Raw genomic sequence first — 115,343 nt, forward strand, 5'->3', positions numbered from 1 at the left:
GAAGTGGAGCAGATCGATGCCGCCAATATCGGCAAAGTGGCACAAAGCCTGTCAAGAGGGCTTCTGATGGGAGCGCGGGGAAACTCGGGCGTCATTTTGTCCCAGCTGTTCAGAGGCTTTGGCAAATCGATTGAACAGAAATCGGAAATTAACGCGAAAGAATTTGCCGCCGCGTTCCAGGCCGGAGTGGACACTGCCTACAAGGCCGTCATGAAGCCTGTCGAAGGCACGATCTTGACGGTTGCCAAAGATGCGGCAAAAAAAGCAGTGCTCACCGCTCAAACTGAAACCGATATCATCAAGGTGATGGAAGCCGTCGTGAATGAAGCGGAGGCTTCATTGGAGCGGACGCCTGAGCTGCTTCCGGTTTTAAAGGAAGTCGGTGTCGTCGACAGCGGCGGAAAAGGGCTGCTTTACGTGTATGAAGGGTTTCTCGCTTCTTTAAAGGGAGAAAAGCTTTCTGAAAAAGCGGCCGCTCTTCCGTCATTGGATGATCTTGTCAGCGCGGAGCACCATAAAAACGCTCAAAGCCACATGAATACAGAAGACATCGAATTCGGCTATTGCACGGAATTTATGGTAAAGCTCGACAGCGGTAAAAGAAACTTTAATGAAGATGCGTTCCGCCAGGATTTAAGCGGCTTCGGTGATTCACTGCTCGTCGTCTCAGACGAAAATATCGCCAAGGTGCACATCCACGCCGAATATCCGGGGGAAGTCATGACTTATGCGCAAAAATACGGCAGCTTAATCAACATGAAAATCGAAAACATGAGAGAGCAGCACAGCGCGATTCTCAATCAGAACAAACAGGAGGCAGCTGCCCCGGCAGAAAAAGCGCCGGCTGAAAAGCAGCCGTACGGCGTCGTTACAGTGGCCATGGGAGAAGGAATCGCCGAACTTTTCGAAAGCATCGGCGCCACAAAGGTCATCGAAGGCGGTCAGACGATGAATCCGAGCACGGAAGACATCGTTCAGGCGATAAAAGACGCCAACGCGGACACGGTCGTGATTCTGCCGAATAATTCAAACATTGTCATGGCGGCGAACCAGGCCGCGGATGTTGCCGGACAACATGTGATTGTCATCCCGACGAAGACCGTTCCTCAAGGAATGGCCGCGCTCCTCGCATTCAACCCGGCCCTTGGAGCGGACGAGAATGAAGCCGCTATGCTCGGTGCGATCGGCGAGGTGAAAAGCGGACAAATCACCTATGCGGTCAGAGACACTAACATTGACGGCATCGATATTAAAAAAGGCGATTTTATGGGCATCTTAAACGGTAAAATCGTTGAGACGGCATCTGACCAGTTAGCAGCAGCGAAAAAGCTGCTCGCAGGCATGATCGATGAAGACAGTGAAATCGTCACTGTGATCAAAGGGGAAGACGCGCCGGGAGAAGAGGCCGAAGAACTCGCAGCCTTTATCAGCGAGACGTACGAAGACGTTGAAGTGGAAGTGCACGACGGAAAACAGCCGCTGTATTCCTACATTCTGGCTGTTGAATAATCGATCAAAGGCAGAAGGGCATGATGATAAAAGCCCTTCTCTTCTTTTGGCTTTTTTTAAAGCATCAGCCCGCTCGGACGTTGTCTGCTTGCCAATTGGGGAATGATCGATTAGTCTAAAAAAAACGGCTTTTTTTCCTCCGTACAGCGGGGGAATCTGTGTGTAAAAGGGGGATAAGGATGAAGTACAGAAGTGTGTTTGATATTATCGGGCCCGTCATGATCGGTCCGTCAAGTTCTCATACGGCCGGCGCGGCCAGAATCGGCAGAGTCGCCAGAAGCGTGTTTGGGAGGGAGCCGAAACAAATCGTTGTGTCATTGTACGGTTCTTTTGCCGAGACGTATAAAGGACATGGAACAGATGTTGCGATCATCGGCGGCCTTTTGGATTTTGATACATTTGATGAAAGAATCAAAGATTCGATCCGCCTAGCTGAAGAAAAGGGAATCGCCATCGAGTTCCGGGAAGAAGAAGCGGTTCCAACGCATCCCAATACAGCCCGCATCCTCATCTCTGATGATGAAGGCTCCCTTGAACTCGCAGGCATCTCAATCGGCGGGGGGAAAATCGAAATCATTGAGCTGAACGGCTTTGAGCTCAGATTGTCGGGAAATCACCCTGCTATTTTAGTCGTCCATAACGACCGCTATGGAACGATTGCAGGCGTAGCCAATGTGCTTGCAAAGTTCGCAATCAACATCGGCCATATGGAAGTGGCCCGCAAAGACGTCGGCCAGGAAGCGCTCATGACGATTGAGGTCGATCAAACGATCGATCCGGCTGTTTTTGAAGAATTGAGAGCGCTGCCGAACATCATTGAGGTGACCCAGATCGCTGACTAAAAGGAGGGTGAGACGATATGTTTCGAAATGTAAAAGAATTAATTCAGCTGACAAAAGAAAAGAACGTGTCCATCTCTGAAATCATGATCGCGCAGGAGATCGAGGTGTCAGGCCGGACGCGGGAAGAAATATTCGAGCAGATGGAAGCCAACTTGACCGTGATGGAAGATGCTGTGCAAAAAGGTGTTGAAGGCGTCGTGTCGCACTCCGGATTGACGGGGGGAGACGCCGTTAAGCTTCAAGCTTACCTCAAATCGGGCAAAGGGCTGTCAGGGGATGTCATCCTTGACGCTGTCAGCAAAGCGGTTGCGACAAATGAAGTCAACGCTGCGATGGGAACGATTTGCGCAACGCCGACGGCCGGTTCGGCCGGCGTTGTCCCGGGGACGCTTTTTGCGGTAAAAGAGAAACTTCAGCCGACGAAAGAGCAGATGGTCCGCTTTTTATTTACATCGGGAGCGTTCGGATTCGTCGTTGCCAACAATGCGAGCATTTCGGGAGCCGCGGGAGGCTGTCAGGCTGAAGTCGGCTCGGCCTCGGGCATGGCGGCTGCCGCCATCGTCGAAATGGCGGGCGGAACCCCTGAACAGTGCGCCGAAGCGATGGCCATCGCTTTAAAAAACGTACTCGGTCTAGTCTGCGATCCTGTCGCAGGGCTTGTTGAGGTGCCGTGTGTGAAGCGGAACGCAATGGGCGCAGCCAACGCGATGGTCGCGGCTGATATGGCGCTTGCCGGCATTACAAGCCGCATTCCATGCGATGAAGTGATCGATGCGATGTATAAAATCGGGCAGACGATGCCGACGGCACTGAGGGAAACAGGCCGGGGCGGTCTTGCTGCAACACCGACGGGCAAAGAATTGGAGAAAAAAATATTCGGAGGAGCGTCAGCTGCACGTGGAACACAATCTGCAACTTAGTATATCTGTTATAAAAGGCGTCGGGACGGAAACGGAAAAAACGTTAAATGAGCTCGGAATCTATACGGTTCTTGATCTTTTAAACTACTTCCCGTACCGATATGACGATTATGAATTGCGCGATTTGGAAGAAGTGGCACACGACGAACGAGTGACGGTAGAAGGGAAGGTTCACAGCGAGCCTTCTCTTGCCTATTACGGGAAAAAGCGGAGCCGCCTCACGTTCCGGCTATTGGTCGGAAACTATTTGATCACAGCAGTTTGTTTTAACAGGCCTTATTTGAAAAAAAAGCTTGCGATCGGTTCGATCGTTACCGTAACCGGAAAATGGGACAAGCACAGACAATCCGTGATGGTACAGGAGCTGAAAAACGGGCCGCACCAAGGTGACCAGTCGATTGAGCCCGTTTACTCCGTCAAAGAAAATATCACCGTAAAGACAATGAGGAAATTGATTCAGGAAGCCGTCCGCAGCCATTTGCCGTCTGCCGAAGACCCCCTTCCGGAAAAGCTTAGGACCGCCTATAAACTTCTGTCTTACCAGGAGGCGGTGAAGGCGATGCACAAGCCCGAGTCGAGGGAAGCTTTAAAACATGCGCGGCGCCGCTTTGTATATGAAGAATTTTTACTGTTTCAGCTGAAAATGCAGGCTTTACGGAAGTTCGAGCGGGAGGCGTCCGACGGAATCAGCCACACCTTTAAAACGGAAGACGTCAATTCGTTTGTCAAAAGCCTCCCGTTTCCTTTGACAAACGCGCAGGCGAAAGCACTCGACGACATATTAAGGGACATGGCTTCAGGGTATAAAATGAATCGGCTTTTACAAGGAGACGTCGGATCAGGCAAAACGGCCGTCGCCGCGATTGCGTTATACGCCTCGCTGCTTTCGGGATTCCAGGGAGCGATGATGGTGCCGACCGAAATACTGGCGGAACAGCACGCCGATTCATTGGTATCCCTCTTTGAGCAGTACGATGTCAATGTTGCGCTTTTAACAAGCTCTGTGAAAGGGAAAAGGAGAAGAGAGCTTTTAGAAAGATTAAAAGAAGGAGAAATTGATATTTTGGTGGGGACGCACGCCCTTATTCAGGACGATGTCCATTTTAAACAGCTCGGTCTCGTGATCACCGATGAACAGCACCGCTTCGGTGTCGAGCAAAGAAAAAAACTGAGAAGCAAAGGGAAAGATCCCGATGTCTTGTTTATGACGGCTACGCCGATTCCAAGGACACTGGCAATTACGGTTTTCGGGGAAATGGATGTGTCCGTCATCGATGAAATGCCGGCTGGGCGAAAGCGGATCGAGACTTATTGGGTGAAGCACGACATGCTCGAACGAATTCTCGCGTTTATCGAAAAAGAACTGAAAAAAGGCAGACAGGCATATGTGATTTGTCCCTTGATCGAAGAATCGGACAAGCTCGACGTTCAAAACGCCATCGATGTGCACAGCATGCTGACCCATGCTTTCAGAGGAAGGTGGCAGATCGGTCTCATGCACGGAAAGCTCTCAAATGACGAGAAAGAACAGGTGATGAGGCAGTTCAGCAAAAACGAATGCCAGATTCTCGTTTCCACAACCGTCGTTGAAGTCGGCGTAAACGTTCCGAATGCGACGGTCATGCTGATCTATGATGCTGACCGGTTCGGTCTTTCCCAGCTGCACCAGCTTCGCGGCCGGGTCGGGCGGGGCGACCACCAGTCGTATTGCATCCTGATGGCAGACCCGAAATCTGAAACGGGCAAAGAGCGCATGAGCATCATGTCTGAGACGACCGACGGCTTTGAGCTTTCTGAAAAGGACCTTGAACTCAGAGGACCCGGGGACTTCTTCGGCAAAAAACAGAGCGGGATGCCGGAGTTTAAAGTCGCTGACATGGTTCACGACTACCGCGCGCTGGAAACGGCAAGAAGAGACGCTGCAGAACTTGTCTCTTCAAAGGCGTTCTGGACGGATGCCGAATATGAAAGCCTGCGGGAACACTTGCAAAACAGCGGGGTGATGGAAGGAGAAAAGCTGAGCTGACCTGGAAGTCCTGTGAAAATTTATTGTCGGCGGGTAAAGAAAGATTGCATTCCAATCTATGAAATTATATACTACTATTAGTACCTAGTCATAATTGCGCGGATGGTGTTTAAAAACATGAGAAAAAGTAAGAGAGAACGCCAAGAATTGCTGCAGCAGACGATTCGTACGACCCCGTTTATTACGGACGAGGAGTTAGCGGAGAAATTTAACGTCAGCATTCAGACGATTCGCTTGGACCGTTTGGAACTTTCCATACCTGAACTGAGAGAAAGAATCAAAAGTGTTGCCGAGAAATCTCTTGAAGATGAAGTCAAGTCTCTCCCGCTCGACGAGGTCATTGGCGAGATCATTGATTTGGAGCTGGATGAGCACGCGATTTCCATTCTGGAGATCAGAACGGAGCACGTTTTCAGCCGAAATCAAATCGCCAGGGGACACCATTTGTTTGCCCAGGCCAACTCGCTCGCCGTTGCCCTCATCGACGATGAGCTCGCATTGACGGCCAAAGCGGACATCCGCTTTACCAGGCAGGTCAAGCAAGGCGAACGGGTCGTTGCAAAAGCGAAAGTCGTAAAGCTTGATAAAGATAAAGGCAGAACGGTTGTTGAAGTGAACAGCTATGTTGCCGAAGAGCCTGTGTTTTCAGGCGAATTTGTCATGTATCGTTCAAAACAATCATAGAAGGTGGCGCGTAAGTCATGAAAATTGCTGTAGATGCCATGGGAGGAGACAATGCTCCCAAAGCGGTTATTGAAGGCGTGATGAAAGCGGTCGAAGATTTTGAAGACCTCGAGATTACGCTGATCGGCGACCGGGAAAAAATTGCCGCCCATTTAACGGAGCACGGGCGGATCACTGTCAAGCACGCGGAAGAAGTCATCGAGGCGACAGACGAACCTGTCAGAGCCGTCAGAAGAAAGAAGAATTCATCGATGGTTCTGATGGCCGGAGAAGTCGCCGAAGGCAGGGCGGATGCCTGCATTTCCGCCGGAAACACCGGAGCGCTTATGACGGCCGGGCTCTTTATCGTCGGCCGGATTGAAGGGATTGAAAGGCCTGCGTTGGCGCCGACATTGCCGACTGTCTCCGGAGACGGCTTTCTCCTTCTTGATGTCGGAGCGAATGTGGACGCCAAGCCCGAACATCTCGTTCAATATGCCATTATGGGATCTGTTTACGGAGAACAGGTGCTGGGCGTCAAAAATCCGCGCATCGGACTTTTAAACGTCGGAACCGAAGACAAAAAAGGAAATGAGCTTGCCAAGCAGACCTTTCAAAAATTAAAGGAAACCGATTTGAATTTCATCGGCAATGTGGAAGCGCGCGACATGCTGGACGGAGTCGCTGATGTCATCGTGACAGACGGCTTTACCGGTAACGTTGCCTTGAAAACGGTCGAGGGCGCGGCGCTGTCCATTTTTAAAATGCTGAGAACGACGCTGACTTCGAGCTTCACGGCGAAGCTCGCCGCCTCTGCGCTGAAGCCGAAGCTGAAAGAAATGAAAACGAAGATGGATTACTCTGAATACGGCGGAGCCGGATTGTTCGGCTTAAAGGCGCCCGTCATCAAAGCGCACGGATCATCTGACGGACGGGCCGTTTATCACGCGATCCGCCAGGCCAGAGAGATGGTCAGCCAAAATGTCGCTGAATTTATCGAAGAAAAAATTCAACAAAAAGCAGATGAATAGTCTGGAGGTTTTAACATATGGGCAAGATTGCTTTTCTATTCCCGGGCCAAGGTTCGCAGCATATCGGCATGGGACACGAATTGTATGAAAAAGAACCGAATGCAAAGAAGATTTTTGAAGAAGCGGATCAAACGCTTGAAACAAAACTGAGCACCCTCATGTTTGAAGGGGATGCAAAAGAACTGACACTTACATACAACGCGCAGCCAAGCCTTTTAACAGCGAGTACCGCAGCGCTTCAAAAACTGAAGGAATACGGCATTAAAGCCGACTATGCGGCAGGGCACAGCCTCGGCGAGTACAGCGCATTGGTAGCTGCCGGCGCCTTGTCGTTTAAAGACGCGGTTTATGCCGTCAGAAAGCGCGGCGAATTCATGAATGAAGCCGTGCCCGCAGGTGAAGGCGCGATGGCGGCCATTCTCGGCATGGACAGCCAGGCGCTGAAAGAAGTGACGGACAAAGTTTCCGAAGAAGGAAACCTTGTTCAGCTCGCCAATTTGAACTGCCCCGGGCAGATCGTCATCTCAGGAACAGCTAAAGGCGTCGAGCTCGCTTCAGAGCTTGCCAAAGAAAAGGGCGCAAAACGCGCGATTCCTCTCGAAGTCAGCGGGCCGTTCCATTCCGACCTGATGAAGCCGGCAGCTGATAAGCTTCGTGAAGTTCTTGATGCGTGCAAGATCAGCGATGCAGCTATTCCGGTCGTCTCCAACGTAACAGCCGACTTTGTAACAGATAAAGACGACATTAAGAATAAACTGATTGAACAGCTGTATTCTCCTGTGCGATTTGAAGAAACAATCAGCCGCCTGATTGACGAAGGCGTGACGACGTTCATCGAAATCGGCCCCGGAAAGGTTTTGTCAGGGCTTGTGAAGAAAGTGAACCGCAGAGTCAAAACGATTGCTGTGTCAGACCCGAACACAATTGAACTTGCCGTTCAAACGTTGAAGGAGGAAAACGAAAATGCTGGATAATAAAACAGCCGTTGTTACAGGAGCCTCAAGAGGGATCGGCCGCGCGATCGCCCTGGACCTGGCGAAAAACGGAGCAAATGTCGTCGTCAACTACGCGGGCAATGAAGCGAAAGCGAACGAAGTTGTAGACGAAATCAAAGCGCTCGGCCGCGATGCGTTTGCTTTTAAAGCGGACGTTTCAAATGTGGATGAGGTTCAGGCGATGATGAAGGAAGCGGTCGGCCGCTTCGGCACGCTTGACATCCTTGTCAATAATGCGGGCATTACAAAAGATAATCTGTTCATGAGAATGAAAGAAGATGAATGGGACGACGTCATTAACATAAACTTAAAAGGTGTGTTCAATTGTTCAAAAGCCGTAACAAGACAGATGATGAAACAAAGAAGCGGCCGGATCATCAACATCACCTCGGTTGTAGGCGTCGTCGGTAACGCCGGACAGGCCAACTATGTCGCGGCTAAATCAGGCGTGATCGGCTTGACGAAAACGCTGGCGAAAGAGCTTGCGTCAAGAAATATCACCGTTAATGCAATCGCTCCGGGGTTTATTTCGACGGAAATGACGGACAAGCTGACAAAAGATATTCAAGACGAAATGCTGAAGCAGATTCCGCTTGCACGGTTCGGCGATCCGTCTGACATCAGCAGCGCCGTTGTTTTCCTCGCATCTGACCATGCGAGCTACATGACCGGCCAGACGCTGAACATCAACGGCGGAATGGCTATGGTTTAAACGAAATCAAAAATTGAATTATCTCTGGTTTTTTAAAAACGAATCAACTATAATACTTGAGGGGAGGTGAATAGCTATGGCAGACGCATTAGAGCGTGTAACAAAAATCATCGTAGACCGCCTCGGCGTGGATGAAGCCGACGTCACTCTTGAAGCTTCTTTTAAAGAGGATTTAGGCGCTGATTCCCTTGATGTTGTTGAGCTTGTCATGGAACTTGAAGACGAGTTTGATATGGAGATTTCTGACGAAGATGCTGAAAAGATTGCAACAGTCGGTGACGCTGTGAACTACATAAATAGTAAGCAGTAAGCTCATTTAAAGTCCCGTTTAAAGACGGGGCTTTATCCCTTTATAAATGCGGCTTTAATTTTAATGTTTTGCTGCCCAATGATACACGAACCTGCCTTTTCATTGGAGGTGAGGTGAACTTGATGTGCCCATATGGAGGTTGCTATGTCAAAACATTCACATTTCAGAGACAAAAAAATGTTTCAAAAGAAAGCGGAGCAGTTTAAAAAGTTTCAGGAACGGATTTCGGTTCAATTTCAAAACGAGAAGCTTTTATATCAAGCATTTACACATTCATCTTATGTGAATGAGCATCGAAAGAAGCCATATGAAGATAATGAGAGGCTTGAATTTTTAGGAGACGCCGTTTTGGAACTGACGATTTCTCAATTTTTATACGCCAAATACCCGGCGATGAGCGAGGGTGATTTGACGAAATTGAGAGCGGCGATCGTATGTGAGCCTTCTTTGGTTTCCCTGGCCCATGAGCTTTCTTTCGGAGAGCTTGTTCTATTGGGAAAAGGAGAGGAAATGACTGGAGGAAGAAAGCGTCCGGCGCTTTTAGCCGATGTGTTTGAAGCTTTTATCGGTGCGCTCTATCTGGATCAGGGGCTCGAAGCTGTCGTGGCCTTTCTGAAAGCGTACGTTTTCCCTAAAATCGACGATGGTGCTTTTTCTCATGTGATGGATTTTAAAAGCCAGCTGCAGGAATTTGTACAGCGCGACGGACGAGGTATTCTGGAGTATAAAATCCTTCAGGAAAAAGGACCGGCGCACAACCGCGAATTTGAAGCAAACGTATCGCTAAAAGGAGAAGTACTTGGGGTGGGAAGCGGCCGTTCCAAAAAAGAAGCAGAACAGCATGCCGCTCAAGAAGCGCTCGCGAGGCTGCAAAAACACCATATGAAACAATAAATCCCCCTTGCAAAACTCAGGGGGATTTCAATGTATTTTAAGCCTTTTCGATGGGGTTATGATAGAATTGTAATACTTTAATACATAAGGAGGATCACCATGTTCCTCAAACGTTTAGACGTGATAGGATTTAAATCGTTTGCAGAACGAATTTCTGTAGATTTTGTAAAAGGCGTGACAGCTGTCGTCGGTCCGAACGGCAGCGGAAAAAGCAACATTACCGACGCGATCCGCTGGGTGCTCGGTGAACAGTCCGCCAAATCGCTCAGAGGCGGTAAAATGGAAGACATCATTTTTGCAGGCAGCGATTCGCGGAAAAAGCTGAATCTTGCCGAAGTGACGCTGACGCTTGACAATGACGACCGCTTTTTGCCGATCGATTTTCACGAAGTCAGTGTGACGAGAAGAGTCTACAGATCTGGGGAAAGCGAATTTCTCATCAACAACCAGCCGTGCCGTCTGAAAGATATCATTGATCTTTTTATGGATTCGGGGCTTGGAAAAGAAGCGTTTTCTATCATCAGCCAAGGCAAAGTCGAAGAGATTTTAAGCAGCAAGGCTGAAGAGCGGAGAAGCATCTTTGAAGAAGCGGCCGGCGTATTAAAATACAAAACGAGAAAGAAAAAAGCCGAAAACAAGCTGTTTGAGACACAGGACAATTTGAACCGTGTCGAAGACATCCTCCACGAGCTCGAGGGGCAGGTGGAGCCGCTGAAAGTGCAGGCTTCGATCGCCAAAGACTACCTTGAAAAAAAGGATGAGCTTGAAAAAATCGAAATCGCGTTAACGGCGTATGATATCGAAGAGCTTCACGGAAAATGGGAAGCCCTTCAGCAGAAAGTCGAAAAGGCGAAAGACGAAGAGATGTCTTCGTCTGCGGCCATCCAGGCAAAGGAAGCCAAAATCGAAGAGGCAAGAGACAAAATTCAAGCGCTCGACGAATCGGTCGATGAGCTTCAGCAAGTGCTGCTTTTGACAAGCGAGGAACTGGAGAAGCTTGAAGGCCGGAAAGAAGTGCTGAAGGAACGCAAAAAAAACGCGACGCAAAACAGAGCTCAGCTTGAAGAAGCGCTCGTCCAGCGCAGTGAAAAAGAGCGAAGCCTGAAAGAAAAAATCGCCGCGCAGAAGCTTGTGTTTGAAAAGCTCGAGGCCGAAGCAAAAGAGCTTGCCCGAAAGGTGAAAGAAAAGAATCAGGCTCTATCCGGATACAGCGAAAATGTAGAAGAAGAAATCGAACAGCTGAAAAGCGATTATTTCGAGCTCTTGAACGAACAGGCATCCGTCCGAAACGAGCTTCAATTTCTTGAAGACCAAATGTCCCAATCCGCGGCGCAGCAAAAACGACTCGCGCAAAACAATGAAAAATATTTAAGCGAGCGGAAGGAAATCGCCGACCGAAAGATGAAAACCGAACACGAATTCAGCCTCGTCGACGAGCGCCTTCACAGCCAGATTCAAGCATTCAGGGACGCGCAAAAAAGCTATGAACAGAAAAAAAGCCAGTACGAGAAAAAGGAATCCGCCCTTTACCAAGCTTATCAATACGTTCAGCAGGCGCGCTCCAAAAAGGAAATGCTTGAAGCGATGCAGGAGGACTTCTCAGGGTTTTATCAAGGCGTCAAAGAAGTATTAAAGGCCAAGAGCGAGCTTCCGGGCATTCGCGGTGCGATTGCCGAGCTGTTAAAGACGGACGAGCGGTATGAAACAGCGATTGAAATCGCGCTCGGCGCAACGGCCCAACATGTTGTCACTGACGATGAAGACGCCGCCAGACGGGCGATTCAATATTTGAAAAAGCATTCGTTCGGAAGGGCGACCTTTCTCCCGCTTTCCGTCATCAAAGAGCGCCGCATTCAGTCGCGAGATATCGAAGCGGCGAAAGAAAATCCGTCGTTCATCGGCATCGCCAGCGAGCTTGTTTCGTTTGATCCGGCCTACCGGACCGTCGTGCAAAACCTGCTTGGCACCGTGCTGATCACCGAGCATTTAAAAGGCGCCAACGATCTTGCCAAACGGCTCGGCCACAGATACCGGATCGTCACCCTTGAAGGGGATGTCGTCAATCCGGGCGGTTCAATGACGGGAGGAGCCGTTAAGAAAAAAAGCAGCTCGCTTCTGGGACGCAACAGGGAGCTGGAAGCCCAGACAAAACGTCTCGCCGAGATGGAAGAGAAAACCGAATTGCTCGAAAAAGAAGTGAAAGCCCTGAAGCAGACGATGCAAGAGCTTGATGCCAAACTTCAGTCACTCCGCGAGGACGGGGAAGGCTTAAGAACCGAACAGCAGGAAATCAAAGGGCGTCTGTACGAACTCGAAATCGCCGAGAAAAACGTCAACAGCCATTTGGAGCTCTATGACCAGGAAAAATCGGCTCTGCTCGAAGGGGACGAAGACAAGAAACGGCGTAAAAAAGAGCTTGAAGAAAAGCTCACATCGATCGCCGGCGGGCTGAAGCGCCTCGATTCCGAAATCGAAGCGATGACGGAGCGGAAACAGACACAGACCTCGACGAAAGAAGCGCTGCAAAGCGAGCTGACCGATTTGAAAGTGGTGCTGGCGAAAACCGAACAGTCGTGTGCGAATGAACGGGAAAAGCTCGCAAGGCTTGAAGAAGAGTATGCCGAGAATGCGGAAGCGCTCAAAATTGCCGAAGAGGATCTCTCTTTCTTGACGACAGAAATGTCCTCCAATACTTCCGGGGAGGAAAAACTTGAAGAAGCTGCGAAAAAGAAGCTGAACGACAAAAATAAAACCGCAGAGCTTATCGCATCAAGAAGAGAGCAGCGGATGAAACTGCAAAAAGGCCTTGAAACCGAAGAGCTGGAACTGAAAGAAATGAAGCGCCAGTATAAGCAGATGGCAGGCCTCTTAAAAGACGAAGAAGTCAAGCTCGGCCGCATGGAAGTCGAACTCGACAACCTGCTCTCTTTCCTGCGGGAAGAGTATGGACTTTCATTTGAAGGGGCGAGGGAAAAATATCCTTTGAAGCTTTCCCCTGAAGAGGCGAGGAAGCGCGTCAAGCTGATCAAGCTTGCAATCGAAGAGCTGGGAACGGTGAACCTCGGCAGCATTGAAGAATTCGAAAGGGTCAATGAACGCTACCTCTTCCTCTCGGAGCAGAAAGACGACCTGCTCGAAGCGAAAAATACGCTCTTTAAGGTTATCGAGGAAATGGATGAGGAAATGACGAAGCGTTTTGCGGAAACATTTGCACAGATCAGTTCTCATTTCGAAGACGTCTTCCGGGCGCTGTTCGGCGGCGGAAGAGCCGAACTCAAGCTGACAGATCCGAATGACCTGCTCCAATCGGGCGTCGATATTATCGCTCAGCCTCCGGGCAAAAAGCTGCAGAACCTGAGCCTGCTTTCCGGCGGGGAACGGGCCTTGACGGCGATCGCGCTCCTGTTTTCGATCCTCAAAGTCAGACCGGTTCCGTTCTGCGTGCTGGATGAAGTCGAGGCGGCGCTTGACGAAGCGAACGTGTTCCGCTTTGCCCAATACTTGAAAAAATACAGCCATGAAACCCAGTTTATCGTCATCACCCACCGGAAAGGAACGATGGAAGAAGCCGATGTTCTTTACGGCGTGACGATGCAGGAATCAGGCGTTTCCAAGCTGGTCTCAGTCAAGCTTGAAGAAACAAAAGAACTAGTTCAATAAAGCGAGGTTACAGGACATGAGCTTTTTTAAAAAACTGAAAGAAAAAATCACACAGCAGACCGATTCGGTTTCAGGCAAATTTAAAGAAGGCCTGGCGAAAACGAGAAATACGTTTCAGGAGCGGGTCAATGAGCTTGTCTCCCGCTACCGGAAAGTGGACGAGGATTTTTTTGAAGAGCTTGAAGAGGTTCTGATCAGCGCTGATGTCGGCGTTTCAACGGTGATGGAGCTGATTGACGAACTGAAAAGCGAGGTCAAACGAAGAAATATTCAGGACCCGAAAGAGGTTCAGTCCGTCATTTCTGAAAAGCTCGTCGAAATCTATGAAGGCGGGGAGCAGGAAGCAGCAGAGCTCCGCGTCGAAGACGGCCGCTTAAACATCATTTTATTCGTCGGCGTCAACGGCGTCGGCAAAACGACGACGATCGGCAAGCTTGCCCATCAATTCATCAAAGAAGGCAAAAATGTCGTCCTTGCTGCCGGAGATACATTCAGAGCCGGCGCGATCGATCAGCTTGAAGTGTGGGGAGAGCGCGTCGGCGCGCATGTCGTCAAACAGGCTGAAGGCTCGGACCCTGCGGCCGTTATCTATGACGCCGTTCAAGCCGCGAAAGCGCGCGGCGCCGATGTTCTGCTTTGCGACACGGCAGGACGTCTCCAAAATAAAGTGAACTTAATGAAAGAACTCGAAAAGGTAAAGCGCGTGATTCAGCGCGAAGTGCCTGATGCACCTCATGAAGTGCTGCTCGTACTGGATGCGACGACAGGACAGAACGCGATGACACAGGCGCGCGAATTTTCCAAAGCGACTGATGTCTCCGGCATCGTGCTGACGAAGCTCGACGGAACGGCAAAAGGCGGCATCGTCCTCGCCATCCGCCACGAGCTCCAGATTCCGGTCAAGTTTGTCGGACTGGGAGAAAAAATGGATGACCTGCAGCCGTTTGAAGCAGAGTCATATGTATACGGCCTGTTTTCCGATCTGATCGAGAAAGAAGAGTAGGCGCGGAAAACCCCTTCGCCGGGGTTTTCTTTTTCGCCGTCATGTATGACAAGATAAAAACTTGACAGATCAAATATTTCAGCGTAAACTAATGTATCGTAAAGGGATTTGACTTAACAAAGGGGAGAGTCTCATGACGCTTGAAAAAACAACGAGAATGAATTACCTATTCGATTTCTATCAGTCGTTGTTGACATCAAAACAAAAAAGCTACATGTCGCTTTACTACTTAGACGATTTCTCCCTTGGCGAAATAGCTGAAGAATATCATGTCTCAAGGCAAGCGGTCTATGACAATATCAAGCGGACCGAAGCCATGCTTGAGCAATATGAAGAAAAGCTACTTTTGTTTAAAAAATTTCAAGAGCGCAATAAGATTTTTGAAGAGCTGAGAAAGCTGACTGACGGTCAGCCCGAAGCGGAATCCCTGATCGACGCGCTTGAGAAATTAGATTAGGAGGCGGCACTTAATATGGCATTCGAAGGATTAGCCGACCGACTGCAGCAAACGATCTCAAAAATCCGCGGAAAAGGAAAAGTAACGGAGCAAGACGTCAAAGACATGATGCGCGAAGTCCGTTTAGCGCTCCTTGAAGCGGACGTCAATTTTAAAGTCGTGAAAGATTTTGTGAAAAAGGTAAGCGAACGAGCTGTCGGACAAGACGTCATGAAAAGCCTGACGCCCGGACAGCAGGTCATTAAAGTGGTAAAAGAAGAACTGACGGAGCTGATGGGCGGCGAGGAAAGCAAGATTGCCGCTGCAAAGCGTCCGCCGACCGTCATCATGATGGTCGGTCTGCAAGGGGCCGGTAAAACGACGTCGACCGGAAAGCTCGCCAACCTGCTTCGCAAAAAACATAACCGCAATCCGCTGCTCGTGGCAGCAGACATCTACCGCCCGGCGGCGATCAAACAGCTGGAAACGCTCGGCAAACAGCTCGATATGCCGGTATTTTCACTGGGTGACAAGGTCAGTCCGGTTGAGATTGCCAAGCAGGCCATCGAAAAGGCGAAAGAAGATCATCATGACTACGTTCTCATCGATACGGCGGGACGCCTTCACATTGATGAAGACCTGATGGATGAGCTTGAGCAGGTAAAAGAAACAGCTCAGCCGGAAGAGATTTTCCTTGTCGTTGATTCCATGACGGGTCAAGATGCGGTAAATGTTGCCAAAAGCTTCAACGAACAGCTCGGTGTGACGGGTGTCATTCTGACGAAGCTTGACGGTGATACAAGAGGCGGGGCGGCCTTGTCGATCCGCGCCGTGACCAACACGCCGATCAAATTTGCCGGAATGGGCGAAAAGCTTGATGCGCTGGAGCCGTTTCATCCCGAACGGATGGCCTCGCGAATTCTCGGAATGGGCGATGTGCTCACCCTTATCGAGAAAGCCCAGGCCAACGTAGACGAAGAAAAGGCGAAAGAACTCGAGCAAAAAATGAAAAATATGAGCTTTACGCTCGACGACTTTTTGGAACAGCTCGGACAGGTCCGCAATATGGGGCCGCTTGAAGATCTGATTCAAATGATGCCCGGCGCAGGCAAAATGAAAGGCTTAAAAAACGTTAAAGTTGATGAAAAACAGCTCAGCCATATCGAAGCCATCATCAAGTCGATGACCGGGAAGGAAAAAGAGCAGCCTGAGATCATCAATGCAAGCAGGCGCAAACGGATTGCGAAAGGAAGCGGGACATCCGTACAGGAAGTCAACCGTCTTTTAAAGCAATTTGAAGAAATGAAAAAAATGATGAAACAGATGACAAACATGACAAAAGGCAAGAAAAAAGGGTTTAAACTGCCCTTCATGTAAACCTGTTTTCAGATGATAAAAACGTTGTTAAGAAAAAACACTTTACAAACACTTTTATCATTGTTAATATACTATCTTGTTGAAATATTTTCGGAGGTGCTAGTAAAATGGCAGTAAAAATTCGTTTAAAACGTATGGGAGCAAAAAAATCTCCTTTCTATCGTATTGTTGTAGCAGATTCTCGTTCACCGCGTGACGGCCGTTTCATCGAAACAGTCGGAACTTACAACCCGGTTGCAAAACCAGCGGAAGTCAAAATTGACGAAGAGCTTGCGCTTAAATGGCTTCAAACAGGAGCTAAACCGTCTGACACGGTTCGCAACCTGTTCTCTAAAGAAGGCATTATGGAAAAATTCCACAACGCTAAACAAAGCAAATAATGAGTGATCTGCACTTGGAAGAGCTGATTGTATCACTGGTCAAACCGCTTGTGGATCATCCGGATGACGTTCAGGTTTTCAGAGAGGAAAATCCAGAGCGGACGATGTTCCGCTTGTCTGTCAACAGAGAGGATACCGGCAAGATCATCGGCAAAAAAGGGCGCACTGCAAGGGCGATACGCTCTGTCGTATTTGCGGCAGGCGCACAGTCTTCTAAGAAAGTTCAACTTGAGATCGCAGACTAAGGGGAGAGGGTGAAAACCTCCCCCTTTTTTAACATGTAAGAAAAATAGAAACAGATGAACGATTCCGATTGTCAGCTTATGCCAGGCTGCCGGATTTCAGGGAAAGGAAAAATCACGGGACAGTAGGTGATGATGCCATGCAAATTATCCAACGTGTTACCGTTATGCAGGTTTTGACTGAAAACAGCAAAAAAAAGCTGCTGGCTTCTTTTGAAGAACGAAAGGAAATCCTTGAGCGCGAATGCAACCAGCTCTATTTTCAGCTCAGGAAGCACGAAAAGGAACACCACAATCCGGCAGCGACTGAATCATTTAAAAAAGAAATTGAAAAACGTCAGGACAAGATTAAAATGATCGTTTTTCAAATCAATCAAATCCATACACTGCCGCTTGGCAGCGAAGTAAAGGAAAAAGAAATCGACGCTTTAATGGACATTGAAGTCGGGGATAATTGGCATGATATGACGACGGGAAAAACAATCGTGATTAAAGACGGGATCGTCATTGAAATTCGTCCGAGGTGAAGAAATGCTGAAACAATGGTTTAATGTAGGGAAAATTGTTAATACTCATGGGGTAAAAGGCGAAGTCCGCGTCATTTCAAGAACCGATTTTCCTGAGGAACGGTACAAGCCCGGAAACGCTCTCTACTTGTTCCGTGAAGGAACAGACGAGCCTGTCAAGGTGACCGTCAGCGCCCACAGGCTTCATAAACAGTTCCACCTTTTGCAGTTTAAAGAGGTTGAAACGCTCACCGAAGCCGAAAAATTAAAGAATGCCTTGATTAAAGTTCCCGAAGACCAATTAAGCCAGTTGGCGGAAGACGAGTACTACTTTCACGAAATCATCGGCTGCGATGTTTTTTCGGAAGACGGGGATTTAATCGGCAAGGTCAAAGAAATTTTAACGCCGGGCGCCAACGATGTCTGGGTCGTGGCCAGACCGGGAAAGAAAGACGCGCTTATCCCTTATATCGACGCCGTTGTCAAAGAGATTAATGTGGCGGATCAAACGATCAAGATTCATATCATGGAAGGGTTACTTGACGAATGAAAATCGATTTTTTAACGCTTTTTCCGGAAATGTTTGAAGGTGTGCTCGGCTCGTCGATCCTGCAAAAAGCTCAGGATAAGGACGCTGTCCACTTTCGCGTGGTGAACTTTCGGGCCTTTTCCGACAACAAGCATCAAACCGTTGATGATTATCCATACGGCGGGGGAGCAGGAATGGTGCTGAAACCGCAGCCTGTCTTTGATGCGGTCGAAAAGCTGACAGCTGAAGCCGAAGGGTCTCCGAGAATCATCCTCGTCTGCCCCCAAGGGGAACGCTATACCCAACAGAAAGCTGAAGAACTGGCGCAGGAAGAGCATTTAATGTTCATTTGCGGGCATTATGAAGGGTATGATGAGCGGATCAGAGAGCACCTGTCTACAGACGAAATTTCGATCGGAGATTTCGTTTTGACAGGGGGAGAGCTGCCGGCGATGATGATCGCAGACAGTGTTGTGCGGCTTTTGCCGGGCGTGCTCGGCAAGGAAGAATCGCACCTTGAAGACTCTTTCAGCACGGGGCTTCTTGAACACCCTCATTATACGCGGCCGGCAGATTATAAAGGCCTGAAGGTGCCGGACGTTCTGACATCCGGGAACCATGCGAAAATCAAAGAATGGCGGCGGAAGGAGTCTCTCAGGCGCACTTTTTTAAGGCGGCCCGACCTTCTGGAAAACTATCCTTTATCTGAAGAAGAGCGAAAATGGATTTCTGAATGGAAAAACCGGTAGATTCTATTGCACCCGGAAAAAAGGTGTGGTATGATACTACTTGTGACTTGAACGGGAACGCTCGTTTAAGTTTGAAAACGATGTTCCGCTGTGCCGGTTAACTCGCGCAAGAGCATCTGTTGGAAGGAGTTGAAGACGATGCAAAAATTGATTGAAGATATCACAAAAGAACAATTGCGCACTGATTTGCCTGCGTTCCGTCCTGGTGATACTTTACGTGTACACGTTAAAGTTGTCGAGGGTAACCGTGAGCGTATCCAGGTTTTTGAAGGTGTCGTGATTAAGCGTCGTGGTGGCGGAATCAGCGAAACTTTCACAGTTCGTAAGATTTCTTACGGTGTCGGAGTTGAGCGTACATTCCCATTGCACACACCGAAAATCGCGAAAATCGAAGTTGTCCGTCATGGTAAAGTACGCCGTGCGAAACTTTATTACCTGCGCGAACTTCGTGGAAAAGCGGCTCGTATTAAAGAAATCAGACGATAAAGATAACGAACGAAAAGAGCTTGTTAACCATAACAAGCTCTTTTTTTGTCAAACAAGTATAAATGCACCGCACCATTAAAAGAATAGCAATAACAGAAAGTAGGTGTCAGACAAATGGTGATCCAATGGTTCCCAGGGCATATGGCCAAAGCGAGGCGGGAAGTAACGGAGAAACTCAAGCTGATCGACATTGTATACGAACTGGTCGACGCCAGAATTCCGATGTCTTCAAGAAACCCGATGATTGAAGAGATTTTAAAAAACAAACCGAGGATCATGCTGCTCAACAAGGCGGATAAAGCGGACTCCTCCGTGACGAAGGCTTGGAAGCAGCACTTTGAAAAAGACGGGATTCCTTCTCTCGCCATCAACTCGGTCAACGGACAGGGGCTCAATCAAATTCTTCCCGCTTCAAAAGAGCTGCTGAAAGAAAAGTTTGATAAAATGAAAGCAAAAGGTGTAAAGCCGCGCGCGATCAGAGCGTTGATCGTCGGCATTCCGAACGTCGGCAAATCGACTTTAATCAACCGGCTGGCGAAAAAAAACATCGCCAAAACGGGCGACAGACCCGGGATCACAACGGCGCAGCAGTGGGTGAAGGTCGGAAAAGAGCTCGAGCTTCTCGATACCCCGGGGATTTTATGGCCGAAGTTTGAGGACGAGCTTGTCGGGCTGAGGCTTGCGGCAACAGGTGCAATTAAAGATTCGATTATCAACTTGCAGGATGTCGCCGTCTACGGTTTGCGCTTTTTGGAAGAGAATTACCCTGAGCGCTTAAAAAAGCGCTACGATCTGGAAGAGATTCCAGAAGAGATTGCAGCGCTTTTTGATGAGATCGGAAAAAAACGCGGCTGTCTCATGGCCGGAGGCGAGATCAATTACGACAAGACGACAGAAGTCATCATCCGCGATATCCGCACCGAAAAGTTCGGTCCGCTTTCTTTTGAAAAGCCGGAGGATATGTAAAAAGGCGCGCTTTTAAAAGAGCGGGCCTTTATTTTTGCAGGAGATGCGCCGATAAGAACATTAGGGGAGAAGAGAAAGTGAAAACATTAACCGTCAAAGAAATTAAAGAACATCTTCAATCGGTGAGTGATGAAAAAGACCCTTTTATAGAGCAGTGCAAAAATGATGGGCGAAAAAGCGTCCAAGCGCTTGTCGACGCCTGGCTGAAGAAAAATGAAAGGCTTTCGGCCATGCAGGAAGAGTGGCAGGTGATGACGTCTTTCGAACGGTCGCTGAGAGCGCGGGGCTATCAATATATCGCCGGAATCGACGAGGCGGGCAGAGGGCCTCTCGCAGGGCCTGTTGTTGCCGCCGCTGTCATCCTCAAAGAAGACTGTGAAATATTAGGGCTGACAGATTCGAAAAAACTGTCAAAGCAAAAAAGAGAAGACTATTATTCATACATTATGGAAGAAGCCGCAGCAGTCGGCGTCGGGATCGCTGACGCTGATGAGATCGATGAGCTGAATATTTATGAAGCCTCGAAAGCGGCGATGCTGAAAGCGGTCCAAGCGCTGGACGTCGCTCCGGATTATCTTCTAATCGACGCCATGTCGCTTGCAGTCGAAACAGAGCAGTCATCGATCATTAAAGGGGATGCAAAAAGCGCATCGATAGCGGCAGGCGCATGCATCGCAAAAGTGACGAGAGACAGGCTGATGGATGAATACGCCGCAAAGTATCCTCTCTACGGGTTTGAAAAGCATAAAGGCTACGGAACAAAAGAGCATCTGCATGCCCTTGCCAAATACGGCCCGTCGCCGATACACCGAAGATCGTTCGCCCCTGTTAAAGCACATGAATAACGTTCCGGAGGAAGAATGACTTTGATGATGCTGAACGATGTACATAACAGCTTAAGAAAACAATTTGAACAAGCTGATCCTCTCCAGCGGATCAGCGGAACGGAGACGGATCAGAAAAGGCTGATGCTCGGCAAAGTGCTCCGCTTTATCAGCGAGCAGTTCGCCGAAATACAAATCGGCAATACGAAATGGCAGGGGAAGCTTGAGGCACCCCTGAAAGCGGGCGCTCATTACTGGTTTTCGTATGAAAAGAAGCCTGATGAAGCGACAGGCCGCCTTCAGGTCGTTGAAGCGTTTGACAAAAACCCGAAGACAGTGCAGGATGCCGCTTTTAAGCTGTTGAACGGGCTTTCTCTGAAGCGGACGAAGGAAGCTGTCTTTCTGGTCGGAGCGTTGCTGAAGGAGCAGCAGCCGATCAGGGAAAACGATTTAAGAGCCGCCATCAAGTGGCTTGAAAATCTGCCGAAGTCTGACGCCCAAAAAGGCGCCGATGCCGTCATGTTCGCTCTTAAACGCGAACTTCCCGTCCATCCCGGCGTGCTCGATTCGATTTTGGCCGTCAAAAACCCCGTACCGCTGAACGAGCAGATTGCCAAAACATTTGATATGATCACGAACGCCACTCAGCAATCCGCAGGCATGGAAAAGCTGAAGCAGGCGCTTTTGCCTGTTTTACAAACGGAGACCGAGGTGCATGCCGAAAGGCTGATTCAAAAGCTTGCAGAACACGTCAGGTCGCTCGAAAAAGGAGAACTGCAGGGCGTTCAGCCATTAAAGCCGCAGGTTCATTCAGAAGTTGGGAATCCTTTGCAAAAAGCTGACGCCGGCGGCACCCAAGGACAAGAAGCAAAAGCTGTTCAGCAGCAGCCGCAAAAAGCAGAAATCGCGGCAGCTAAAGACCTGCTCGCTAAATTGGCGGCACAAGCCGAAACGAACGGGACGCATATTGTAAAAGAAGCGGCAGGCGTCATCAGAGCGCTTGAATCGAGCGGATCTCTAGGACAAGCTCCGGCCGTTCCGGGCGGATTTACGCCAAAAGAGACGGAATTATTGCAGCATATCATGAAAGAAACAGCACCTGCATTAACGAATAAAGCCGATGTATTTTCCGTTCTCCTCAAGATCAAGGACCTTTTAGGCGTCAGAGATGAACTCTCATTGTTGAGAGCGATGGAAAACGGCGCTGTTCTCAAAGATCAGGGCCTTCAATCTTTAAAGCTCGTGCTGAATGAAATGAGGCATGCTTCCGATCTTCCCGCTCCTGTAAAACAGGAAGCTGATCAAATCTTTCACCGTTTAAACGGACAGCTGTTTTTGCAAAATGATCAGCCTGCCCAGAGCCAGCTTTTTCTGTCGTACCCTTTGTTTTCAAAGAACGGCGTTCAGGATTTGACCGTTTTCTTAAAAGGGCAGAAAAAGGACGACGGAAAGATCGACCCTTCCCAGTGCCGCCTTATGTTTTACCTTCAGTTGGAGGCCTTGGAAGAGACGGTGATCGATTGTTTAATCCAGCAAAACGTCATGACGGTTACAATTGAAACAGGATTCGACTTGGAGCCTTTGCTTGAACCGCTGGTCCCCGCTTTAAAGGAAAATCTGAAAGAACTGGGCTACAGCTTGTCAGGCGTCACAGCAAAAAAACGGGAAAACATGAAGCTTGCTCCTTTTCTGGACGCCCGCTTTGAACAAATTACAGAGAGCGCAGTGGATGTGAAAATATGAAGGAAGAATCTGTTCCATTAAGAAGAGCTGTTGCGCTTCACTACGATGAAATGAAGGATAAGGCGCCGAAGGTGGTTGCCAAAGGATCGGGATACACGGCGGAGAAGATCATTGAAGAGGCGCAGAAAGCCGGCGTTCCGATTCAGGAAGATGCGACGCTTGTCGAATTAATGCGCCACTTGGAGCTTGACGATCACATTCCTGAAGCGCTTTACGAAATCGTCGCCGAGATCTTTTCATTCGTCTATACGCTTGATGAAAAAATGAAAAAGAGGGAATGACTTTTGAAAAAAAGCCGTTTCCTCTATTAATTTTATATTTTTAATAAAATAAAAGTGTGAATGTTTAGAAGGATTTTACGATTTCTCATCGAAACCTAGACAATCGATCTATGATTATATAAAATGAAAGCGCAGTCTATTTTTATTTTTGCTACATAAGTTAGGAGGATGGGAAATGAATATCCATGAGTACCAAGGGAAAGAAGTACTCAGACAATACGGAGTGGCTGTTCCGGAAGGTAAAGTGGCATTTACAGCAGATGAAGCGGTCAAAGCAGCGGAAGCGCTGTCCAGCTCGGTTTATGTCGTGAAAGCTCAAATTCACGCCGGCGGACGCGGTAAAGCTGGCGGGGTTAAAATTGCAAAATCAAAAGAAGAAGTCAAAGCCTATGCGGATGAATTGTTGGGGAAGACGCTTGTCACTCACCAGACGGGTCCTGACGGCCAGCAAATAAAACGCTTACTTATTGAAGAAGGCTGCGATATCAAAAAAGAATACTATGTCGGTCTGGTTCTTGACAGGGCGACTTCACGCATCGTGCTGATGGCATCCGAAGAAGGCGGCACGGAAATTGAAGAAGTCGCTGAAAAAACGCCGGAAAAAATCGTCAAAGAAGTGATCGATCCGGCTGTCGGACTGCAGGGTTACCAGGCGAGAAAAATCGCCTTCGCCATCAATATCCCGAAAGAGCTTGTCGGCCAGGCTGTTAAGTTTATGATGGGATTGTACAAGGCGTTTACTGAAAAAGACTGTTCCATTGCTGAAATCAATCCGCTCGTCGTCACAGGTGACGGAAAAGTCATGGCCCTTGACGCCAAGCTGAACTTTGACAGCAATGCGCTATACAGACAAAAAGACATCTTGGAGTACAGAGATCTCGATGAAGAAGATCCGAAGGAAATCGAAGCATCCAAGTATGATTTAAGCTATATTTCGCTCGATGGAAACATCGGCTGCATGGTCAACGGAGCGGGGCTTGCGATGTCGACCATGGACATTATCAAGCACTACGGAGGGGAACCGGCCAACTTCCTTGACGTTGGAGGCGGCGCGACAGCTGAAAAGGTAACGGAAGCGTTCAAGATCATTTTGTCTGATCAAAACGTCAAAGGGATCTTTGTCAATATTTTCGGCGGTATCATGAAATGCGACGTCATTGCAGAAGGTGTTGTTGAAGCGACGAAACAAGTCGGTCTGACATTGCCGCTTGTCGTTCGCCTTGAAGGCACCAATGTCGATCTCGGCAAGAAGATCCTCGATGATTCAGGACTCAATATTACGTCTGCGGAATCAATGGCTGACGGCGCGCAGAAAATCGTATCCTTAGTGAAGTAAGAAAGGCAGGGGACCAAAATGAGTGTATTTATTAATAAAGACACAAAAGTCATTGTTCAGGGGATAACGGGTTCAACCGCTTTGTTTCACACAAAGCAGATGCTTGAATACGGAACGAAAATTGTCGGCGGAGTCACACCGGGCAAAGGCGGAACAGAGGTTGAAGGGGTGCCTGTGTTCAACACGGTCGAAGAGGCTGTAAAGCAGACCGGGGCAAATGCGTCTGTCATTTACGTTCCTGCGGCTTTTGCAGCCGATGCGATTATGGAAGCGACAGATGCTGAGCTTGATCTTGTCATCTGTATTACTGAGCACATTCCGGTGCTGGATATGGTAAAAGTTAAAAGGTATATGGAAGACAAGAAAACAAGGCTCATCGGTCCGAACTGTCCAGGAGTCATTACGCCTGAGGAGTGTAAAATCGGGATCATGCCCGGATATATCCATCAAAAAGGCCATGTCGGCGTTGTGTCGCGTTCAGGAACCCTTACATATGAAGCGGTTCATCAGCTTTCAGAAGCAGGAGTCGGCCAGTCAACGGCAGTGGGCATCGGCGGAGACCCTGTCAACGGGACGAACTTCATCGATGTGCTGAAGGCGTTTAATGAAGATCCTGATACACATGCGGTAATCATGATCGGCGAAATCGGCGGAACAGCTGAAGAGGAAGCGGCCGAATGGGTGAAAGCCAACATGACCAAACCTGTCGTCGGTTTCATCGGAGGAAAAACAGCGCCTCCTGGCAAGCGTATGGGGCATGCCGGCGCCATCATTTCCGGAGGAAAAGGAACGGCGGACGAAAAGGTCAAAACGATGAACGCCTGCGGAATCGAAGTGGCTGAAACGCCTTCTGTTATGGGAGAAACATTGATTAAAGTGCTGAAGGAAAAAGGCCTTTACGAAACGTGTAAAACACACTGATCTTAACATGAGCAGGAATAGTCCGATTGGTCTATTCCTGCTTTTTCATAACTGGTTAAATCGTTTAGTACTTTCAGATTGTTTTGTTTTAAAAATGTTTGGAGGTTTTTGAATGAACGACAGCAGCGAGCTTTTGATATTGCTCCGCCTTCGCGGCACACTCTCCCCTTCTCTGCTGACCAAGTGGTGGAAGCAGGATCCTTCCTTGTCTCTTACGGGCGAAAAAAACCATCTTTTAACGAAGCTTTCATTAAAAAGATCAGACTTGTGCTCCATACGAAAACTGGCGGAACAAGAACTGTCTAATGTTAAACGGCTCATCCGTTCTTACGAAGCGGCTGGAGTCCGCATGGCCGCCATATGTTCCCCCGATTATCCAGCCAGCTTGAAAACCATTCATGACCCGCCTCCCGTCCTTTTTTTAAAAGGAGATGTTAAACTTCTCAATGAACAAAGACTGATCGGAATCGTCGGAACCCGCAGCCCGTCATTATACGGAAAAAGAGCAGCGGTTCACCTTGTCAGGGAGCTTTGCAAAAAAAGCTGGACGATCGTCAGCGGCCTTGCAAAAGGAATTGACGGTCTTGCACATCAGGAGAGCATCTGTTCAAAGGGAAGGACAATCGGCGTCATCGCGGGCGGATTCAATAGCATTTATCCCCGTGAACACCGCCAGCTCGCCGGTCAAATGGCCGAAAACCACCTGCTGGTATCAGAGCACCCTCCCCACGTTAAACCTCAAAAATGGCACTTTCCGATGCGAAATCGGCTGATCAGCGGATTAACGGAAGGAATCGTTGTCGTCCAGGGAAAGGAAAAGAGCGGGTCGCTCATCACAGCATATCAAGCCCTTGAGCAGGGGCGGGAGGTGTTCGCCGTGCCTGGTCCGATCTTTGACGCCAACTCTTTCGGTCCTTCAAGGCTGATCCAGGAAGGGGCGAAACTCGTATTGAATATTGAAGATATTTTGAGCGAACTGCCGCCTTCACGCACTCAATATCCGGAACCTGTTTAGAATTATCGTTTGACAAACTGTATTGTAATATTTAATAATAGTGAGGATTTCAAGTTTAAACGCTTTAATCGGCGTTCAACATATAGAAGGATTAAATCAGACACTTTTCGTAAAAATAATGATTATATAAACGACGATTATGCTGAATACAATAAAAAGGCTAAATTGAAAAGAGAGAGAACACCTCTTGAGGGGGATAATGTTATGTCCGAATACTTAGTCATCGTGGAATCGCCTGCAAAGGCAAAAACGATTGAGCGATACTTAGGAAAAAAATATAAAGTGAAAGCTTCGATGGGACACGTCAGAGACTTGCCGAAAAGCCAGATGGGCGTTGACATCGAGCAGAACTTTGAACCAAAATACATCACGATCCGCGGGAAAGGCCCCGTGTTAAAAGAATTAAAAACGGCCGCCAAAAAGGCAAAAAAAGTCTATCTCGCAGCCGACCCCGACAGGGAAGGGGAAGCGATCGCGTGGCATTTGGCACACAGCCTTGATCTGGATCTGAATTCCGACTGCCGCGTCGTATTTAATGAGATTACAAAAGATGCGATCAAAGATTCATTTAAGCATCCGCGCATGATCAATATGGATCTTGTCGACGCCCAGCAGGCGAGAAGAATTCTGGACCGCCTTGTAGGGTACAAAATCAGCCCGATTTTATGGAAAAAAGTAAAAAAAGGCTTGAGTGCGGGACGTGTCCAATCTGTTGCACTCCGCCTTATCATTGACAGAGAAAAAGAAATCAACGATTTTAAACCTGAAGAATATTGGACCATTGAAGGGTCTTTTCTCAAAGGCAAAGAAACATTTGAAGCGAGTTTCTTCGGAATAAACGGCGAAAAGCACCAGCTGAAAAGCGAAGAAGATGTAAAACAAATCCTCTCCCAGATCAAAGGGAACAAATTTGAGGTTAAAAAGGTTACGAAAAAAGAACGGAAGCGGAACCCTGCGCTCCCGTTTACAACATCGACGCTTCAGCAGGAAGCGGCGCGTAAATTAAATTTCCGGGCAAAGAAAACGATGATGATCGCCCAGCAGCTTTATGAAGGAATCGATCTCGGCAAAGAAGGAACTGTCGGGTTAATCACTTATATGAGAACGGATTCAACCCGCATCTCGAATACAGCTCAAGAAGAAGCGGCATCATTCATCGGCGAACAGTACGGAAAAGAATTTTTGGGGAGCAAGCGAAAACCTGCCAAAAAGAATGAAAACGCCCAGGATGCCCACGAAGCGATCAGGCCGACCTCGGTGCTCAGAAAGCCTTCCGATCTGAAGGCGGTATTGGGAAGAGACCAGCTTCGACTATACAAGCTGATCTGGGAGCGCTTTGTCGCAAGCCAGATGGCTCCGGCGACACTCGATACGATGAGCGTCGATCTTGAAAACAACGGGTTGACATTTCGGGCGAACGGCAGTAAAGTCAAGTTTTCAGGTTTCATGAAGGTGTACGTTGAAGGAAAAGACGATCAGATGGAAGAGAAGAATAAGATGCTTCCGGATCTCGCTGAAGGCGACACCGTTCTTTCAAAAGATATCGAACCCGAACAGCACTTCACACAGCCGCCTCCGCGCTATACGGAAGCAAGGCTGGTCAAAACGCTTGAAGAGCTGGGAATCGGCCGTCCGTCGACTTACGCGCCGACGCTTGACACAATTCAAAAGCGCGGGTATGTTGCCCTTGATAACAAACGCTTTATCCCGACTGAACTCGGTCAAATCGTGCTTGACTTGATCATGGAGTTTTTCCCTGAGATCATTAATGTTGAGTTCACCGCCAAAATGGAAAAAGAGCTTGATGACGTTGAAGACGGAAACATTCAATGGGTGCAGATCATCGATTCCTTTTACAAGGACTTTGAAAAACGCGTTGAAAAGGCGGAAGCCGAGATGCAGGAAGTGGAAATCGAACCGGAGTATGCGGGTGTGGACTGTGAAGAGTGCGGCCACCCGATGGTCTATAAAATGGGCCGCTACGGCAAATTTATGGCCTGCTCCAATTTTCCGGACTGCCGCAACACCAAGCCGATTGTAAAAGAGATCGGGGTCAAATGCCCTTCATGCAAAACCGGCAACATCGTCGAGCGCAAATCGAAAAAACGCCGTATTTTTTACGGCTGTGACCGCTATCCTGAATGCGAATTCGTATCATGGGATAAACCGCTTGAACGGAAATGTCCGAAATGTGAGGACATGCTTGTCGAGAAAAAGCTCAAAAAAGGCGTTCAAGTGCAGTGCGTGAATTGCGATTATAAGGAAGAACAACAAAAGTAGCGGTGAGCAGGGCTTTGCTCACCTTCTTTGTTGTGTTAAAAGATGAAGTCAACTCATAAATTAGGAGATGTGAATATGAATCAAACAGTAAATGTCATCGGTGCAGGACTTGCCGGAAGCGAAGCTGCATGGCAGCTTGCCAAGCGAGGTATCAATGTCCGTTTATACGAAATGAGGCCTGTTAAACAAACGCCGGCACACCATACAGATAAATTCGCAGAACTTGTCTGCAGCAACTCGCTTCGGGCGAATTCATTAACGAACGCTGTCGGTGTATTAAAGGAAGAAATGCGGGTTCTTGACTCGGCCATCATCGCTGCTGCTGACGAATGTTCTGTTCCTGCCGGCGGTGCGCTTGCCGTAGACAGGCATGAATTTGCCGCAAACGTTACCGAAAAAGTAAAGAATCATCCGAATGTGACTGTGCTCAATGAAGAAGTCACGGAAATACCGGAAGGACCGACTATTATTGCAACAGGACCGCTGACGTCAGAATCGCTTTCCGCGAAGCTCCGGGAGCTGACAGGAGAGGACTATCTGTACTTTTATGACGCCGCTGCGCCGATAGTTGAGAAAGACAGCCTTGACATGGATAAAGTCTATTTGAAATCCCGCTATGACAAAGGGGAGGCAGCGTATTTGAACTGTCCGATGACTGAAGAAGAGTTTGACAGATTTTATGACGCCCTTGTGTCTGCAGAAACTGTTCCATTGAAAGAATTTGAAAAGGAAATCTTCTTTGAAGGCTGCATGCCGATTGAAGTCATGGCGAAGCGCGGCAAAAAAACGATGCTGTTCGGCCCGATGAAGCCTGTCGGTCTTGAAGATCCCAAAACAGGAAAGCGTCCATACGCCGTTGTGCAGCTGCGCCAAGATGATGCAGCCGGCACGCTTTACAATATCGTCGGTTTTCAGACCCATCTCAAATGGGGCGACCAAAAGGAAGTGCTCCGCCTCATTCCGGGACTGGAACAAGCTGAAATCGTCCGCTACGGCGTAATGCACAGAAATACGTTCATCAACTCGCCGAGTCTTTTAAAAGCGACCTACCAGTTTAAAAAACGGGACGATCTGTTTTTCGCCGGCCAAATGACAGGTGTTGAAGGGTATGTTGAATCAGCGGCTTCAGGTCTTGTTGCCGGAATAAATGCGGCTCGGCTCATTCAGGGAAAAGAACCGGTCACTTTTTCAAATGAAACAGCGATCGGCAGCATGGCCCATTACATCACGGAAACAAACAAGAAAAACTTCCAGCCGATGAATGCGAACTTCGGTCTGTTCAAGGAATTGGGGGTTAAAATTAAAAACAAGCAGGAACGAAATGAACAGTTTGCTTCGCGCGCATTGGAGACAATTCAAAATATTTCGAAAACGCTATAGTTATTCATTGCCAGATGAACTTGTTATGTGATAACATTTAAAAGCCCTTTTCGAAGAGGTGTAATGATGGCAAATGTTAAGAATTTTTTAACTTTATTCATTGAATATTTACAAATAGAAAAGAATTATTCAAAATATACAATTGTGGGTTACATTTCTTCTATTGAAGACTTTGAACGCTTTTTACAAGTTCAGGGCATAAAAGGTTTTGAAGACGTGACTTATCCGGATGTGAGAATTTTCTTGACGGAAGCGCATGAAAAAGGGCTTACTCGCAGGACGATCAGCAAGAAAATTTCGGCTCTGCGAAGCTTCTATAAATTTTTATTAAGGGAAAAAATGGTAAAAGAAAACCCGTTTCTGCTTGTCAGTCTTCCGAAACAGGATAAACGGATTCCAAAATTTTTATATGAAAAAGAACTTGAAGAACTGTTTGAGGTTTCGGACTTGAGTACACCGCTCGGTCAAAGGAATCAGGCGCTCTTGGAACTTCTTTACGCAACAGGCATGCGGGTAAGCGAACTTTGCAGCCTGAAGGAATCCGATTTGGATCTGTTTTTAGATACGGTTTTGGTTCACGGGAAAGGCAGGAAGCAAAGGTATATTCCATTTGGTTCATTCGCCCGGGAGGCTTTGGATCTGTATTTGCAAAATGGAAGACGCATCCTTCTGTTAAAAGCGAAAGAGCCCTGTCCTTTTATTTTTTTGAATCAAAGGGGCGGGCCCTTAACCCCGAGGGGGGTTCGTTACATTTTGGGAGAACTGGTCAAGAAGACTTCGGGTACATTACATATACATCCGCATATGCTCCGCCATACTTTTGCCACCCATTTGTTAAATGAGGGTGCGGATCTCAGGAGCGTTCAGGAACTGCTTGGGCATTCAAACCTTTCTTCAACCCAGGTGTATACGCATGTATCTAAAGATATGCTCAGAAAGACATATATGTCTCATCACCCTCGGGCGCATAAAGGGAAATAAAGGAGGTTCTTTTATGTCATCTTTTCACGCAACGACGATATTCGCCGTCCAGCACAACGGAAAAAGCGCGATGGCGGGAGACGGCCAGGTTACGTTCGGTCAGGCTGTCGTCATGAAGCATACCGCTAGAAAGGTAAGAAAGCTCTTCAACGGGAAAGTCATTGCCGGCTTTGCCGGTTCTGTTGCGGACGCTTTCACGCTCTTTGAAATGTTTGAAGCGAAGCTTGAAGAGTACAACGGCAATTTACAGCGTGCGGCAGTCGAGCTTGCAAAAGAGTGGCGAAGCGATAAAGTCCTCAGAAAGCTTGAGGCGATGCTGATCGTCATGAACGCTGACAGCATGCTGCTCGTTTCCGGAACAGGCGAGGTGATTGAACCTGACGACGGCATTTTGGCGATCGGCTCAGGCGGAAACTATGCCCTGGCAGCCGGAAGGGCGTTGAAACGTCATGCAGGCGGCCAGCTTGACGCAAGAGCGATTGCGAGGGCCTCACTTGAAACCGCGGGCGAAATCTGTGTGTATACGAACGATCAGATCATTGTAGAAGAACTTGAATAGAAAGGATATGAGGCATATGGAAAAAAAGCCGCTGACTCCTAGGCAGATCGTCGAAAGGCTTGATCAATACATCGTCGGCCAGCTCGATGCGAAAAAAGCGGTCGCCGTGGCATTGAGGAACCGCTACAGAAGAAGTCTTCTTGATGAAAAACTGCGCGAAGAAATCGTTCCGAAAAACATATTGATGATGGGTCCGACAGGTGTGGGAAAAACCGAGATTGCAAGGCGAATCGCGAAGCTCGTCGGCGCTCCGTTCGTCAAAATCGAAGCGACGAAGTTCACGGAAGTCGGTTATGTGGGCAGAGATGTTGAATCGATGGTCAGGGATCTTGTGGAAACGTCAATCCGCCTCGTCAAAGAGGAAAAAATGAACGAAGTGAAAGGCATCGCCGAAGAAAACGCAAATAAACGCCTCGTCCGCCTGCTTGTACCGGGAAGAAAAAAACAGTCAGGTGCGAAAAATCCTTTTGAAATGCTGTTTGGCGGAAATCAGGATCAAGAGACGAATGAAGCGGAAAAGCATGAAGACACGGATATCGAAAACAACCGGAAGCGGATTGCACATCAGCTTGCTCTCGGCGAGCTTGAAGACCATTATGTCACCGTGGAGGTGGAGGAGCAGCAGCCATCCATGTTTGATATGCTCCAAGGCTCGGGTATGGAACAGATGGGCATGAACATGCAGGATGCGCTCAGCAGCCTGATGCCGAAAAAGAAAAAGCGCCGCAAGCTGACGGTTAGGGAAGCACGAAAAGTGCTGACGAATGAAGAAGCGGCAAAGCTCATCGATATGGACGAAGCTGCCCAGGAGGCCGTCCTGAGAGCCGAACAGTCGGGAATCATCTTTATCGATGAGATCGATAAAATCGCCAAAAAGAGCGGTGCTTCTTCATCGGCCGACGTCTCAAGAGAGGGCGTGCAGCGCGATATTCTTCCGATTGTAGAAGGCTCTACCGTCATGACAAAGTACGGTGCAGTCAAAACGGATCACGTGCTGTTCATCGCTGCAGGTGCATTCCATATGGCGAAGCCTTCAGATCTAATTCCAGAGCTGCAGGGACGCTTTCCGATCCGCGTTGAGCTTCAAAAGCTGAGCATCGATGATTTTGTGAAAATCTTAACTGAGCCTGACAACGCTCTTCTAAAGCAGTATAAGGCTTTATTGAAGACGGAAGGTATATCTCTTGAATTTTCTGACGATGCTATTCGTAAGATTGCAGAAGTGGCTTATCATGTGAACCAGGACACAGACAATATCGGGGCGAGAAGGCTTCACACCATTTTGGAACGGCTTTTGGAAGAACTGTCATTCGAGGCTCCGGATGTAACGATGGAGGAAGTTGTCATCACGCCTCAATATGTTGAAGAAAAGCTCGGTTCGATCGCTAAGAATAAGGATTTAAGCCAGTTTATTTTATAAACAATTAAATAAGAGTAATTTAGGAGGATCAATTTATTATGGCTTTATTACAAAAAACAAGAAAGATTAATGCAATGCTGCAAAATGCGGCAGGGAAGCCGGTTAATTTTAAAGAAATGGCCGAAACGCTTCGCGATGTGATTGATTCGAACATTTTCGTCGTCAGCCGCAGAGGAAAGCTTCTCGGTTTCTCGATCAACCAGCAGATCGAAAATGACCGGATGAAAAAAATGCTTGAAGAGCGCCAGTTTCCTGAAGACTATACAAAAAGTCTGTTCAACATTCCGGAAACTTCATCCAACCTTGACATTAACAGCGAATATACGGCTTTCCCTGTGGAAAACCGCGATTTGTTCCAAGCGGGTCTGACCACAGTCGTTCCGATCATCGGAGGAGGCGAAAGACTCGGCACCTTGATTCTGTCCCGCCTTCAGGAGAAATTCGAGGATGACGATCTGATCCTTGCCGAATATGGCGCAACGGTCGTAGGAATGGAAATTCTCAGAGAGAAAGCTGAAGAGATCGAAGAGGAAGCACGCAGCAAAGCGGTCGTTCAAATGGCGATCAGTTCATTATCTTACAGCGAGCTTGAAGCAATTGAACATATTTTTGAAGAGCTTGACGGAAATGAAGGTCTGCTTGTCGCAAGTAAAATTGCAGACCGCGTCGGCATCACCCGCTCGGTCATTGTCAATGCGCTGCGCAAACTTGAAAGCGCCGGTGTCATTGAATCAAGGTCATTAGGGATGAAAGGCACATACATTAAAGTCCTGAACAACAAATTTTTAATGGAATTAGAAAAACTAAAGTCTCATTAAAAGATGAAAGCCGCAGAACATGCCGTTCTGCGGCTTTTTTTATTTCACGTTTTAAACTATATTATCGTAATTTTTTCATATCAAAAACAACTAAAATGCGGTGCTGAATCAATGCGTTGCTTGAATAAAAAATATACTAACATAATGTTTTGAAACTTTAACAAACGTAACATTACATAGTTCTTATAATCTAGGTCGAAATACCTATTCATAAAATAGATATTTATTACGATTTTTTTTTGCGTCCAGATCATAGACTTTAAGCCTATTATTCCTTACAATAGGCTTATGGTTTTTGCAATTTTCGACAAGATTTTGAGACAGATGGAAAAAGATTGGAGGTATTTGGCGATGGATATATTTTCAGGAACAATACATAGACTAGAGGGAGCCTTGAATCAAGCGAACATTAAGCAAAAAGTCATAACGAACAATCTGGCCAATGTAGACACACCGAACTACAAGGCGAAAAAAGTATCCTTCAAAAATGTGCTGAATGAGGAGTCCTCCCGAATTAACGCTATAAAAACAGACTATAGACACATTGACTTCAAAGGGAATGAGTCAAATTATTCAGTTGTGTCGAGAAAGAATACAAGTTATCAGGAAAACGGGAACAACGTGGACGTTGATCAGGAAATGAGTGAAATGGCGAAAAATCAAATCCAGTATCAAGCGCTGGTTGAAAGAATAAGCGGCAAATTCAAATCACTGCGGACCGCGATTACAGGAGGTAAATAATGGGGGTATTCAATAGCATCAACATCTCAGCTTCGGCGTTGACTGCACAGAGAGTCAGAATGGATACCGTTTCTTCCAACCTGGCAAACATGGACACAACAAGAGCGAAGCTGGTCGACGGACAGTGGCAGCCGTATAGAAGAAAGCTTGTATCGACGGCTCCGAAAGGCGAATCTTTTTCATCCGTGCTCCAATCATCGATGAATGCATCGGCGAGAGTCGGTGAAGGGGTAAAGGTGACCAAGATCAGCGAAGACAAAACACCGTTTAAACTCGTTTATGATCCGACGCATCCCGACGCAAACGAAGACGGATACGTGCAGATGCCGAATGTCGATCCGCTAAAAGAGATGGTTGATTTAATGGGCAGCACAAGGTCATATGAAGCGAATGTCACAGCGATGAACGCGACAAAAGGAATGCTGATGAAAGCACTAGAAATCGGAAAGTAGGGTGATGACACGAATGGTTAATGGAATCTCTCCATTTGGAATTCAACCCGTGCAGGCGGGAACGAATGCAACAAATCAGATCACGAACAAGCAGGACGGTTCAGAGAACCAAGTCAGCTTTTCCAACGTGCTGAAAGATTCTATCAATGCTTTGAATCAATCTCAAAATGAATCTGATAAACTGACAAACGCGCTTGCTCTCGGTCAGGATGTCAACCTTGATGAAGTGATGGTTGCAGCCCAGAAGGCAAATATTACATTGACGGCTGCGACGGAATTCCGCAACAAAGCGGTTGAAGCTTATCAGGAAATCATGAGAATGCAAATGTAAGAAAGGAGTCTGAAAGCGAAGAGAATTAGTGTAACTACCGGGGGAGTAAGATGAATCGTACTTTATTGCAAATCAAAACGAAAATAACAGATTTTTGGAAAAACAGATCAAAGCTGCAGAAGTTTTTGATGATCGGCATCGTCGCTCTGGCAGTGATCCTGTCAATCATCATTGGAATTGTTGCTTCGTCGAATAAAATGGTGCCGCTCTATAAAGACTTGTCAGCTGAAGAAACCGGCCAAATCAAAAAAGTGCTCGATGAAAAAGGTGTTCCATCTGAGGTTGCAGCTGACGGTTCAGTCATTAAAGTTCCGGAAGAAAAAGTCGACGGGCTGAAAGTCGATCTTGCGGCAGAGGGTCTTCCGAAAAGCGGAAGCATCGATTATTCGTTCTTTGGTCAAAATGCCGGTTTCGGTATGACGGACAACGAATTTGACGTATTGAAAGTGAAAGCAACGCAAACCGAGCTTTCCAACCTCATCAAAGGAATAGACGGGATTAAAGATTCAAAGATCATGATTAACCTGCCGAAGGAATCCGTCTTTGTCGGAGAGGAAAAGCCGGAAGCATCCGCTTCGATTGTTCTTCAGGTGAAGCCCGGCCACACGCTTGATCAAAATGAAATCAACGGCCTTTATCATCTCGTATCGAAAAGCGTGCCGAACCTTGATCCGGAAAACATCGTGATCATGGATCAAAACTCCACGTATTACGATCAAACCGGCAAAGATTCAGGTTCATACGCTGACAGCTACTCTTCACAAAGGCAAGTCAAAGCTCAGATCGAAAAGGACCTGCAGAGACAAATTCAAACCATGCTCGGCACGATGATGGGACAGGATAAAGTAGTTGTATCCGTCACATCCGACATCGACTTCACAAAAGAAAACAGGACGGAAGATCTGGTTGAACCTGTCGACAAAGAAAATATGGAAGGGATCACGGTCAGCGCAGAGCGCGTCAGTGAAACGTATTCCGGACAGGGAGCGCAAGCTGGAGGCGTCAACGGAACAGGTGAAAACGATGTAACAAACTATGCGGAGACAGAAGGCGGAACAGGCAACGGAGACTACGAAAAAAGCGAAGAACGAATCAACAATGAAGTCAACAAAATCCATAAAGAAATCGCCGAAAGTCCGTACAAAATCAGAGATCTGGGCGTCCAGGTCATGGTTGAACCGCCTGATGCGAAGAACCCACAGTCACTGCCTGCTGAAAGAGAAGATGATATTAAAAAAATCCTCTCAACCATTGTGAAAACATCGATCGACAAGAAGTATGAAGAAGAGCCGCTGACAGATGAGGATATTGAAAATAAAATCGTTGTTTCTGTCCAATCGTTCGACGGCAAGCAGACAATCGATGAAGGAACGGAAACAGGCGGTATACCGATGTGGATTTACATCGCAGGCGGAGCAGCGCTTGTTGCTGTAATCGGCCTCATCATCTGGCTTGTCAGAAGACGTAAAAATAGAGATGACGAATACGAGGAAGAATGGTATGAAACGCCTCAGGAACCGATTCGTGTTGCTGATGTGAACAATGAAAAAGAGACGGAAGAAACTGTCAGACGAAAACAGCTTGAAAAAATGGCGAAAGATAAGCCTGAAGAATTCGCCAAATTGTTGCGCAGCTGGCTGACCGAGGATTAGGAGGAGTATTGAAATGGCAAAAATGAAACAAGACAGGCTTACAGGCAAACAAAAAGCGGCCATTCTCATGATATCCTTAGGGCTTGATGTGTCAGCTTCCGTTTACAAGCATTTAACAGATGAAGAAATCGAAAGGCTGACGCTTGAAATATCAAATGTCAGAGCTGTATCACCAGAGAAAAAAGATGAAATTATTCAGGAATTTCATGAAACGGCTATTGCTCAAGAATATATATCACAAGGCGGCATTCACTACGCCAAGCAGGTGCTTGACAAAGCGCTCGGCGAAGACAAAGCCGCCAGCATTATCAACAGGTTGACATCGTCTCTTCAAGTCAGACCGTTCGATTTTGCCAGAAAAGCGGATCCCGAGCAGATTCTGAACTTTATCCAGCATGAACATCCGCAGACGATCGCATTGATTCTGTCTTATCTCGATCCCGTGCAATCCGGTCAGATATTATCAGAACTAAATCAGGATGTGCAGGCAGAGGTTGCAAGACGGATCGCTGTCATGGACAGGACGTCGCCGGAAATCATCAATGAAGTCGAACAGATTCTGGAGCAAAAGCTATCCTCCACATTCACTCAGGACTACACGCAGACCGGCGGCATTGAAGCCGTTGTCGAAGTGTTGAACGGAGTTGACAGAGGTACCGAGAAAACGATCCTTGACTCCCTTGAAATCCAGGATCCTGAGCTTGCCGACGAGATTAAAAAGCGGATGTTCGTCTTTGAAGATATCGTTACGCTTGATAACCGCGCCATTCAAAGGGTTATCCGCGATGTGGAAAACGACGATCTGCTTCTCTCCCTCAAAGTGGCCAGCGAAGAGGTCAAAGACATCGTCTTCAGCAATATGTCGCAGCGTATGGCTGAAACATTTAAAGAAGAAATGGAATTCATGGGCCCTGTGCGTCTGCGTGACGTAGAAGAAGCTCAATCCAGAATCGTAAGCGTCATCCGAAGACTTGAAGAAGCAGGTGAGATCGTAATCGCCAGAGGCGGAGGAGATGATATCATTGTCTAACATTATTAAACAGCGATTATCATCAATACCGCCAAAAGAAAGGCGGACGATTTCATTAAAGGAAGTCAAACTTCCTGAAACAGAAACTGAACTTGATACCGGACAGGATCCGGAATTCCTCCTCGATCATGCCAGACAGGAAGCAGGGAAAATATACGAAAAAGCGAACGCTGAACTCGAACAGGTCAGACGGCAAATCGAAGAGGAAAGGATAAGCTGGGAAACAGAACGCGAAGCGCTGATAGACCAGGCGAAACAAGAAGGCTTTCAAGCGGGGTTTGAACAGGGAAAGGCCGAGGCCCAAAGCACTTATCAATCCTATTTGGATGAAGCCAACGCCATCGTCGGAGCGGCGAGGCGTGACTATGAAGAAAAAATCGAACAATCTTCCGAAGAAATTGTCGAACTTGCCGTGTCGCTGGCTAAAAAAGTTTGGAATCAAAAGGCTGACGACAAAGAAGCTTTTTCAGCCCTCGTCAAACAGGTGCTGTCCGAAATGAAGGAGTTCGATGACATTGCCGTCTATGTGGATCCGGAGTATTACACAGAGGTTCAAAGCCACAAAAACGAACTTGAGCAGCTCCTCCAATATGGCGCCCATCTCGCGATATACGCCGATGAAAAAGCGCCAAAGGGAACGTGCTATGTTGAAACGGCTTTCGGAAGAATTGATGCAGGAATCGACACTCAATTACAGCAGCTGAAACAAAAACTGCTCAGCCTGCTTGAAACGGCAGGTGTTGTCCAGTGATGCTTGAGCAGCTGCTTGAATGTATAGAAACCGCAGACTCCTACAAACGTTACGGAAAAGTCAAACAAGCGGTCGGCCTGATGATTGAATCCAAAGGACCTGAATGCTCAATCGGCGATGTCTGCAAAATCTATACAAAAGGTGACGGGCCAAAGGCCATCAAAGCAGAGGTCGTCGGCTTCAAAGACCAAAATATTCTTCTCATGCCATATTTGGAAGCGGCCAATATTGCACCCGGCAGCATTGTCGAAGCGACGGGAGAATCGCTCAGAGTCAAAGTCGGCTCCGGCTTGATCGGGCAAGTTGTCGATGCATTCGGCAATCCGCTCGACGGCAGCGCGCTTCCGAAAGGTTTGGCTCAAGTTTCGACAGAACAGGCGCCGCCTAATCCGATGAAAAGGCCGCCAATCAGAGAAAAAATGGCGGTCGGCGTCAGATCAATCGACAGTCTGCTGACCGTCGGAAAAGGACAACGTGTCGGGATATTCGCCGGAAGCGGCGTCGGAAAAAGCACGCTCATGGGCATGATTGCAAGAGAGACGGCCGCAGACTTGAATGTCATCGCTCTTGTCGGAGAGCGGGGCCGCGAAGTCAGGGAGTTCATTGAGAAAGATCTTGGCGAAGAAGGGCTGAAGCGCACGATCGTTGTAGTGGCTACTTCTGACCAGCCGGCATTGATGCGGCTGAAAGCGGCATATACAGCAACAGCGATTGCCGAGTACTTCCGCGACAAAGGACAAAACGTGATGTTCATGATGGACTCGGTGACAAGGGTTGCCATGGCTCAGAGGGAAATCGGCCTGGCGACGGGCGAACCGCCGACGACGAAAGGTTATACACCCTCAGTGTTCGCTATTTTACCTAAGCTCTTAGAACGAACAGGAACGACGGAAAACGGGTCAATAACTGCTTTCTATACGGTTCTTGTCGACGGTGATGATATGAATGAACCGATCGCCGATACTGTCAGGGGAATCTTGGACGGTCATATCGTTCTTGACCGGAGCCTTGCGAATAAAGGCCAGTTTCCGGCAGTCAACATTTTAAAAAGCATCAGCAGGGTGATGTCAAACATCGCCGGGAAAGATCATATAAGAGCAGCGAACCGGTTCAGGGAAATGCTGTCAACCTATCAAAACTCAGAGGACCTGATCAACATAGGAGCCTATAAAAAAGGGTCTTCCAGAGAAATTGATGAGGCCATACAATTCCACCCTAAGCTGATCAGCTTCCTCAAGCAGGAAGTGGATGAAGCGGCGTCGCTGGAAGAGAGCATTTCTTTATTAAAGAGTCTTACAGGAAGAGAGGATTAAGAATGGCTTATTCATTTAAATTTCAAAAGCTCCTCGAGCTTAAAGAAAATGAAAAAGACCAATCATTCGCTGAATATCAGCACTCAGTTTCCGAATTCGAAAAGGTCGCGGAAAAGCTGTATGAAAGCATGAACCAAAAAGAAACGCTAGAAAAAAACAAGGAAATCAAGATGCAGACAGGAATGAGCGTTCAGGAAATGCGGCATTATCAGCAATTTGTCACAAATCTTGAAACGACTATCTACCATTATCAAAAGCTCGTCATGATGAAGAGAAATGAAATGAATGAAAAACAGCACGATCTGACGGAAAAAAATATCGAGCTGAAAAAATTTGAAAAAATGAAAGAAAAGCAGTTTGAAATGTATTCGCTGCAAAACAAAGCAAATGAGTTAAAGGAAATGGACGATATCTCCATTGCCCAGTACATAACTCAAGGAAGCTAGGGGTAGAAAAACGATGACCGAAGAAAAAAAAGCCGGTAAATTTCAGACATTTTTGTTTGTCATCGTCATTCCGCTGATCTTTTTAATCGTTGTAGCGTTTGTCGGCATGTGGCTTTTGGGCGTCAATTTCCAGGATGCAGCCTCCAAAATCCCCGTTGTTAAAGAGCTTGTGAAAAACGGCGAGGATCAGGACAAAGATCACGCAGCAAAGCAGCAGGAGAACAAAGCAGAAAAGCTCCAAAAGACGATCGATGAACAAAAAAGCGAAATCGAAACGCTGACGAGTGACTTGAAAACGAGTGATCAAGAGATTAAAAGGCTGAAACAAAAAATCAGCTCGTTCGAAAAAACGGAAAAAGATGAAAAAGAGCAGAAAGAAAAGAACGCCGAAGGTCAAGGAGACGGAAAAAAAGTCGTCAAAATTTATGAAAGCATGCAAAGCAATAAAGCTGCAAAAATTTTAAGCGAATTAAAAGAAGAAGAGGCAATCAACATTTTAGATTCTTTAAGCAAAAAGAAAGTGACTGAGATCCTCTCCAAAATGTCTCCTGATAAAGCGGCTGTATTCACAGAAAAGCTTGTGAAAAACGAAGCGAAAAATGAAAAGAAAAAAGAAGGGGGGGAATAGCTTGAGGCTTTTTGACGCAATCTCTTTTGATGCCAAGCCTGCGGCGGATACCGCAACTGCAAAAACGAGCAGGACGCCTCTGGGCGGACTCTTTCAAAATGTGCTCCAAAAGGAAAACAGCTCACTTTCCCCTTTTCAAAAGGGAGAAGAACCTTCTCAGGACACGTCATTGGAAGGGCTTTTGCATGAACTGAAGCAATGGCTTTTAAATAATGAAGGCGGCTCCTTCAATGAAGACTGGTTGAATTCCCTCCAGCATGTTGAAGAGCTGAATCCATCTCCGGATGAACTCGCATTGGCAGAACAGCTGTTACAGCAAATAAAAGAGCTGCTTGAAAATGCTGCTCTGCCTGGACAATCAGGCAAAACAGCTGATGCTATTGAAGCTTTGCCTGCTGACGAAAGCGGGACAGAAGAGCCGAAACTGCCTGACCTGCAAATTCTTGGTCAGATTCAGCAGCTGCTCGCTGTGATCGTAAATGAAAATCAACCGGCACTCAAAACTTCACAAATCGCAGAAATATTGAAACAAGCGCCGGAATTTCTCGCCGCTCTTCAGACAAAGGCGGGAACAGAAGGGCTGATTGATGAACTTAAACGCCAATTTTTCACAAAAGATCCGGGTGAGTCGCAGCTTTTGTCCATGTCAAACGCCGAGCTGAAAAGCTTGAAAAGTGTAATGGAGCAGATGATGAACGCAAACGCTGAACCGGATCAAAAAGAGTGGAAAATGGCGGAAAGCGAACTAAAGGCAATGCTCATGAGCAAAAAAACCGATGTCTCTCTTTCTGAGAAGCCGTTGTCCTTTGTTTTGAACGGAAGGGAAATTCAAACTGAAGGAAAGCAAGGCCAAAAGGAACAGCCGATTCAATCCTCTGTACTGGCCAATCATCGGACAGGCGCAGTGCTGATCCAGGGTCTCCAAACTTCGGCGGCAGAGGAATCTTCCGCTCAGCCGAAAAGCTTTTCAGAACAAATTCTCAGCTCATGGAAACAGATGAAGTATACACCGTTCGGCAGATCGACAGGCAGTTTCACGATCCGCCTGAATCCTGAAAATCTTGGCTTTATCACGATCAAGCTCGTCAAACAGCACGGGATGTTTTCGAGCAAAATCATCGCATCGACCCAGTCGGCTAAAGAGCTGCTCGAACACAATCTCGCGCATCTTAAACAGGCGCTGCCCAACATGTCTGTACAAATTGACCGCTTCGGTGTACCGCTTCAAAACGGCGATCAGACCTTCGGACAGCTGGCGGACGAACAGAAAAACCAGCAGCAGCCGAAGCAAGATCAGCAAAAAGAGCAGGAAAATGAGGGTTTTCAGGAGTTTTTGGATGATCTTATCGAGACTCGATCACAGGACAGCGAGGAGGAGATCTAATGTCTGACACTTCAATTGATACAAGAACTGTTTTAGGAACAACAAACACGAAATCGACGACACCCGATTTTTTATCCGAGGCAAAAAAAGCCGAGAAAGCAGGGAGCGGCTCCAACCTTGGCAAGGATGAATTTTTGAAACTGCTCATGAAACAACTGCAGTACCAAGACCCCTTAAACCCGATGGAAGACCGTGAATTCATTGCGCAAATGGCGACCTTTTCAAGCCTTGAGCAACTAACGAATCTAAACTCAACGATGTCGACGTTCGTTGGACTTCAGGACCCGATGACGATGTATGTCAGCTGGATCGGAAAAGAAGTCACCTATGAAGGTGAAGACAGCGAAGAAAAAACAGCGCTCGTCAAATCAGTTAAAAGCTCAGACGGACAGTATCTGCTTGTCCTTGACGATGGAACCGAAGTCAATCCGTGGAATGTGACGGCGGTCAGTCATTCTGACAAATAAAAACAGATAATTCAGGGAGGAATAATTATGTTACGTTCACTATACTCAGGAATCAGCGGCATGAAAAACTTTCAGACAAAGCTTGATGTCGTGGCAAACAACATTTCGAATGTCAATACGGCAGGCTATAAGAAAAGCCGGATTACGTTTAAAGATATTGTCAGCCAGCAGCTTTCCGGTGCGACGTCGTCTACTGCAAACCGCGGCTCTGTCAACGGCCAGCAGGTCGGGCTCGGTGCGACGACCGGATCGATCGATATCATTCACACAAACGCAGCGCCTTCAACAACAGGCCGCCAGCTAGACATGACTATTACAGGAGACGGCTATTTCCGTGTCGGATTGGGAGACGGAGATTATGAAGTGTACTTTACAAGATCCGGGAACTTCTACCGCTCTGATGAAGGTGATCTCGTCACTGCTGACGGGCTGTTCGTCTTAACGCCTGATAACGGGAGAATCAATATTCCGCAAGACGCGCAAAGCTTCAGCATCGGACCTGACGGAACGGTGACTTATGTCGACAAAAACAACGAGAGCCAGCCCGCCGGCCAAATCTCGCTTGCGACATTCAACAATACATCCGGTTTAACAAAAACGGGGGACAACCTTTACCGCGAAACATTGAGTTCTGGAGCTCCGCAAGTCGTTGTGCCTGGAGAAGGCGGCTCAGGAAAGATTCAAACGAGTGCGCTTGAAATGTCGAACGTCGACCTTTCAGAAGAGTTTTCCGAAATGATTATCGCGCAGCGCGGTTTCCAGTCCAATGCGAAAATCATTACAACCTCTGATGAAATTCTTCAGGAACTCGTCAATCTGAAGCGATAGGAGGGAAGGAGGCGCCCTCGTAAAGGCGCCTCTTGATAACACATGATCAAAGTTACGCGATTAAACGGACAGCCTTTTATTCTGAACGCGCTATTCATTGAGCAAATTGAATGTTTTCCGGATACGACAATTACGCTGTCAAACGGAAAAAAGTTTGTTGTCAAAGAAGATGAAGATACAGTTGTGGATACAATCGTGTCATTCTATCAAAAAATCCAAATACTTTCTTGTGACCAAAGAATTGAGGAATCTGAATGAATAAAAAACTTCTAGGAATTATGCTGACGATTATTCTGGCAATTGCTGTGTTAGGAACCGCTGCGTTCTTTGTCATTAAGGGAAGCGCAAGTGAAAAAGATCAAACGAAAGAACCTTCGATCGATGAAGTGGTCGAATCATCAGTTGAAGTCGCCGAAATCACGACAAACTTGAAATCGGACAATGTGGTCCGTTTGTCAATCAAGCTTGAAACCGATTCGAAAGAAGCGAAAGAAGAGCTTGAAAAGCGGGATTTCCAAATTAAAGATTCAGTCATCTCCCTTTTGGCAAACACGAACGCAGATGATCTTGAAGGACAAAAAGGAAAAGAAAAATTTAAAGAGCAGCTGAAAGAAAAGCTGAACACGAACTACATGAAAGAGGGAAAAGTGAAAACTGTATACATTACCTCCTTTAATCTGCAGTAGGAACATAGATGACAGAACCATGGAGGTGAAAACAGATGGCAGGAGAAGTACTCTCCCAAAATGAAATCGATGCACTGCTTTCAGCGATATCGACCGGTGAAATGGACGCCGACGAGCTGAAAAAAGAAGAGTCCGTTAAAAAAGTAAAAGTCTATGATTTTAAACGGGCGCTCCGCTTTTCAAAGGATCAGATCCGCAGCTTGACAAGGATTCATGATAACTTTGCAAGGCTGCTAACGACTTATTTCTCGGCTCAGCTGAGAACCTATATCCAGATCTCGGTCAGCTCGGTTGATCAGGTTCCTTATGAGGAATTCATCAGATCCATTCCGAATATGACGATCCTCAATCTGTTTGAGGTTCGCCCTCTTGAAGGAAGAATCATGATGGAGATCAACCCGACCATCGCCTATACGATGATGGACCGGGTGATGGGCGGGATCGGTTCGAGCCACAACAAAATTGACAGCATGACGGAAATTGAGACGAAAATCATGTCCAATTTATTTGAAAGCTGCCTCTCGAATTATAAAGATGCGTGGGAATCCATCACGGAAATCGAGCCGGAAATGTCCGATTTTGAAGTGAATCCGCAGTTTGTGCAAATGGTATCGCCGAATGAGACGGTCGTTGTCATTTCGCTGAACACGCAAATAGGAGACATCAGCGGGGTTATCAACCTGTGCATCCCGCACGTCGTCCTGGAACCGATCATTCCTAAGCTTTCCGTTCACTACTGGATGCAATCAGACAGAATTGAACCAAAACCGGAGGAAACAAAGTCGATAGAAAAGCGGATTATGACGGCGCGAATTCCAATTGTCGCAGAACTCGGATCATCGGAATTAACCATTGAAGAGTTTTTAAATTTAGAAATTGGAGATTGTATCACTTTGGACAAATCAGTAGCAGAACCTCTTACTGTTTTGGTCGGAGATAAACCGAAATTTCTAGCACAAGCCGGCCGAATGAATCGAAAGACTGCGATTCAAATTCTAGATCACGACATAAGAGGTGAAGAATATGGAGAATAACAATAGGTTATCACAGGATGAAATTGATGCGCTGCTTAAAGGCGGCGATGATACGGCTCAAGAGCAGCCGGAATCAGGGTTGTCCCTGATGGAACAGGATACGATCGGGGAAATCGGAAACATTTCCTTTGGGAGCTCTGCAACAGCTTTGTCCACTTTATTGAATCAAAAAGTCGAAATTACAACACCGACTGTTTCGGTGATTGAAAAAAGCCATTTAAATGATGAGTTCCCGCACCCGTATGTTTCAATCGGTGTGAGCTATACGGAAGGTTTTTCAGGAAACAATCTTCTCGTCATCAAGCAGGAAGATGCCGCGATCATCGCTGATTTGATGATGGGTGGAGACGGGACGAACGCAGATCCGTCGCTTGGCGAAATTCATCTAAGCGCCGTTCAGGAAGCGATGAACCAAATGATGGGTTCCGCAGCGACGTCGATGTCCACCGTCTTCAGCAAGAAGATTGATATTTCTCCGCCGGAAGTTGACCTCCTTGATGTGAATGAAGGGGAAGGAACAGAGCAAATTCCGAAAGAGGACCCGCTCGTCAAAGTATCTTTCAGACTGAAAGTCGGAGAACTGATCGATTCGCATATTATGCAGCTTTATCCGCTGACCTTTGCAAAAGACCTGATCGATGAATTAACGAATCAGGACGGCGGAGAAGAGCCTGTGCAGACTGAAGAGGTAAAGCAGCCGCCCGTACAGGAAAACCCGGCGCCTAGTCCGAGTCCGGCACCTGCTCAGACACAAAGACAGGAGCCTGCGCCTAAACGGCAAGGGACGGCAAAAGTTTCAGAGCCTGTGCAGGTGGCACCGGCAGAGTTTCAATCCTTTGCCCCTCAGACTGACGCGCAGCCGCACCTTCAAAACCTTGACATGCTCATGGATATTCCTTTGTCCGTCACAGTCGAGCTGGGGAGGACAAACCGCAGCGTCAAAGAGGTGCTTGAACTGTCAACCGGCAGTATCATTGAGCTTGACAAACTCGCAGGCGAGCCTGTCGACATCCTGGTCAACCAGCGCGTCGTTGCCAAAGGCGAAGTCGTCGTCATCGATGAAAACTTTGGCGTCAGGGTGACAGACATTTTAAGTCAGGCGGAACGAATCAGCAAATTACGATAATAACAGATTGATTGGAGAGATTAATAATGGCTTACAAGATTTTAGTAGTTGATGATGCAGCATTTATGAGAATGATGATTAAAGACATTTTAGTGAAAAACGGCTTTGAAGTCGTCGCAGAAGCGCAAGACGGAGCGCAGGCTGTTGAAAAATATAAAGAGCATTCACCTGATCTTGTCACAATGGATATCACGATGCCGGAAAAAGACGGAATCACGGCTCTTAAAGAAATCAAGGAAATCGATCCGCAGGCAAAAATCATCATGTGTTCGGCAATGGGCCAGCAATCGATGGTTATCGACGCTATTCAGGCGGGAGCGAAAGACTTTATCGTCAAACCGTTCCAGGCTGACCGCGTCATGGAAGCGATCAATAAAACGCTAAGCTAAAGGGTGTACAACTTGTTTAAGAAACCTCTTATTTTCATAGCCGGCCTTTGTCTATTTGCCTTTCTCGTGCTGCCGTACGCTCCGGCTCTCGCAGAGGAATCGGGGGATCAGACCGTTGACCATCTGTTTGAGCAAAAAGGTGCGGGCAAAGAGAAAGAAAAAGCAAAAGACAAAGACAAAACCGAGGAAAAAAGTTCTCTTAAGGAAGAGGCGGAGGCCGAACCCCCGTCTCCTTCCGTTTCCATATTTGATTTTGTGAAAATGATCGGCGCGTTACTGTTCGTCATTTTTCTGATCTACGCTTTGGTCAAATTCATGAATAAACGCAACCGCCTGTTAAAACCCTTCCAGTATGTCGAAAACATCGGCGGAACTTCGCTCGGGCAAAACAAGTCCGTACAGCTGATTAAAGTAGGGAACAGGGTGCTGGTCGTCGGTGTCGGCGATAATATCCAGCTGCTGAAAGAGATCGATGATGAAAGGGAATATAAAGAAATTCTCACGCAGCATGAAGCTGCGATGAACAGCAAGATTGAATGGCAGAAATGGATGGATCAAGTCAAAGTTCCAGGCGTGCAAAAGCAAAGCGGCACGGCATCTTTTTCCGAGTCGTTAAAAGCACAGCTCGCGGAACTGAAACAAAATCGCGCAGAAGGCAGAAAGAAAGGCCAAAATCAACATGAATGAGTTTATGGATTTATTTAATTCAAGCGATGCGGCAAACGTCAGCGCCAGCGTCCGGCTCTTGCTGCTTTTGACAGTATTTTCGATCGCTCCGGGGATCTTGATCCTGATGACGTGTTTCACAAGGGTTGTCATCGTATTGTCCTTTGTCCGGACATCGCTGGCAACACAGTCAATGCCCCCAAACCAGGTGCTGATCGGACTTGCACTGTTTCTGACATTTTTCATTATGGGGCCGACTTTTTCCGAGATTAATAAAGAAGCGCTGACGCCATTAATGAACAATAAAATCACCTTGGATGAAGCTTACACAAAAGCGGAAACCCCGATCAAAACCTTTATGAGCAAGCATACAAGACAGAAGGATCTGGCTTTATTTATGAATTACGCAAAGATGGAGACGCCTGAATCCATTAAAGATATTCCGCTTTCAACGATGGTTCCCGCGTTTGTCATCTCGGAATTGAAAACCGCGTTTCAAATGGGATTTATGATATTTATACCGTTTCTGATTATCGATATGGTTGTGGCAAGTGTTTTGATGTCGATGGGGATGATGATGCTTCCGCCGGTCATGATTTCACTGCCGTTTAAGATTTTGCTGTTTGTGCTTGTAGATGGCTGGTATTTAATCGTTAAATCTTTGCTGCAAAGCTTTTAGAGTAGGTGCTAATACATGAATTCAGAATTTGTTATATCGATGGCTGAAAGGGCTGTATACGTTACATTGCTTATCAGCGGGCCGCTTTTGGCGCTCGCTCTTCTCGTCGGGCTGATCGTCAGCGTTTTTCAGGCAACCACCCAAATACAGGAACAGACTCTTGCATTCATTCCGAAAATCGTCGCCGTTTTGGTCGGGCTCGTCATTTTCGGCCCGTGGATGCTGTCGACGATTTTATCATTCGCGACTGAGCTGTTCTCTAATTTAAACCGTTTTGCAGGGTAGTTTTAACATGTCAATAATTGAATCATTTCCAGCCTTTTTACTTGTATTTGTCAGAATCACAGCATTCTATGTAACGGTGCCTCTATTTTCTTATCGGTCAATTCCTGCCGTTCATAAAATAGGTTTTGCATTTTTTCTTGCGCTCGTCAGTTTTCAGGCGATTGAAAAGCCTCCTCAGCTTGATGTTGACGGAGTTTACATGATGTTGGCCATGAAGGAAGCGCTGATCGGGCTTCTGCTTGGGCTGATCGCCTACATGATGATCTCGGCCGTTCAAATCGCCGGATCATTCATCGATTTTCAAATGGGATTTGCGGTGGCGAATGTGATCGATCCCCAGACAGGAGCGCAAAGCCCGCTTGTCGGCCAGTTTTTATATACGTTGGCGCTGCTCCTCATGCTGAGCCTGAATGCGCATCATCTCCTGCTTGACGGGATTTATTACAGCTATCAATACATCCCGGTCGATAAGATGGCGCTGTCGTTTGGAAGCGAAGGATTTGCCGAGTTTATTGCAAAGAGCTTCAACACGATGTTTATAACAGCATTTCAATTGTCTGCGCCTGTTGTGGCTTGTTTGTTTTTAGTCGATCTGGCATTGGGGATTGTGGCGAGAACGGTGCCGCAGCTCAACGTGTTTGTCGTCGGGCTTCCTTTGAAAATCGCAATCACCTTTATCATGCTCATCATCTGCATGGCCGTTATGTTCAGCATGATGCAGCACGTCTTCGAATTTGCCATTCGGACAATGAGAGATCTATTAACTTTGCTTGGGGTGGCATGATGAAGCTGACGTTGGATTTGCAATTTTTCGCAGGTGAAAAAACGGAAAAAGCGACGCCGAAAAAACGGCGGGAAAGCAGAAAAAAAGGACAGGTTGCCAAAAGCGCAGATGTCAATACAGCGGTTACGCTTCTTATCGTGTTTTTAGCGTTTTTATTCGTCGGACCTTTTATGAGAGACCGCCTGCTCGCACTGATCGAAAAGTATTACAAAGAGTTGATCACGATGAAGGTGTCAGTCGCCAATATTCCCGGCCTGTTTCAAAGTCTTGTGCTTGAATCGGGCTTCATTATGGCACCGCTTTTGCTGACAGCCGTCGTCTCCGGGGTCTTGAGCAACTATATGCAAGTCGGGTTTTTATTTTCCCCTGAAGCGATCAAGCCTGATTTGAAAAAGCTTGACCCGCTTAAAGGATTCAAGCGGATTTACAGCATCAGAGCGATCGTTGAACTGCTTAAATCGATTTTAAAAATCGTGATTGTCGGCGGCGTGACATTCGCCGTTCTATGGCTGAACTTTGACAAAATTCTCAGAATCCCGGCGCTGTCCGCGGGCGAGGCTTTGTCATATGTCGGCTGGCTCACCTTTTTAATGGGGGTTTCCGCTGCAGTCGCCCTGATTTTTCTCGCGGTGCTCGATTACCTCTATCAAAAATTTGATTATGAAAAAAATATTCGCATGTCAAAACAGGACATTAAAGACGAATACAAAAAAACCGAAGGCGATCCTCTGATTAAGTCGAAGATCAAGCAGAAGCAAAAGGAAATGGCGATGCGCCGCATGATGCAGGATGTGCCAAAAGCGGATGTCATCATAACAAACCCGACCCATTACGCCGTCGCGCTGAAATATGACGAAAACAAAATGGATGCGCCGTTTATCATCGCAAAAGGGGTCGATCTGATGGCTCTGAAAATCAGGCAGATCGCCAAAGAACACGATGTCATGACAGTCGAGAACAGACCTTTGGCGAGGGCGCTTTATGACCAGGTTGAGATCGATCAGGCCGTTCCGGAAGAATTCTTTAAGGCCGTAGCCGAAATCCTGGCGTATGTTTACAAAACAAAGCAAAAAATCTAGTGAATTTTTCAGTTTTAAAAGGAGAGAAACAGCATGTCAGCAAGAGATTTATCAGTTTTATCAGGCGTTGTCCTCATTGTGGCAATGCTTATCATACCCTTTCCACCATGGTTGTTGAGCGTTTTAATTATCGTGAATATTTCTCTTGCGTTAATCGTGCTTCTCACCACAATGAACATGCAAGAACCGCTGCAATTTTCGATATTTCCTTCTTTGCTGCTCCTCTTGACGCTGTTCCGCCTCGGGCTGAATGTATCGACGACACGTTCGATTCTGTCCAACGGAGATGCGGGAAAAGTAGTCGAGACGTTCGGGTCTTTCGTTGTCGGCGGAAACGTTTTGGTCGGTCTCGTTGTCTTTATCATTTTGATCATTATCCAATTTATCGTCATCACGAAAGGGGCGGAACGGGTTTCTGAAGTTGCTGCCAGATTCACGCTCGACGCCATGCCGGGGAAACAGATGAGCATTGATGCCGATTTGAACGCCGGAATGGTGACCGAACAGGAAGCGAAAGTGCGCCGTGAGAAAGTGGCCCGTGAAGCCGACTTCTACGGCGCGATGGACGGTGCGAGCAAATTCGTGAAAGGGGATGCGATCGCAGGGATCATCATCGTCCTCATTAACGTCCTTTTCGGAATTGTCATCGGCATGCTGCAAAAACAAATGAGCATTCAGGAAGCCGCTTCACACTTTACGCTCTTGTCTGTAGGCGACGGGATCGTATCTCAGCTGCCTGCGCTCTTGATCTCAACGGCGACGGGTATCGTCGTCACAAGAGCAGCGTCGGACGGGAACCTCGGACACGATATTACAGGCCAGCTGTTTGCTTATCCAAAGCTTTTGTATGTGACGGCGGGAACGATTTTGCTGCTCGGGATTTTCACACCGATCGGCATTCTCCTGACAGGTCCTCTGGCTCTTCTTCTCGCCATCGGCGGCTATACGCTCTCCAAAGCCGGTGAAGAGAAGGAAAAAGTGGAGGATATCCTTGAGGAAGAAGCTGAAGTGGACGAATTAAAAAGTCCCGAAAGCGTCGTTCATCTGCTCGATATTGATCCGATCGAATTTGAATTCGGCTACGGATTGATTCCGCTTGCAGATGCAAATCAAGGCGGCGACCTTTTAGACAGAATCGTCATGATCAGGCGTCAGCTTGCGCTTGAACTCGGTCTCGTCATTCCGGTCGTCAGAATCAGGGATAACATCGCTCTTCAGCCGAACGAGTACAGGCTCAAAATTAAAGGAAACGAAGTCGCAAAAGGCGAGCTTCTCCTCGATCACTTTTTGGCGATGTCTCCGACAGGCGAAGACGATCAGATCGAAGGAATTGACACGATCGAACCGTCCTTCGGCCTCCCGGCAAAATGGATACCGGAATCTCAGAAAGATCAGGCCGAAATGCTCGGATATACGGTTGTCGATCCGGCTTCAGTCGTGTCGACCCACATTACAGAGCAGGTGAAAAAGCACGCCCATGAGCTGATCGGAAGACAGGAAACAAAACAGCTGATCGACCACTTGAAAGAATCTTATCCTGTACTGGTCGAAGAGGTCTCGCCGAATCCGCTGTCTGTCGGTGATATTCAGAAAGTGCTGGCCAAACTTCTGAAAGAAAAAGTATCGATCAGGAACTTGGTGACAATCTTTGAAACACTGGCCGACTACGGAAAGCTGACGACGGATTCAGATATGCTGACCGAGTATGTAAGACAGGCGCTTGCCAAGCAGATCACCGCCCAATATGCGAAGGAAAATGAGACGCTGAAAGTGGTGACGTGTTCGGGCCGTGTCGAAAAGGCCGTGGCGGAAGGAATTCAGCAGACTGAACACGGCAACTTTTTATCTCTTGAACCTGCATTATCCGAAAATATCATTCAATCTGTAGCAAGAGAAATCGAACAGCTCTCATTAAGGCAGGAAGTGCCGATCCTTCTATGTTCACCGCCTGTCAGAATGTATGTCAAACAGCTGTTAGAGCGCTATTTCCCTGATCTGCCGGTTCTTTCTTATAACGAACTGGAAGCCAATGTAGAAGTTCAAAGCATCGGAGTGGTGGATATTCAATGAAAATTAAAAAATTTGTAGCTGGTTCTATGCAGGAAGCCACAAAGCAAATTATACAAGAGCTCGGGAATGACGCCGTAATCTTGAATTCTAAAAAAATTCATACGAGAAAATTTCTCGGCTTTGTGAAAAAAGCCGGGGTTGAAGTGATTGCGGTTGTCGACCAGGACTTTTCCGACGCGAGGAAACCGGAGCGGCAAAAGCCAGTTTTACGTGAACAAAGCCCTTCGCCTGTCCCGCAGCCGGACCACCTCGATTTGGCAAGCCAAGTGAAAGAGCTGAAAGAACTGCTGGAAATGCGGCATCATGAGCAGCCTGTTGATGTGCTGCCTGAGCCGCTGAAAAAGGCGGACCAGCTTCTGGCAAAGCAAGGGGTATCGCCGGCCATCCGTACGAAAGCGCTCGGCCGGTTGATCAGCACTTCTTTAAAAAACGGCGAAGAATGGACGGATGAAAAGGCGCTGGCCCACTTAACAGATGCTTTGGCCGATCTTCTTCCCGATAATCGGGAACAGGACGTGGCGATTCATTCCCAATATGTCGTGCTCTTCGGATCGACCGGAGTCGGCAAAACGACGACATTGGCAAAGCTTGCCGCTTCTTCCGTGCTGGAAAAGCAGAAAAAAATCGCTTTTATCACGACGGATACGTACCGGATTGCAGCGGTTGAACAGCTCAGGACATATGCCGAGCTTCTGAATGCGCCGCTCGAGGTGTGCTATACGAAAGAAGAATTTAAAGCGGCCCAGCAAAAGTTCGCCGATTTTGACCACGTCTTCATCGATACGGCGGGCCGGAATTTCAAAGACGGGCAATATGTCAGGGAGCTGAAGGAAATCATTCCGTTTGAGCGTAAGATACAGGCGTTTCTCGTCATGTCCGCGACGAGCAAGTACGAGGATATGAAGGAGCTCATTAAGCAGTTCTCAAGCATTCCGATCGATCAGTTGATATTCACAAAAGTGGATGAAACCGATTCATTGGGAAGCGTCATGAATCTGCTCGCCGAATCGAGAATCGGCCTCGGCTATATGACAAACGGACAAAATGTTCCGGAAGATATCCGCTACTTGTCAAATGCATCATTTGTCAGACTGCTTACGGGGTGTTGAACATGGATCAGGCAGAAAGCTTACGAAGGCGGATGGGGCAGCGCTTCGCCGAACCGCCCGCCCCTGTCGCTCATCCAAAAGCGAAAACGCTCGCTGTTATGAGTGGAAAAGGAGGCGTCGGGAAGTCGAATATATCGCTGAATACGGCTCTCGCCTTCTTAGAAAAAGGAAAGAGCGTGCTGTTGATCGATCTAGATGTCGGAATGGGGAACATCGATATTTTGATCGGCCGGCAATCGCTCTGCACCGTGATGGATCTCCTTCAGCAAAAAATACCGTTTGAGCGCGCCTTGTCAGCCGGTCCGCGTGGCCTTCAATACATTTCGGGCGGAACGGGACTGGATGCGATGTTCGAATTGAACGGGGAAAACTGGGCGTTCTTTCTGAAAGAATTAACGCGGGCTTTGATAAGCTTCGATTATGTCATATTTGATATGGGAGCGGGGCTGTCAAAAGATCAGCTGCCATTCGTCCTGTCAGCGGATGAAATTCTGGTCGTCACCACGCCGGAGCCGACATCCATTATGGACGCTTACAGCGCGATCAAGCATTTGGCATTAACGGGACGCGATCTTCAGCTGAAAGTCGCTGTCAATCGCTGTACAACCCAAAAAGACGGAATTTCCGCCTTTCTCCGCCTTTCCAACACGGTAAACGCTTTTTTACAGCAAAAGCTTGCATATGCAGGGCCGATTCCTGAGGATCCCCTGGTACCAAGAGCCGTTGTGGAGCAGCAGCCGTTTCTGATGAAGAACCCGCGTTCCAAGCCGAGCAGGGCGGTTTACCTGCTGGCAGAATCGCTGCTTGATAACGGCAGAACGGAAATAGGCGAAAACCGGTCCTTTATCGATAAATTATCTTCATTCCTGAGGAGGGGCAATACATTATGATTCGTGTTCTTGTCGTTGACGACTCTGCTTTTATGAGAAACATGATCACCAAGTTTTTAACATCCAATCACGAGATTGCTGTAGCAGGAACGGCAAGAAACGGCGAGGAAGCGCTCCAAAAAATCAAGGAGCTCCGCCCGGATGTGATCACATTGGATATTGAAATGCCTGTGATGAACGGAAAAGAAACATTGAAAAGGATCATGGCGAGCGATCCGCTTCCGGTTGTCATGGTATCGAGTCTGACGCAGCAGGGGGCTGATATCACGATCGAATGTCTTGAGCTGGGGGCGATCGATTTCGTCGCAAAGCCGTCGGGTTCAATTTCAATTGATTTATATAAAGTAAGAGACATGCTGATTGAGAAAGTGTTGACAGCAGGGCGGGTGAAACTGAAAGGCCGGCCTGTTCCAATTTCAAAACCCGCCATCGAGACGGCAAAGCGGCCGCCGGTGAGCGGCAGCGATTCAGTCCGTGTTCGGGCTGGAAAACAGCTCATCTGCATCGGTACATCGACAGGGGGACCGAGAGCGCTGCAAAGAGTGCTTCCCAAGCTTCCCAAAACGTTGAAGGCGCCTGTTTTTGTCGTTCAGCACATGCCAAAGGGGTTTACAGCCTCATTAGCGAACAGGCTGAACCACCTCTCAGAAGTAACCGTGAAGGAGGCTGAAAACGGTGAGAGAGCGAAAGACGGCTGGGTTTACATTGCCCCCGGAGGGAAAAACATGGCAGTCGGCCTTGAAAAGGGCGAATTGGTGATCACGCTCGATGACCGCGACACAGAGAGCCGTCACAAGCCTTCTGTTGACTATTTGTTCCATTCCCTGGCCTCACTTCGGGAGTTTGAAAAAATCGCCGTCATTATGACGGGGATGGGAAGCGACGGAACAGAAGGCGTAAAAGGCCTTTTGAAACATGGAAGCGGAACGGTGATCGCCGAAGCAGCCGAGTCGTCCGTCGTTTTCGGAATGCCGAAATCGGTCATTAACAACGGGCTTGCAAACGACATCAAGCATGTTGATGAGATTGCCGCAGCCATTATGACGTATATGAAAAAAGAGAGGGCGTGACTCATATGGATATGAATCAATATTTAGACGTCTTTATTGAAGAAAGCAGAGAACATTTGCAAACCTGTAACGAAAAATTGCTCGAACTCGAAAAAAATCCGACAGACCTGCAGCTTGTCCATGATATTTTCAGAGCGGCTCATACCTTGAAAGGGATGAGCGCTACGATGGGCTATGAAGATATGGCTCATTTAACGCACAGTCTGGAAAACGTGCTGGACGCGATCCGAAATGAAGAAATGACCATTACGTCAGAGTGGATGGACATCATGTTTGAAGCGCTCGATGACCTTGAAGCGATTGTCCTTTCGATCATTGAAGGGGGCGACGGCAAAAGAGACGTTTCAGAAGTCTGCGCCAAGCTTGATGTGACAGGCGCAAACAAGGAGGCGGCCGCATCGGCAGAAGCGCCTGAAACGGCGTCGTCTGAAACGAAATGGGCCTATGACGAATTTCAGCGGACGGTCATCGCCGAAGCTGAGGAACAAGGCTTTAAATGTTACGAAATCAATGTTGCGTTGAAAGAGGACTGCCTGTTGAAGGGAGTTCGGGTGTACATGGTATTTGAACAGCTGAACGAAATCGGCGAAGTCGTCAAAACGATTCCGGAAACGGAAGTTCTCGAGTCGGAAGATTTTGATTCCGAATTCGTCGTGTGCTTTTTAAGCAAACACGGGGAAGAAGAGATTTTCAACAAAATCAACGGCGTATCTGAAATCGAAAAAATTGAAGTAACCGAGCTGAAAAACGATTTTTCGGCACAGGAAGAAGCCGCGCCTGCAGCGCCTGAAAAAGAAACGGCACCGAAAGACGCGGAGAAAACCCCGGCTAAGCAGCCGGACGGCAAAAAAGAAGCGGCGAAACCTGCAGCAGGCGGCGGAACGAAGACGATCCGCGTCAACATCGACCGCCTCGATTCATTAATGAACCTGTTTGAGGAGTTGGTCATTGACAGAGGGCGCTTAGAGCAGATCGCCAAAGAGCTTGAACACGGCGAATTAACAGATACCGTCGAACGGATGACAAGAATTTCAGGCGACCTGCAATCGATCATCCTCAACATGAGAATGGTTCCGGTAGAAACGGTGTTCAACCGCTTCCCGCGCATGGTCCGCCAGCTGACAAAAGAATTAAATAAAAAGATCGAGCTGTCGATTTTCGGGGCGGAAACCGAGCTTGACAGAACGGTAATAGATGAGATCGGCGACCCGCTTGTCCACCTCTTGAGAAACAGCCTTGATCACGGGATCGAGGCGCCTGAAGTCAGGGTGAAAAATGGTAAGCCTGAAACGGGTCAAGTCCGTCTGAAAGCATATCACAGCGGGAACCACGTCTTTATCGAGGTCGAGGATGACGGAGCCGGCATCAACCGCAAAAAGGTGCTTGAAAAAGCGCTTGAACGCAACGTCATTACCGAACGTGACGCCGAAACGATCGAAGATCATGAAATCGACGCACTCATTTTTGCACCGGGATTCTCAACCGCAGATCAAATCTCGGATATTTCAGGACGCGGGGTCGGCTTGGACGTTGTCAAAAGCAAGCTGGAATCTTTGGGCGGTTCTGTCAGCATCAGGTCGAGCGAAGGCGAAGGTTCGCTTTTCTCCATTCAGCTTCCGCTTACACTGTCGATCATATCCGTGCTGCTAGTCAAACTTGAAAACGAAACGTTTGCGATACCGATTTCTTCTATTATAGAAACGGCTGTCATCGATAAGAAAGATATTCTTCAGACGCACGACCGCGAAGTGATCGATTTCAGGGGCCATATCGTACCGGTGGTTTACCTGAAAGAACAGTTTAATGTTGAGGATTCTTCGGATGATCTTGATCAGCTTCACGCCATCGTCGTGAAAAAAGGAGACAAGCTGACGGCATTTGTTGTCGACTCCTTTATCGGCCAGCAGGAAGTCGTACTAAAATCACTCGGCGATTATTTAACAAACGTCTTTGCCATTTCCGGCGCAACGATTTTGGGAGACGGACAAGTAGCCCTGATCATCGACTGCAACGCCCTTATCAAATAGAAAGCGAAAGGAGAGCGATCCTCTTGACCACACAGAATACCACCGGTGAAAAAATGATTGTGTTCAAAGTAAATCATAAAGAGTATGCCATCTCTGTATCCGAAGTGATGTCCATTGAAAAATGGCAGCAGCCAACAAGGGTGCCGGGAGTGGAACCGTATATTTGCGGCGTCATTAATTTGAGAGGTGTTGTCACGCCTGTCATCGATTTAAGAAAGCGGATTGAAGCGCCTGGAGATACAATTACAGATGAAACGAGAATCATCATCATCACCCATCAGGACATTGAAGTCGGCTGGGTGGTGGACGAGGCGAACGATGTCATCACTGTCGAGGAAGAGGAAATTGAATCGGCTCCCGAAACGGTAGGAAAAGACGGCAGGCAATGGATTAAAGGCATCGTCAAGCAAGGGTCCAGACTTCTCAATCTGATTGACTCTGAAGCTGTTTTAAACCGGAAGTCGAGCCTTGCCGCCGCTTCTGAAAATGTGAAGAAATAAGGAGCCTATGATGAGCGTATTTAACGGAATTAGAGAAGAGCATCTTGATATATTGCGGGAAGTCGGGAATATCGGAGCGGGTCATTCCGCTTCTGCCCTGGCTCTATTGCTGAACAGGAAAATCGAAATGGAAGTGCCGTTTGTCAAGCTGATGTCGTTTGATGAGCTTGTCAACCTATTCGGCGGTGCAGACCTTCCTGTCGCAAGCATCTTTTTGCGCATGGAAGGGGATTTTCCCGGTTCTATGTTCGTGATCATGCCTTTTTCAGAGGCCGAGCAGCTGATCAGGGAGCTTGTCGGCAATCCGGAATTCGAGATTGACAGCATGACGCCGAATGATATCGGAGCCTCCGCCCTGCACGAACTCGGGAATATTATGGCGGGATCTTATTTGACCGCTCTCGCTGATTTGACAAACCGGCAAATGTACCCGAGCGTCCCTGAACTGACGCTTGATATGTTCGGAGCCGTCATCAGCGAAGGGCTGATCGAGCTCAGCCAAGTTGGAGACCAGGTTATCGTGATCGACAACTCCATTTTTGACGAGGAGCACAACCGGAAAGTAAAAGCGCATTTGTTCCTTCTGCCGGACTATGATTCTTTTGAAAAGCTCTTTCATGCATTGGGTGCAGCTCTATGAAAATCTTAGAAAAAGAAACATCGATTATCAGAGTGGGAATTGCCGATGTGAAAATAGTCCGCACTCCCGACAAGATCAGGACATCGGGTCTCGGTTCGTGCGTCGGACTCGTGCTCTATGATTTGGAAGCGAAGACGGCCGGTCTCGTCCACGTCATGCTTCCCGACTCTTCCTTATCCAAGACACCGGACATCAATGTGGCAAAGTACGCGGACACAGCTGTCGAAGCGACGGTCAAGATGCTGCTTGAAGCCGGATGCCGAAAATACGCTTTGAAAGCGAAAATGGCCGGAGGAGCCGAAATGTTTAAATTTAAGATGACAAATGATTTGATGAAAGTCGGGCCAAGAAATGTGCTTGCGATTAAAAAACATCTATCTCTCTTAAACATTCCGATTGTAAGCGAGGATACAGGCGGAAACAGCGGAAGAACGATCGAGTTCGATCCGCAGTCAGCCGAACTTGTCATCCGGACAGTTAAACAAGGTGTAACGACGATTTAATATGCAATATAGGGGGATAAAGATGCAATCCTTGAACTATGAAGATCAGATGCTTTGGTCGCGGTGGAAAGAATGGAAAGATCCTCAGGCAGGCGATGATTTAATCCGCCGCTATATGCCGCTTGTGACATATCATGTCGGCCGGATAGCCGTCGGCTTGCCCAAGTCCGTTCATAAAGACGATTTGGTCAGCCTTGGCATGCTGGGTTTGTATGACGCCCTTGAAAAATTTGATCCGGGAAGGGATTTGAAGTTTGATACATACGCTTCCTTCAGAATCAGAGGCGCTATTATCGATGGCCTTCGCAAAGAAGACTGGCTTCCGAGAACATCCCGTGAAAAAACGAAGAAAGTGGAAGCTGCGATCGAAAAGCTCGAACAGCGCTACTTAAGAAATGTTTCGCCGAGCGAAATCGCCGCTGAGCTGGGAATGAGCGAGCAAGACGTCGTGACCACAATCAATGAAGGTTTCTTTGCGAATCTCCTTTCAATTGATGAGAAGCTTCACGACCATGAAGACGGGGAGAACGTCCAGGTGATGATCAGGGACGACAAAACGAGCACGCCGGAAGAAAAAATGCTCAAAGACGAACTGATCTCCCAGCTTGCGGAAAAAATAAACGAGCTTTCAGAAAAAGAACAGCTCGTGATCAGCTTATTCTATAAAGAAGAGCTGACCCTGACGGAAATCGGACAGGTTTTGAATTTGTCGACTTCCCGCATTTCACAGATTCACTCCAAAGCGCTTTTGAAACTGAAGCATCTGCTGGATAAAGTGGTACAATAACATGTAAGCTGCCGGCATGGAACCGGCAGCATTTTTTAAGCGTCCGACAGGGAAGTCTTTTTTTGATTAAATTTCATGGTTAGCGAGTGAAAAATATGTCAACAATATTATGGCTTGTGAGCTTTACGCTCCACGGTATATTGATTTATTTCGTCATCATTCTGAATGCGAGGCTCAGCGCTTTTAAGGCGGCGGAGAAAGAGCAAAAACAGCTTTTGGAAGAAACCGAGAATACATTGACCGCTTTTTTGATGGAGCTAAAAGACGAAAATGAAAAACTCGTTCGCGAGATTCGGGCGAATGCCGAAGAAGAGCCGCAAAGAGTGCAAACACAGCCTGACATTCCTGCTCAAACCCCCGCCCTTTCGGAAGCGGACGAATCGCGCGATCTGCCGCTTCACATCGAAGCGATGATCAATGAGGTGGAGCAGGAAGAGGATGAGCTCAATCAAAAAGAGCAGGAATCCGTATCATATGAAGAAGAAGCTCTCGCATTATATGAAAAGGGGCTCTCTCCGGAGGAAATCGCAAGACAGCTGAAAAGCGGGAAAACAGAAATCGAGCTTTTCTTAAAATTTCGCGGAAAGCTGAAAAACGATTCTTGATTGTCGAGAAAGCTTATGTTATATTATTTCTTGGTGTTAATTACACACGCTTAACGATTTATGCAAGCGGTGCTGTGCGGTTCTCGCGTGCAGTCCTGCATAAAAATGACCTAAGCGGAGGAAAAAAACCATTATATTAGGAGGAAATAACACATGTCAGTCATTTCTATGAAGCAATTGCTTGAAGCTGGTGTTCACTTCGGCCACCAAACGCGCCGCTGGAACCCAAAAATGAAGCGTTACATCTTCACGGAGCGTAACGGAATCTACATCATCGATCTTCAAAAAACAGTCAAAAAAGTTGAAGAAGCATACAACTTCACGAAAAACCTTGCAGCTGACGGAGGAAAAATCCTTTTCGTCGGTACGAAAAAGCAAGCTCAAGACTCTGTTAAAGAAGAAGCGGAACGTTCTGGAATGTACTATGTCAACCAACGTTGGCTTGGCGGTACGTTAACAAACTTTGAAACGATCCAAAAGCGTATCAAACGCCTTAAAGATATCGAAAAAATGCAGGAAAACGGCACATTTGACGTACTTCCTAAAAAAGAAGTCGTTCAATTGAAAAAAGAATTAGAGCGTCTTGAAAAATTCCTCGGCGGAATCAAAGAAATGAAAGAGCTTCCTGACGCACTGTTCATCATCGATCCTCGCAAAGAGCGCATCGCGGTTGCAGAAGCGCGCAAGCTGAACATTCCGATCATCGGAATCGTTGACACAAACTGTGATCCTGATGAAATCGATGTTGTCATCCCTGCGAACGATGACGCCATCCGCGCTGTTAAATTGCTGACTTCTAAAATGGCAGATGCCATCCTAGAAGCAAAACAAGGTGAAGAAGTAGCTGAAACAGAAGCGAAAGAAGCAGAAACAACTGAAACAACAACTGCTTAACCTGGTCAAAAGGTGATAAGGGGGTCTGCCTTTTATCACCTTTTTTTTCACCAGATCAACACTTACATATTTTGTTTGATATATAAGGAGGAAATCAAAAATGGCAATTACTGCACAAATGGTAAAAGAGCTTCGTGAAAAAACTGGCGCAGGCATGATGGACTGCAAGAAAGCGTTAACTGAAACTGACGGCAACATGGATAAAGCGATCGATCTTCTAAGAGAAAAAGGAATCGCAAAGGCTGCCAAAAAAGCTGACCGCATCGCGGCTGAAGGTTTGACTTTGATCAAAACCGACGGCAACACAGGCGTTATTCTTGAAGTGAACTCCGAAACGGACTTCGTTGCGAAAAACGAAGGCTTCAAAGAGCTTTTGAACGACCTTGCTGACCACATTCTTGCTGAAAAGCCTGAAAGCGTTGAAGCTGCTATGGCTCAAAAAATGGCTAACGGTTCAACTGTAGAAGAATACATCACAAGCGCGGTTGCTAAAATCGGAGAAAAAATCACGCTTCGCCGCTTCACTGTCCTGACAAAAGGCGATGACGCTGCATTCGGCGCATACCTGCACATGGGCGGAAAAATCGGCGTATTGACTGTCCTTAACGGCACAACTGACGAAGAAACAGCAAGAGACATCGCGATGCACGTTGCAGCTGTAAACCCTCGCTTCATTTCCCGTGACCAAGTGTCAGAAGAAGAAGCGAACCGCGAGCGCGAAATCTTGACTCAGCAGGCGCTTCAAGAAGGAAAGCCTGAAAACATCGTCGCAAAAATGGTTGAAGGCCGCCTGAACAAATACTTCGAAGAAATCTGCCTGCTTGATCAAGCATTCGTTAAAAACCCGGATGAAAAAGTGAAACAGGTCGTTGCTGCGAAAAATGCAACAGTTGAAACATTCGTCCGCTACGAAGTTGGAGAAGGTATCGAAAAACGCCAAGAAAACTTTGCTGAAGAAGTTATGAACCAAGTGAAAAAATAAGATTGAAAAGCCGCTTGCCTTAAAACACATGGCAGGATCTTTTCAAAGAAAATAGGGGACACAATTTGTGTCCCTATTTTTAAAACAGTTTACAAACCTTTTTTTCTCTTGCATAATAAATAACGGCAAGCATGCACTTGGAGGTTAATATGGAAAAACCAAAGTATAATCGTATCGTATTAAAGCTTAGCGGAGAAGCCCTTGCGGGTGAACAGGGAAACGGCATCAACCCGACCGTGATCCAGTCCATCGCCAAACAGGTGAAAGAAATCGCCGAGCTTGATGTTGAAGTGGCGGTCGTCGTCGGCGGCGGCAACCTGTGGCGCGGAAAAACGGGCAGCGATCTCGGAATGGACCGCGCAACAGCGGACTACATGGGAATGCTTGCAACGGTCATGAATTCCCTTGCGCTGCAAGACAGCCTTGAAACGCTCGGCATTCAATCAAGAGTTCAGACATCCATCGAAATGCGGCAGGTCGCTGAGCCATACATAAGAAGAAAAGCGATTCGCCATCTTGAAAAGAAGCGCGTCGTCATCTTCGCTGCCGGTACAGGCAATCCATACTTCTCAACGGATACGACAGCAGCGCTCAGAGCGGCTGAAATCGAAGCCGACGTCATCTTAATGGCTAAAAATAATGTCGACGGTGTATACAATGCCGATCCTCGAACTGACGAAACAGCCGTAAAATATGAAAAATTGTCTTATCTCGATGTGTTAAAAGACGGTTTGGCCGTCATGGATTCAACCGCCTCTTCACTTTGCATGGATAACGACATCCCGCTGATCGTCTTTTCTATTATGGAAGAAGGAAATATTAAAAAAGCCGTTTTAGGCGAACAAATCGGTACAATCGTAAGGGGGAAATAACGTGTCAACTCAAGTGATGAATGAAACAAAAGAACGGATGGAAAAAGCGATAGGCGCTTATCAGCGCGAATTGGCGACTGTACGTGCAGGACGTGCAAATCCGTCTTTGCTGGACAAAGTGACAGTTGAATACTACGGAGCGCAGACGCCTTTAAACCAGATCGCGTCCATTACGGTTCCGGAAGCGCGCATGCTTCTCATCACACCGTATGACAAAACAGCGCTCGGCGATATTGAAAAAGCGATTCAAAAAGCCGACCTCGGCATAACTCCATCAAACGACGGCAACATCATCCGGATCACGATCCCTCCTCTAACTGAGGAGCGCAGAAAAGAGCTTGCCAAGCTCGTGAAAAAATATTCGGAAGATGCTAAAGTCGCGGTTCGCAACATCCGCCGCGATGCCAATGACGATCTGAAAAAACTAGAGAAAAATGGTGAAATGACTGAGGATGAATTGCGCTCTTCAACGGAAGACGTACAAAAGCTGACAGATGAATATGTGTCAAAAATTGATGAGATCACAAAAGATAAAGAGAAAGAAATCATGGAAGTTTAATGAAAAACTCTGTACAATAGATAATAGTGAAAAGACCCTCTCATGTTTACAGGGGGTTTTTTTGTTAATACTGTTGTTATCAAGAACGATATAACAGGAAAGCAACCTTTTGGGTGATGGAGGACTCTCATGCTCAATATACTCAAAAATTGGAAGAATCAGCATTCAGCTGCTTCCAACATGGAATGTTACACAAAAGAAAATATTTTAAAAGGAGAAATTCCTGAACATATCGCCATTATTATGGACGGAAACGGCCGTTGGGCAAAGAAACGGGCGATGCCCCGCATCGCGGGTCATCACGAAGGCATGAAGGTAGTCAGACAGACGACAAAGCTTGCCAATGAGCTCGGTGTCAAAGCGTTGACGCTGTATGCCTTTTCGACGGAAAATTGGAAGCGTCCTAAGTTTGAGGTTGACTTTCTGATGAAGCTGCCTGAAGAGTTCCTGGGAACGTATCTCCCGGAGCTGGTCGAAGAAAATGTCCGGGTCCGCTTGACAGGCGATAGGGAAGGACTGCCGCCCCACACGATCCGCGCGGTTGAAAAAGCCATCCGTGATACGGAGAACAATGACGGACTTATTCTTAATTTTGCATTGAATTACGGGGGACGTGCAGAAATCGTCAGAGCCGCAAAGAGAATTGCCGAAGAAGCGAAAAAAGGCACATTGAATACCGAGGAAATCGACGAAAAGCTATTTTCCGATTATTTAATGACAGAAGCTTTGCAGGACCCTGATTTGCTGATTCGCACAAGCGGCGAGATCAGGCTGAGCAACTTCATGCTTTGGCAGCTTGCCTACAGCGAATTTTTATTTACCGATGTATTGTGGCCTGATTTTAAAGACGTTCACTTGCTTCAGGCTATCGGAGAATATCAGCGTCGCGGGAGAAGGTTTGGCGGAATTTAGAGGATGGTGCAGATGAAACAGAGAATATTGACGGGTGTGATCGCGGCAGCGGTTTTTCTGCCGCTCGTGATTTTCGGCAAGCTGCCGTTCACCCTGCTAGTTTATGCAATAGGTATACTCGCTCTATTTGAACTTTTAAGAATGAAAGGCCTGAAGCTTATCAGCGCTCCGGGTATCATCAGCCTGCTGCTTTTGGCGGTTTTGCTGTATCCAAGCCAATATGCGGAAGACGCGGGGCTGGGCATAACCAAAGGGGAGGTCGTCTTTTTGGCCGTCCTTTTGCTTTTGGCATACACGGTGCTCAGCAAAAACTCGTTTACTTTTGACGAAGCGGCATTCGTGGCGCTGGCAGCAGTTTATATCGGATTCGGGTTTTATTACTTTATTGAAATCAGAAACATCGGACTCAGCTATGTCTTTTTTGCAATCGGCGTCGTCTGGTCAACGGATTCCGGCGCTTATTTTATCGGAAAGGCGTTTGGAAAGCGGAAGCTCTGGCCTGAAATCAGCCCTAACAAAACGGTTGAAGGCTTTTGGGGCGGAATTTTGACAGCGGTCGTTTTTTCCGCGATTTATCAGGCTGCCACAGGTTTTCCGCACGCTTATCTGTTTGTGCTGATCATTACCGTGCTTTTATCAATCGTCGGTCAGATCGGCGATTTGGCCGAGTCTGCGTTCAAAAGGCACTACAAAGTGAAAGACTCGGGCCGGATCCTTCCGGGACACGGCGGAATGCTGGACCGCTTTGACAGCTTTTTATTTGTCATGCCGGTTCTATACTTCCTGCTTGTTCTTTTTCAGCCGTTCGGGCTATGATAGAAAAGGGTACTGATAGCTAGAAAGAAACAGAGGTGCGGCAATTTTGAAGAACATATGTCTATTGGGGGCGACAGGCTCCATAGGAGAACAGACGCTTGATGTGATCAAAGCGCATGACGATAAGTTTCAGCTGACCGCCATGTCTTTCGGAAAAAACGCCGAAAAAGCGGCAGAAATCATTGAAACATTTAAACCGAAGTATGTATCTGTAGGGGATGAGCATACATATGAAGCATTAAAACAGCATTCTTTTTCTTACACCTTTAAAACAGGGATCGGGGAGGAATCTTTAATCGAAGCGGCCGTTAGTCCGGAAGCGGATGTCATTGTCAATGCTCTCGTCGGCAGCGTCGGTCTTCTGCCGACTTTAAAGGCGATGGAGCATAAAAAAACAGTCGCGCTTGCAAATAAGGAAACTCTCGTGACAGCCGGTCATATAGTGAAAGAACACGCCCAAACATACGATGTCCCGCTCTTGCCAGTCGACAGCGAGCATTCTGCGATTTTTCAGGCGCTCCAGGGGGAAAATCCGAAGCATATTAAACGGCTGATCGTCACGGCTTCAGGCGGCAGCTTCAGGGACAGAACAAGGCAGGAACTTGAAGGCGTCACAGTGGAAGAAGCCCTCAATCATCCAAATTGGTCGATGGGTGCAAAAATCACGATCGATTCGGCTACAATGATGAATAAAGGGCTCGAGGTCATTGAAGCGCACTGGCTGTTTGATCTGCCTTATGACCGGATCGATGTCCTCCTTCACAAAGAAAGCATCATTCATTCAATGGTGGAATTCCACGACCGAAGCGTCATCGCCCAGCTTGGCACACCTGATATGAGAGTGCCGATTCAATATGCGCTCAGCTATCCGGAACGCCTGCCGTTTGATGAAGCCAAATCACTCGAACTCTGGCAAGTCGGACAGCTGAATTTTGCCCAAGCTGATTTTGAAAGGTTCCGCTGCTTACAATTCGCTTATGAATCAGGTAAAATAGGCGGTACAATGCCGACTGTTTTAAACGCGGCCAACGAGGAAGCCGTTGCGGCATTTCTTTCGGGCAGGATTTCCTTTCTCGGGATTGAAGACATTATTGAAAAAGCTTTGGAACGCCATCAGGTGATCGCAAAGCCGAGCCTTCAAGAGATCCGTGAAGTGGACAAAGACGCCAGAAAGTTTGTCCAAACATTACTCACATAAGGTGGTATGTTCGTGAATACTGTGATCGCGTTTATTCTTATTTTTGGAACGCTCGTATTTTTCCATGAGCTTGGTCATCTCATCCTTGCTCAAAGAGCCGGAATACTGTGCCGGGAGTTTGCAATCGGCTTCGGTCCGAAAATCTTTTCGTTTAAGAAAAATGAGACCGTTTATACGATCAGGCTTCTTCCGATCGGCGGCTTTGTTAGAATGGCCGGCGAAGATCCTGAGATGATTGAAGTGAAGCCCGGTTATACGGTCGGGCTGTTGTTCGACAGCGAAAACAAAGTCGAAAAGATCATTATCAACCAAAAAGAAAAGTATCCTGACGCATTGGTCATCGAAGTGGAGCAGGCTGACCTGGAGCATCAGATGAGGATTACGGGCTATGAGCACGGCAATGAAGATCATCTCTCATCCTTTTCTGTCAGTGAAACGTCCTTTTTCATCGTAGACGGGGAAGAAGTCCAGATCGCTCCTTACAACCGCCAATTCCATTCAAAAACGGTTTGGCAGCGTATAAAGGCGATTGCGGCCGGCCCGATCATGAACTTTATTTTGGCTTATGTCATTCTCGTAATGCTCGGCCTGATGCAGGGAGTGCCGTCTGACGAGCCGGTGCTCGGCAAGTTGATAGACAACGGACGGGCGGCGGAAGCGGGACTCCAGGAAGGAGACCGCATTCAAACGATCAACGGGGAGAACATGAGATCGTGGACGGATATTGTCAACACGGTCAGGGAACACCCTGAAAAAGAACTGAAAATCGTTGTGATGCGCGACAACGTCAAGGTGACGAAATACGTAACACCTGAAGCAGTCAAGGCAGGGGACGAAACCGTCGGCAGATTCGGCGCTTACAACCCGGTGAAAACAGGAATCCTGACATCAATTTCCTACGGTGCGACCGAAACGGCGACAGTAGCGCAGAGCATCGTGACCAATCTCGGAAAGCTCGTCACGGGACAATTCTCAATCGACATGCTGGCCGGTCCTGTCGGCATTTATGACATGACAGACCAAGTGGCCAAGACAGGCGTTATCAATCTGCTGAAGCTGGCCGCATTTTTAAGCATTAACCTCGGGATCGTCAACCTTCTGCCAATCCCTGCGCTGGACGGCGGCAGACTGTTGTTCCTGTTTATTGAAGCGATCCGCGGAAAGCCGATCAACCGAGAAAAAGAAGCGTTTGTCGTCTTTGTCGGCGTCGCATTTTTGATGCTCTTAATGCTTGTCGTCACATGGAACGATATCCAGCGCTTATTTCTGTAAAACCAATTGCCTTTTTTAAGTGCAGCCAAGCCCTTTTAAAAGGCTCTTTTTTAGGGACGCCGTTCCCGACTCAAAAAGTAACCAACTGAAACAAATGAGGTGCGAACGAATGAGACAGAGCAGGACTTTAATTCCTACGCTCCGCGAAGTGCCGGCTGATGCTGAAGCAAAAAGCCATCAGCTTCTTCTCAGAGCGGGGTTTATCAGACAAAACACAAGCGGTGTATACAGCTATATGCCTCTTGCCAATAAAGTCATTCATAAAATCCAGAGCATTGTCCGCCAAGAAATGGAGAAAATCAATGCCGTCGAAATGCTGATGCCGGCGCTCCAGCAGGCGGAAACTTGGCAGGAATCGGGAAGATGGTACACGTACGGTCCTGAGCTCATGAGGCTGAAAGACCGCCACGGCCGCGAATTTGCCCTTGGCGCGACACACGAAGAGGTCATCACAAGCATCGTCAGAGATGAAGTGAAATCGTACAAGCGCCTTCCGCTGACCCTTTACCAGATCCAATCGAAATTCCGCGATGAAAAGCGCCCGCGCTTCGGTCTGTTGAGAGGCCGGGAATTCATCATGAAGGATGCGTATTCCTTCCATTCTTCCGCCGAAAGCCTTGATAAAACGTACAATGATATGTACCAGGCGTATACGAATGTGTTTACGCGCTGCGGCTTGAATTTCAGACCGGTCATTGCAGATTCAGGCGCGATGGGCGGAAAGGATACCCATGAATTTATGGCATTGTCCGATGTCGGTGAAGATACAATTGCGTATTCTGATCAGTCTTCATACGCTGCCAACATCGAAATGGCTGAAGTGAAGGAAGCCGGTGCTGGCGAGAAGGCTGAAATGAAAGAGCTCCAGGAAGTCCACACACCTTCGGTCAAAACGATCGAAGAAGTTGCCGCATTTCTTGGCATATCCCCGTCAGACTGCGTGAAATCAATGCTCATGAAAGCAGACGGACGTTTTGTCCTCGTGTTGACGAGAGGGGATCATGAAGTCAACGATATTAAGGTGAAGAATCTGCTCCAAGCAGAAACGATCGAATTCGCGAGCGTCGAAGAGGTTGCTGAGATAACAGGTACTGAGCCTGGCTTTGTCGGACCGGTGGGGCTCGACCGTGAAATCGAAATCTTTGCAGACTTTGCTGTGAAGGCGATGGCAAACGCAGCAGCAGGAGCGAATAAAACAGATTACCATTATCAAAACGTGAATATCAGCCGGGATGTGCACAATGTGACATTCGCCGATCTCCGCTTGATCCAGGAAGGAGACCCTTCACCGGATGGAAACGGAACGATCCGTTTTGCAAAAGGAATCGAAGTCGGACAAGTTTTTAAACTCGGCACCCGCTATTCTGAAGCGATGGACGCAACATACCTTGACGAAAACGGACGCGCTCAGCCGATGCTGATGGGCTGCTATGGAATCGGGATTTCCCGGACACTTTCGGCCATCGTTGAGCAGCATCATGACGATAAAGGCTTGATCTGGCCGCTGGAAGTGACGCCGTATGACCTGCACATCCTCGCGCTTAACATGAAAAATGACGCGCAGGTTCAGCTTGCCGAAAAGCTGTATGAAGATTTTAAAGCGAACGGCTATGACGTATTGTTTGATGACCGTGCTGAACGGGCCGGCGTTAAATTTGCAGATTCCGATTTGATCGGTCTGCCGATCCGCATCACGGTCGGAAAAAGAGCTGATGAAGGCGTTGTCGAAGTGAAGATCCGCAAAACCGGAGAATCATTTGAAGTCGCCGCTGAAGAGCTTTTGGACTTTATCGAAAAACAAGTCAAGAGCTTATCTTCTCACTCTTAAAGATGTTAAACTAGAGTAAAGGAAGGTACCTCGGGAATCGTCCCAAGGTACCTTCAATTATGATTTTCTTTTAGGGAGGAATCTGTCTTGGAAGACCAGCTTTCTGTCAACAGAAGACAGTTTCAAATTCTTCTGCAGCAGCTGAATGTAACGGAAGATACGATGATCCGTCACCTTGAAGGCGGACAAATCATAAAGCTGACCGTTCATAAAAACAAGAAGACATGGCACTTTCACTTTAAATTGAAAAATGTCCTGCCTTATCAAATCTTCGAACGGTTTCACACCCAGCTGACCCGCACCTTTTCCCATATCGCTCAGGTCACCTGTTCCATCGAGGCGGAAAACCCTTCGATTGACGAGCAGCTTGTTCAGGATTACTGGACGCGCTGCATCCAGGAACTCGATGGTATTTCCCCGCCGATTTTGACGCTTTTGAACGACCAAAAGCCCAAGCTTACGGGGAACAAAATCCTGCTTAAAACGAAAACAGATACAGAAGCATCCGCTTTAAAAAAGAAATACAGCTCGCTCATCCAGTCAAGCTACTGCACATTCGGTTTTCCTGAGCTCCAGCTCGACACAGAAATCTTTGTGTCAGATCAAGAGATTCAGAAATTCAGAGAGCAAAAAATGGCCGAAGATCAAGAGAGAGCCCTTCAGGCTTTAATCGAAATGGAAAAGCAGGATAAGGAAGCCCAAGACGATGAAGCGCCGTCAGGCCCTCTTCAGATCGGCTACCAGATTAAAGACTCTGAAGAGATCAGAACGCTTGACAGCATCATGGATGAAGAGCGGAGAATTACGGTGCAAGGCTATGTATTCGACGCTGAAACAAGAGAGCTGAAAAGCGGCAGAACGCTTTGTATCTTTAAGATAACCGACTATACAAACAGCATTCTCGTCAAAATGTTCGCACGTGAAAAAGAGGACGCTGTTTTGATGAAGTCCCTGAAAAAAGGGATGTGGGTAAAGGCGAGAGGAAGCATACAAAACGATACATTCGTCCGCGATTTGGTGATGATCGCCAACGATGTCAATGAAATCAAAGGGAAAACCCGTGAGGATACAGCACCGGAGGACGAAAAACGTGTCGAGCTCCACCTCCATTCACCGATGAGCCAGATGGATGCCGTATCAAGTATCGGCAAGCTTGTCGAACAGGCGAAAAAATGGGGGCATCCGGCTATCGCGCTCACTGATCACGCTGTTGTCCAATCGTTTCCTGATGCATTCGCGGCGAGCAAAAAGCATGGCGTGAAAATGATCTACGGACTTGAAGCCAACCTCGTCGACGACGGCGTGCCGATTGCCTACAATCCGGTGCACCGCCTGCTTGAAGAGGAGACATATGTCGTGTTCGACGTCGAGACGACGGGGCTGTCGGCCGTCTATGATACGATCATCGAGCTGGCCGCCGTAAAAGTAAAAGGCGGGGAGATCATCGAACGCTTTGAAAGGTTTGCAAACCCGCATCGCCCTTTATCGGCTACGATCATCGAGCTGACTGGGATTACCGATGATATGCTGAAAGATGCGCCTGAAGCCGAAGAGGTCATCCGAGATTTTAAAGAATGGGTCGGAGATCACACGCTTGTCGCTCACAATGCAAGCTTTGACATCGGCTTCATCAATGTCGCCTACAAGCGTCTGCTGAATTCGGAGAAAGTGCAGAACCCGGTCATTGACACACTTGAGCTGGGCCGTTTTCTTTATCCGGAATTCAAAAACCACAGGCTGAATACGCTTTGTAAAAAGTTTGACATCGAGCTCACCCAGCACCACAGGGCGATTTATGATACCGAAGCGACGGGCTATCTCCTTGTGAAAATGCTGAAAGACGCGGCCGAAAAAAATATCATGTACCACGATCAGCTGAATGAAAATATGGGGCAGTCCAATGCCTATCAGCGTTCAAGGCCATATCACGCGACCCTTTTGGCAGTCAATGAGACAGGTTTGAAAAACCTTTTCAAACTCGTGTCGCTTTCACATATCCATTATTTTTACAGGGTGCCGAGGATCCCAAGGTCACAGCTTGAAAAGTACAGAGAAGGCCTTTTAATCGGTTCGGCATGCGACAAAGGCGAAGTATTCGAAGGCATGATGCAGAAATCGCCGGAAGAGGTCGAAGACATCGCTTCATTTTATGACTATCTTGAAGTCATGCCGCCTGAAGTCTACCGGCACCTGCTCCAGCTTGAACTCGTCAGGGATGAAAAAGCGTTAAAAGAAATCATCGCCAACATCACAAAGCTCGGCGAGAAACTGAATATTCCGGTAGTAGCTACGGGGAATGTTCATTACCTGAACCCTGAGGATAAAATTTACCGCAAGATTCTGGTTTCCTCACAAGGCGGCGCAAATCCGCTCAACAGGCACGAACTGCCGAACGTTCATTTCCGTTCGACGGATGAAATGCTTGAGGCCTTTTCATTTTTGGGTGAGGAAAAAGCGAAAGAAATCGTCGTCAAGAACACCCGTTTGATCAGCGAGCGAATCGAAGAAATCAAGCCGATCAAAGACGATCTTTACACACCGAAGATCGAAGGCGCAGATGACGAAATCCGCCGCATGAGCTATGAGAAAGCAAAAAGCATTTACGGCGACGACCTTCCGGAAATCGTCGAAAAGCGGATCGAAAAAGAGCTGAAAAGCATTATCGGCCATGGATTCGCCGTCATCTATCTGATCTCTCATAAGCTTGTAAAACGCTCCCTTGATGACGGCTATCTTGTCGGTTCAAGGGGATCGGTCGGTTCTTCCCTTGTCGCAACATTGACGGAAATTACCGAGGTCAACCCGCTGCCGCCGCATTACGTCTGTCCGGATTGCCGCCATTCCGAGTTTTTCAACGATGGATCGGTCGGTTCGGGATTTGATTTGCCTGACAAAGACTGTCCGAAGTGTGGAGCGGCCTACAGAAAAGACGGCCACGACATACCGTTCGAGACGTTTCTGGGGTTTAAAGGGGACAAGGTTCCTGATATCGACTTGAACTTCTCGGGCGAATATCAGCCGCACGCCCACAACTACACGAAAGTCCTGTTCGGAGAGGATAACGTCTACCGTGCGGGAACGATCGGCACAGTCGCCGAAAAAACGGCTTACGGGTATGTCAAAGGGTATGCTAACGACAACAATTTGCATATGCGCGGGGCGGAAATCGACCGCCTTGTCCAAGGCTGTACAGGCGTCAAGCGGACGACAGGGCAGCACCCGGGCGGAATCATCGTTGTGCCTGATTACATGGATATTTACGACTTTTCACCAATCCAGTTTCCGGCGGATGCCACCGATTCCGAATGGAAGACGACGCACTTTGACTTCCATTCCATCCATGACAACCTGCTGAAGCTGGATATTCTCGGACACGATGATCCGACGGTCATCCGTATGCTCCAGGATCTGAGCGGGATTGACCCGAAGACGATTCCGACCGATGATCCCGAAGTGATGAAAATTTTCCAAGGGACAGAATCTTTAGGGGTAACCGAAGAGCAGATCGGCTGTAAAACCGGAACGCTTGGCATCCCTGAATTCGGAACCCGCTTTGTCAGACAGATGCTCGAAGACACCAAGCCGACGACATTTTCCGAGCTCGTTCAGATTTCCGGCCTGTCACACGGTACGGACGTATGGCTCGGCAACGCGCAGGAGCTGATTCACAATAATATTTGTGAACTGAGCGAAGTGATCGGCTGCCGTGATGATATTATGGTGTACTTAATCTACCAGGGGCTTGAGCCATCCCTCGCCTTTAAGATTATGGAATTTGTCCGTAAAGGTAAGGGACTGACACCTGAATGGGAAGAAGAAATGAAGAATAATAATGTTCCGGACTGGTATATCGACTCGTGTAAAAAAATCAAATACATGTTCCCGAAAGCCCACGCTGCGGCATATGTTTTGATGGCGGTCAGAATCGCTTATTTTAAAGTCCATCATCCGCTGCTCTACTACGCAGCATACTTTACGGTGCGGGCCGATGACTTTGATATCGAAACGATGATCAAAGGGTCGACAGCGATTAAAGCCGTCATGGATGACATCAACTCTAAAGGCCTTGACGCTTCTCCGAAAGAGAAAAGTTTGCTCACGGTGCTTGAGCTGGCGCTTGAAATGTGCGAAAGGGGCTTCTCTTTCCAAAAAGTCGACTTATACAGATCGAGCGCTTCCGAATTCATCATTGACGGAAACAGCTTGATTCCGCCGTTTAATTCAATACCGGGGCTTGGAACAAACGCCGCTTTGAATATTGTCAAAGCAAGGGAAGAAGGCGAATTTCTTTCCAAAGAAGATTTGCAAAAAAGAGGCAAGGTGTCAAAAACGATCATGGAATACTTGGAGCGCCACGGCTGTCTCGAGTCGCTCCCAGATCAGAACCAGCTGTCTTTATTTTAAAGGCTGCCGACTTATTCGGCAGTCTCTTTTTTGTTTTCTAACCCAGCGCGTTCTTCGAAGATTCAGAGGCGCGTATAGTGCGGAAAGTTTGTCAGATTGATTGACAATAAAAATACATTAATGTTAATATTTTCAAAATGATATTATTCTATAAAGAAGTTCACTTTTTCAGTGAACAGAAGTTAGTTTCTTGATTAAACAAACAAAGTTCTTCGTTCCTCCGGCAAACATTGAACCTGCGTGAATCTGCAGCACATCTTCAAATTTCAAAAATTCAATCAGTCTCTTCTCCGCTTACCGAAAGACACCATTTGTCCGTCACTAAAGGAGGTGAGTGTCATGTAAACATCGGCTGTTTTGAAGGAAAACAAAATGAGGAGGAAGGAGTCCGTTGAAAGAGAAAGCTTTTTGGAAAATGAAAGCGTTTTTCTTTGTTTTACTGCTTACGTTTGCGATGTTGTTCATGCCGGCTTCCGGCAAGGCGGACATTGCATCTGCGAAAGAGAGCCAAAATTATGCGGAATTGCTGCAAAAATCAATTCTTTTCTATGAGGCGCAGCGCTCCGGAAAGCTTCCGGAAAGCAGCCGTCTGAATTGGAGAGGGGACTCTGCTCTTGAGGATGGAAAAGATGTCGGCCATGATTTGACAGGCGGATGGTATGATGCCGGAGATCACGTGAAGTTCGGCCTTCCAATGGCTTATTCTGCGGCCGTTCTGTCGTGGTCCGTCTATGAGTACCGCGATGCCTATGAAGCGGCAGGACAGCTTGATGCGATATTAGACAATATCAGATGGGCGACAGACTATTTTATTAAAGCGCATACAGATCGTTATGAGTTTTGGGGCCAAGTCGGCCATGGGGCCCAAGATCACGCCTGGTGGGGCCCGGCCGAAGTGATGCCTATGAAGCGGCCGGCCTATAAGATAGATGCAGCCTGTCCCGGGTCAGACCTTGCCGGCGGTACAGCAGCAGCCCTAGCTTCTGCATCAATCATCTTCAAGCCGACAGATGCTTCTTATTCAAATAAACTATTGGCCCATGCCAAGGAATTATACGATTTTGCCGACCGCTACCGCGGCAAATATTCAGACTGCATTACAGACGCGCAGCAATATTATAATTCGTGGAGCGGATATAAAGATGAACTGACATGGGGAGCTGTCTGGCTCTACTTGGCAACCGGCGATCAAAAATATTTGGATAAAGCGCTTGCTTCGGTCTCAGATTGGGGCGATCCCGCAAACTGGCCTTACCGCTGGACGCTTTCCTGGGATGACGTCTCTTACGGAGCACAGCTGCTGCTCGCTCGTCTGACGAACGAATCCCGATTCACCGCATCTGTCGAACGCAATCTTGATTATTGGTCGACAGGCTACAATCATAATGGAAGCACAGAGCGTATCACTTATACACCAGGCGGGCTGGCATGGCTTGAGCAGTGGGGATCGCTGCGCTACGCTTCAAACGCCGCTTTTCTCGCTTTTGTTTATTCAGATTGGGTAAAAGATGCCGGCAAAGCAAAAAGGTATCGGGATTTTGCGGTTCAGCAAATGAACTATATGCTTGGGGATAATCCGCAACAGCGCAGCTTTATCGTCGGGTACGGAACAAATCCGCCGAAGCACCCGCATCACCGCACCGCACACGGTTCATGGGCCGATCATATGAATGTGCCTGAAAACCACCGCCATACCCTTTACGGCGCGTTAGTAGGCGGACCGGGAAAAGATGATTCGTACCGGGACGAAACAAATGATTATGTGTCAAACGAAGTTGCGATCGATTACAATGCGGCTTTCACGGGCAATGCAGCCAAAATGTTTCAACTGTATGGTGCCGGGCAATCACCGCTGCCTCATTTTCCCGAAAAGGAAACACCAGAAGATGAATTTTTTGCGGAGGCATCCATAAACAGCTCGGGAAACAACTACTCAGAAATCAGAGTGCAGCTTAATAACCGATCAGGATGGCCGGCAAAGAAAACCGATAAGCTGTCTTTCCGCTATTACGTGGACCTGACTGAAGCGGTGAATGCCGGATTTTCTTCGGAAGATATAAAGATCTCAACCGGATACAACGAAGGGGCGTCGGTGTCCCAGCTGAAGCCATATCACATCGGCGAACACATTTACTATACGGAAGTCAGCTTCAGCGGGGTTATGATATACCCCGGGGGTCAATCCGCCCACAAGAAAGAAGTTCAGTTCCGCCTAGCGGCTCCGGCGGGGACGTCTTTTTGGAATCCGAAAAATGACCACTCTTACCGGGGGCTGTCACACACGCTGGCAAAAACCCGGTATATACCAGTATATGATGAAGGCCGGCTTGTTTTTGGAAATGAGCCCGACTAAAAAACACCCGGATTCAATCCCCGGCAGTCCCATCATATGAAACGAAAGCTTGAAGCTTCAAAAGGAGGACGCATCATGGACAATAAAACACGCTTTATGCAATTGTATGAGCAAATTAAAAATCCGCAAAACGGCTATTTTTCCCCTGAAGGCATTCCTTATCATTCAGTTGAAACGCTCATATGCGAAGCGCCTGATTACGGCCATATGACAACATCTGAAGCATACAGTTATTGGCTGTGGCTTGAAGCGATGTACGGCCGATACACACAGGACTGGTCAAAGCTAGAAGCCGCCTGGGACAATATGGAGAAATATATCATCCCGGTCAATGAAGGCGATGGAAACGAAGAACAGCCGACGATGAACTATTATAACCCCTCAAGCCCTGCCACATATGCCGCCGAACACCGCTACCCAGATCTTTATCCTTCGGCTTTGACCGGACAATATCCGGCCGGAAACGATCCGCTTGACAGTGAGCTTAGATCCACATACGGAAGCAATGAAACGTATTTAATGCACTGGCTGCTTGATGTCGATAACTGGTATGGATTCGGGAACCTGTTGAACCCATCACACACCGCCGTTTATGTGAACACTTACCAGCGCGGTGAACAGGAGTCTGTTTGGGAAACGGTTCCGCACCCCTCTCAAGATAATCAGACGTTTGGAAAACCGAATGAAGGGTTTATGAGTCTGTTTACAAAAGAAAATCAGGCTCCTGCCCCGCAATGGCGCTACACTAATGCGACCGACGCCGATGCGCGCGCTGTTCAGGCGATGTACTGGGCAAGGCAATGGGGCTACAGCAATACTAAGTATTTAGAAAAAGCTAAAAAAATGGGGGACTTTCTCCGTTACGGCATGTATGACAAATACTTTCAAGAGATTGGAAGCGCTGCTGACGGCTCGCCTTCCCGCGGAACTGGAAAAAATGCCTGTCATTATTTAATGGCATGGTACACTGCTTGGGGAGGCGGATTGGGACAGTATGCCAACTGGGCGTGGCGGATCGGTGCGAGTCATGTGCACCAAGGTTATCAAAACCCTGTCGCTTCTTATGCACTGTCAACAGCTGAAGGCGGATTGATTCCAAATTCATCCACGGCGCGCAGCGATTGGGAACAGGCGCTGAAAAGGCAGCTTGAACTTTACACATGGCTGCTTTCTTCAGAAGGAGCTGTTGCAGGCGGCGCCACGAATAGCTGGAACGGCAGCTACAGCGCATATCCGCAGAATGTCAGCACATTTTACGGAATGGCATACACAGAAGCGCCTGTATATCACGATCCGCCTTCTAACAATTGGTTCGGGATGCAAGTCTGGCCGCTGGAAAGGGTGGCGGAACTGTATTACATTTTCGCAGAGAAAGGTGACAAATCGTCTGAAAACTTCCAAATGGCAAAGCATGTGATTGAAAAATGGATCGCGTATTCGCTTGATTATGTGTTTGTGGGCGAACGGCCTGTTACGGATGAAGAAGGCTATTATTTAAATGAAGCGGGAGAACGCGTCCTTGGCGGCCAAAACCCGCAGATCGCCGTACAATCCGATCCAGGCGAGTTTTGGATTCCGGCAAACCTTGAATGGAGCGGCCAGCCTGATCCGTGGAAGGGATTTGATTCATTTACCGGAAATCCGGCACTGCATGTCACGACGAAGAATCCTTCTCAAGATGTCGGTGTTCTCGGCAGCTATATTAAAACGCTTGTCTTCTTTGCAGCCGGAACAAAAGCCGAAACCGGCGGCTTTACCGCTCTTGGAAACAAGGCCAAAAACGTGGCAAAAGAACTGCTTGATGCAGCATGGAATAAAAATGACGGAATCGGTATCGCAGCAGAGGAAGAACATGAAGATTATATCCGCTACTTTACGAAGGAAGTCTATTTTCCGAATGGCTGGAGCGGCAAAAACGGGCAGGGCAACACCATTCCTGGTTCCAACACTGTGCCGTCTGATCCGGCAAAGGGCGGTAACGGCGTCTATATCAGTCATGCCGACCTCCGTCCGAAAATTAAAAACGATCCGATGTGGCCTTATTTGGAAAATAAATATCAGACCTCGTGGAATCCGAATACAGGCAAATGGGAAAACGGTCTGCCGACTTTTGTGTATCACCGCTTCTGGTCTCAGGTCGATATGGCGACAGCTTACGCTGAGTATGACCGTTTAATCGGAAATGCATAACAATCTGTAAGAGAATGTCAGATTGATATGCGCTTGAACGTTTGGGAAAAGGCGGCGTTCAGCCGCCTTTTTTAAATTGAGGGATTTTAGCCAGTGTTTTGCACGATCATCTAATAAAAAAGGAGTTCAAAAGTTTGAGAGAAAAATGGTTAGCCTTGTGTTTAAAGTCGATCATTCTGTTCGTTTTGATCATGGGAACCGTTCTTTTATCCACAGTTCCGAAAGCTTCGGGAACAAGCGGGCCAGCAAAGCAAGAAAAGCAGAGCATCATCACCCCGGCAGACCTTTTGGAAAACATGAGTCCCGGATGGAACCTTGGCAACACGCTGGATGCTGTTCCGACAGAAGGCTCTTGGAACAATCCGCCGGTTCGCGAGCATACTTTTGATGATATTCGCGACGCGGGGTTTAAAAGCGTCCGGATTCCAGTGACATGGGACTCCCACATCGGCAGCGCTCCCGGGTATCTGATCGACACCGCTTGGATGAACCGGGTGGAAGAAGTGACGGATTGGGCGTTGGAAAGAGAATTTTATGTCGTGTTAAATATTCACCACGATTCTTGGCTATGGATCAGCCGCATGGGAAACAGCCAGCAGGAGACATTAGATAAGCTGGGGAAAGTCTGGAAGCAAATTGCCGAGCGTTTTAAAAACAAAAGTGAACGCCTCCTGTTTGAAATCGTCAATGAACCGACTGGAATGAACGCATATCAAATGAATCTGCTTAACCGCGAGATGCTGAACATCATCCGTTCGACCGGCGGCAACAACAGCCAGCGGCTCGTGATCGTCGGGGGGCTTGAAGATAACAAAGATGAATTGCTTCATTCATTTGAACCGCCTGATGATGACCGGATTGTCCTCACATATCACTACTATTCTCCGTGGGATTACGTATCAAACTGGTGGGGCCGGACGACTTGGGGATCGGCAGCCGAAATCTCCGAGATGGAGGAGGATATCAAACCGGTTTATGAAAAATTTGTAAGGGAAGGATACCCGGTTATCATCGGCGAATACGGTACCCTCGGCGCCAATGAAAATCATTCAAAGCGGCTCTATCATGATACGTTTGTCCGCCTTGCCCACAAATATCAAATGGTCCCGATGTGGTGGGACAACGGGAATGACCAGTTTGACCGGACTGAGAGACAGTGGCGCGATCCTGTTGTTAAAGAGATTGTCATTCAGGCGGGACGCGGCGTTCCCAATGCGATCATCAAACCGGCAGATCTTTTTATAAAAAAAGGTCAAAACCTCAGCGATCAGACGGTGGACATTCAGCTGACCGGCAATGTGCTGACCGGCATTTATCAGAAATCCGAACCATTAAAGGAAGGCAGTGATTATACAGTTGATAATGCCGGAAAAACGGTCTCTATTAAGGAATCCTGCTTGGCAAAGCTGCTGAACGGGTCCGGGCAGCCTGGGGTAAAAGCGCAGCTCACTTTTACGTTTCATAAAGGAGCCAGCTAGGTTATGGATATCATTCTTTATGATGACCCGAAGCTTGAAAAAAGCGAATTCACCGTCAGTCAATCGGCAATCAGCGGTGATCTCAAAATCCCGGCTTCACTGAACGGAACGAAGCTGGCTACGGTTAAAGGAGTCGTCGATTCTACAGGAAGGCCGGTTCTTGAAGAAGTATGGTCATGGACGCCCTACTTGAACTATGACGAGGATTTTTATGAAAAAGACGGGGATTTGTATTTGAGAGAGCGGGTTTTAAAGTATTTGAAAAGCGATTCCACCTTTACATTTGAACTGTGGCCGAAAGGCGTCGAGACGGTCGTGAAGGTGAAAGTCACGCCTTGAACGGCCTGCTAATCTCTGAATGGCGCCGTCCATGGATCTTCTTTATGAAAGCAGGGAAGAATAACGATGACGAAAAAGTTTTTTTTGACACTGCTGATACCGTTTTTGCTTGCGCTTTCCGCCATTCAGTTTGGCAATCCCCGGCCGGCACTAGCCGCGTCTCCTTTTGTTGAGACATCCGGAACATCGTTCATTTTAAATGGAAAAGACTTTTATTTTGCCGGGACGAATAACTATTATTTCCATTATAAATCTAAAAAAATGGTCGACGATGTGTTCGAAGATATGAAAGCGATGAAATTGAAAGTGATCCGCATCTGGGGATTTCTTGACGGCCAGCCGCAGGAAAATACCGTCATGCAGCCAAAGCCGGGCATATATGATGAATCAGGCTTTTCAAAGCTTGACTATGCCATCTATAAAGCGGGACAGACAGGGATAAAACTAGTCATCCCTTTTGTGAACAACTGGGATGATTTCGGCGGAATGAATCAATATGTCAGGTGGTTTCAGGCGGATGGACATGACGCCTTTTATACTCATCCGGACATTAAAGAGGCGTATAAAAATTATGTATCCTATATGCTGAACCGAGTCAACACATATAATGGCGTCAAATATAAAGATGATCCCGCGATTATGGCGTGGGAGCTTGCCAATGAACCAAGGGTCCAGTCTGACAGAACCGGAAATACACTTGTCGAATGGGCGGATGAGATGAGCGAATTTATTAAATCCATTGATCAGAACCATCTTGTAGCAGTTGGAGATGAAGGATTTTATCATATAGAAGGGCACCCTGATTGGCATTACAGCGGCGGAGAAGGTGTGGATTGGAAAAGGCTGACTGCTCTTAAGCATATTGATTACGGCACATATCACCTCTATCCGGATCATTGGGGCAAAACGGCCGAATGGGGAAATCAGTGGATCACAGACCATATTTGCGATGGAAAAGAAATCGGCAAGCCGGTCGTTTTAGAAGAGTACGGCTATCAGGATAAGTCCAGAAGGGACGACGTCTACAGAACATGGCTTGAACTCATAGAAAAGCAGGGCGGAGCGGGCAGCCAATTTTGGATTTTGACCGGTATTCAGGATGACGGGACCCTTTATCCGGATTATGACGGTTTTCGGATCGTTTATCCGAGCTCTGCCGCTTCTGTCATTTCAGAACATGCGAAGCGGATGAATGAAAAATCATCCGCTTCCGAAATGCGTCAGACTAAACGCTGTCATGATTTGCAATAAAAATATGGTTATGGTATAGTTTTATTGGAAATGCTAACGATAGCCGAGGCGAAGAGTGGGGAAACCCGCTCTTTTGTATTGAACAGGCAATTTTGTCTCGACATGTTCATCGTTTTTTCTAAAATCCCCTGCTTTTGAAGCAGGGTTTTTACGAGGGAGCTGATGAATGGGAGCCTGCACAAGGAGGAAAAGTATGAGTAACAAAGTGATCGATACCGTCAGCGAAATGGTCCAGCCTATACTAGACAATCTTCAGCTTGAACTCGTTGACATCGAATTTGTCAAGGAAGGTCCGAGCTGGTTTCTTCGCGTGTTTATTGATTCAGATGACGGCGTGGACATCGAGGAATGTGCCAAGGTTAGCGAAGCTCTTAGTGAAAAGCTCGACGAGGCTGATCCGATCAAGCAAAACTATTTTCTTGAAGTATCGTCACCTGGAGCTGAGAGGCCTTTAAAGAAAGAAGCCGATTTCATGAAAGCGCTCGGAAAAAACGTATATATTAAAACGTACGAACCTATTGAAGGCAATAAAGAGTTTGAAGGCGAGCTTTCCGCATTTGACGGTGAAAACGTGGAAGTCGCGGTGATGATCAAAACGCGCCGGAAAACGATCAATATTCCATATGATAAAGTAGCCAAAGCAAGGCTGGCTGTTTCGTTCAATTAATTTTTGACTGTTTAAGGGGGAAACCATAAACATGAGTAGTGAGTTGTTAGATGCCCTGACTGTTCTTGAAAAAGAAAAGGGAATCAGTAAGGACATTATTATTGAAGCAATTGAAGCTGCGCTCATTTCCGCTTATAAGCGGAACTTCAACCAGGCGCAGAACGTCAGGGTAGATTTAAATCGCGACACCGGTTCAATCCGCGTTTTCGCCCGCAAAGATGTCGTGGATGAAGTATATGATCCGCGCCTTGAAATCTCGATTGAAGATGCCGTAAACATCAATCCGAACTACATTGTCGGAGATGTCGTGGAAATCGAAGTGACGCCGAAGGATTTCGGCCGCATCGCTGCCCAGACGGCAAAGCAGGTCGTGACTCAGCGCGTCCGCGAAGCGGAGCGCGGCGTCATCTATTCTGAATTCATCGATCGCGAAGAAGATATCATGACAGGCATCGTTCAGCGGATCGACAATAAGTTCATCTATGTCTCTTTAGGAAAAATCGAGGCCCTTCTGCCGGTTTCAGAACAGATGCCGAATGAAGTCTACAAGCCCCATGACCGGATCAAAGTGTTCATTACAAAAGTCGAAAAAACGACGAAGGGTCCGCAGATTTACGTTTCAAGAACTCATCCAGGTTTATTAAAACGTCTCTTTGAAATCGAAGTCCCGGAAATTTACGATGGAACGGTCGAGCTCAAATCCGTGGCGAGAGAAGCGGGAGACCGCTCGAAGATTTCCGTGCGCACGGATAATCCCGACATCGATCCCGTCGGCGCCTGCGTCGGACCGAAGGGTCAGCGCGTTCAGGCGATCGTCAATGAATTGAAAGGCGAGAAAATTGATATTGTTCATTGGTCAAACGATCCGGTTGAATTCGTCGCCAATGCGCTGAGCCCTTCAAAAGTGCTCGACGTCATCGTCAATGAAGAGGATAAGGCGACAACGGTTGTCGTTCCTGACTACCAGCTGTCGCTCGCCATCGGAAAAAGAGGTCAAAACGCCCGCCTGGCAGCCAAGCTGACAAGCTGGAAGATCGATATTAAAAGCGAAACAGATGCAAGAGAGCTTGGAATTTATCCAAGGGAGCTTGAAGAAGAGGAGCCGGAAGAGCTTTTCTTTGAAAGCGAAACTCCAGAATCGGATGAATAAGAGGTGACCTTTGGTGAAAAGCCGAAAGAAGATCCCGCTTAGAAAATGCGTCGTAACAGGGGAAATGAAGCCTAAAAAGGAGCTCATCCGCGTCGTCCGTTCGAAAGAAGGGGAAGTTTCCGTAGACCCGACCGGCAAGAAAAACGGCCGGGGAGCCTACCTTACTCTTGATAAAGACGTCATTTTAACTGCAAAAAAGAAAAACAGCTTAGCAAATCAGCTTCAAGCACAGATTGATGATCAGATTTTTGATGAACTGCTGGAACTGGCGGAAAAGGAGAATTAGATAAATGTCGGAATCAGAATGGTTTTCCTTGCTGGGTCTGGCGAATCGAGCTCGAAAGGTCGTGTCCGGAGAAGACCTGGTTGTGAAAGAAATCAGGCATTCGCGCGCAAAGCTTGTTTTGCTTGCAGACGACGCATCGGCTAACACGGAGAAAAAAGTAACCGACAAATGCAGGCACTACGATGTACCGGTGAAAAAAGTCGGAGATCGTATGCTTTTGGGCCGTTCAATCGGCAAAGAATCCCGTGTGGTTGTTGCTGTCACTGATCAAGGTTTTGCGAATACGTTGCTCCGAAAGCTCGATTAATTTTTTTGGGGGTGAACGAATGGCTAAAATGAGAGTTTATGAATATGCAAAAGCCATAAATGTTTCAAGTAAGGATATTATCGCGGCATTGAAAGATATGAATATCGAAGTCAATAACCATATGGCGATGATCGAAGAAAATGCGATCAAACAGCTCGATCAAAAATTCAAGAAGAGCGCTAAACCTGCGGGAAATAAAAAGGATGCCGGTACAGGCGGACAAAAGCCGCAGCAAGAAGCCGCAAAACAGAATGCCGGAAGTAAGCCAAACAAAAATCGAGACGGAAAGAAGAATAACGTGCAGAATACTCAATTTAACAATAAAAACAAAAAGAAAAACAACAACAACAATAACAAAAAGAACAAGCGCGGTAAAAATCATCAATCTCCGCAGGAGAAGCAGTTCAAGCCGAAAAAAGAACTGCCTGAAAAAATCGAATTTACCAACTCAATGTCGGTCGGGCAGCTTGCCGAAGAGCTCGGAAAAGAACCGTCAGAAATCATTAAAAAATTAATGCTTCTCGGCACTATGGCAACGATCAACCAAGATCTTGACAAAGATACCGTTGAGCTGATCGCTTCAGAATACGGCGTCGACGTCGAAGAAGTGATCGTCCTTGAAGAAACCGAGCTCGAAAAATACGAAGAGCCGGATCAAGAAGAAGACCTTGAAATCCGTCCTCCTGTCGTAACAATCATGGGCCACGTCGACCACGGAAAAACAACGCTTCTTGACAGCATCAGAAAAACGAAGGTCGTCGAAGGCGAAGCCGGAGGCATCACACAGCATATTGGCGCTTATCAGATCGAGGAAAACGGCAAAAAGATCACCTTCCTTGACACTCCGGGCCACGCCGCATTCACAACGATGCGCGCACGCGGTGCGGAAGTTACGGATATTACGATTCTCGTCGTAGCTGCAGATGACGGGGTCATGCCGCAGACGGTCGAAGCGATCAACCATGCGAAAGCGGCTGAAGTGCCGATCATCGTCGCTGTCAACAAAATCGACAAACCGACGGCAAACCCTGACCGAGTGATGCAGGAGCTGACAGAGCACGGTCTTGTTCCTGAAGCATGGGGAGGCGAGACGATTTTCGTTCCTCTTTCAGCACTGTCAGGAGAGGGAATCGATGAGCTGATCGAAATGATCCTGCTCGTCAGCGAGGTCGAGGAGCTCAAAGCGAATCCGAACCGCAGAGCAAAAGGAACGGTCATCGAAGCCGAGCTTGATAAAGGAAAAGGTTCTGTCGCAACACTGCTCGTTCAAAACGGAACGCTTCACGTCGGAGATCCGATTGTCGTCGGGAACACATTTGGACGCGTTCGCGCGATGGTCAATGATGTCGGCAGACGCGTTAAATCGGCGGGGCCGTCAACACCTGTTGAAATCACCGGATTGAACGAAGTTCCGAATGCAGGGGATCAGTTCCTTGTGTTCAAAGACGAAAAAACAGCCCGTTCAGTCGGCGAAGCCCGCGCTACCAAGCAGCTTGAAGAACAGCGCAGCGATAAAGCGAAGCTCAGCCTTGATGACTTGTTTGAACAGATTAAACAAGGCGATGTCAAAGACATTAATCTCGTTGTCAAAGCTGATGTTCAAGGCTCTGCTGAAGCTCTCGTTGCAGCACTGCAAAAAATAGAAGTCGAAGGCGTCAGAGTCAAAATCATCCACACAGGCGTAGGTGCGATTACCGAATCAGACATTATTTTAGCTTCTGCTTCAAATGCAATCGTGATCGGGTTTAATGTCAGACCTGACGGAAATGCTAAGAGTACCGCCGAAGCCGAAAATGTGGATATCCGCCTTCACCGCATCATTTATAAAGTCATCGATGAGATCGAAGCAGCCATGAAAGGCATGCTTGATCCTGAGTATGAAGAAAAAGTGATCGGCATGGTTGAAGTCCGTCAAACATTCAAAGTCTCTAAAATCGGAACGATTGCCGGAGGCTATGTAACGGAAGGTACGATCACACGTGACAGCGGAATCCGCTTGATCCGCGACGGCGTCGTCATCTATGAAGGGGAAGTCGATGTGCTGAAACGCTTTAAAGATGATGTGAAAGAAGTTTCACAAGGATATGAATGTGGTATCACCATTAAGAAATACAACGACATTCGCGAAGGCGATATGATCGAAGCGTATGTCATGCAAGAAATTGAAAGAAAGTGATCGGTTTCGTTGAATGCGAATGCATCATTTACGATGCATCATCACTCAAGGAAAAACGAGCGGTGCTGAAGCGGGTGATCACAAGAATCCGCGCAAAGTTCAACGTTTCTGTTTCAGAAATTGACTACCAGGACACTTGGCAGCGCACAAGCTTTGGTATCGCCGCCGTTTCTTCCTCTCGCGTGCAAACGGAAAAAGAGCTGCAACGGGTTCTAAGCTTTATCGACTCTTTTCCGGAAATTGAACGGACGATCACGAGAACAGAGTGGTTTTAACGTAGAGGTGGTATGGTCATGACGATGAGAGCTACCCGTGTGGGTGAGCAGATGAAAAAAGAACTTGGTGACATTATCGGCAGAAAGCTGAAAGATCCGCGGATCGGATTTTTAACAGTCACTGATGTCAGGGTCTCAGGTGATTTGCAAATTGCCAAAGTGTATATTTCCGTTTTAGGCGATGAAAAGAAACGGGAAGAAACGCTCAAAGGCCTGGCAAAAGCAAAGGGCTTTATTCGTTCCGAACTTGGAAACCGAATCAGGCTTCGCAAAACACCTGAAATCCATTTTGAGTTCGATGAGTCGATCGATTACGGAAACCGTATCGAAACATTGATTCACGAGCTGAACGCAAACAAAGAAGAATCATAAGCTGAAAAAGGATAGGCGGGCGACTGCCTGTCCTTTTTAGCTCCAAATGAGAAAGGGGCGAAGAAACACGAATGTATAACGGAGTCCTTCTGTTACATAAACCGGTCGGCATGACTTCGCACGACTGCGTCATGAAGATCCGCAAACTGTTGAAAACAAAAAAGGTCGGCCATACCGGCACATTGGATCCCGAGGTGTCGGGCGTTCTCCCGATCTGCATCGGGAGAGCAACCAAAGTCGTCGAGTATTTGACGGAAAAGTCCAAAACATATGATGCAGAGGTCACGCTTGGCTGTTCCACGGAGACAGAAGACCAGACGGGGCAAGTCACGGAAAAGAAGCCCGTTTTAGCGCCGCCTGATGAACAGGCCGTGCAGAGCGTCCTGAGATCTCTTGAAGGAACGATTGAGCAAGTCCCGCCGATGTATTCCGCTGTCAAGGTAGGCGGCAAAAAGCTGTATGAATACGCGCGGGCCGGTATCGAGGTTGAACGGCCGAAGCGGGCCATCACCATCCATCATATCGAACTGACATCCGAGATTCGCCATGAGCAGGATAAAGCCCGCTTTCGGTTTGTTGTGACATGTTCAAAAGGCACATATGTCAGGACCTTGGCGGTAACAATCGGGGAGAAGCTCGGATATCCCGCGCATATGTCCAACCTGGTCAGGACCGCATCAGGCCCTTTTACCCTTGATGAATGCTTGACCTTTGAAGACGTCGAAGGCTTGATTGCTGGTGGAACATTGTCCGAAAAGCTCGTCCCCATCGAACGTGCGCTTGATCATTTGCCGAAATGGATAATTAGTGATACATTAGCTAAGAAAGTGGAAAATGGAGCGGTGCTTGAAACGCCCGGCAGCTTTTCTCATTTGACGAGCGAAGACCGCATTGCGGTCTTTACGGAAGCAGGCCGGTGCACAGCCGTCTATTATCCGCATCCGACCAAAACCGGCCTGTTGAAGCCGGCAAAAGTACTCGTGCAAAAAAGCGAACAATAGAAAAGGTGACCGTTCTTGAAGACGATACATATTTCCCACCCACACGACTTGAAGCGTGAGGATTTTCCGACATCAGTTATGGCATTAGGCTATTTTGACGGTGTTCACCTGGGACATCAGCAAGTGATTCTTACAGCAAAAAACACCGCGGCAAGAGAAGGGGTCAAAACGGCGGTGATGACCTTTCATCCCCACCCTTCTGCCGTGCTCAAAAAAGGCCGGGAGCCAAAAGATTTAATCACGCCATTGCAGGACAAAATCAGCATCATTGAAGATTTAGGGGTCGATTTTTTATACGTTGTCACATTTACCCCTGAATTCGCTTCTCTATCGCCTGAAGAATTTATCGATCAATATATACTCGGCTTTCACGTTACTCATGTTGTAGCCGGATTTGACTTTACCTTCGGGAAATTCGGCAAAGGCACAATGGAAAACTTCCAGGAGTATGCGAAAGGCCGTGTCAAAAGCACGTCTGTCGCAAAATACTCCAATCAGGACCAAAAGGTGAGCTCCACGAGAATCCGCACCGTCCTAGGAGCCGGAGACGTCGAGTACGCCGCTGAACTGCTCGGCAGGCCGTACCATGTGAAAGGCTTTGTGATCCACGGCGATAAAAGGGGCCGAACGATCGGATTTCCGACCGCCAATATCGGCCTTAAAGACACATACATCGTCCCGCCGACAGGTGTGTATGCCGTTAAAGCCGAAATCGGCGGCGCTGTCTACAACGGCGTCTGCAATGTCGGATACAAGCCGACGTTTTACGAAAAACGGCCGGGGCAGCCATCAATCGAAGTCAACTTATTCGATTTTGACCGTGACATATACGGGTCCGAAATTAAGGTCGAATGGTATAAGCGGCTGAGGAGCGAAAAAAAATTCGGCAGCGTTGACGAGCTTGTCGAACAGATTTCTAGAGACAAAGAAGAAGCGATCCGCTTCTTCAGAGAGCGGAAGCCGGCCGAAATCTAGATGTATGGAAACGGCAATACGCGTCAACAATGGTGATAATAGCTAAACTTCATCATAAATGGTTGCATTAGGCCCGCATTTCTAGTATCATATTGTCTGTAGCTTTAAAACCGTTCACTTGGCAAATCGAATCACCGGCGTTTGCTAGGTAATCGGGGCTAATATTATATGGAGGTGAAACAGGATGGCAATTACTCAAGAGCGTAAAACACAACTCATCAATGAGTTCAAAACCCACGAATCTGACACGGGATCACCGGAAGTTCAGATCGCTATCCTAACAGATCAAATCAACAACTTGAACGAGCATTTACGCACTCACAAGAAAGACCATCACTCACGTCGCGGTCTTCTTAAAATGGTAGGTAAACGTCGTAATCTTCTTACGTATCTTCGTAACAAAGACGTAACTCGTTACCGTGAGTTGATCAACAAACTAGGATTACGTCGATAATCGTAAAAAGCGGGAGGATTCCCGCTTTTTTATCGTATAAGAACGAATATCCGGCAACTCTAAAACGCGTTGTTCATATAAATGATTTTAAATGACACCGATTCATTCTTTACATAGCACTTTGCCATTGATATGTTCAATTCATTTCGTTCATAATAGGAGTAACGTAAAAACTATCCGAAGAGAGGAGTTCATATAAGAATGGGACAAGAGAAACATGTCTTTTCCATAGATTGGGCCGGCCGCAAGCTGACGGTAGAAACCGGCCAGCTTGCAAAACAAGCAAACGGAGCTGTCATGGTGCGTTATGGAGACACCGCTGTGCTCAGCACCGCAACGGCTTCAAAAGAACCTAAAACCGTAGATTTCTTCCCGTTAACCGTGAATTATGAAGAAAGACTTTATGCCGTCGGAAAGATTCCGGGCGGGTTTATTAAAAGAGAGGGCAGACCGAGCGAAAAAGCGATTCTCGCCAGCCGGTTAATCGACCGGCCGATTCGTCCGCTGTTCGCAGACGGCTTCCGGAATGAAGTTCAAGTCGTCAGCATCGTCATGAGTGTTGACCAGGATTGTTCGTCGGAAATGGCGGCAATGTTCGGATCGTCTCTTGCGCTGTCCGTATCGGACATCCCGTTTGAAGGGCCGATTGCCGGAGTGACGGTAGGCCGGGTTGACAACGAATTCATTATTAATCCGACACTTGAACAGCTTGAAAAAAGCGACATTCACCTCGTCGTAGCGGGAACGAAAGATGCGATCAACATGGTTGAAGCAGGAGCAGACGAAGTTCCGGAAGAGATCATGCTTGAAGCGATCATGTTCGGTCACGAGGAGATCAAGCGGCTTATTGCGTTCCAGGAGGAAATCGTCGCCGCTGTCGGGAAAGAAAAATCAGAAATCACCCTGTATGAGATCGATTCCGATCTGAAAGAAAAAGTGCGGGGAATGGCCGAATCGAACCTCTTAAAAGCGATCCAGGTTCATGAAAAGCACGCGCGCGAGGACGCGATCAGCGAAGTGAAAAACGAGGTTTTGGCCAAGTTTGAAGAAGAGGAACACGATGAAGACACGCTGAAACAAGTGAAAGACATTTTGTCGCAGCTTGTTAAAAATGAAGTGCGCCGTCTGATCACGGAGGAAAAAGTTCGTCCTGACGGCCGGGCAGTCGATGAGATCCGCCCGCTTTCTTCAGAAGTCGGACTCCTTCCGAGAACACACGGTTCAGGCCTTTTCACACGGGGGCAGACGCAGGCGCTCAGCATTTGTACGCTCGGTGCGCTTGGCGATGTACAAATTTTGGACGGTCTCGGTGTCGAGGAATCAAAACGCTTTATGCACCATTACAACTTCCCGCAGTTCAGCGTCGGGGAAACAGGGCCGATGCGCGGACCAGGACGCCGCGAAATCGGGCACGGAGCCCTCGGGGAACGTGCGCTTGAGCCGATTGTTCCGTCTGAAAAAGACTTCCCGTACACCATCCGCCTCGTCTCTGAAGTGCTTGAATCAAACGGTTCAACTTCCCAGGCGAGCATTTGTGCAAGCACGCTTGCTATGATGGATGCAGGGGTGCCGATTAAAGCTCCGGTGGCCGGAATCGCAATGGGTCTTGTTAAATCAGGTGACAACTACACGGTCCTAACCGATATTCAAGGTATGGAAGACCATCTCGGAGATATGGACTTTAAAGTAGCGGGAACGTCCAAAGGCGTCACAGCTCTGCAAATGGATATTAAAATTGAAGGCCTATCAAGAGAGATTTTGGAAGAGGCTCTTCAGCAGGCGAAAAAAGGCAGAATGGAAATTCTTGAAAGCATGCTGAGCACATTGGCTGAATCAAGAAAAGAGCTTTCTCCTTATGCGCCGAAAATCTTGACGATGTCGATCAATCCGGATAAAATCCGCGACGTCATCGGACCAAGCGGAAAACAAATCAATAAGATCATTGAAGATACAGGTGTTAAAATCGATATTGAACAAGACGGCACAATCTTCATCTCTTCCACCGATGAAAGCATGAACCAAAAAGCGAAGAAAATCATCGAAGACCTTGTCAGAGAAGTTGAGGTCGGACAGCTTTACTTAGGTAAAGTAAAGCGGATTGAAAAATTCGGAGCTTTCGTTGAACTGTTCAGCGGAAAAGACGGTTTGGTCCATATTTCAGAGCTTGCGCTCGAACGGGTAGGAAAAGTCGAAGATGTCGTCAAAATCGGCGACGAGCTCCTTGTTAAGGTTACCGAAATCGATAAACAAGGACGCGTCAACTTATCAAGAAAAGCTGTACTGCGTGAACAGAAGGAAAAAGAAGAACAAAAATCGTAAAAAACGGTGTTTTATCTTGCTTCTGTCTTCGTCTTCAAAGCAAAAGGAAGCCTGGGTAACCCGGCTTCTTTGTTTTAAGCCGTGAAAACGGTCCGGTTCTATCTTGTCCTTTTCTCACATATTTTGTGGGGAAGGGAGGAATACAATTGAAAAGAACGATTGTTCGTGTTTCCGTTTTTTTCTTTCTTTTGCTGATGTCCTATCAGATGATGAACCGTCCGTATTCACAACATTACATAGATGCGATGAAAAAAGATGCGGTCACGGTTGCCGCTCAGAAGGACGAATTGTACCAGGAGCTTTTGCAAAAAGCGCCTGAATATGAAGTAAAGGCCCAGAATGCGAAAATTGATCAAATATGGAAAGCGATTCCCGGCTACAACGGCTTAAAAGTAAACATCGAAAAATCGTACAAAAAAATGAAACGGATCGGAGCATTTGATGAGAAGCTGCTCGTTTATGATCAAGTGAAACCTGATGTTCATTTAGAATCCTTAAAGCCTGAGCCGATCTACCGCGGACACCCGGATAAACCGATGGTATCGTTTATTATCAATGTCGCTTGGGGTAATGAATATTTGCAGGAGATGCTTCCCGTTTTAGAAAAGCATCGTGTCAAAGCCACCTTTTTTTTGGAGGGCAGATGGGTGAAACATCACCCCGAGCTCGCAAAAGCCATCCAAAACGGCGGACATGAAATCGGAAACCATTCATACAATCATCCGGATATGAGCAAACTGACGAGAGAACGTATTTCAGAACAGCTGCGGATGACAAATGAACAAATAGAGGAAACGCTCGGCGTCAAGCCGAAATGGTTCGCCCCGCCGAGCGGCAGCTTCCGCAAAGAGGTTGTGGATCAGGCTCACAAGATGGGGATGGGAACGATCATGTGGACAGTTGATACGATCGATTGGCAGAAACCGCAGCCGGCCGTCTTACAGCAACGGGTATTAAGCAAAGTACATAACGGCGCCATGATATTAATGCATCCGACAGATCCAACTGCAAAAAGTCTTGCCGTTTTGATACAGAACCTTCATGAAAAAGGCTATCAAATCGGAACTGTTTCACAGCTGATGAATGAAAAAAGGCTTGTTGAAGAATAGGATGTGCGGCCCGTTCTTTGAATAGGAGGAACAAATTTGATTAAACGGTATACTTGTCAAAATGGGGTAAGAATCGTATTCGAAAACAATCCCACTGTCCGGTCTGTGGCCATCGGAGTTTGGATTGGAACCGGATCAAGACATGAAACACCTGAAATTAACGGTATTTCGCACTTTCTTGAGCACATGTTTTTCAAAGGGACTAAAACGCGCACTGCAAGGGACATCGCAGAGTCTTTCGACAGAATCGGCGGACAGGTCAACGCGTTTACCTCAAAGGAATATACGTGCTATTACGCCAAAGTTCTCGATGAGCATGCAAGCTATGCTCTGGAAGTGCTTTCTGACATGTTCTTTCATTCATCATTTGACGAGGAAGAATTGAAAAAAGAAAAAAACGTCGTCTATGAAGAGATTAAAATGTATGAGGACACGCCTGACGACATCGTCCACGATCTCTTGAGCAAAGCGTCATTCGGCAGCCATTCCCTCGGTTATCCGATCCTCGGCACAGAGGAGACGCTTGCTGAATTTGACGGAGATTCGCTCAGAAAATATATGGACGAATATTACACGCCTGACCGCGTCGTCATTTCGATAGCCGGAAATGTGCCGGAAGCTTTTATAAAAGAAGCTGAAAAGCACTTTGGCTCATATGAAGCCAAAGGCAAAAGAACCGGCATGACAAAACCGGATTTTCATCATGAGAAAATGACGCGCAAAAAAGAAACCGAACAGGCTCACCTCTGTCTCGGCTTTAACGGGCTGGAAGCAGGTCACCCGGAAATCTACGATTTGATCGTTCTCAATAATATTTTGGGAGGGAGCATGAGCAGCCGCCTCTTTCAGGATGTCCGGGAAGATAAAGGTCTTGCATATTCCGTGTTCAGCTACCACACTTCCTATGAAGACAGCGGCATGATGACGATCTACGCCGGAACCGGCGCAAATCAGCTTCAGCTTCTGTCAGAAACGATTCATGAAACACTGCGTGTGCTGAAAAGCGAAGGAATTACACCGAAAGAGCTTGAAAACAGCAAAGAGCAAATGAAAGGCAGCCTGATGCTCAGTCTCGAAAGCACAAACAGCAAAATGAGCCGCAACGGCAAAAATGAGCTTTTGCTCGGCAAACACCGGACGCTTGATGAAATCATCGAAAAGTTGAATGCCGTCAGCCTTGAGCGTGTGAACAATCTTGCCAACCGGATTTTCACCGATGATTACTCGTCTGCATTGATCAGCCCGTCGGGTGAGCTGCCGAAATAATACCTCGTTAAAACATGCTTGTCTTTTTAGGCAGGCATGTTTTTTGTTATCGGTTCATACATCATAACAAAAGGGGGTTTTTTCATGAGGCTGAGTGAGCTTTCGGGAAAAGAAATCGTCGATGTTAAGCGGGCTGAACGGCTTGGCGTACTGGGGCAGACGGATCTTGAGATCAATGAGCAGGACGGACAGATTACCGCTCTTATTATCCCTTCTGTAAAATGGTTCGGACTTGGCAGAAAACAGGGGAATGACATCAAGGTGCCCTGGTCGCAAATTCAAAAAATAGGATCGGATATGATCATTTTGGATGTGCCGGAAAGCAGCGTGACAAAAGAAGAATAAGCAAGCCTAGAACACCCGCCCGTCCCTTGGGGCGGGCTTTTTGTTTTTCTGGATTTCAATTCACCGCTATTTCCTTTTTGTCATATGATGAAATTAGCTTATGAATTAGATCCTTGTCAAAAAAGAAGGTGAATGTTAGAGCCATGTTAACCGGATTAACGATTGCAATCATCGGCGGCGATGCAAGGCAGCTCGAGATCATCCGCAAGCTGACGGAACAGGATGCAAAGGTCTTTTTAATCGGTTTTGACCAGCTTGATCACGGGTTTACCGGAGCTACAAAACTAAAGCTGAACGAACTCGACTTTGGCACAATAGACAGCATTATTCTGCCTGTATCAGGCACATCGATGGAAGGAACGGTTGCGACTGTTTTTTCCAATGAAAAAGTGGTGTTAAAACAGGAACATTTAGAAAAAACTCCGCCTCACTGTGCGATTTATTCAGGGATTTCAAACCAGTATTTAGACGGCATGGCCAAAGGGGCAAACCGCCGTCTTGTCAAGCTCTTTGAAAGAGACGATATTGCGATTTACAACTCGATACCTACAGTCGAAGGTGCCATTATGATGGCCATACAGCATACAGACTTTACGATTCACGGCTCGAATGTGATGGTTCTCGGGCTCGGGCGGACGGGAATGAGCATCAGCCGGTCGTTCTCGGCGCTCGGAGCACGCGTAAAAGTCGGAGCGCGCGACTCCGCCCACCTCGCCAGAATCTTGGAGATGGGCCTCACTCCTTTCCACACAAACGAACTTGCAGAGCATGTTGAAAATATCGACATTTGCATCAATACCATTCCAAGCCTGATTCTCGATAAACACGTCCTCTCACGAATGACACCCAGAACATTAATTCTCGATTTAGCAACCCGTCCCGGAGGCACCGATTTTGATTTTGCTGAAAAGCAAGGCATTAAAGCGCTGCTTGCTCCGGGACTCCCCGGGATCGTCGCGCCTAAAACGGCGGGACAGATTATTGCCAATGTTTTGTGCAACCTTTTGTCTGAATTAACAACCGACCGAAAGGGGCTGTCATAATGTCGATCAAAGGAAAAAGAATCGGATTTGGTCTGACGGGTTCACATTGCACGTATGATGCTGTATTTCCGCAAATCGAAGCGCTGATCAACAATGGAGCTGAAGTGAGACCGGTCGTCACACATACTGTCAAGTCGACGGACACACGCTTTGGAGAAGGAGAAGAATGGGTCAGGAGAATAGAGGAACTAACTGGATTTAAAGTCATTGATTCCATTCCGAAAGCGGAGCCTCTCGGACCGAAAACTCCGCTGGACTGCATGGTTGTTGCGCCACTGACGGGAAATTCGATGAGCAAGCTCGCAAACGCCCAGACGGACAGTCCGGTTCTCATGGCGGCCAAGGCGACGATGAGAAACTCCCGTCCCGTTGTCCTCGGTATTTCAACGAATGATGCGCTCGGCTTGAACGGCGTCAACTTGATGAGGCTGATGGCGGCAAAAAACGTTTACTTTATTCCGTTCGGCCAGGATGATCCTTATAAAAAGCCGAATTCGCTTGTCGCCAAAATGGATCTTTTAGTGCCGGCGGTCGAAGAAGCGCTCTCCCATAAACAAATGCAGCCTATCCTGGTCCACAGTGATCAATAAATCTTTTGAAAATAAAGTTGTAACAAAAAATATCAATCACCACGGCACACATCTATGTTAAAATAAAATGTAAAATGCATAGTCAACCAATCGTTTACGACGATTAAGGTGGAAGGAGTTTTACAATTGGGCAGAGGATTACATGTAGCAGTAGTTGGTGCGACAGGCGCTGTAGGACAGCAAATGTTAAAAACACTAGAAGACAGGAATTTTGAACTGGATAAACTGACTTTATTATCCTCAAAACGTTCAGCAGGTACGAAGCAGACTTTCAAAGGCAAAGAGTACACTGTAGAAGAAGCTCGTCCAGAGAGCTTTGAAGGCGTCAACATCGCGCTTTTCAGCGCTGGGGGAAGCGTTTCGCAGGCGCTTGCTCACGAGGCTGTCAAACGCGGGGCGATCGTTATTGATAATACGAGCGCGTTCCGAATGGACCAAAACACTCCGCTCGTCGTACCTGAGGTCAATGAGGCAGATTTGCACAAGCACAACGGCATTATTGCAAATCCGAACTGTTCAACAATCCAGATGGTTGTTGCGCTCGAACCGATCCGCAAGGCTTTCGGTTTAAACAAAATCATCGTGTCGACTTATCAGGCGGTGTCGGGAGCCGGAAATGAAGCGGTAAAAGAGCTCTACGGGCAAACCGAAGCCATTTTGAACGACAAACCGTTCGAGCCTGAGATCATGCCGGTGAAGAGTGATGAAAAACACTACCAAATCGCATTTAACGCTATTCCTCAAATCGATAAATTCCAGGAAAACGGCTTTACGTTTGAGGAAATGAAAATGATAAATGAAACGAAAAAAATCATGCACATGCCTGAGCTTCAAGTTTCAGCCACATGTGTCAGACTGCCGGTTGCAACAGGGCATTCAGAATCCGTCTACATCGAAACAGACCGTGATGATGTGACAGCAGAAGATATTAAAAATCTGTTAAAAGAAGCTCCAGGCGTCGTTCTGCAGGATGATCCGGCTGAACAGGTCTATCCGATGCCTGCAGATGCAGTAGGAAAAAGAGACGTGTTTGTCGGCCGGGTGAGAAAAGACCTTGACCGCCCGAACGGTTTCCATCTGTGGATCGTTTCCGACAACCTGCTGAAAGGCGCAGCATGGAATTCCGTACAAATCGCAGAAAGCCTAAAAGCTTTAAATTTAGTTTAAGATTTCTAACGGGATGTGAGAAGAGAGTGAGGCAAAAATGAAAGCCTGCTCTCTTCTGTTACGTCCGAAATCAACTTGGAGTGAAATAAAGTGAAAATCATCGTTCAAAAATTCGGCGGAACGTCTGTAAAAGATGACCGCGGCAGAAAGCTTGCCTTAAGCCATATTCAGGAAGCGGTCAATGAAGGATACAAAGCGGTTGTCGTCGTATCGGCCATGGGCCGGAAAGGCGATCCGTATGCGACTGATTCATTGCTTGATCTGCTTTACGGCGGACAGGATACGATTACCGAGCGCGAGCAGGATATGCTTTTATCATGCGGAGAAACGATTTCCTCTGTTGTGTTCGCCAGCATGCTTTTGGAAAACGGGATTAAAGCAGCTGCTTTAACCGGTGCGCAAGCGGGCTTTTTAACGGACAACAACCATACGAATGCAAAGATTCTCGAAATGAAGCCGGAGCGGCTTGTCAGCATGCTGGCCGACCATGATGCGGTTGTCGTCGCAGGCTTCCAAGGCGCGACTGCAAAAGGGGACATTACAACGATCGGCCGCGGCGGAAGCGATACATCGGCCGCTGCGCTCGGCGCGGCGCTGGACGCGGAATTTATCGATATTTATACAGATGTCGAAGGCGTCATGACCGCTGATCCGCGCATCGTTGAAAAAGCGAAGCCGCTGCCTGTGATTACCTATACGGAAATCTGTAATTTAGCCTATCAGGGGGCCAAGGTGATCCACCCGAGAGCCGTTGAAATCGCAATGCAGGCGAAAGTGCCGATCCGCGTGCGTTCAACCTATTCAAACGAGACGGGCACGCTCGTCACAAGCCATCACAACTCAAAAGCCGGAAGCGACGTTTTTGAGCGTCTTATCACTGGCATCGCCCATGTGAAAGACGTGACACAGTTTAAAGTCCCGGCAAAAGAAGGACAATATAACGTACAGACTGAAGTGTTTAAAGCGATGGCGAATGCCGGCATCAGCGTCGATTTCTTCAATATTACACCAAGTGAAATTGTCTACACGGTGGCTGGAAACATGACCGACCGCGCCTCTGGCATCCTGAAAGAATTGGGCTATGAACCGGCCGTGACAAGAAATTGCGCGAAAGTGTCAGCAGTTGGCGCGGGAATTATGGGCGTTCCGGGCGTTACCTCAAAAATCGTTACCGCTTTATCAGAAAAAGGCATTCCGATCTTGCAGTCTGCTGACAGCCATACGACGATATGGGTGCTCGTGCACGAGAAAAATATGGCGACGGCCGTGAATGCGTTGCATGAAGTGTTTGAACTGTCAAAATAAATATGATTGAATCATGATGAGGTGAAAAAAATGAATTTCGGAAATATCGCAACCGCAATGGTTACGCCCTTTGACAAAAATGAAAATATCGATTTTCAAAAACTGTCAAAGCTGATCGATTATTTAATAAACAATGGGACGGATTCCCTGGTGGTTGCCGGAACAACCGGAGAATCGCCGACGCTTTCCGAAGAAGAAAAGGTAGCGCTCATTCAATATTCCGTAAAGGAAGCGGCAGGCCGCGTCCCGATCATCGCCGGCACGGGAAGCAACAACACGAAAGCGTCGATCAAGCTGACGAAAAAAGCTGAAGAAGCCGGCGCTGACGCCGTCATGCTCGTCACTCCGTACTACAACAAGCCTTCTCAGGAAGGCATGTACCGCCATTTCAGAGCGATTGCGGAGGAAACGTCACTGCCTGTCATGCTTTATAATGTACCGGGAAGAACGGCTGCTTCGCTCGCACCGGAAACGACGATCCGCCTTGCGGAGATCCCGAATATCATTGCGATTAAAGAAGCGAGCGGCGACTTAGATGCGATTACAAAAATCGTAGCTGAAACCCCTGAGGACTTTGCCGTTTATTCAGGAGATGACAGCCTGACACTGCCGGCCTTGTCCGTAGGAGCGAGAGGAATCGTTTCCGTTGCATCACATATCATCGGACCGGAAATGCAGGAAATGATCAAACATTATACAGAGGGGAACACGGCTCAGGCTGCTTTGATCCACCAAAAGCTGCTTCCGCTGATGAAAGGGCTTTTTGCCGCACCGAATCCGTCTCCATTAAAGACGGCTCTTCAGCTGAAGGGTCTTGATGTCGGGTCCGTCCGGCTCCCTTTGATTCCGCTAAATGAAGATGAACGACTCCGTTTAAGCAGCCTGATGAACGGCCTGTAAAAAACAATACGGACGAAAACGGTCATTCTCTTTTGGAGGGGATGACCGTTTGTCATATACATAATGGTTCTTGTTTTCTAAATTTAGATTCAGGTATAATAGGGACAAGTGATGATGGACGGGTACTTAGATTAGGAGGATTACAATTTGAAAAAAAATACAGAAAATATTAGAATTATCGCCTTAGGAGGCGTCGGAGAGATCGGAAAAAACCTTTATGTCATTGAAATTGATTCTGACATATTCGTGGTTGACGCCGGTCTCATGCATCCAGAAAATGAAATGCTGGGTATCGATGTGGTCATTCCTGACATTTCATATTTAATTGAACGATCTGACCGCGTAAAGGCGATTTTTCTCACACACGGGCATGAGGAAAACATAGGCGGCGTATTTTACTGCCTGAACAAACTTTCTGTGCCTGTTTACGGAACGAAGCTGACGCTCGCCCTTTTAAAGGAAACGCTGAAGCAGTACGGTGTAAACAAAAAGCCCGATTTAAGAGAAATTCATTCAAAATCTGTTATTACATTTGAATCGACAAAGGTGTCATTCTTTAAAACAAATCACAGCATTCCGGATTCCGTCGGTGTCAGCTTTAAAACATCCCTCGGGTCCATCGTGTGCACTGGCGATTTTAAATTTGACCAGACACCTGTTTTAAACCAGACAAGCGACATCGGCGAAATTGCCAAAATCGGCAACAGCGGTGTGCTGTGCCTGCTTTCCGACAGTGCCAATGCTGAGAAACCGGGCTATACGCCTTCAGAAGCAGTCGTCGGCGGAGAGATATCCGATGTAATGTACAATGCCGAAAACCGCGTCATTATTGCCGTGTTCGCGTCTAACTTTAACCGGATTCAGCAGGTCATTGATGCCGCGCTCCAAAACGGCAGGAAGCTTGCGGTTTCAGGAAAAAATATTTCGACGATACTCCAGCTGGCGATGAAGCTCGGGTATGTCACGGCAGATGAAGATCTGTTCATCCCTGTCCAGGAAGTTAAAAAGTATCCGAAAAGAGAAGTCGCGATTTTGACAGGGGACAACCATGGAGAGCCGCTCGCCGCATTGACCAGGATCGCAAAACAAGGGCATAAGCAGCTCGACATTGAGAAAGGGGATACCGTCCTGATCGCATCCTCCCCTATTCCGGGTCAGGAGCTTGTCTACTCCAAAGCGGTCGACCTCTTAACAAGAGCGGGCGCGCAGGTCGTTTTCGCCCAAAAACGCGTCCATGTATCAGGCCATGGCTGTCAGGAAGAACTGAAGCTGATGCTCAACCTGCTGAAGCCGAAGTATTTAATCCCCGTAAACGGTGAATACAGAATGCAAAAAGCGCATTCCAAGCTTGCCGAAGAAATCGGTATGAAACGGAGCGACATTTTCCTGATTGAAAAAGGAGACGTCGTGGAATTCCGCGGACAAAACGTGAAAATCGGCGATAAAGTGCATTCAGGCAATATTTTGATCGATGGACTCGGTGTCGGCGACATCGGCAATATCGTGCTCAGAGACCGCCGTCTTCTGTCCCAGGACGGAATCTTAATCGTTGTGATTACCCTTGATAAAAAGAAAAAACATCTTGTATCAGGACCCGAAATTATCACGAGAGGTTTTGTCTATGTCAGAGAATCTGAACAGCTGATCGTTGAAGCGACGGAACTTGTCAGGGAACTCGTCAACGAAAGCACAGAAAACGCCGTCGTCGAATGGTCCGCCTTAAAACAGGCGATGCGTGACGCATTAAACCAGTTCCTATACGAAAAAACGAAACGAAAACCAATGATCATTCCAATCATCATGGAAGTATAAAACCAAGAGATTTCTCTTGGTTTTTTTTCATGCCTTTTGCGTTGAATGAAAAAAACGCCATTGTCCATAATACAAAAGAAACTCGAGAAAGAGGTGAGCCAGATGGACTCAAACCGGATACAAAACGGGGACAGCCAGGGGGAGCAGCCGGCTAAGCCGGACGCAAAAGACAGTCTCGTCAACAAAATCCAGCAGCTCGGCGAAACGACACTCCCGCAAATGGGTCAGGATACCAACATTCACTGTCTGACCATTATCGGGCAAATTGAAGGTCACGTACAGCTTCCTCCCCAAAATAAAACAACAAAATATGAACACGTGATTCCCCAGATCGTTGCAGTAGAGCAGAATCCTAAAATCGAAGGGCTGCTCATCATCTTAAACACGGTCGGAGGAGACGTTGAAGCGGGTCTTGCGATTGCGGAAATGCTGGCGTCTCTGTCAAAGCCGACGGTCTCTATCGTGCTGGGCGGCGGACATTCAATCGGAGTTCCAATTGCGGTGTCCTGCGACCACAGCTATATCGCTGAAACAGCGACGATGACGATCCATCCGGTCAGACTGACAGGGCTTGTCATCGGTGTGCCGCAGACATTTGAGTATCTCGATAAAATGCAGGAAAGGGTCATCAATTTCGTGACAAGTCATTCGAACATATCGGAAGACAAATTTAAAGAACTGATGTTTTCAAAAGGCAATTTGACCCGCGATATCGGGACGAATGTCGTAGGAAACGATGCCGTGAAATATGGATTAATCGATGAAACCGGCGGAGTCGGACAGGCGATTCAAAAGCTGAATGAATTAATCGAACAAAACAAAGGCGCCCAGGAAGGGATGATCCAATGATTCTGTATACAACAATGCCGCAGGAAATCGTGTTCGCAGGGCAGGCGGAAAACTCGAACTTAAAACAGATCGATGTCAACGGCGTGCCCCTTTTAGTCGAAATGAACGGAGAGGAAGCAAGAGTCGTCCAAGTTCTCAGCACGAACCCGATGGATTTTTTAAAACAAGAAACAGCACCTGGGCAGACGCTTAAACTGACATTTTATAAATAGCTGAAGTGTCTCAAGGATAAATATGCTATAATAGGGGAATCCAGAGGAAAATCGCAGCCGAAAAAAGGCTGCTTTCTCTTTGTTTTTACATTTTTTAACACGCAGTAAGGTGATGGAACATGGCAAAAAGAAAACGAAAATCAACAAAGAAACAAAAACAAGGAAAAAAACGGATTCATCTTAAATTTGAATTGTACGGATTAATCTGTATCGCCATCTCGATTATTGCGGTTTTGCAGCTTGGCGTAGCAGGGCAAACGTTCATTTACATGTTCCGCTTTTTCGCCGGTGAATGGTTCATCCTTTGCTTTCTCGGCCTTTTTTTAACGGGTGTGTCTTTATTTTGGAAGAAGAAAACACCCAGTTTTTTAACAAGGAGAAAAGCGGGCCTTTACTGCATCATCGCAAGCATGCTGCTTCTTTCCCATGTCCAGCTGTTTCAGCATTTGACCGAAAGGGGAATCGTTCAGTCTCCGAGCGTAATCCAAAATACGTGGGAGCTGTTTCTGATGGATGTAAAAGGCGAGACAGGATCACCTGATCTTGGAGGCGGAATGTTTGGAGCCGTTTTATTTGCGGCGTCATACTTTCTGTTTGCATCTGCAGGGTCTAAAATCATCGCCGTCTTCCTGATCTTGATCGGCCTTCTTTTGATTACGGACCGTTCGCTGCAGGAGACGCTGATCAAATGGATGACCCCGGTCGCGTCCTTCATTAAAAACCAGTGGCAGGCCTTTTTAGCAGACATTAAACAATTGAAAAGCAGTTCGCCCAAAAAGAAATCAGGAAAAAAACAAAAGGCGCAGAGAAAACCGAAAGTGTCTGAAGAGCCTGTACAAGAAGCGGAGCTTGATCCAGATCCGGTGATTCAGTCAGAACCGATTATTTCAAGCTTTTCCGACCGTGATGAAAAACCCGAAGTTCAAGCGTACGAAGCTCAGGCGCCTGCCCCTGCCGAGCATTCTCCTGAGCCTGAAGCCGGTGAGGACATGCAGGCTACAGGCGCGCCCGAGATCACGTTCACAGAGCTTGAAAACAAGGATTATCAGCTTCCGTCGATTCAATTGCTGGATGAGCCGAAGCACACAGGGCAGCAGGCGGATAAAAAGAATATTTACGACAATGCCAGGAAGCTGGAAAAGACGTTTCAAAGCTTTGGAGTTAAGGCGAAAGTCACCCAGGTTCATCTCGGCCCGGCCGTAACGAAATATGAAGTCTATCCTGATGTGGGCGTCAAAGTCAGCAAAATTGTCAATTTAAGTGATGACTTGGCTCTTGCGCTCGCGGCCAAAGATATCCGCATCGAAGCCCCGATTCCCGGAAAATCGGCGATTGGAATCGAAGTCCCGAATGCGGAAGTCGCGATGGTTTCCTTGAAAGAAGTGCTCGAATCGAAACTGAATGACCGGCCGGATGCAAAGCTGATGATCGGACTCGGCCGGAACATTTCCGGAGAAGCTGTATTGGCAGAGCTGAACAAAATGCCCCATCTTCTTGTTGCAGGAGCGACAGGAAGCGGGAAAAGCGTCTGTGTCAACGGGATTATTACAAGCATTTTGATGAGGGCAAAGCCCCACGAAGTGAAGATGATGATGATCGACCCGAAAATGGTCGAGCTCAACGTCTACAACGGGATTCCGCATTTGCTCGCGCCCGTCGTGACAGATCCGAAAAAAGCATCGCAGGCTTTGAAGAAAGTCGTCAACGAAATGGAGCGGCGCTACGAATTGTTTTCTCACACGGGAACGAGAAATATCGAAGGGTATAACGACTATATTAAACGGATGAATGCCGCAGAAGAAGCAAAGCAGCCGGAGCTGCCATACATCATTGTGATCGTGGACGAGCTTGCCGACCTGATGATGGTCGCTTCCTCTGATGTGGAAGACTCGATCACAAGGCTTTCGCAAATGGCAAGGGCGGCGGGAATCCATCTGATCATCGCGACGCAGCGGCCTTCGGTCGATGTCATTACAGGGGTTATTAAAGCCAATATTCCGTCAAGGATCGCTTTCAGCGTATCGTCGCAGACAGACTCCAGAACGATTCTTGATATGGGAGGCGCTGAAAAACTTCTCGGCAGAGGGGACATGCTGTTCCTGCCTGTCGGCGCCAACAAACCGCTCCGCGTCCAAGGGGCCTTCCTGTCAGATGAAGAAGTTGAAAAAGTTGTCGATCACGTCATCACCCAGCAAAAAGCCCAATACCAAGAAGAAATGATTCCAGAAGAGACGCAGGAAACGGTCAGCGAAGTGACAGACGATCTTTACGACGAAGCGGTTGCGCTTGTCGTCAGCATGCAGACGGCGTCCGTGTCCATGCTGCAAAGGAGATTCCGCATCGGCTACACAAGAGCGGCGCGGCTTATCGATGCCATGGAAGAGCGGGGAATCGTCGGCCCTTATGAAGGTTCAAAGCCCCGTGAAGTCCTCTTGTCAAAAGAGCAATATGAAGAACTCTCTTCTTAAGAAGAGAGTTCTTGTTTTACATAATTTCATTATGTAAACTGGAAAACGTCTATTTATTTATTTGACAAAACATGATATAGTTATCCTCAATTAAAGGTAATTTGAATCTGATCTGTCAGACGGAGGGAAAACATGTCGATAAAAGCTGACAATCAACGGTTATGTTTAAAAGTGATTGATCGGATAAAAGATGATATTCAAAATGGGGTCTTTTGCGAGAATGAACGGCTCCCGTCTGAGTTTGAGCTGTCAAAGATGCTTGGTGTGAGCAGAACGGCTTTGCGTGAAGCGCTTAGAATGCTGGAAGAAGAAAACGTCATCATCAGAAGGCACGGGGTCGGATGCTTTGTAAATGCCAGACCGTTATTTCTATCTGGTATTGAGCAGCTGAACAGCGTCACAAAAATGATCGAGCAGGCAAGCATGACGCCGGGAACCATTTTTATGTCTTCACAGGTTACCGCTCCTACCGAAGAAGATATGCTCCGGTTTCAATATGCGGAAGAAACCGAGATCTTTTTGCTTGAGCGGGTGAGAACGGCAAATGGAATGCCTGTTGTCTACTGTCTTGATAAAATACCTGTGGATATCCTCCCGGAAGGCTTTTCACACGAGCAGGAATCGATGTTTGAATGGCTTGAGGACAAATCCGGCGCCGTGATCAGCTATGCTGTTGCCGATATTGTGCCGATCGGGTATCACGACACCATTTCTCAAATTCTCGAATGCGATCCTGAAACATCTTTGCTGCTGCTCAAACAGACTCATTATGACCAAAACGATAAGCCCGTTTTATATTCTTTAAACTATTTTCGGGCCGATAAATTCAGATTTCACGTCGTCAGAAAACGTTTTTGATATACGGGCGCTCGATTAGGAGCGGCTGTTTTTTTTTTGCCCATTAGCGCCCATACATAAATAAGCCCGCAACACGGAACAATAACAGATGGAAATACTGATGAATTGGGTGAAAAAAAGTTGAGCAGAAAAAAAGACATGAAAAGCATTGTTGCGCTGTCTTCGGTCCCGCTTGTGATGACGCTAGGCAATTCGATGTTGATTCCGGTTTTGCCGATGATCGAAAAAAAATTAAACATTTCTTCGTTCCAAGTGTCGCTGATCATCACGGTTTACTCTATCGTGGCGATTTTATGCATCCCGATTACCGGCTATATGTCAGACCGGTTCGGAAGAAAAAAGATCATGCTCCCATGTCTTGTAATCGCGGGAGCTGGAGGAGCTTTGGCAGGTTTGGCTTCAACTTTTTTCGAAGATCCGTTTGCGATGATTTTAGCCGGGCGCGTCCTTCAAGGTATCGGATCAGCCGGCGCAGCGCCGATCGTCATGCCGTTTATCGGCGATCTTTTTCAAAAAGATGAAGAAATCAGCGCGGGACTCGGAGATATAGAGACGGCCAATACTGCCGGTAAAGTATTAAGCCCGATATTAGGGGCTTTTTTAGCATCTTGGGTTTGGTACATGCCATTTTGGTTTATTCCGGTCGTGTCTCTTGCCAGCTTTTTTCTCGTCTTGTTCTTTGTTCCCAAACCGAAGGACAAAGATGATGAAAAGCAAACATTAAAAAACTTCGCAAAAAACGTACAGGAGATATTTAAACGGGAAGGACGATGGCTTGTTTCCATTTTTGTCATCGGCGGGATCATTATGTTTCTTTTATTCGGAGTTCTCTTCTACCTGTCGGATACATTGGAGAAGCAGCATCAAATTGACGGGATTGCAAAAGGAGCGCTTCTCAGCATTCCGCTGCTTTTCCTTTCCGTCAGCTCCTACCTTGCCGGAAAGCTGATCGGAAACGACAAAATCAGAATGAAGGCCTGCGTACTGACCGGCATGGTCCTGCTGTCTCTGTCGTTTGCCGGTTTGTGGTGGAACCACAGCTTTTACCCGCTGTTTTTATTTATGTCCATCGGCGGCATCGGGATCGGAATTGCACTCCCTTCTTTGGATGCGCTCATTACCGAGGGAATTGAAAAAGAAGAACGCGGCACGATATCTTCGTTTTACAACAGTATGCGGTTTATCGGGGTTGCGCTCGGATCGCCGGTTTTCGCCTATATGATGACAAATGCGGATTGGCTGATATTCATCGTATCGCTTTTGTGCGGTTTAGCCGCCTTAGCGCTTGTGCTGTTTAATATCGACCCGAAAGAAGACGAAAGTGAAGCGGCAAAGACGGTGTAAATCTGCACCGTCTTTTTCATAAGGTTTTTAGTTTCCTTAAATCTCCTCCAGTTGATATAATTACAACCATACAGTCCAAGCGCATATGATGAAATGTGGTCATAATACATAATATAAACAAGGACGAAGGAGGTTCTATATGACATACCTTAACGAAATAAAAAGAAAGCACCGCGGATTGACAAGCCACATCGTCAAAACGGAAAAATTCAAAACCGTCTCGATTATTTTTAAAATGCTTGCTCCTTTAACAAAGGAAGATGTGACAGAGAGGGCGCTTTTTCCGCATGTGCTTTTGCGGGGAACGGGCACCCGCCCCAAAACTTCAGAACTCAGAATGTATCTTGATGAACTTTACGGCACTTCCGTATCATGCGATCTCTCCAAAAAAGGGGAAATGCATGTTATTACATTCAGGCTCGATATCGCAAACGAAAAATTTTTAAAGGATCAGACACCGCTTCTGGAAAAAGGGCTCGAGCTTTTGTCAGAGATCATTTTTTCGCCGGCGCTTGAAGACGGAGCTTTTCTGCCGCTGTACGTGTCTCAGGAAAAACGCACACTAAAGCAAAGAATACAGGCGGTATATAACGACAAAATGCGCTATTCAAATTTGAGGCTGATTCAGGTGATGTGCAAAGATGAGCCATACGCGCTTCACGTCAACGGAGAGCTTGATGATGTGGACGGCATCACGCCTCAAAGCCTGTATGAAGCTTATCAAAAAGCGGTCACAGAAGACCAGCTCGACATTTACGTCGTTGGGGATGTGGATGAACAGCAGGTGGATTCGTACATTTCCAAATACTTCGAAGTAAACGAGCGGGAGCTGAGACCCGTTCCCAAGCTTGAGCAAATCCGCGCAAAGGAGCCTCAGGAAGTCGTCGAGGATGCGGATGTCAAGCAAGGCAAGCTGAACATGGGATTTCGGACGGGAACGCATTTTACGGATGATGATTATCCGGCGCTTCAGCTGTTTAACGGTTTGTTTGGCGGATTTTCACATTCAAAGCTGTTTATTAATGTCAGGGAAAAGGCCAGCCTTGCGTATTATGCGGCTTCCAGAATCGAAAGCTTTAAAGGGCTGATGATGGTGATGTCGGGGATTGAAGTCGGCAATTATCAAAAAGCCGTCGACATCATCAAGGAGCAGTTCCAGGAAATGAAAAAAGGCAGCTTTACAGAAGAAGCGATCGACCAGACGAAAGCGGTCATTAAAAACCAGATTCTTGAAACGCTTGATACACCGTACGGCTTAGTCGAATTTATTTATCAGCAGGCTGCCGCCCAAACCGAATTTTCTCTTGAAGACTGGCTTGGACGAATCGACAACGTCAGAAAAGCCGAGATTATCGAAGTCGGGAAGAAAATCGATTTGGATACAACGTACTTTCTCAAAGGGACGGAGGGAGCATCTTGACGAAAACGATCGAATTTAAACAGCTGAAGGAATCATTATATTACGAAAAAATGCCTGGCGGCCTCGATGTCTATGTTCTTCCGAAAGAAGGATTTAACAAGACATATGCGGTCTTTACAACAAAATACGGATCGATTGACAATCAGTTTGTCCCGCTTGGAAAAGAAGAAATGGTCCGTGTGCCTGACGGAATCGCACACTTTTTGGAGCATAAGCTCTTCGAAAAAGAAGACGGCGATGTTTTTCAGCAATTCAGCAGGCAGGGAGCTTCGGCAAATGCGTTTACCTCCTTTACCAGAACGGCCTACCTGTTTTCGAGCACGTCCAACGTGGAAGAAAACTTGGAAACGCTCGTCGATTTTGTGCAGGACCCTTACTTTACGGAAAAAACGGTTGAGAAGGAAAAAGGCATCATCGGGCAGGAAATCAACATGTATGACGACAACCCAGACTGGCGTCTGTTTTTCGGCTTGATCGAAAACATGTACCAGGAGCATCCTGTCCGGATTGATATCGCAGGCACGATCGAAAGCATCTCGCATATTACAAAAGACCTTTTGTACGAATGCTATGAGACGTTCTATCACCCGAGCAATATGCTGCTGTTTGTCGTTGGTCCGGTCGATCCCGAAGCGATCATCCGCCAGGTCCGCGAAAATCAGCAGAAAAAGCCGTATACAGACCAGCCTGAAATCGTTCGCAAAGAAGTTGAAGAGCCTGGAGCAGTATTCAAAAAAGAACAGGAAATTAAAATGAATGTTCAAAGCTCAAAATGTCTCGTCGGTTTAAAAAGCGCTCATCCGATGAATACGGGAGAAGCCCTGCTGAAGCATGAGCTGACCATCAACCTCATTCTCGAGTGCCTGTTCGGCAAAAGCTCCAGCGATTATGAAAGAATTTATGAAAAAGGATATATCGATGAGACATTCAGCTATGACTATACTGAAGAACACGGATTTGGTTTCGTCTCTGTCGGCGGCGATACGCCTGAGCCCGACAAGCTTGCCGAGGAGCTGAAACAAGTGCTGTTCAAGGCGAAAGAAACGATCACAGCCGAAAAGCTGGAGCTGGCTAGAAAGAAAAAAATCGGCAATTTCTTAAAATCGATGAATTCGCCTGAGTATATCGCCAACCAGTTTACACGGTACGCTTTTCTGGAGACGAGTCTGTTTGATATCGTCACTGTACTCGAATCGATTACGCTTGAGGACGTTCACCGCGTCATTCAGGAAGAAATCGAAGAAGACAGAATCACCGTCTGCAAAGTCGTTCCAAAATCATAAAGCAAGGTCTGAAAGTTCAGCGTGTCAGGAGATTTTCCGATGCACGCTGAACCTTTCTTCTTTTGAACGGAAAGGTGGAAACATAGTATGACAAAACTCGCTCTTATCACCGGTGCAAGCGGCGGAATCGGGCAAAGCATCAGCGAAAAGCTGGCGCAAAACGGGTATGATCTTCTCCTCCATTACCATACAAATGAGCAGGCAGCCGCAGCACTTGCAGAAAGGCTGTCACATACATACGGCATTCACGCCGAAATCATTCACGGCGACCTATCCGACCCCGGCGGCGCAAAAGCCGTTTCCGCTTCCATTGGCGGGCGGGCGCTTGACGGCATCGTCTTAAACAGCGGTCAAAGCTTTCGCGGACTTGTGACAGACATGACTGATGAGGCTGTGCAGGACATGGTGCAGCTTCATGTCTCAAGCCCGTTTCTGTTGACGAGGAATCTGCTGCCGGCGATGATCAGGAAAAAATCCGGTGCCATTGTAGCCGTCAGCTCCATTTGGGGTGAAACAGGGGCGTCGTGCGAAGTTTTATACAGCATGACAAAAGGCGCGCAAAATGTGTTTGTCAAAGCCCTTGCAAAAGAGCTTGCGCCAAGCGGCATCAGAGTCAACGCCGTTTCTCCGGGCGCTGTGAAAACAAGGATGATGGGCTCGTTTTCAAAAGAGGAAGAAGAGATGATCGCCGATGAGATTCCGATGGGAAGGCTCGCCGAAGCCGAAGAGGTTGCCGACGCCGTGCTGTTTCTGCTCTCGGCTAAGGCATCTTATATCACGGGTCAAATTTTGTCAGTTAATGGCGGCTGGCATTGTTAAAAACATGTATAGTTTGCGGTCCCCCAGAGAATAATAAGGCTGTAACTTCAAGAGAATGGAGGGGCCTGATATGTCCGTACTGGATAATTGGGATCAGTGGAAAAACTTTTTGGGCGACCGTTTGAACTATGCCCAAGAAAGAGGAATGTCAAACGAAACCATCTCAGATCTCGCATATGAGATCGGCGATTATTTGGCCGGTGAGGTTGATTCAAAAAACCATCAAGAACGAGTGCTCGCGGACCTTTGGAGCGTGGCTTCCGAAGAAGAGCAGCGCGCCATTGCGAATGTGATGGTTAAGCTTGTTGAAAACAACGGCTCGCATTAAGGAGAGAGTGTGTTCACTCTCTCTTTTTTATAGGCGCGGCTTTGTCAGCGGCACCGCTTTTGTGTTTTCTTTCCGCCTCGATAGGGTAAACATCATCCAGGCGCCGTTACAGCAGGTTTTTCCCGATTATGGGAAACGGACGTTTTTCTTATTTAATCACAACATTCTGCTTTCTAATTGAGACAAAATGCTTTATGATAAAGGAAGGTAAATTTTTGCCACGATGATGGGTAGGGAGGTTATCATTTGGCAAAGCTCGAATGGTACTTAGAATATGAAATACAAGTCAACCGTCCCGGACTTCTGGGAGATATATCCTCTTTATTGGGGATGCTTTCAATTAATATTGTGACCATTAACGGCGTCGATACTCAAAGAAGAGGCCTCTTGTTAAAATGCCGTCATATAGATCAGATTAAGCGACTAGAATCGATTCTGAACACGATGGATACGATTAAAGTGACGAAGCTCCGCGAGCCGAAGCTTCGCGACCGTCTCGCTGTAAGGCACGGCCGCTATATCCAGCGGGATGCAGACGATAAAAAAACGTTCCGGTTTGAACGCGACGAGCTTGGCTTGCTTGTCGATTTTATGGCTGAGCTGTTTAAAAAAGACGGGCACAAGCTGATCGGGATCAGGGGAATGCCCCGCGTCGGCAAGACGGAATCAATTGTCGCTTCAAGTGTCTGTGCAAGCAAAAGGTGGCTTTTTGTTTCTTCGACACTGCTGAAGCAAACGATCAGAAGCCAGCTGATTGCCGATGAGTACAGTCCGGAGAATGTTTTCATTTTGGACGGCATTGTGTCGACGAGAAGAGGATCTGAACGCCATTTGCAGCTCGTCAGTGAGATCATGCGGCTGCCGGCGACCAAAGTTGTCGAGCATCCGGACATTTTCGTGCAAAATACGGAATATACGATGGACGATTTTGATTACATCATCGAATTGCGTAACAGCCCCGATGAGGTGATTACATATGAACATGCTGAAGAACCGCAGATGTTTGACCATTCAGGTTTTTCCGGCTTTGATTTTTAAAATGGAAGGTGTTTGTTGTGACTGAACTAGGAAATCGGCTGAAAGAAGCCAGAGAGGAAAAAGGGATGTCATTGGACGATCTTCAGGCGGCCACAAAGATCCAAAAAAGGTATTTAACGGCCCTTGAAGAAGGAAACTATGATATCATTCCGGGAAAATTTTATGTGCGGGCTTTTATCAAGCAGTACGCCGAAGCTGTCGGCCTCGACTCGGAGCTCTTGTTTGAAGAGTTTAAAAAAGATATCCCTAATTCTTACAATGATGAGGTTTCTGAGAAGCTTTCTTCAATCAAGCCGCAGAGAGAGCTGCCCAAGTCTGCCTCAAAAGCGCTTGAACTTTTGCCTACCCTGCTTGTGGCAGCCGGCGTTATCGTTGTGATCGCGATCATTTACGTCATCGTTCAGGCTGTAAACGGCGGAGGCAACCAGCAGGCTGAAGAGCCTAAGACAGAGGAATCGCAAAGCAAGTATGACGTCTCAAAAGATTCCCCGCTGACAAAGGGAAATCAACAGAACACGGATGCGCAGAAAGACAGCGCTGAAGGCGACAAAGAAAAAAAGGATCAGCAGTCTGATGAGAACGACAAGCTGACCATGAAAGCGACCGCAAGCGAAGGCTCTTCCACAACTTATGAAGTATCAGGATCCGACAAGCTGGAGCTTGAAGTAAAGGCAAACGCAAACTCATGGGTCAGGGTGCGCGACGAGAAAGGAAGCTCCCTTAAAGAAGGAATGATGAAAAAAGGAGAAACCTTTCAAAAGAATATTACCGATCAATCGCAAATTGATTTGCGGATCGGATATGCGCCGGGCGTTGAAATTAAAATCAACGGAGAAGTTCTTTCTTACAAGCTCGATCCTAAGACTGTGATGACACAAAACATAACGATTCAAAATAAAAAGGAGGAAAAGTCATCTTAATTGCACAGATGACTTTTTCTTGCGTTCATCATCATTAGGAAAACATACATATCTGGAGGAACCTTTATGTTTAATCTACCGAATAAAATCACGCTTTCTAGAATCGCATTAATTCCTGTTTTTATGGTCATCATGCTTGTGCCGTTTCAGTGGGGGGCTGTCTCCTTCGGCAGCGAGTCGATTCCGGTCACCCATTTGATCGGCGCACTGTTGTTTATTTTTGCTTCTGTCACCGATTGGGTTGACGGCTATTACGCGAGAAAGCTGAACCTTGTAACAAACTTTGGAAAATTTCTTGACCCGCTTGCAGACAAGCTGCTCGTGTCTTCCGCTTTAATTATTCTGGTGCATTACCATCTTGCTCCGGCCTGGATGGCCATTGTCATTATCAGCCGGGAATTTGCCGTAACGGGACTGCGGCTCGTCCTTGCGGGAACAGGGGAAGTCGTCGCGGCCAACATGCTTGGAAAAGTGAAAACATGGGCTCAGATCATCGCCATCTCTGCTCTTTTGCTTCACAATCTTCCATTTGAGCTTGTATACTTCCCGTTCGGATCGCTTGCTTTATGGGTGGCTGTCTTTTTCACAGTCGTATCAGGATGGGATTATTTCGCTAAAAACTGGGATGCTTTAAAAACATCGAACTAAACGTGGGGAAGTGGAAACAATGAAGTTGGAAAGAAAAGCGGAAATTATCGCTGTCGGTTCTGAGCTTCTGCTCGGACAAATCGCTAATACAAATGCTCAGTTTATCAGCAGGCATTTGGCCGAAATCGGCATTAACGTCTTTTATCACACGGCGGTGGGAGATAACCCGGAACGCCTTAAACAAGTCATTCAGACAGCTCAGAAAAGGTCTGACTTCATCATTTTTTCGGGAGGCCTCGGACCGACGAAAGACGATTTGACAAAAGAAACGATCGCTGAAGTTGTCGGGCGCCCTCTTAAGCTCGACGATGAAGCCTTCGAATCGATTCAGGATTACTTCAGAAAAACGAACCGGGAGATGTCGCCGAACAACCGCAAACAGGCGTTGATCCTCGAAGGATCCGATGTTCTGCCGAACCGCTTCGGGATGGCTCCGGGAATGCTGCTTGAGCATGAATCGCGCTTTTATATGCTCTTGCCGGGACCTCCGAAAGAGCTGGAGCCGATGTTTGAAAACGAAGCGAAGCCGCTGATTTTGGAAAAGCTCGGCTCGAAGGAAAAGATCGTGTCAAGGGTGCTGCGGTTCTTCGGCATCGGAGAATCCCAGCTTGAAACCGATTTGGAAGATCTCATCGATGCGCAGACTAATCCGACAATCGCCCCGCTTGCGGCCGACGGGGAAGTCACGCTCAGGCTCACGGCAAAGCATGCGGATCCGAAGGAGACAAACCGCTTGTTAAAAGAAACGGAAGACCTCATCCTGGAGCGGGTCGGAGAGTTCTTTTACGGGTATGATGATACATCTCTTGCAGAAGAGCTTGCGAAAGCATGCAGGAGCAAGGGAATGACCTTGGCCGCTGCGGAAAGCTTTACAGGCGGGCTTTTTTCCACCTGGCTGACGGAAATGAGCGGCGCTTCCGAATATTTCAAAGGCGGTGCCGTCTGCTACACAAACGAATTGAAAGTTTCAGCGGCCGGTGTTGCTGAAGACACGCTGCAGCGCTACGGTGCGGTCAGCGCGCAATGCGCAAAAGAACTCGCCGCAGGCATCAGAGTCAAAACAGGAAGCGATATCGGCATCAGCTTTACTGGAGTAGCCGGGCCGAATACGCAAGAAGGCCATCCGGCAGGAAAGGTGTTTATCGGCATCTCCGTGAAGGACCAGGCTGAAGAAGCGTTCGAATTTCAGTTCGCCGGATCCAGATCTGCGGTGCGAAAGCGTTCTGCCAAATACGGCTGCCATCTGTTGCTGAAAATGATGGAAAAATAAGCGGAAACCGGATTTTCGGTATATCTTTCTTATGAAAAAAGTCATTCCATTTTAGGAGATCGATTTTTTCCTCTTAAAAAAATCGAATATGCGTTCGCTTTTTTCTTGGCAAATCCGCGCAAACAAGGTATAGTAGATATAGCGGAAGTGATAAAGGAGGAAAATAGAATGAGTGATCGTCAGGCAGCCTTAGATATGGCGCTTAAACAAATAGAAAAGCAGTTTGGTAAAGGTTCGATTATGAAACTCGGCGAACAAACTGAAACGAGAATT

114 protein-coding genes (2 of these 114 cut by a window edge) are annotated in these 115,343 nt (G+C 47.4%); all 114 read left to right on the forward strand.

Annotated elements, in window-relative coordinates:
* Window positions 1-1,509: the 3' portion of a DAK2 domain-containing protein gene (locus tag ACH97_RS17120; RefSeq protein WP_020451356.1), read on the forward strand. 165 nt of this gene lie to the left of the window's left edge; 1,509 of the gene's 1,674 nt are visible here — the last part of the coding sequence; its start codon lies off the left edge, out of view; the stop codon is at window positions 1,507-1,509.
* A 179-nt stretch (window positions 1,510-1,688) separates the two neighbouring features.
* Complete coding sequence (gene sdaAB / locus ACH97_RS17125) at window positions 1,689-2,351, forward strand: L-serine ammonia-lyase, iron-sulfur-dependent subunit beta (RefSeq protein WP_020451357.1); 663 nt, start codon at window positions 1,689-1,691, stop codon at window positions 2,349-2,351.
* Window positions 2,352-2,368: 17 nt separating this feature from the next.
* Window positions 2,369-3,271, forward strand: coding sequence for an L-serine ammonia-lyase, iron-sulfur-dependent, subunit alpha (gene sdaAA, locus ACH97_RS17130; RefSeq protein ID WP_020451358.1), 903 nt, complete (start codon window positions 2,369-2,371; stop codon window positions 3,269-3,271).
* Window positions 3,249-5,297, forward strand: coding sequence for an ATP-dependent DNA helicase RecG (gene recG, locus ACH97_RS17135; RefSeq protein ID WP_020451359.1), 2,049 nt, complete (start codon window positions 3,249-3,251; stop codon window positions 5,295-5,297). Before sdaAA ends, recG begins: the two co-directional genes overlap by 23 nt.
* 117 nt (window positions 5,298-5,414) lie before the next feature.
* Window positions 5,415-5,981, forward strand: a complete 567-nt coding sequence (gene fapR, locus ACH97_RS17140; protein ID WP_020451360.1) for a transcription factor FapR — start codon at window positions 5,415-5,417, stop codon at window positions 5,979-5,981.
* 17 nt (window positions 5,982-5,998) lie between these two features.
* A complete protein-coding gene (plsX, locus tag ACH97_RS17145; RefSeq protein WP_020451361.1) occupies window positions 5,999-6,991 on the forward strand; it encodes a phosphate acyltransferase PlsX in 993 nt (330 codons plus the stop codon).
* Between the two features lie 17 nt (window positions 6,992-7,008).
* Window positions 7,009-7,965: an ACP S-malonyltransferase gene (gene fabD, locus ACH97_RS17150; RefSeq protein WP_020451362.1), complete on the forward strand. Its 957-nt coding sequence runs from the start codon at window positions 7,009-7,011 to the stop codon at window positions 7,963-7,965.
* Window positions 7,955-8,698 (forward strand): 3-oxoacyl-[acyl-carrier-protein] reductase, encoded by a 744-nt coding sequence (gene fabG / locus ACH97_RS17155; protein WP_020451363.1) that lies wholly within the window; start codon window positions 7,955-7,957, stop codon window positions 8,696-8,698. Before fabD ends, fabG begins: the two co-directional genes overlap by 11 nt.
* Window positions 8,699-8,774: 76 nt before the next feature.
* Complete coding sequence (gene acpP / locus ACH97_RS17160; protein WP_003181706.1) at window positions 8,775-9,008, forward strand: acyl carrier protein; 234 nt, start codon at window positions 8,775-8,777, stop codon at window positions 9,006-9,008.
* 144 nt (window positions 9,009-9,152) lie between these two features.
* A complete protein-coding gene (rnc, locus tag ACH97_RS17165) occupies window positions 9,153-9,902 on the forward strand; it encodes a ribonuclease III (RefSeq protein WP_023857216.1) in 750 nt (249 codons plus the stop codon).
* Between the two features lie 99 nt (window positions 9,903-10,001).
* On the forward strand, window positions 10,002-13,562 hold the full coding sequence (smc, locus tag ACH97_RS17170; RefSeq protein WP_048349994.1) for a chromosome segregation protein SMC: 3,561 nt from the start codon (window positions 10,002-10,004) through the stop codon (window positions 13,560-13,562).
* A 16-nt stretch (window positions 13,563-13,578) separates the two neighbouring features.
* Window positions 13,579-14,565: a signal recognition particle-docking protein FtsY gene (gene ftsY, locus ACH97_RS17175; protein ID WP_020451366.1), complete on the forward strand. Its 987-nt coding sequence runs from the start codon at window positions 13,579-13,581 to the stop codon at window positions 14,563-14,565.
* A 133-nt stretch (window positions 14,566-14,698) separates the two neighbouring features.
* Window positions 14,699-15,022 (forward strand): putative DNA-binding protein, encoded by a 324-nt coding sequence (locus tag ACH97_RS17180; protein WP_020451367.1) that lies wholly within the window; start codon window positions 14,699-14,701, stop codon window positions 15,020-15,022.
* A 15-nt stretch (window positions 15,023-15,037) separates the two neighbouring features.
* Window positions 15,038-16,378 (forward strand): signal recognition particle protein, encoded by a 1,341-nt coding sequence (gene ffh / locus ACH97_RS17185; RefSeq protein WP_020451368.1) that lies wholly within the window; start codon window positions 15,038-15,040, stop codon window positions 16,376-16,378.
* Between the two features lie 107 nt (window positions 16,379-16,485).
* On the forward strand, window positions 16,486-16,758 hold the full coding sequence (gene rpsP / locus ACH97_RS17190) for a 30S ribosomal protein S16 (RefSeq protein WP_006638197.1): 273 nt from the start codon (window positions 16,486-16,488) through the stop codon (window positions 16,756-16,758).
* Window positions 16,758-17,003 (forward strand): KH domain-containing protein, encoded by a 246-nt coding sequence (locus ACH97_RS17195; protein ID WP_023857213.1) that lies wholly within the window; start codon window positions 16,758-16,760, stop codon window positions 17,001-17,003. The genes rpsP and ACH97_RS17195 overlap by 1 nt, the downstream gene beginning before the upstream one ends.
* A gap of 137 nt (window positions 17,004-17,140) precedes the next feature.
* Window positions 17,141-17,527 carry a YlqD family protein gene (locus ACH97_RS17200; RefSeq protein WP_020451370.1) on the forward strand — a complete coding sequence of 129 codons (387 nt, stop codon included), beginning with the start codon at window positions 17,141-17,143 and terminating at the stop codon, window positions 17,525-17,527.
* Window positions 17,528-17,531: 4 nt separating this feature from the next.
* Window positions 17,532-18,056, forward strand: a complete 525-nt coding sequence (gene rimM / locus ACH97_RS17205; protein WP_020451371.1) for a ribosome maturation factor RimM — start codon at window positions 17,532-17,534, stop codon at window positions 18,054-18,056.
* Window positions 18,053-18,784, forward strand: coding sequence for a tRNA (guanosine(37)-N1)-methyltransferase TrmD (gene trmD, locus ACH97_RS17210; protein ID WP_020451372.1), 732 nt, complete (start codon window positions 18,053-18,055; stop codon window positions 18,782-18,784). Before rimM ends, trmD begins: the two co-directional genes overlap by 4 nt.
* A gap of 138 nt (window positions 18,785-18,922) precedes the next feature.
* A complete protein-coding gene (gene rplS / locus ACH97_RS17215) occupies window positions 18,923-19,270 on the forward strand; it encodes a 50S ribosomal protein L19 (protein WP_020451373.1) in 348 nt (115 codons plus the stop codon).
* A gap of 114 nt (window positions 19,271-19,384) precedes the next feature.
* Entirely contained in the window at window positions 19,385-20,236 is an 852-nt protein-coding gene (gene ylqF / locus ACH97_RS17220; RefSeq protein WP_020451374.1) for a ribosome biogenesis GTPase YlqF, read from the forward strand.
* Window positions 20,237-20,313: 77 nt separating this feature from the next.
* Complete coding sequence (locus ACH97_RS17225) at window positions 20,314-21,081, forward strand: ribonuclease HII (RefSeq protein WP_048350339.1); 768 nt, start codon at window positions 20,314-20,316, stop codon at window positions 21,079-21,081.
* Between the two features lie 24 nt (window positions 21,082-21,105).
* Window positions 21,106-22,803 (forward strand): hypothetical protein, encoded by a 1,698-nt coding sequence (locus tag ACH97_RS17230; RefSeq protein ID WP_048350338.1) that lies wholly within the window; start codon window positions 21,106-21,108, stop codon window positions 22,801-22,803.
* On the forward strand, window positions 22,800-23,084 hold the full coding sequence (locus tag ACH97_RS17235; RefSeq protein ID WP_025811381.1) for a FlhB-like flagellar biosynthesis protein: 285 nt from the start codon (window positions 22,800-22,802) through the stop codon (window positions 23,082-23,084). The genes ACH97_RS17230 and ACH97_RS17235 overlap by 4 nt, the downstream gene beginning before the upstream one ends.
* A gap of 175 nt (window positions 23,085-23,259) precedes the next feature.
* Complete coding sequence (gene sucC / locus ACH97_RS17240) at window positions 23,260-24,420, forward strand: ADP-forming succinate--CoA ligase subunit beta (RefSeq protein WP_026579739.1); 1,161 nt, start codon at window positions 23,260-23,262, stop codon at window positions 24,418-24,420.
* Window positions 24,421-24,438: 18 nt separating this feature from the next.
* A complete protein-coding gene (gene sucD, locus ACH97_RS17245; protein WP_048350337.1) occupies window positions 24,439-25,341 on the forward strand; it encodes a succinate--CoA ligase subunit alpha in 903 nt (300 codons plus the stop codon).
* Window positions 25,342-25,453: 112 nt separating this feature from the next.
* On the forward strand, window positions 25,454-26,356 hold the full coding sequence (gene dprA / locus ACH97_RS17250; RefSeq protein ID WP_057957852.1) for a DNA-processing protein DprA: 903 nt from the start codon (window positions 25,454-25,456) through the stop codon (window positions 26,354-26,356).
* Window positions 26,357-26,560: 204 nt separating this feature from the next.
* Window positions 26,561-28,636: a type I DNA topoisomerase gene (topA, locus tag ACH97_RS17255; protein ID WP_020451381.1), complete on the forward strand. Its 2,076-nt coding sequence runs from the start codon at window positions 26,561-26,563 to the stop codon at window positions 28,634-28,636.
* Window positions 28,637-28,711: 75 nt separating this feature from the next.
* On the forward strand, window positions 28,712-30,016 hold the full coding sequence (gene trmFO, locus ACH97_RS17260) for an FADH(2)-oxidizing methylenetetrahydrofolate--tRNA-(uracil(54)-C(5))-methyltransferase TrmFO (protein WP_048350336.1): 1,305 nt from the start codon (window positions 28,712-28,714) through the stop codon (window positions 30,014-30,016).
* Window positions 30,017-30,082: 66 nt separating this feature from the next.
* The gene (xerC, locus tag ACH97_RS17265) at window positions 30,083-30,997 is read left to right on the forward strand and encodes a tyrosine recombinase XerC (RefSeq protein WP_020451383.1); all 915 of its coding nucleotides are present in this window, start codon (window positions 30,083-30,085) and stop codon (window positions 30,995-30,997) included.
* A 13-nt stretch (window positions 30,998-31,010) separates the two neighbouring features.
* Window positions 31,011-31,556, forward strand: a complete 546-nt coding sequence (hslV, locus tag ACH97_RS17270) for an ATP-dependent protease subunit HslV (RefSeq protein WP_020451384.1) — start codon at window positions 31,011-31,013, stop codon at window positions 31,554-31,556.
* Between the two features lie 16 nt (window positions 31,557-31,572).
* Complete coding sequence (gene hslU / locus ACH97_RS17275; RefSeq protein ID WP_020451385.1) at window positions 31,573-32,976, forward strand: HslU--HslV peptidase ATPase subunit; 1,404 nt, start codon at window positions 31,573-31,575, stop codon at window positions 32,974-32,976.
* Between the two features lie 38 nt (window positions 32,977-33,014).
* Window positions 33,015-33,794 carry a GTP-sensing pleiotropic transcriptional regulator CodY gene (codY, locus tag ACH97_RS17280; protein ID WP_003181756.1) on the forward strand — a complete coding sequence of 260 codons (780 nt, stop codon included), beginning with the start codon at window positions 33,015-33,017 and terminating at the stop codon, window positions 33,792-33,794.
* 351 nt (window positions 33,795-34,145) lie between these two features.
* Window positions 34,146-34,535 (forward strand): flagellar basal body rod protein FlgB, encoded by a 390-nt coding sequence (flgB, locus tag ACH97_RS17285; RefSeq protein WP_048350335.1) that lies wholly within the window; start codon window positions 34,146-34,148, stop codon window positions 34,533-34,535.
* Complete coding sequence (gene flgC / locus ACH97_RS17290) at window positions 34,535-34,987, forward strand: flagellar basal body rod protein FlgC (RefSeq protein ID WP_020451388.1); 453 nt, start codon at window positions 34,535-34,537, stop codon at window positions 34,985-34,987. Before flgB ends, flgC begins: the two co-directional genes overlap by 1 nt.
* A 13-nt stretch (window positions 34,988-35,000) precedes the next feature.
* Window positions 35,001-35,318: a flagellar hook-basal body complex protein FliE gene (gene fliE, locus ACH97_RS17295; protein ID WP_020451389.1), complete on the forward strand. Its 318-nt coding sequence runs from the start codon at window positions 35,001-35,003 to the stop codon at window positions 35,316-35,318.
* A gap of 50 nt (window positions 35,319-35,368) precedes the next feature.
* A complete protein-coding gene (gene fliF / locus ACH97_RS17300) occupies window positions 35,369-36,970 on the forward strand; it encodes a flagellar basal-body MS-ring/collar protein FliF (protein WP_057957853.1) in 1,602 nt (533 codons plus the stop codon).
* Between the two features lie 13 nt (window positions 36,971-36,983).
* Entirely contained in the window at window positions 36,984-38,000 is a 1,017-nt protein-coding gene (gene fliG / locus ACH97_RS17305; protein ID WP_020451391.1) for a flagellar motor switch protein FliG, read from the forward strand.
* Window positions 37,984-38,751 carry a flagellar assembly protein FliH gene (gene fliH / locus ACH97_RS17310; RefSeq protein ID WP_020451392.1) on the forward strand — a complete coding sequence of 256 codons (768 nt, stop codon included), beginning with the start codon at window positions 37,984-37,986 and terminating at the stop codon, window positions 38,749-38,751. Before fliG ends, fliH begins: the two co-directional genes overlap by 17 nt.
* On the forward strand, window positions 38,751-40,064 hold the full coding sequence (gene fliI / locus ACH97_RS17315) for a flagellar protein export ATPase FliI (RefSeq protein ID WP_020451393.1): 1,314 nt from the start codon (window positions 38,751-38,753) through the stop codon (window positions 40,062-40,064). The genes fliH and fliI overlap by 1 nt, the downstream gene beginning before the upstream one ends.
* A 2-nt stretch (window positions 40,065-40,066) precedes the next feature.
* Complete coding sequence (fliJ, locus tag ACH97_RS17320; protein WP_020451394.1) at window positions 40,067-40,510, forward strand: flagellar export protein FliJ; 444 nt, start codon at window positions 40,067-40,069, stop codon at window positions 40,508-40,510.
* Window positions 40,511-40,523: 13 nt separating this feature from the next.
* Window positions 40,524-41,138, forward strand: coding sequence for a MotE family protein (locus ACH97_RS17325; RefSeq protein WP_020451395.1), 615 nt, complete (start codon window positions 40,524-40,526; stop codon window positions 41,136-41,138).
* A 1-nt stretch (window position 41,139) separates the two neighbouring features.
* Window positions 41,140-42,522, forward strand: a complete 1,383-nt coding sequence (locus ACH97_RS17330; RefSeq protein ID WP_020451396.1) for a flagellar hook-length control protein FliK — start codon at window positions 41,140-41,142, stop codon at window positions 42,520-42,522.
* On the forward strand, window positions 42,522-42,989 hold the full coding sequence (flgD, locus tag ACH97_RS17335) for a flagellar hook assembly protein FlgD (RefSeq protein WP_020451397.1): 468 nt from the start codon (window positions 42,522-42,524) through the stop codon (window positions 42,987-42,989). Before ACH97_RS17330 ends, flgD begins: the two co-directional genes overlap by 1 nt.
* Window positions 42,990-43,016: 27 nt before the next feature.
* Window positions 43,017-43,817 (forward strand): flagellar basal body rod protein FlgG, encoded by an 801-nt coding sequence (gene flgG, locus ACH97_RS17340; protein WP_020451398.1) that lies wholly within the window; start codon window positions 43,017-43,019, stop codon window positions 43,815-43,817.
* A 42-nt stretch (window positions 43,818-43,859) separates the two neighbouring features.
* Complete coding sequence (gene swrD / locus ACH97_RS17345) at window positions 43,860-44,075, forward strand: swarming motility protein SwrD (protein WP_003181786.1); 216 nt, start codon at window positions 43,860-43,862, stop codon at window positions 44,073-44,075.
* Window positions 44,072-44,503, forward strand: coding sequence for a flagellar basal body-associated protein FliL (gene fliL, locus ACH97_RS17350; RefSeq protein WP_020451399.1), 432 nt, complete (start codon window positions 44,072-44,074; stop codon window positions 44,501-44,503). The genes swrD and fliL overlap by 4 nt, the downstream gene beginning before the upstream one ends.
* A gap of 35 nt (window positions 44,504-44,538) precedes the next feature.
* Window positions 44,539-45,537: a flagellar motor switch protein FliM gene (fliM, locus tag ACH97_RS17355; protein WP_020451400.1), complete on the forward strand. Its 999-nt coding sequence runs from the start codon at window positions 44,539-44,541 to the stop codon at window positions 45,535-45,537.
* Window positions 45,527-46,663: a flagellar motor switch phosphatase FliY gene (gene fliY / locus ACH97_RS17360; protein WP_020451401.1), complete on the forward strand. Its 1,137-nt coding sequence runs from the start codon at window positions 45,527-45,529 to the stop codon at window positions 46,661-46,663. The genes fliM and fliY overlap by 11 nt, the downstream gene beginning before the upstream one ends.
* Before the next feature lie 26 nt (window positions 46,664-46,689).
* Window positions 46,690-47,052 carry a response regulator gene (locus tag ACH97_RS17365; RefSeq protein WP_003181796.1) on the forward strand — a complete coding sequence of 121 codons (363 nt, stop codon included), beginning with the start codon at window positions 46,690-46,692 and terminating at the stop codon, window positions 47,050-47,052.
* Window positions 47,053-47,064: 12 nt separating this feature from the next.
* On the forward strand, window positions 47,065-47,739 hold the full coding sequence (fliZ, locus tag ACH97_RS17370; protein ID WP_020451402.1) for a flagella biosynthesis regulatory protein FliZ: 675 nt from the start codon (window positions 47,065-47,067) through the stop codon (window positions 47,737-47,739).
* Window positions 47,732-48,397 carry a flagellar type III secretion system pore protein FliP gene (gene fliP / locus ACH97_RS17375; RefSeq protein WP_020451403.1) on the forward strand — a complete coding sequence of 222 codons (666 nt, stop codon included), beginning with the start codon at window positions 47,732-47,734 and terminating at the stop codon, window positions 48,395-48,397. Before fliZ ends, fliP begins: the two co-directional genes overlap by 8 nt.
* A 15-nt stretch (window positions 48,398-48,412) precedes the next feature.
* Window positions 48,413-48,682: a flagellar biosynthesis protein FliQ gene (gene fliQ, locus ACH97_RS17380; RefSeq protein WP_020451404.1), complete on the forward strand. Its 270-nt coding sequence runs from the start codon at window positions 48,413-48,415 to the stop codon at window positions 48,680-48,682.
* Between the two features lie 7 nt (window positions 48,683-48,689).
* Window positions 48,690-49,466: a flagellar biosynthetic protein FliR gene (gene fliR, locus ACH97_RS17385; protein ID WP_020451405.1), complete on the forward strand. Its 777-nt coding sequence runs from the start codon at window positions 48,690-48,692 to the stop codon at window positions 49,464-49,466.
* Window positions 49,466-50,545 (forward strand): flagellar biosynthesis protein FlhB, encoded by a 1,080-nt coding sequence (flhB, locus tag ACH97_RS17390; RefSeq protein WP_020451406.1) that lies wholly within the window; start codon window positions 49,466-49,468, stop codon window positions 50,543-50,545. Before fliR ends, flhB begins: the two co-directional genes overlap by 1 nt.
* Window positions 50,546-50,578: 33 nt before the next feature.
* The gene (gene flhA, locus ACH97_RS17395) at window positions 50,579-52,615 is read left to right on the forward strand and encodes a flagellar biosynthesis protein FlhA (RefSeq protein ID WP_020451407.1); all 2,037 of its coding nucleotides are present in this window, start codon (window positions 50,579-50,581) and stop codon (window positions 52,613-52,615) included.
* Window positions 52,612-53,724 carry a flagellar biosynthesis GTPase FlhF gene (gene flhF / locus ACH97_RS17400; RefSeq protein WP_020451408.1) on the forward strand — a complete coding sequence of 371 codons (1,113 nt, stop codon included), beginning with the start codon at window positions 52,612-52,614 and terminating at the stop codon, window positions 53,722-53,724. The genes flhA and flhF overlap by 4 nt, the downstream gene beginning before the upstream one ends.
* A gap of 2 nt (window positions 53,725-53,726) precedes the next feature.
* Window positions 53,727-54,614, forward strand: coding sequence for a MinD/ParA family protein (locus tag ACH97_RS17405; RefSeq protein ID WP_020451409.1), 888 nt, complete (start codon window positions 53,727-53,729; stop codon window positions 54,612-54,614).
* The gene (locus ACH97_RS17410; RefSeq protein ID WP_020451410.1) at window positions 54,611-55,684 is read left to right on the forward strand and encodes a protein-glutamate methylesterase/protein-glutamine glutaminase; all 1,074 of its coding nucleotides are present in this window, start codon (window positions 54,611-54,613) and stop codon (window positions 55,682-55,684) included. Before ACH97_RS17405 ends, ACH97_RS17410 begins: the two co-directional genes overlap by 4 nt.
* Before the next feature lie 5 nt (window positions 55,685-55,689).
* Window positions 55,690-57,711 carry a chemotaxis protein CheA gene (locus ACH97_RS17415; protein WP_020451411.1) on the forward strand — a complete coding sequence of 674 codons (2,022 nt, stop codon included), beginning with the start codon at window positions 55,690-55,692 and terminating at the stop codon, window positions 57,709-57,711.
* Between the two features lie 23 nt (window positions 57,712-57,734).
* On the forward strand, window positions 57,735-58,211 hold the full coding sequence (locus ACH97_RS17420) for a chemotaxis protein CheW (RefSeq protein ID WP_020451412.1): 477 nt from the start codon (window positions 57,735-57,737) through the stop codon (window positions 58,209-58,211).
* Between the two features lie 10 nt (window positions 58,212-58,221).
* Entirely contained in the window at window positions 58,222-58,851 is a 630-nt protein-coding gene (locus tag ACH97_RS17425; RefSeq protein ID WP_003181818.1) for a chemotaxis protein CheC, read from the forward strand.
* Window positions 58,848-59,354, forward strand: coding sequence for a chemotaxis protein CheD (locus ACH97_RS17430; protein WP_003181820.1), 507 nt, complete (start codon window positions 58,848-58,850; stop codon window positions 59,352-59,354). Before ACH97_RS17425 ends, ACH97_RS17430 begins: the two co-directional genes overlap by 4 nt.
* A 22-nt stretch (window positions 59,355-59,376) precedes the next feature.
* Window positions 59,377-60,141: a FliA/WhiG family RNA polymerase sigma factor gene (locus ACH97_RS17435; RefSeq protein WP_003181822.1), complete on the forward strand. Its 765-nt coding sequence runs from the start codon at window positions 59,377-59,379 to the stop codon at window positions 60,139-60,141.
* A gap of 95 nt (window positions 60,142-60,236) precedes the next feature.
* Window positions 60,237-60,746, forward strand: coding sequence for a DUF6115 domain-containing protein (locus ACH97_RS17440; RefSeq protein ID WP_020451413.1), 510 nt, complete (start codon window positions 60,237-60,239; stop codon window positions 60,744-60,746).
* A 153-nt stretch (window positions 60,747-60,899) separates the two neighbouring features.
* Window positions 60,900-61,640 carry a 30S ribosomal protein S2 gene (gene rpsB / locus ACH97_RS17445; RefSeq protein WP_020451414.1) on the forward strand — a complete coding sequence of 247 codons (741 nt, stop codon included), beginning with the start codon at window positions 60,900-60,902 and terminating at the stop codon, window positions 61,638-61,640.
* Between the two features lie 100 nt (window positions 61,641-61,740).
* Complete coding sequence (gene tsf, locus ACH97_RS17450; protein ID WP_020451415.1) at window positions 61,741-62,622, forward strand: translation elongation factor Ts; 882 nt, start codon at window positions 61,741-61,743, stop codon at window positions 62,620-62,622.
* A 149-nt stretch (window positions 62,623-62,771) separates the two neighbouring features.
* On the forward strand, window positions 62,772-63,494 hold the full coding sequence (gene pyrH, locus ACH97_RS17455; protein WP_020451416.1) for a UMP kinase: 723 nt from the start codon (window positions 62,772-62,774) through the stop codon (window positions 63,492-63,494).
* A gap of 16 nt (window positions 63,495-63,510) precedes the next feature.
* The gene (frr, locus tag ACH97_RS17460; RefSeq protein ID WP_154495759.1) at window positions 63,511-64,053 is read left to right on the forward strand and encodes a ribosome recycling factor; all 543 of its coding nucleotides are present in this window, start codon (window positions 63,511-63,513) and stop codon (window positions 64,051-64,053) included.
* Window positions 64,054-64,182: 129 nt separating this feature from the next.
* Window positions 64,183-64,965, forward strand: a complete 783-nt coding sequence (locus ACH97_RS17465) for an isoprenyl transferase (protein ID WP_020451418.1) — start codon at window positions 64,183-64,185, stop codon at window positions 64,963-64,965.
* 12 nt (window positions 64,966-64,977) lie between these two features.
* The gene (locus ACH97_RS17470) at window positions 64,978-65,781 is read left to right on the forward strand and encodes a phosphatidate cytidylyltransferase (protein ID WP_020451419.1); all 804 of its coding nucleotides are present in this window, start codon (window positions 64,978-64,980) and stop codon (window positions 65,779-65,781) included.
* Between the two features lie 46 nt (window positions 65,782-65,827).
* Window positions 65,828-66,979 carry a 1-deoxy-D-xylulose-5-phosphate reductoisomerase gene (gene dxr / locus ACH97_RS17475; protein ID WP_020451420.1) on the forward strand — a complete coding sequence of 384 codons (1,152 nt, stop codon included), beginning with the start codon at window positions 65,828-65,830 and terminating at the stop codon, window positions 66,977-66,979.
* A 6-nt stretch (window positions 66,980-66,985) separates the two neighbouring features.
* Complete coding sequence (gene rseP / locus ACH97_RS17480; protein WP_095323561.1) at window positions 66,986-68,251, forward strand: RIP metalloprotease RseP; 1,266 nt, start codon at window positions 66,986-66,988, stop codon at window positions 68,249-68,251.
* Between the two features lie 109 nt (window positions 68,252-68,360).
* Window positions 68,361-70,079: a proline--tRNA ligase gene (locus tag ACH97_RS17485; RefSeq protein WP_020451422.1), complete on the forward strand. Its 1,719-nt coding sequence runs from the start codon at window positions 68,361-68,363 to the stop codon at window positions 70,077-70,079.
* Window positions 70,080-70,166: 87 nt separating this feature from the next.
* On the forward strand, window positions 70,167-74,483 hold the full coding sequence (locus ACH97_RS17490; RefSeq protein WP_020451423.1) for a PolC-type DNA polymerase III: 4,317 nt from the start codon (window positions 70,167-70,169) through the stop codon (window positions 74,481-74,483).
* 391 nt (window positions 74,484-74,874) lie between these two features.
* The gene (locus ACH97_RS17495; RefSeq protein ID WP_020451424.1) at window positions 74,875-76,836 is read left to right on the forward strand and encodes a glycoside hydrolase family 9 protein; all 1,962 of its coding nucleotides are present in this window, start codon (window positions 74,875-74,877) and stop codon (window positions 76,834-76,836) included.
* A gap of 75 nt (window positions 76,837-76,911) precedes the next feature.
* Window positions 76,912-79,026 (forward strand): glycoside hydrolase family 48 protein, encoded by a 2,115-nt coding sequence (locus tag ACH97_RS17500; RefSeq protein WP_048350311.1) that lies wholly within the window; start codon window positions 76,912-76,914, stop codon window positions 79,024-79,026.
* Window positions 79,027-79,160: 134 nt separating this feature from the next.
* A complete protein-coding gene (locus ACH97_RS17505) occupies window positions 79,161-80,504 on the forward strand; it encodes a cellulase family glycosylhydrolase (protein ID WP_241494265.1) in 1,344 nt (447 codons plus the stop codon).
* Between the two features lie 3 nt (window positions 80,505-80,507).
* A complete protein-coding gene (locus ACH97_RS24095) occupies window positions 80,508-80,843 on the forward strand; it encodes a hypothetical protein (protein WP_241494266.1) in 336 nt (111 codons plus the stop codon).
* Window positions 80,844-80,909: 66 nt separating this feature from the next.
* Window positions 80,910-82,094 (forward strand): glycoside hydrolase 5 family protein, encoded by a 1,185-nt coding sequence (locus ACH97_RS17510; RefSeq protein WP_020451427.1) that lies wholly within the window; start codon window positions 80,910-80,912, stop codon window positions 82,092-82,094.
* Window positions 82,095-82,287: 193 nt separating this feature from the next.
* Window positions 82,288-82,761 carry a ribosome maturation factor RimP gene (rimP, locus tag ACH97_RS17515; RefSeq protein WP_023857195.1) on the forward strand — a complete coding sequence of 158 codons (474 nt, stop codon included), beginning with the start codon at window positions 82,288-82,290 and terminating at the stop codon, window positions 82,759-82,761.
* 31 nt (window positions 82,762-82,792) lie between these two features.
* On the forward strand, window positions 82,793-83,911 hold the full coding sequence (nusA, locus tag ACH97_RS17520) for a transcription termination factor NusA (RefSeq protein ID WP_020451429.1): 1,119 nt from the start codon (window positions 82,793-82,795) through the stop codon (window positions 83,909-83,911).
* A 13-nt stretch (window positions 83,912-83,924) separates the two neighbouring features.
* Window positions 83,925-84,197 carry an RNase P modulator RnpM gene (gene rnpM / locus ACH97_RS17525; RefSeq protein ID WP_020451430.1) on the forward strand — a complete coding sequence of 91 codons (273 nt, stop codon included), beginning with the start codon at window positions 83,925-83,927 and terminating at the stop codon, window positions 84,195-84,197.
* 4 nt (window positions 84,198-84,201) lie between these two features.
* Window positions 84,202-84,504, forward strand: coding sequence for a YlxQ family RNA-binding protein (locus tag ACH97_RS17530; RefSeq protein ID WP_020451431.1), 303 nt, complete (start codon window positions 84,202-84,204; stop codon window positions 84,502-84,504).
* Window positions 84,505-84,523: 19 nt separating this feature from the next.
* On the forward strand, window positions 84,524-86,680 hold the full coding sequence (infB, locus tag ACH97_RS17535) for a translation initiation factor IF-2 (RefSeq protein ID WP_020451432.1): 2,157 nt from the start codon (window positions 84,524-84,526) through the stop codon (window positions 86,678-86,680).
* Window positions 86,677-86,955 (forward strand): DUF503 domain-containing protein, encoded by a 279-nt coding sequence (locus ACH97_RS17540; RefSeq protein ID WP_020451433.1) that lies wholly within the window; start codon window positions 86,677-86,679, stop codon window positions 86,953-86,955. Before infB ends, ACH97_RS17540 begins: the two co-directional genes overlap by 4 nt.
* Window positions 86,956-86,973: 18 nt before the next feature.
* Window positions 86,974-87,327: a 30S ribosome-binding factor RbfA gene (rbfA, locus tag ACH97_RS17545; RefSeq protein WP_003181873.1), complete on the forward strand. Its 354-nt coding sequence runs from the start codon at window positions 86,974-86,976 to the stop codon at window positions 87,325-87,327.
* A gap of 71 nt (window positions 87,328-87,398) precedes the next feature.
* On the forward strand, window positions 87,399-88,328 hold the full coding sequence (gene truB / locus ACH97_RS17550) for a tRNA pseudouridine(55) synthase TruB (RefSeq protein WP_020451434.1): 930 nt from the start codon (window positions 87,399-87,401) through the stop codon (window positions 88,326-88,328).
* A 15-nt stretch (window positions 88,329-88,343) separates the two neighbouring features.
* A complete protein-coding gene (gene ribF, locus ACH97_RS17555) occupies window positions 88,344-89,303 on the forward strand; it encodes a bifunctional riboflavin kinase/FAD synthetase (RefSeq protein ID WP_020451435.1) in 960 nt (319 codons plus the stop codon).
* A 184-nt stretch (window positions 89,304-89,487) separates the two neighbouring features.
* Entirely contained in the window at window positions 89,488-89,757 is a 270-nt protein-coding gene (gene rpsO, locus ACH97_RS17560; RefSeq protein WP_003181879.1) for a 30S ribosomal protein S15, read from the forward strand.
* A gap of 201 nt (window positions 89,758-89,958) precedes the next feature.
* Window positions 89,959-92,076: a polyribonucleotide nucleotidyltransferase gene (gene pnp / locus ACH97_RS17565; RefSeq protein WP_020451436.1), complete on the forward strand. Its 2,118-nt coding sequence runs from the start codon at window positions 89,959-89,961 to the stop codon at window positions 92,074-92,076.
* A gap of 146 nt (window positions 92,077-92,222) precedes the next feature.
* Window positions 92,223-93,185 (forward strand): polysaccharide deacetylase family protein, encoded by a 963-nt coding sequence (locus ACH97_RS17570; protein WP_020451437.1) that lies wholly within the window; start codon window positions 92,223-92,225, stop codon window positions 93,183-93,185.
* 36 nt (window positions 93,186-93,221) lie between these two features.
* Window positions 93,222-94,451: a M16 family metallopeptidase gene (locus tag ACH97_RS17575; RefSeq protein ID WP_020451438.1), complete on the forward strand. Its 1,230-nt coding sequence runs from the start codon at window positions 93,222-93,224 to the stop codon at window positions 94,449-94,451.
* Between the two features lie 84 nt (window positions 94,452-94,535).
* Complete coding sequence (locus ACH97_RS17580; RefSeq protein WP_003181887.1) at window positions 94,536-94,796, forward strand: YlmC/YmxH family sporulation protein; 261 nt, start codon at window positions 94,536-94,538, stop codon at window positions 94,794-94,796.
* A gap of 143 nt (window positions 94,797-94,939) precedes the next feature.
* Entirely contained in the window at window positions 94,940-95,839 is a 900-nt protein-coding gene (dpaA, locus tag ACH97_RS17585) for a dipicolinic acid synthetase subunit A (RefSeq protein ID WP_020451439.1), read from the forward strand.
* Complete coding sequence (dpaB, locus tag ACH97_RS17590; protein WP_025811418.1) at window positions 95,836-96,429, forward strand: dipicolinate synthase subunit B; 594 nt, start codon at window positions 95,836-95,838, stop codon at window positions 96,427-96,429. Before dpaA ends, dpaB begins: the two co-directional genes overlap by 4 nt.
* Window positions 96,430-96,555: 126 nt before the next feature.
* Window positions 96,556-97,596 carry an aspartate-semialdehyde dehydrogenase gene (asd, locus tag ACH97_RS17595; RefSeq protein ID WP_020451441.1) on the forward strand — a complete coding sequence of 347 codons (1,041 nt, stop codon included), beginning with the start codon at window positions 96,556-96,558 and terminating at the stop codon, window positions 97,594-97,596.
* Between the two features lie 90 nt (window positions 97,597-97,686).
* Window positions 97,687-98,901: an aspartate kinase gene (gene dapG / locus ACH97_RS17600; RefSeq protein ID WP_020451442.1), complete on the forward strand. Its 1,215-nt coding sequence runs from the start codon at window positions 97,687-97,689 to the stop codon at window positions 98,899-98,901.
* A gap of 30 nt (window positions 98,902-98,931) precedes the next feature.
* Window positions 98,932-99,801, forward strand: a complete 870-nt coding sequence (dapA, locus tag ACH97_RS17605; protein WP_020451443.1) for a 4-hydroxy-tetrahydrodipicolinate synthase — start codon at window positions 98,932-98,934, stop codon at window positions 99,799-99,801.
* Between the two features lie 147 nt (window positions 99,802-99,948).
* Complete coding sequence (gene rnjB / locus ACH97_RS17610) at window positions 99,949-101,613, forward strand: ribonuclease J2 (protein ID WP_020451444.1); 1,665 nt, start codon at window positions 99,949-99,951, stop codon at window positions 101,611-101,613.
* Window positions 101,614-101,715: 102 nt separating this feature from the next.
* A complete protein-coding gene (locus ACH97_RS17615) occupies window positions 101,716-102,462 on the forward strand; it encodes a ClpP family protease (protein WP_020451445.1) in 747 nt (248 codons plus the stop codon).
* Window positions 102,459-102,674 carry a YlzJ-like family protein gene (locus ACH97_RS17620; protein ID WP_003181904.1) on the forward strand — a complete coding sequence of 72 codons (216 nt, stop codon included), beginning with the start codon at window positions 102,459-102,461 and terminating at the stop codon, window positions 102,672-102,674. Before ACH97_RS17615 ends, ACH97_RS17620 begins: the two co-directional genes overlap by 4 nt.
* 119 nt (window positions 102,675-102,793) lie before the next feature.
* A complete protein-coding gene (locus ACH97_RS17625) occupies window positions 102,794-105,142 on the forward strand; it encodes a DNA translocase FtsK (RefSeq protein WP_020451446.1) in 2,349 nt (782 codons plus the stop codon).
* A gap of 132 nt (window positions 105,143-105,274) precedes the next feature.
* Complete coding sequence (locus tag ACH97_RS17630; protein WP_020451447.1) at window positions 105,275-106,000, forward strand: GntR family transcriptional regulator; 726 nt, start codon at window positions 105,275-105,277, stop codon at window positions 105,998-106,000.
* Between the two features lie 138 nt (window positions 106,001-106,138).
* Window positions 106,139-107,344 (forward strand): bacillibactin exporter BcbE, encoded by a 1,206-nt coding sequence (bcbE, locus tag ACH97_RS17635; protein ID WP_155519902.1) that lies wholly within the window; start codon window positions 106,139-106,141, stop codon window positions 107,342-107,344.
* A gap of 139 nt (window positions 107,345-107,483) precedes the next feature.
* On the forward strand, window positions 107,484-108,764 hold the full coding sequence (gene yfmF / locus ACH97_RS17640) for an EF-P 5-aminopentanol modification-associated protein YfmF (protein ID WP_020451449.1): 1,281 nt from the start codon (window positions 107,484-107,486) through the stop codon (window positions 108,762-108,764).
* A complete protein-coding gene (yfmH, locus tag ACH97_RS17645) occupies window positions 108,761-110,047 on the forward strand; it encodes an EF-P 5-aminopentanol modification-associated protein YfmH (protein ID WP_020451450.1) in 1,287 nt (428 codons plus the stop codon). Before yfmF ends, yfmH begins: the two co-directional genes overlap by 4 nt.
* Window positions 110,048-110,134: 87 nt before the next feature.
* Window positions 110,135-110,866, forward strand: coding sequence for an elongation factor P 5-aminopentanone reductase (gene ymfI, locus ACH97_RS17650; protein WP_020451451.1), 732 nt, complete (start codon window positions 110,135-110,137; stop codon window positions 110,864-110,866).
* A gap of 70 nt (window positions 110,867-110,936) precedes the next feature.
* The gene (locus tag ACH97_RS17655; RefSeq protein WP_020451452.1) at window positions 110,937-111,194 is read left to right on the forward strand and encodes a DUF3243 domain-containing protein; all 258 of its coding nucleotides are present in this window, start codon (window positions 110,937-110,939) and stop codon (window positions 111,192-111,194) included.
* Window positions 111,195-111,440: 246 nt separating this feature from the next.
* A complete protein-coding gene (locus ACH97_RS17660; RefSeq protein WP_003181917.1) occupies window positions 111,441-112,232 on the forward strand; it encodes a YmfK family protein in 792 nt (263 codons plus the stop codon).
* A gap of 17 nt (window positions 112,233-112,249) precedes the next feature.
* Window positions 112,250-113,152 carry a helix-turn-helix domain-containing protein gene (locus ACH97_RS17665; RefSeq protein ID WP_020451454.1) on the forward strand — a complete coding sequence of 301 codons (903 nt, stop codon included), beginning with the start codon at window positions 112,250-112,252 and terminating at the stop codon, window positions 113,150-113,152.
* Window positions 113,153-113,218: 66 nt separating this feature from the next.
* Complete coding sequence (gene pgsA / locus ACH97_RS17670) at window positions 113,219-113,800, forward strand: CDP-diacylglycerol--glycerol-3-phosphate 3-phosphatidyltransferase (RefSeq protein WP_048350299.1); 582 nt, start codon at window positions 113,219-113,221, stop codon at window positions 113,798-113,800.
* Between the two features lie 19 nt (window positions 113,801-113,819).
* Window positions 113,820-115,070, forward strand: coding sequence for a competence/damage-inducible protein A (locus ACH97_RS17675; RefSeq protein WP_020451455.1), 1,251 nt, complete (start codon window positions 113,820-113,822; stop codon window positions 115,068-115,070).
* 168 nt (window positions 115,071-115,238) lie between these two features.
* A protein-coding gene (gene recA, locus ACH97_RS17680) for a recombinase RecA (protein WP_020451456.1) crosses the window boundary here: on the forward strand, window positions 115,239-115,343 show its 5' portion. 942 nt of this gene lie beyond the right edge of the window; the window shows 105 of its 1,047 coding nt (coding positions 1-105); the start codon lies at window positions 115,239-115,241; its stop codon lies beyond the right edge, outside the window.

It is taken from the genome of Bacillus paralicheniformis (genome assembly GCF_001042485.2).
GTDB lineage: Bacteria > Bacillota > Bacilli > Bacillales > Bacillaceae > Bacillus > Bacillus paralicheniformis.

Bases quoted from the DNA above. Each gene is read 5' to 3' on its own strand.
- fliJ (WP_020451394.1), top strand. From the start codon at position 40,067: ATGGCTTATTCATTTAAATTTCAAAAGCTCCTCGAGCTTAAAGAAAAT.
- ACH97_RS17625 (WP_020451446.1), top strand. From the start codon at position 102,794: ATGGCAAAAAGAAAACGAAAATCAACAAAGAAACAAAAACAAGGAAAA.
- ACH97_RS17530 (WP_020451431.1), top strand. From the start codon at position 84,202: ATGTCGGAATCAGAATGGTTTTCCTTGCTGGGTCTGGCGAATCGAGCT.
- rpsP (WP_006638197.1), top strand. From the start codon at position 16,486: ATGGCAGTAAAAATTCGTTTAAAACGTATGGGAGCAAAAAAATCTCCT.
- ACH97_RS17500 (WP_048350311.1), top strand. From the start codon at position 76,912: ATGGACAATAAAACACGCTTTATGCAATTGTATGAGCAAATTAAAAAT.
- flhF (WP_020451408.1), top strand. From the start codon at position 52,612: ATGAAAATTAAAAAATTTGTAGCTGGTTCTATGCAGGAAGCCACAAAG.
- flhA (WP_020451407.1), top strand. From the start codon at position 50,579: ATGTCAGCAAGAGATTTATCAGTTTTATCAGGCGTTGTCCTCATTGTG.
- dpaA (WP_020451439.1), top strand. From the start codon at position 94,940: ATGTTAACCGGATTAACGATTGCAATCATCGGCGGCGATGCAAGGCAG.
- plsX (WP_020451361.1), top strand. From the start codon at position 5,999: ATGAAAATTGCTGTAGATGCCATGGGAGGAGACAATGCTCCCAAAGCG.
- fliY (WP_020451401.1), top strand. From the start codon at position 45,527: ATGGAGAATAACAATAGGTTATCACAGGATGAAATTGATGCGCTGCTT.
- rpsB (WP_020451414.1), top strand. From the start codon at position 60,900: ATGTCAGTCATTTCTATGAAGCAATTGCTTGAAGCTGGTGTTCACTTC.
- dapA (WP_020451443.1), top strand. From the start codon at position 98,932: ATGAATTTCGGAAATATCGCAACCGCAATGGTTACGCCCTTTGACAAA.
- yfmF (WP_020451449.1), top strand. From the start codon at position 107,484: ATGACATACCTTAACGAAATAAAAAGAAAGCACCGCGGATTGACAAGC.
- rimM (WP_020451371.1), top strand. From the start codon at position 17,532: ATGCTGAAACAATGGTTTAATGTAGGGAAAATTGTTAATACTCATGGG.
- ACH97_RS17675 (WP_020451455.1), top strand. From the start codon at position 113,820: ATGAAGTTGGAAAGAAAAGCGGAAATTATCGCTGTCGGTTCTGAGCTT.
- nusA (WP_020451429.1), top strand. From the start codon at position 82,793: ATGAGTAGTGAGTTGTTAGATGCCCTGACTGTTCTTGAAAAAGAAAAG.
- ACH97_RS17200 (WP_020451370.1), top strand. From the start codon at position 17,141: ATGCAAATTATCCAACGTGTTACCGTTATGCAGGTTTTGACTGAAAAC.
- ACH97_RS17620 (WP_003181904.1), top strand. From the start codon at position 102,459: ATGATTCTGTATACAACAATGCCGCAGGAAATCGTGTTCGCAGGGCAG.
- ACH97_RS17325 (WP_020451395.1), top strand. From the start codon at position 40,524: ATGACCGAAGAAAAAAAAGCCGGTAAATTTCAGACATTTTTGTTTGTC.
- ACH97_RS17195 (WP_023857213.1), top strand. From the start codon at position 16,758: ATGAGTGATCTGCACTTGGAAGAGCTGATTGTATCACTGGTCAAACCG.
- ACH97_RS17470 (WP_020451419.1), top strand. From the start codon at position 64,978: ATGAAACAGAGAATATTGACGGGTGTGATCGCGGCAGCGGTTTTTCTG.
- ylqF (WP_020451374.1), top strand. From the start codon at position 19,385: ATGGTGATCCAATGGTTCCCAGGGCATATGGCCAAAGCGAGGCGGGAA.
- ACH97_RS17410 (WP_020451410.1), top strand. From the start codon at position 54,611: ATGATTCGTGTTCTTGTCGTTGACGACTCTGCTTTTATGAGAAACATG.
- rpsO (WP_003181879.1), top strand. From the start codon at position 89,488: ATGGCAATTACTCAAGAGCGTAAAACACAACTCATCAATGAGTTCAAA.
- ACH97_RS17440 (WP_020451413.1), top strand. From the start codon at position 60,237: ATGTCAACAATATTATGGCTTGTGAGCTTTACGCTCCACGGTATATTG.
- rnc (WP_023857216.1), top strand. From the start codon at position 9,153: ATGTCAAAACATTCACATTTCAGAGACAAAAAAATGTTTCAAAAGAAA.
- fapR (WP_020451360.1), top strand. From the start codon at position 5,415: ATGAGAAAAAGTAAGAGAGAACGCCAAGAATTGCTGCAGCAGACGATT.
- ffh (WP_020451368.1), top strand. From the start codon at position 15,038: ATGGCATTCGAAGGATTAGCCGACCGACTGCAGCAAACGATCTCAAAA.
- ACH97_RS17425 (WP_003181818.1), top strand. From the start codon at position 58,222: ATGAGCGTATTTAACGGAATTAGAGAAGAGCATCTTGATATATTGCGG.
- ACH97_RS17510 (WP_020451427.1), top strand. From the start codon at position 80,910: ATGACGAAAAAGTTTTTTTTGACACTGCTGATACCGTTTTTGCTTGCG.
- sucD (WP_048350337.1), top strand. From the start codon at position 24,439: ATGAGTGTATTTATTAATAAAGACACAAAAGTCATTGTTCAGGGGATA.
- rseP (WP_095323561.1), top strand. From the start codon at position 66,986: ATGTTCGTGAATACTGTGATCGCGTTTATTCTTATTTTTGGAACGCTC.
- sdaAA (WP_020451358.1), top strand. From the start codon at position 2,369: ATGTTTCGAAATGTAAAAGAATTAATTCAGCTGACAAAAGAAAAGAAC.
- sdaAB (WP_020451357.1), top strand. From the start codon at position 1,689: ATGAAGTACAGAAGTGTGTTTGATATTATCGGGCCCGTCATGATCGGT.
- ACH97_RS17580 (WP_003181887.1), top strand. From the start codon at position 94,536: ATGAGGCTGAGTGAGCTTTCGGGAAAAGAAATCGTCGATGTTAAGCGG.
- acpP (WP_003181706.1), top strand. From the start codon at position 8,775: ATGGCAGACGCATTAGAGCGTGTAACAAAAATCATCGTAGACCGCCTC.
- hslV (WP_020451384.1), top strand. From the start codon at position 31,011: ATGTCATCTTTTCACGCAACGACGATATTCGCCGTCCAGCACAACGGA.
- rimP (WP_023857195.1), top strand. From the start codon at position 82,288: ATGAGTAACAAAGTGATCGATACCGTCAGCGAAATGGTCCAGCCTATA.
- sucC (WP_026579739.1), top strand. From the start codon at position 23,260: ATGAATATCCATGAGTACCAAGGGAAAGAAGTACTCAGACAATACGGA.
- ACH97_RS17655 (WP_020451452.1), top strand. From the start codon at position 110,937: ATGTCCGTACTGGATAATTGGGATCAGTGGAAAAACTTTTTGGGCGAC.
- ACH97_RS17405 (WP_020451409.1), top strand. From the start codon at position 53,727: ATGGATCAGGCAGAAAGCTTACGAAGGCGGATGGGGCAGCGCTTCGCC.
- frr (WP_154495759.1), top strand. From the start codon at position 63,511: ATGAATGAAACAAAAGAACGGATGGAAAAAGCGATAGGCGCTTATCAG.
- fliI (WP_020451393.1), top strand. From the start codon at position 38,751: ATGCTTGAGCAGCTGCTTGAATGTATAGAAACCGCAGACTCCTACAAA.
- rbfA (WP_003181873.1), top strand. From the start codon at position 86,974: ATGACGATGAGAGCTACCCGTGTGGGTGAGCAGATGAAAAAAGAACTT.
- dprA (WP_057957852.1), top strand. From the start codon at position 25,454: ATGAACGACAGCAGCGAGCTTTTGATATTGCTCCGCCTTCGCGGCACA.
- ACH97_RS17180 (WP_020451367.1), top strand. From the start codon at position 14,699: ATGACGCTTGAAAAAACAACGAGAATGAATTACCTATTCGATTTCTAT.
- pyrH (WP_020451416.1), top strand. From the start codon at position 62,772: ATGGAAAAACCAAAGTATAATCGTATCGTATTAAAGCTTAGCGGAGAA.
- flgG (WP_020451398.1), top strand. From the start codon at position 43,017: ATGTTACGTTCACTATACTCAGGAATCAGCGGCATGAAAAACTTTCAG.
- smc (WP_048349994.1), top strand. From the start codon at position 10,002: ATGTTCCTCAAACGTTTAGACGTGATAGGATTTAAATCGTTTGCAGAA.
- trmD (WP_020451372.1), top strand. From the start codon at position 18,053: ATGAAAATCGATTTTTTAACGCTTTTTCCGGAAATGTTTGAAGGTGTG.
- fliF (WP_057957853.1), top strand. From the start codon at position 35,369: ATGAATCGTACTTTATTGCAAATCAAAACGAAAATAACAGATTTTTGG.
- ACH97_RS17415 (WP_020451411.1), top strand. From the start codon at position 55,690: ATGGATATGAATCAATATTTAGACGTCTTTATTGAAGAAAGCAGAGAA.
- ACH97_RS17230 (WP_048350338.1), top strand. From the start codon at position 21,106: ATGATGCTGAACGATGTACATAACAGCTTAAGAAAACAATTTGAACAA.
- ACH97_RS24095 (WP_241494266.1), top strand. From the start codon at position 80,508: ATGGATATCATTCTTTATGATGACCCGAAGCTTGAAAAAAGCGAATTC.
- fabD (WP_020451362.1), top strand. From the start codon at position 7,009: ATGGGCAAGATTGCTTTTCTATTCCCGGGCCAAGGTTCGCAGCATATC.
- fliL (WP_020451399.1), top strand. From the start codon at position 44,072: ATGAATAAAAAACTTCTAGGAATTATGCTGACGATTATTCTGGCAATT.
- codY (WP_003181756.1), top strand. From the start codon at position 33,015: ATGGCTTTATTACAAAAAACAAGAAAGATTAATGCAATGCTGCAAAAT.
- swrD (WP_003181786.1), top strand. From the start codon at position 43,860: ATGATCAAAGTTACGCGATTAAACGGACAGCCTTTTATTCTGAACGCG.
- pnp (WP_020451436.1), top strand. From the start codon at position 89,959: ATGGGACAAGAGAAACATGTCTTTTCCATAGATTGGGCCGGCCGCAAG.
- ACH97_RS17465 (WP_020451418.1), top strand. From the start codon at position 64,183: ATGCTCAATATACTCAAAAATTGGAAGAATCAGCATTCAGCTGCTTCC.
- ACH97_RS17615 (WP_020451445.1), top strand. From the start codon at position 101,716: ATGGACTCAAACCGGATACAAAACGGGGACAGCCAGGGGGAGCAGCCG.
- infB (WP_020451432.1), top strand. From the start codon at position 84,524: ATGGCTAAAATGAGAGTTTATGAATATGCAAAAGCCATAAATGTTTCA.
- ACH97_RS17430 (WP_003181820.1), top strand. From the start codon at position 58,848: ATGAAAATCTTAGAAAAAGAAACATCGATTATCAGAGTGGGAATTGCC.
- fliR (WP_020451405.1), top strand. From the start codon at position 48,690: ATGTCAATAATTGAATCATTTCCAGCCTTTTTACTTGTATTTGTCAGA.
- hslU (WP_020451385.1), top strand. From the start codon at position 31,573: ATGGAAAAAAAGCCGCTGACTCCTAGGCAGATCGTCGAAAGGCTTGAT.
- fliG (WP_020451391.1), top strand. From the start codon at position 36,984: ATGGCAAAAATGAAACAAGACAGGCTTACAGGCAAACAAAAAGCGGCC.
- ACH97_RS17235 (WP_025811381.1), top strand. From the start codon at position 22,800: ATGAAGGAAGAATCTGTTCCATTAAGAAGAGCTGTTGCGCTTCACTAC.
- ftsY (WP_020451366.1), top strand. From the start codon at position 13,579: ATGAGCTTTTTTAAAAAACTGAAAGAAAAAATCACACAGCAGACCGAT.
- fliM (WP_020451400.1), top strand. From the start codon at position 44,539: ATGGCAGGAGAAGTACTCTCCCAAAATGAAATCGATGCACTGCTTTCA.
- flgD (WP_020451397.1), top strand. From the start codon at position 42,522: ATGTCTGACACTTCAATTGATACAAGAACTGTTTTAGGAACAACAAAC.
- xerC (WP_020451383.1), top strand. From the start codon at position 30,083: ATGGCAAATGTTAAGAATTTTTTAACTTTATTCATTGAATATTTACAA.
- ACH97_RS17435 (WP_003181822.1), top strand. From the start codon at position 59,377: ATGCAATCCTTGAACTATGAAGATCAGATGCTTTGGTCGCGGTGGAAA.
- topA (WP_020451381.1), top strand. From the start codon at position 26,561: ATGTCCGAATACTTAGTCATCGTGGAATCGCCTGCAAAGGCAAAAACG.
- ACH97_RS17485 (WP_020451422.1), top strand. From the start codon at position 68,361: ATGAGACAGAGCAGGACTTTAATTCCTACGCTCCGCGAAGTGCCGGCT.
- bcbE (WP_155519902.1), top strand. From the start codon at position 106,139: ATGAAAAGCATTGTTGCGCTGTCTTCGGTCCCGCTTGTGATGACGCTA.
- fabG (WP_020451363.1), top strand. From the start codon at position 7,955: ATGCTGGATAATAAAACAGCCGTTGTTACAGGAGCCTCAAGAGGGATC.
- pgsA (WP_048350299.1), top strand. From the start codon at position 113,219: ATGTTTAATCTACCGAATAAAATCACGCTTTCTAGAATCGCATTAATT.
- fliP (WP_020451403.1), top strand. From the start codon at position 47,732: ATGAATGAGTTTATGGATTTATTTAATTCAAGCGATGCGGCAAACGTC.
- fliE (WP_020451389.1), top strand. From the start codon at position 35,001: ATGGTTAATGGAATCTCTCCATTTGGAATTCAACCCGTGCAGGCGGGA.
- ACH97_RS17365 (WP_003181796.1), top strand. From the start codon at position 46,690: ATGGCTTACAAGATTTTAGTAGTTGATGATGCAGCATTTATGAGAATG.
- truB (WP_020451434.1), top strand. From the start codon at position 87,399: ATGTATAACGGAGTCCTTCTGTTACATAAACCGGTCGGCATGACTTCG.
- trmFO (WP_048350336.1), top strand. From the start codon at position 28,712: ATGAATCAAACAGTAAATGTCATCGGTGCAGGACTTGCCGGAAGCGAA.
- ymfI (WP_020451451.1), top strand. From the start codon at position 110,135: ATGACAAAACTCGCTCTTATCACCGGTGCAAGCGGCGGAATCGGGCAA.
- flhB (WP_020451406.1), top strand. From the start codon at position 49,466: ATGAAGCTGACGTTGGATTTGCAATTTTTCGCAGGTGAAAAAACGGAA.
- tsf (WP_020451415.1), top strand. From the start codon at position 61,741: ATGGCAATTACTGCACAAATGGTAAAAGAGCTTCGTGAAAAAACTGGC.
- fliH (WP_020451392.1), top strand. From the start codon at position 37,984: ATGATATCATTGTCTAACATTATTAAACAGCGATTATCATCAATACCG.
- rplS (WP_020451373.1), top strand. From the start codon at position 18,923: ATGCAAAAATTGATTGAAGATATCACAAAAGAACAATTGCGCACTGAT.
- fliQ (WP_020451404.1), top strand. From the start codon at position 48,413: ATGAATTCAGAATTTGTTATATCGATGGCTGAAAGGGCTGTATACGTT.
- ACH97_RS17630 (WP_020451447.1), top strand. From the start codon at position 105,275: ATGTCGATAAAAGCTGACAATCAACGGTTATGTTTAAAAGTGATTGAT.
- flgC (WP_020451388.1), top strand. From the start codon at position 34,535: ATGGGGGTATTCAATAGCATCAACATCTCAGCTTCGGCGTTGACTGCA.
- flgB (WP_048350335.1), top strand. From the start codon at position 34,146: ATGGATATATTTTCAGGAACAATACATAGACTAGAGGGAGCCTTGAAT.